General features: G+C 57.8%; 92 protein-coding genes and 1 tRNA gene (2 of these 93 running past the window's edge). 54 read left to right on the forward strand and 39 right to left on the reverse strand.

Annotated elements, in window-relative coordinates; translation table 11 throughout:
* On the forward strand, positions 1–170 hold the 3' portion of the coding sequence (locus N645_RS17870) for a DUF2256 domain-containing protein (protein WP_081666142.1). Its footprint begins 1 nt before the window's first position; the window shows 170 of its 171 coding nt (coding positions 2–171); the start codon is cut by the window's left edge — 2 of its three bases fall inside, at positions 1–2; the stop codon is at positions 168–170.
* Between the two features lie 33 nt (positions 171–203).
* Here N645_RS17870 and N645_RS0113310 read toward each other — a convergent pair whose 3' ends face one another.
* Both N645_RS0113310 and N645_RS0113315 read right to left on the reverse strand, forming a co-directional pair.
* Positions 204–815, reverse strand: a complete 612-nt coding sequence (locus N645_RS0113310) for a DNA-3-methyladenine glycosylase I (RefSeq protein WP_024462012.1) — start codon at positions 813–815, stop codon at positions 204–206.
* Between the two features lie 2 nt (positions 816–817).
* Positions 818–1,822, reverse strand: coding sequence for a Gfo/Idh/MocA family protein (locus N645_RS0113315; protein WP_024462013.1), 1,005 nt, complete (start codon positions 1,820–1,822; stop codon positions 818–820).
* A gap of 115 nt (positions 1,823–1,937) precedes the next feature.
* On the opposite strand from N645_RS0113315, the gene N645_RS0113320 reads away from it, so the two are divergent.
* The 3 genes from N645_RS0113320 (at position 1,938) to N645_RS0113330 (ending at position 3,364) form a co-directional block, all read left to right on the forward strand.
* The gene (locus tag N645_RS0113320) at positions 1,938–2,219 is read left to right on the forward strand and encodes a peptidylprolyl isomerase (protein WP_024462014.1); all 282 of its coding nucleotides are present in this window, start codon (positions 1,938–1,940) and stop codon (positions 2,217–2,219) included.
* A 229-nt stretch (positions 2,220–2,448) separates the two neighbouring features.
* On the forward strand, positions 2,449–3,045 hold the full coding sequence (locus tag N645_RS0113325) for a hypothetical protein (protein WP_024462015.1): 597 nt from the start codon (positions 2,449–2,451) through the stop codon (positions 3,043–3,045).
* A gap of 1 nt (position 3,046) precedes the next feature.
* Positions 3,047–3,364, forward strand: a complete 318-nt coding sequence (locus N645_RS0113330; RefSeq protein ID WP_024462016.1) for a transcriptional regulator — start codon at positions 3,047–3,049, stop codon at positions 3,362–3,364.
* Positions 3,365–3,443: 79 nt separating this feature from the next.
* Here N645_RS0113330 and N645_RS0113335 read toward each other — a convergent pair whose 3' ends face one another.
* The 5 genes from N645_RS0113335 to N645_RS0113355 all read right to left on the reverse strand — a co-directional run bounded on the left by N645_RS0113335 (position 3,444) and on the right by N645_RS0113355 (position 8,388).
* A complete protein-coding gene (locus N645_RS0113335) occupies positions 3,444–3,920 on the reverse strand; it encodes a methylated-DNA--[protein]-cysteine S-methyltransferase (RefSeq protein ID WP_024462017.1) in 477 nt (158 codons plus the stop codon).
* Positions 3,917–5,302, reverse strand: a complete 1,386-nt coding sequence (locus N645_RS0113340) for an AlkA N-terminal domain-containing protein (protein ID WP_024462018.1) — start codon at positions 5,300–5,302, stop codon at positions 3,917–3,919. The genes N645_RS0113335 and N645_RS0113340 overlap by 4 nt, the downstream gene beginning before the upstream one ends.
* A gap of 79 nt (positions 5,303–5,381) precedes the next feature.
* On the reverse strand, positions 5,382–5,789 hold the full coding sequence (locus tag N645_RS0113345) for a DUF5615 family PIN-like protein (protein ID WP_024462019.1): 408 nt from the start codon (positions 5,787–5,789) through the stop codon (positions 5,382–5,384).
* Positions 5,773–6,483, reverse strand: a complete 711-nt coding sequence (locus N645_RS0113350) for a hypothetical protein (RefSeq protein WP_024462020.1) — start codon at positions 6,481–6,483, stop codon at positions 5,773–5,775. Before N645_RS0113350 ends, N645_RS0113345 begins: the two co-directional genes overlap by 17 nt.
* Positions 6,484–6,681: 198 nt before the next feature.
* Positions 6,682–8,388, reverse strand: a complete 1,707-nt coding sequence (locus tag N645_RS0113355; RefSeq protein WP_238559255.1) for a hypothetical protein — start codon at positions 8,386–8,388, stop codon at positions 6,682–6,684.
* Positions 8,389–8,914: 526 nt separating this feature from the next.
* On the opposite strand from N645_RS0113355, the gene N645_RS0113360 reads away from it, so the two are divergent.
* Positions 8,915–11,446 (forward strand): TonB-dependent receptor, encoded by a 2,532-nt coding sequence (locus N645_RS0113360; protein ID WP_024462022.1) that lies wholly within the window; start codon positions 8,915–8,917, stop codon positions 11,444–11,446.
* A gap of 273 nt (positions 11,447–11,719) precedes the next feature.
* On the opposite strand, the gene gcvH is transcribed toward N645_RS0113360, so the two are convergent.
* From gcvH to N645_RS0113380, 4 genes are all read right to left on the reverse strand, one after another.
* Positions 11,720–12,115: a glycine cleavage system protein GcvH gene (gcvH, locus tag N645_RS0113365; protein WP_024462023.1), complete on the reverse strand. Its 396-nt coding sequence runs from the start codon at positions 12,113–12,115 to the stop codon at positions 11,720–11,722.
* A 32-nt stretch (positions 12,116–12,147) separates the two neighbouring features.
* Entirely contained in the window at positions 12,148–13,251 is a 1,104-nt protein-coding gene (gcvT, locus tag N645_RS0113370; RefSeq protein ID WP_024462024.1) for a glycine cleavage system aminomethyltransferase GcvT, read from the reverse strand.
* Between the two features lie 116 nt (positions 13,252–13,367).
* Positions 13,368–15,071: an iron ABC transporter permease gene (locus tag N645_RS0113375; RefSeq protein ID WP_202960801.1), complete on the reverse strand. Its 1,704-nt coding sequence runs from the start codon at positions 15,069–15,071 to the stop codon at positions 13,368–13,370.
* A 90-nt stretch (positions 15,072–15,161) separates the two neighbouring features.
* Positions 15,162–16,211 carry a Fe(3+) ABC transporter substrate-binding protein gene (locus N645_RS0113380; RefSeq protein WP_036161387.1) on the reverse strand — a complete coding sequence of 350 codons (1,050 nt, stop codon included), beginning with the start codon at positions 16,209–16,211 and terminating at the stop codon, positions 15,162–15,164.
* A gap of 222 nt (positions 16,212–16,433) precedes the next feature.
* On the opposite strand from N645_RS0113380, the gene N645_RS0113385 reads away from it, so the two are divergent.
* From N645_RS0113385 to N645_RS0113440, 12 genes are all read left to right on the forward strand, one after another.
* On the forward strand, positions 16,434–18,638 hold the full coding sequence (locus N645_RS0113385) for an AsmA family protein (RefSeq protein WP_024462027.1): 2,205 nt from the start codon (positions 16,434–16,436) through the stop codon (positions 18,636–18,638).
* Between the two features lie 49 nt (positions 18,639–18,687).
* Positions 18,688–19,761 (forward strand): A/G-specific adenine glycosylase, encoded by a 1,074-nt coding sequence (gene mutY, locus N645_RS0113390; protein ID WP_024462028.1) that lies wholly within the window; start codon positions 18,688–18,690, stop codon positions 19,759–19,761.
* 18 nt (positions 19,762–19,779) lie between these two features.
* Entirely contained in the window at positions 19,780–21,651 is a 1,872-nt protein-coding gene (locus N645_RS0113395; protein ID WP_081666144.1) for a glycoside hydrolase family 2 protein, read from the forward strand.
* A gap of 37 nt (positions 21,652–21,688) precedes the next feature.
* Complete coding sequence (locus N645_RS0113400) at positions 21,689–21,976, forward strand: oxidative damage protection protein (protein ID WP_024462030.1); 288 nt, start codon at positions 21,689–21,691, stop codon at positions 21,974–21,976.
* Positions 21,977–21,988: 12 nt separating this feature from the next.
* Positions 21,989–22,906 (forward strand): lipid kinase, encoded by a 918-nt coding sequence (locus N645_RS0113405; RefSeq protein ID WP_024462031.1) that lies wholly within the window; start codon positions 21,989–21,991, stop codon positions 22,904–22,906.
* Complete coding sequence (locus N645_RS0113410) at positions 22,903–23,355, forward strand: hypothetical protein (RefSeq protein ID WP_024462032.1); 453 nt, start codon at positions 22,903–22,905, stop codon at positions 23,353–23,355. The genes N645_RS0113405 and N645_RS0113410 overlap by 4 nt, the downstream gene beginning before the upstream one ends.
* 111 nt (positions 23,356–23,466) lie before the next feature.
* Positions 23,467–23,542, forward strand: a tRNA-Phe gene (locus N645_RS0113415).
* 586 nt (positions 23,543–24,128) lie between these two features.
* Positions 24,129–24,335 carry a cold-shock protein gene (locus N645_RS0113420; protein WP_024462033.1) on the forward strand — a complete coding sequence of 69 codons (207 nt, stop codon included), beginning with the start codon at positions 24,129–24,131 and terminating at the stop codon, positions 24,333–24,335.
* Between the two features lie 166 nt (positions 24,336–24,501).
* Positions 24,502–25,392 (forward strand): mechanosensitive ion channel domain-containing protein, encoded by an 891-nt coding sequence (locus N645_RS0113425; RefSeq protein ID WP_024462034.1) that lies wholly within the window; start codon positions 24,502–24,504, stop codon positions 25,390–25,392.
* A 65-nt stretch (positions 25,393–25,457) separates the two neighbouring features.
* A complete protein-coding gene (locus N645_RS0113430; protein ID WP_024462035.1) occupies positions 25,458–26,591 on the forward strand; it encodes a helix-turn-helix transcriptional regulator in 1,134 nt (377 codons plus the stop codon).
* Positions 26,588–27,460: an alpha/beta fold hydrolase gene (locus N645_RS17560; RefSeq protein WP_024462036.1), complete on the forward strand. Its 873-nt coding sequence runs from the start codon at positions 26,588–26,590 to the stop codon at positions 27,458–27,460. The genes N645_RS0113430 and N645_RS17560 overlap by 4 nt, the downstream gene beginning before the upstream one ends.
* 101 nt (positions 27,461–27,561) lie before the next feature.
* Complete coding sequence (locus N645_RS0113440) at positions 27,562–28,371, forward strand: RimK family alpha-L-glutamate ligase (protein WP_024462037.1); 810 nt, start codon at positions 27,562–27,564, stop codon at positions 28,369–28,371.
* 12 nt (positions 28,372–28,383) lie between these two features.
* Here N645_RS0113440 and N645_RS0113445 read toward each other — a convergent pair whose 3' ends face one another.
* From N645_RS0113445 to cobA, 4 genes are all read right to left on the reverse strand, one after another.
* Positions 28,384–29,028, reverse strand: coding sequence for a flavin reductase family protein (locus tag N645_RS0113445; protein ID WP_036161390.1), 645 nt, complete (start codon positions 29,026–29,028; stop codon positions 28,384–28,386).
* Between the two features lie 144 nt (positions 29,029–29,172).
* Positions 29,173–29,526 (reverse strand): nitrite reductase small subunit NirD, encoded by a 354-nt coding sequence (gene nirD, locus N645_RS0113450; RefSeq protein ID WP_024462039.1) that lies wholly within the window; start codon positions 29,524–29,526, stop codon positions 29,173–29,175.
* 43 nt (positions 29,527–29,569) lie between these two features.
* A complete protein-coding gene (gene nirB, locus N645_RS0113455; protein ID WP_024462040.1) occupies positions 29,570–32,113 on the reverse strand; it encodes a nitrite reductase large subunit NirB in 2,544 nt (847 codons plus the stop codon).
* A gap of 71 nt (positions 32,114–32,184) precedes the next feature.
* Complete coding sequence (cobA, locus tag N645_RS0113460) at positions 32,185–33,006, reverse strand: uroporphyrinogen-III C-methyltransferase (RefSeq protein WP_051174493.1); 822 nt, start codon at positions 33,004–33,006, stop codon at positions 32,185–32,187.
* A gap of 446 nt (positions 33,007–33,452) precedes the next feature.
* On the opposite strand from cobA, the gene N645_RS0113465 reads away from it, so the two are divergent.
* The 14 genes from N645_RS0113465 to N645_RS0113540 all read left to right on the forward strand — a co-directional run bounded on the left by N645_RS0113465 (position 33,453) and on the right by N645_RS0113540 (position 49,920).
* The gene (locus N645_RS0113465; protein WP_024462042.1) at positions 33,453–36,158 is read left to right on the forward strand and encodes a nitrate reductase; all 2,706 of its coding nucleotides are present in this window, start codon (positions 33,453–33,455) and stop codon (positions 36,156–36,158) included.
* A 331-nt stretch (positions 36,159–36,489) separates the two neighbouring features.
* Complete coding sequence (locus N645_RS0113470) at positions 36,490–36,849, forward strand: hypothetical protein (RefSeq protein WP_024462043.1); 360 nt, start codon at positions 36,490–36,492, stop codon at positions 36,847–36,849.
* Between the two features lie 78 nt (positions 36,850–36,927).
* On the forward strand, positions 36,928–37,326 hold the full coding sequence (locus N645_RS0113475) for a hypothetical protein (RefSeq protein ID WP_024462044.1): 399 nt from the start codon (positions 36,928–36,930) through the stop codon (positions 37,324–37,326).
* Between the two features lie 78 nt (positions 37,327–37,404).
* Positions 37,405–37,767 carry a hypothetical protein gene (locus N645_RS18080; protein WP_152521714.1) on the forward strand — a complete coding sequence of 121 codons (363 nt, stop codon included), beginning with the start codon at positions 37,405–37,407 and terminating at the stop codon, positions 37,765–37,767.
* A gap of 93 nt (positions 37,768–37,860) precedes the next feature.
* Positions 37,861–38,226: a DUF2513 domain-containing protein gene (locus N645_RS17875; RefSeq protein ID WP_081666147.1), complete on the forward strand. Its 366-nt coding sequence runs from the start codon at positions 37,861–37,863 to the stop codon at positions 38,224–38,226.
* 1,726 nt (positions 38,227–39,952) lie between these two features.
* Entirely contained in the window at positions 39,953–40,270 is a 318-nt protein-coding gene (locus N645_RS0113485) for a transposase (RefSeq protein WP_024461506.1), read from the forward strand.
* Entirely contained in the window at positions 40,267–41,136 is an 870-nt protein-coding gene (locus N645_RS0113490) for an IS3 family transposase (RefSeq protein ID WP_024461507.1), read from the forward strand. Before N645_RS0113485 ends, N645_RS0113490 begins: the two co-directional genes overlap by 4 nt.
* 106 nt (positions 41,137–41,242) lie before the next feature.
* Positions 41,243–41,533, forward strand: a complete 291-nt coding sequence (locus N645_RS0113495) for a hypothetical protein (protein ID WP_024462045.1) — start codon at positions 41,243–41,245, stop codon at positions 41,531–41,533.
* 703 nt (positions 41,534–42,236) lie between these two features.
* Positions 42,237–44,105, forward strand: a complete 1,869-nt coding sequence (locus N645_RS0113505) for an integrin alpha (RefSeq protein WP_081666151.1) — start codon at positions 42,237–42,239, stop codon at positions 44,103–44,105.
* Positions 44,106–44,767: 662 nt separating this feature from the next.
* On the forward strand, positions 44,768–45,205 hold the full coding sequence (locus tag N645_RS18085) for a hypothetical protein (RefSeq protein WP_152521715.1): 438 nt from the start codon (positions 44,768–44,770) through the stop codon (positions 45,203–45,205).
* Positions 45,206–45,604, forward strand: coding sequence for a transposase (locus N645_RS18090; RefSeq protein ID WP_152521716.1), 399 nt, complete (start codon positions 45,206–45,208; stop codon positions 45,602–45,604).
* 749 nt (positions 45,605–46,353) lie between these two features.
* Positions 46,354–47,118, forward strand: coding sequence for a hypothetical protein (locus tag N645_RS0113525; RefSeq protein WP_024462050.1), 765 nt, complete (start codon positions 46,354–46,356; stop codon positions 47,116–47,118).
* 670 nt (positions 47,119–47,788) lie between these two features.
* Positions 47,789–49,441 carry a SulP family inorganic anion transporter gene (locus N645_RS17130; protein ID WP_036161393.1) on the forward strand — a complete coding sequence of 551 codons (1,653 nt, stop codon included), beginning with the start codon at positions 47,789–47,791 and terminating at the stop codon, positions 49,439–49,441.
* 38 nt (positions 49,442–49,479) lie between these two features.
* The gene (locus N645_RS0113540; RefSeq protein ID WP_024462052.1) at positions 49,480–49,920 is read left to right on the forward strand and encodes a YqaA family protein; all 441 of its coding nucleotides are present in this window, start codon (positions 49,480–49,482) and stop codon (positions 49,918–49,920) included.
* Positions 49,921–49,950: 30 nt separating this feature from the next.
* Here N645_RS0113540 and N645_RS0113545 read toward each other — a convergent pair whose 3' ends face one another.
* Complete coding sequence (locus N645_RS0113545; protein ID WP_024462053.1) at positions 49,951–50,841, reverse strand: alpha/beta hydrolase; 891 nt, start codon at positions 50,839–50,841, stop codon at positions 49,951–49,953.
* A gap of 162 nt (positions 50,842–51,003) precedes the next feature.
* Between N645_RS0113545 and N645_RS0113550 the strand changes: the two genes are divergently transcribed.
* The 5 genes from N645_RS0113550 (at position 51,004) to N645_RS0113570 (ending at position 57,646) form a co-directional block, all read left to right on the forward strand.
* Entirely contained in the window at positions 51,004–52,005 is a 1,002-nt protein-coding gene (locus N645_RS0113550; RefSeq protein ID WP_024462054.1) for a serine hydrolase, read from the forward strand.
* A 165-nt stretch (positions 52,006–52,170) separates the two neighbouring features.
* Positions 52,171–54,339 carry a catalase/peroxidase HPI gene (gene katG, locus N645_RS17135; RefSeq protein ID WP_036161396.1) on the forward strand — a complete coding sequence of 723 codons (2,169 nt, stop codon included), beginning with the start codon at positions 52,171–52,173 and terminating at the stop codon, positions 54,337–54,339.
* A gap of 151 nt (positions 54,340–54,490) precedes the next feature.
* Positions 54,491–55,720 carry an efflux RND transporter periplasmic adaptor subunit gene (locus N645_RS0113560; protein ID WP_024462055.1) on the forward strand — a complete coding sequence of 410 codons (1,230 nt, stop codon included), beginning with the start codon at positions 54,491–54,493 and terminating at the stop codon, positions 55,718–55,720.
* A complete protein-coding gene (locus N645_RS0113565) occupies positions 55,720–56,940 on the forward strand; it encodes an ABC transporter permease (protein WP_024462056.1) in 1,221 nt (406 codons plus the stop codon). The genes N645_RS0113560 and N645_RS0113565 overlap by 1 nt, the downstream gene beginning before the upstream one ends.
* Positions 56,933–57,646 carry an ABC transporter ATP-binding protein gene (locus N645_RS0113570; RefSeq protein ID WP_024462057.1) on the forward strand — a complete coding sequence of 238 codons (714 nt, stop codon included), beginning with the start codon at positions 56,933–56,935 and terminating at the stop codon, positions 57,644–57,646. Before N645_RS0113565 ends, N645_RS0113570 begins: the two co-directional genes overlap by 8 nt.
* Positions 57,647–57,895: 249 nt before the next feature.
* On the opposite strand, the gene N645_RS17575 is transcribed toward N645_RS0113570, so the two are convergent.
* From N645_RS17575 to nudE, 10 genes are all read right to left on the reverse strand, one after another.
* Positions 57,896–58,255, reverse strand: coding sequence for a DUF3325 domain-containing protein (locus N645_RS17575; RefSeq protein ID WP_024462058.1), 360 nt, complete (start codon positions 58,253–58,255; stop codon positions 57,896–57,898).
* Positions 58,252–59,883, reverse strand: coding sequence for a PepSY domain-containing protein (locus N645_RS0113585; protein WP_024462059.1), 1,632 nt, complete (start codon positions 59,881–59,883; stop codon positions 58,252–58,254). Before N645_RS0113585 ends, N645_RS17575 begins: the two co-directional genes overlap by 4 nt.
* A 4-nt stretch (positions 59,884–59,887) precedes the next feature.
* Positions 59,888–60,157, reverse strand: coding sequence for a hypothetical protein (locus N645_RS0113590; protein WP_024462060.1), 270 nt, complete (start codon positions 60,155–60,157; stop codon positions 59,888–59,890).
* 2 nt (positions 60,158–60,159) lie between these two features.
* A complete protein-coding gene (locus tag N645_RS0113595) occupies positions 60,160–62,307 on the reverse strand; it encodes a TonB-dependent siderophore receptor (protein ID WP_024462061.1) in 2,148 nt (715 codons plus the stop codon).
* A gap of 145 nt (positions 62,308–62,452) precedes the next feature.
* Positions 62,453–64,219 (reverse strand): alpha-amylase domain-containing protein, encoded by a 1,767-nt coding sequence (locus tag N645_RS0113600; RefSeq protein WP_024462062.1) that lies wholly within the window; start codon positions 64,217–64,219, stop codon positions 62,453–62,455.
* A gap of 336 nt (positions 64,220–64,555) precedes the next feature.
* Entirely contained in the window at positions 64,556–65,362 is an 807-nt protein-coding gene (locus N645_RS0113605) for a M48 family metallopeptidase (protein ID WP_024462063.1), read from the reverse strand.
* Positions 65,362–65,841 (reverse strand): YbjQ family protein, encoded by a 480-nt coding sequence (locus N645_RS0113610; RefSeq protein WP_051174465.1) that lies wholly within the window; start codon positions 65,839–65,841, stop codon positions 65,362–65,364. Before N645_RS0113610 ends, N645_RS0113605 begins: the two co-directional genes overlap by 1 nt.
* A 4-nt stretch (positions 65,842–65,845) precedes the next feature.
* Positions 65,846–66,163, reverse strand: a complete 318-nt coding sequence (locus tag N645_RS0113615; protein ID WP_024462065.1) for a YbjQ family protein — start codon at positions 66,161–66,163, stop codon at positions 65,846–65,848.
* Between the two features lie 79 nt (positions 66,164–66,242).
* Complete coding sequence (locus N645_RS0113620) at positions 66,243–66,452, reverse strand: hypothetical protein (protein ID WP_024462066.1); 210 nt, start codon at positions 66,450–66,452, stop codon at positions 66,243–66,245.
* 147 nt (positions 66,453–66,599) lie between these two features.
* The gene (nudE, locus tag N645_RS0113625; protein WP_024462067.1) at positions 66,600–67,148 is read right to left on the reverse strand and encodes an ADP compounds hydrolase NudE; all 549 of its coding nucleotides are present in this window, start codon (positions 67,146–67,148) and stop codon (positions 66,600–66,602) included.
* A 39-nt stretch (positions 67,149–67,187) separates the two neighbouring features.
* Between nudE and yrfG the strand changes: the two genes are divergently transcribed.
* From yrfG to N645_RS0113645, 4 genes are all read left to right on the forward strand, one after another.
* On the forward strand, positions 67,188–67,856 hold the full coding sequence (gene yrfG, locus N645_RS0113630; protein WP_024462068.1) for a GMP/IMP nucleotidase: 669 nt from the start codon (positions 67,188–67,190) through the stop codon (positions 67,854–67,856).
* A gap of 8 nt (positions 67,857–67,864) precedes the next feature.
* Positions 67,865–68,257, forward strand: a complete 393-nt coding sequence (gene hslR, locus N645_RS0113635) for a ribosome-associated heat shock protein Hsp15 (protein ID WP_024462069.1) — start codon at positions 67,865–67,867, stop codon at positions 68,255–68,257.
* 69 nt (positions 68,258–68,326) lie between these two features.
* Positions 68,327–69,202, forward strand: coding sequence for an Hsp33 family molecular chaperone HslO (gene hslO, locus N645_RS0113640; protein ID WP_024462070.1), 876 nt, complete (start codon positions 68,327–68,329; stop codon positions 69,200–69,202).
* Between the two features lie 622 nt (positions 69,203–69,824).
* The gene (locus N645_RS0113645; RefSeq protein ID WP_024462071.1) at positions 69,825–70,976 is read left to right on the forward strand and encodes an AGE family epimerase/isomerase; all 1,152 of its coding nucleotides are present in this window, start codon (positions 69,825–69,827) and stop codon (positions 70,974–70,976) included.
* A 30-nt stretch (positions 70,977–71,006) separates the two neighbouring features.
* Here N645_RS0113645 and N645_RS0113650 read toward each other — a convergent pair whose 3' ends face one another.
* Both N645_RS0113650 and N645_RS0113655 read right to left on the reverse strand, forming a co-directional pair.
* Complete coding sequence (locus N645_RS0113650; RefSeq protein WP_024462072.1) at positions 71,007–72,044, reverse strand: LacI family DNA-binding transcriptional regulator; 1,038 nt, start codon at positions 72,042–72,044, stop codon at positions 71,007–71,009.
* A gap of 86 nt (positions 72,045–72,130) precedes the next feature.
* Positions 72,131–73,780, reverse strand: a complete 1,650-nt coding sequence (locus N645_RS0113655) for an MFS transporter (RefSeq protein ID WP_024462073.1) — start codon at positions 73,778–73,780, stop codon at positions 72,131–72,133.
* A gap of 353 nt (positions 73,781–74,133) precedes the next feature.
* Here N645_RS0113655 and N645_RS0113660 point away from each other — a divergent pair, with 353 nt between their 5' ends.
* The 3 genes from N645_RS0113660 (at position 74,134) to N645_RS0113670 (ending at position 78,620) form a co-directional block, all read left to right on the forward strand.
* Positions 74,134–76,008, forward strand: coding sequence for a sodium:solute symporter family protein (locus N645_RS0113660; RefSeq protein WP_024462074.1), 1,875 nt, complete (start codon positions 74,134–74,136; stop codon positions 76,006–76,008).
* Positions 76,009–76,224: 216 nt separating this feature from the next.
* Positions 76,225–77,409, forward strand: coding sequence for a 4-O-beta-d-mannosyl-d-glucose phosphorylase Mgp130 (gene mgp130 / locus N645_RS0113665; RefSeq protein ID WP_024462075.1), 1,185 nt, complete (start codon positions 76,225–76,227; stop codon positions 77,407–77,409).
* Positions 77,409–78,620, forward strand: a complete 1,212-nt coding sequence (locus N645_RS0113670; RefSeq protein WP_051174466.1) for an AGE family epimerase/isomerase — start codon at positions 77,409–77,411, stop codon at positions 78,618–78,620. The genes mgp130 and N645_RS0113670 overlap by 1 nt, the downstream gene beginning before the upstream one ends.
* Before the next feature lie 59 nt (positions 78,621–78,679).
* Here the strand turns inward: N645_RS0113670 and N645_RS0113675 are convergent, their stop codons facing one another.
* Both N645_RS0113675 and N645_RS0113680 read right to left on the reverse strand, forming a co-directional pair.
* A complete protein-coding gene (locus tag N645_RS0113675) occupies positions 78,680–80,404 on the reverse strand; it encodes a bifunctional protein-serine/threonine kinase/phosphatase (RefSeq protein ID WP_024462077.1) in 1,725 nt (574 codons plus the stop codon).
* 360 nt (positions 80,405–80,764) lie between these two features.
* Positions 80,765–82,240, reverse strand: coding sequence for an MFS transporter (locus N645_RS0113680; protein WP_024462078.1), 1,476 nt, complete (start codon positions 82,238–82,240; stop codon positions 80,765–80,767).
* Positions 82,241–82,727: 487 nt separating this feature from the next.
* Between N645_RS0113680 and N645_RS0113685 the strand changes: the two genes are divergently transcribed.
* On the forward strand, positions 82,728–85,109 hold the full coding sequence (locus tag N645_RS0113685) for a TonB-dependent receptor (RefSeq protein ID WP_238559256.1): 2,382 nt from the start codon (positions 82,728–82,730) through the stop codon (positions 85,107–85,109).
* A 147-nt stretch (positions 85,110–85,256) separates the two neighbouring features.
* Positions 85,257–86,594, forward strand: coding sequence for a hypothetical protein (locus N645_RS0113690; protein WP_024462080.1), 1,338 nt, complete (start codon positions 85,257–85,259; stop codon positions 86,592–86,594).
* Between the two features lie 128 nt (positions 86,595–86,722).
* On the opposite strand, the gene N645_RS0113695 is transcribed toward N645_RS0113690, so the two are convergent.
* Positions 86,723–87,844: a MipA/OmpV family protein gene (locus tag N645_RS0113695; RefSeq protein WP_024462081.1), complete on the reverse strand. Its 1,122-nt coding sequence runs from the start codon at positions 87,842–87,844 to the stop codon at positions 86,723–86,725.
* Between the two features lie 164 nt (positions 87,845–88,008).
* Between N645_RS0113695 and N645_RS0113700 the strand changes: the two genes are divergently transcribed.
* From N645_RS0113700 to uxuA, 3 genes are all read left to right on the forward strand, one after another.
* The gene (locus tag N645_RS0113700; RefSeq protein ID WP_024462082.1) at positions 88,009–89,778 is read left to right on the forward strand and encodes an SLC13 family permease; all 1,770 of its coding nucleotides are present in this window, start codon (positions 88,009–88,011) and stop codon (positions 89,776–89,778) included.
* 221 nt (positions 89,779–89,999) lie between these two features.
* Positions 90,000–92,624: a heparin lyase I family protein gene (locus N645_RS17580; RefSeq protein WP_081666154.1), complete on the forward strand. Its 2,625-nt coding sequence runs from the start codon at positions 90,000–90,002 to the stop codon at positions 92,622–92,624.
* Positions 92,625–92,799: 175 nt separating this feature from the next.
* Complete coding sequence (gene uxuA / locus N645_RS0113710) at positions 92,800–93,990, forward strand: mannonate dehydratase (protein WP_024462084.1); 1,191 nt, start codon at positions 92,800–92,802, stop codon at positions 93,988–93,990.
* Positions 93,991–94,069: 79 nt separating this feature from the next.
* Here the strand turns inward: uxuA and N645_RS0113715 are convergent, their stop codons facing one another.
* The 5 genes from N645_RS0113715 to N645_RS0113735 form a co-directional block, all read right to left on the reverse strand.
* The gene (locus N645_RS0113715) at positions 94,070–94,852 is read right to left on the reverse strand and encodes a FadR/GntR family transcriptional regulator (protein ID WP_238559257.1); all 783 of its coding nucleotides are present in this window, start codon (positions 94,850–94,852) and stop codon (positions 94,070–94,072) included.
* A gap of 73 nt (positions 94,853–94,925) precedes the next feature.
* Positions 94,926–97,409, reverse strand: a complete 2,484-nt coding sequence (locus tag N645_RS0113720; RefSeq protein WP_051174467.1) for a glycoside hydrolase family 2 TIM barrel-domain containing protein — start codon at positions 97,407–97,409, stop codon at positions 94,926–94,928.
* Between the two features lie 31 nt (positions 97,410–97,440).
* Positions 97,441–98,670, reverse strand: coding sequence for an alginate lyase family protein (locus N645_RS0113725; protein ID WP_024462087.1), 1,230 nt, complete (start codon positions 98,668–98,670; stop codon positions 97,441–97,443).
* Between the two features lie 10 nt (positions 98,671–98,680).
* Positions 98,681–99,880 carry a glycoside hydrolase family 105 protein gene (locus N645_RS0113730; protein ID WP_024462088.1) on the reverse strand — a complete coding sequence of 400 codons (1,200 nt, stop codon included), beginning with the start codon at positions 99,878–99,880 and terminating at the stop codon, positions 98,681–98,683.
* A 107-nt stretch (positions 99,881–99,987) separates the two neighbouring features.
* A complete protein-coding gene (locus N645_RS0113735; RefSeq protein WP_238559258.1) occupies positions 99,988–101,562 on the reverse strand; it encodes a glycoside hydrolase family 55 protein in 1,575 nt (524 codons plus the stop codon).
* A gap of 398 nt (positions 101,563–101,960) precedes the next feature.
* Between N645_RS0113735 and N645_RS0113740 the strand changes: the two genes are divergently transcribed.
* The 6 genes from N645_RS0113740 to N645_RS0113765 all read left to right on the forward strand — a co-directional run bounded on the left by N645_RS0113740 (position 101,961) and on the right by N645_RS0113765 (position 111,975).
* Complete coding sequence (locus N645_RS0113740; protein WP_024462090.1) at positions 101,961–104,897, forward strand: TonB-dependent receptor; 2,937 nt, start codon at positions 101,961–101,963, stop codon at positions 104,895–104,897.
* A gap of 190 nt (positions 104,898–105,087) precedes the next feature.
* Positions 105,088–105,786: a DUF1080 domain-containing protein gene (locus tag N645_RS0113745; RefSeq protein ID WP_024462091.1), complete on the forward strand. Its 699-nt coding sequence runs from the start codon at positions 105,088–105,090 to the stop codon at positions 105,784–105,786.
* Between the two features lie 180 nt (positions 105,787–105,966).
* Positions 105,967–108,216 (forward strand): PVC-type heme-binding CxxCH protein, encoded by a 2,250-nt coding sequence (locus N645_RS0113750; RefSeq protein WP_152521718.1) that lies wholly within the window; start codon positions 105,967–105,969, stop codon positions 108,214–108,216.
* 2 nt (positions 108,217–108,218) lie between these two features.
* Positions 108,219–109,412 (forward strand): Gfo/Idh/MocA family protein, encoded by a 1,194-nt coding sequence (locus tag N645_RS0113755; RefSeq protein ID WP_024462093.1) that lies wholly within the window; start codon positions 108,219–108,221, stop codon positions 109,410–109,412.
* Positions 109,413–109,470: 58 nt separating this feature from the next.
* Positions 109,471–110,865 carry a divalent metal cation transporter gene (locus N645_RS0113760; RefSeq protein ID WP_024462094.1) on the forward strand — a complete coding sequence of 465 codons (1,395 nt, stop codon included), beginning with the start codon at positions 109,471–109,473 and terminating at the stop codon, positions 110,863–110,865.
* Positions 110,866–110,868: 3 nt separating this feature from the next.
* Complete coding sequence (locus N645_RS0113765) at positions 110,869–111,975, forward strand: Gfo/Idh/MocA family protein (RefSeq protein ID WP_024462095.1); 1,107 nt, start codon at positions 110,869–110,871, stop codon at positions 111,973–111,975.
* A gap of 204 nt (positions 111,976–112,179) precedes the next feature.
* On the opposite strand, the gene N645_RS0113770 is transcribed toward N645_RS0113765, so the two are convergent.
* The 3 genes in view from N645_RS0113770 to N645_RS0113780 are tightly spaced (at most 11 nt apart) and all read right to left on the reverse strand, a layout consistent with a single transcriptional unit that may run on beyond the window.
* Entirely contained in the window at positions 112,180–112,974 is a 795-nt protein-coding gene (locus N645_RS0113770) for a gluconate 5-dehydrogenase (RefSeq protein WP_024462096.1), read from the reverse strand.
* Between the two features lie 11 nt (positions 112,975–112,985).
* A complete protein-coding gene (gene kduI, locus N645_RS0113775) occupies positions 112,986–113,825 on the reverse strand; it encodes a 5-dehydro-4-deoxy-D-glucuronate isomerase (protein ID WP_024462097.1) in 840 nt (279 codons plus the stop codon).
* Positions 113,826–113,833: 8 nt separating this feature from the next.
* Positions 113,834–115,343, reverse strand: partial view of a glycoside hydrolase family 88 protein gene (locus tag N645_RS0113780; protein ID WP_024462098.1) — the 3' portion only. 1,019 nt of this gene lie beyond the right edge of the window; the window shows 1,510 of its 2,529 coding nt (coding positions 1,020–2,529); its start codon lies beyond the right edge, outside the window — the gene reads right to left on this strand; the stop codon is at positions 113,834–113,836.

A 115,343-nucleotide genomic window follows, 5' to 3' on the forward strand; every position in this document is an offset into this window, starting at 1 on the left:
TGGCCAAAGCCCGTAAAAAGCGCGACCTCCCCACCAAAACCTGCCCGGTGTGTGAGCGGCCTTTCACCTGGCGGAAGAAATGGGAGAAGGATTGGGAAAACGTCAAATACTGCTCCGATCGCTGCCGCCGAACCGGTACCAGACTCGAAGATTCGCGTAGGTCGGGTTAGTGCGCAGCACGTAATCCGACAGATCCCTCCCGATCACGCTCCAGGCCGCTTAAACCGCTTACGCGCCTTATCAATCTCCGGCCGCATACAACACTCGTGGGCATGATCATTCACCAAACCCATCGACTGCATAAACGCATACACCGTGGTCGGCCCGACAAACTTCCAGCCGCGCTTCTTAAGATCTTTTGACAACGCGACCGACTCCGGCGAGGTGCTCAGCGTCTGCGGGTCCACATCCGGTCGCCCCTGGGGTTCAAAACGCCACACGTAGGTCGCCAATGAGCCCTCCTCGGACACCAGTTCTTTGGCCCGCCGCGCGTTATTGATCACCGCCTCGATCTTGCCCCGATGACGAACAATACCGGCGTCTTCCAATAAGCGCTCAACATCCTTCTCGGTAAAGCGGGCCACCTTGTGGAAATCAAAGTTCTTGAACGCCTTGCGGAAGTTGTCCCGCTTGGCCAGAATCGTGCGCCAACTCAAACCGGACTGAAAGCTCTCCAGACACAGCTTCTCAAACAGGTGGCGATCGTCATCCACGGGAAAGCCCCACTCGCGGTCGTGATACTCAAAAAACTCCGGTGCCGCCTTGCACCAGAAACAGCGCGGCTGGCCGTCGGGGCCGGGTACCGTATTGGTCATCGTCATACTCCTTCACTCTCAAATTCATATTGCAGAGGCAGCTGCCGCCGTATTTCGTCCATGATCGCCATGATTTCTACCGTTTCCGCCACGGGAATCACCGGGCTTTCTCTCAGGCCGGCGCGCAGGCAGCGGGCGGCTTCCCGGACCTGAAATATAAAGCCGTTGTCCGCGTTTTCCGTGCGGATGGTCTCTTCGCGGTCGATGGTTCGATCCTTCAAATATTTGACGGTAAAGGCGTCACTCTGCTGAAACTCCGGGTAGTCAATATAGCCCTTATCACCAAAAAACAGCGCTTCCTGACGCATCAACAGATTGAAACTGGTGTTTACCGTTGCAATGCAGCCCGAGGGGAAAACGAACTGGTAGGAGGCGATTTCGTCGACGCCGGTGTCGCTGAACCGGGCGGTGGCGTGAATGCTGGCGGGCCGTTCGCCCAGCACGTAACAGAGCATGCTGATCGGGTAGATGCCCATATCCAGCGTGACGCCACCGGCCAGTGCCGGATCAAACAGTCGTCCCCGGTAATGCTCCGGGGCAATGCCACCGAAATTGATCGTGGCGACTTTCACTTCGCCAATGGTGTGGTTCCTGATGGCCTCACGCAGCGCTTTCATACTGGGCAAAAACCGGGTCCAGATGGCCTCCATCAGGAAGCAGCCCTTGGCCTCGGCGGCATCCTTCAGACGACGGGCCTGCTCGGCGTTGACGGTAAAGGGCTTTTCGATCACCAGGTGTTTACCGTGCTCCAGTGCCATGAGCGCATTGTCCGCGTGGAAGTTGTGCGTCGTGGCAATATAGATGACGTCAACATCTTCGCGCTCGACCAGCGACTCATAAGTGTCGGCCTCGATGGCATACTCGCGGGCGAACGCTCCGGCCTTTTCCGGGGATTTGGAGGCGACGGAGATCAGCGCGTTGTCCGCCTCCAACTGAATGGCCTCAGCCATTTTATGAGCGATGACACCCGCGCCGATAATACCCCAGCGAATCGTCTTGTCTGACACAATAAGTTCTCCTGTTGATGGGCGTTCTCACGGTAACCCATTGCGGGCTGGATCTGAACCGGGATACCGATTATCGTATGCCCTCAATGTTCACCCATGACAAAGAGATACGATTATGCCTCAAGCAGCCGCACGTCACATCCTGGTCGACAGCGAAGCCACCTGTAATGAATTGAAAGCCAAAATCGAAGCCGGTGAGGATTTTACCAAACTGGCGCAGGATCACTCCAAGTGCCCCTCGGGCCGCAATGGGGGTGACCTGGGCACCTTTGGTCCGGGCCAAATGGTACCGGAGTTCGACAAGGTGGTTTTCAGCGCGCCGGTCAACGAAGTGCAGGGCCCGGTAAAGACCCAGTTCGGTTACCACCTGCTGGAAGTCACTCAGCGCCAGGACTGAGCCTGATCGAGTCGTCAGCGGCACCCGTGGGGTGCCGCTTCCCTCGCTATCGCCCTCTAGCCCTGACCGCGAACGTCTGAACCGGACACCAGATTTCATTTGACTGATCATCCAAAACAAAGTACTTTGTATAACAAAGCATGGATGTACTCAGTGCCTCCTGAGAAGTGGGCTTTACGTCAGAGCGCTGAAAGATGCTTTTATTCTTTTGGTTAACAAGGAGAGCGAGATGATTGAACGTGCACAAAGCGACCTGGCTTACATTCGGGAGCTGATGAGCGAAACCCGCCGGGCGGCCTGTATCAGTGGCGGCTATTTCATAGTTTGGGGCGTCGTGGTAAGCGCGGGGCTCATGCTGACCTGGTTACAGGTGGTCGGTGTTCTACCCTATGCACCCTACGCGACCTGGGTGCCCTGCATGATCCTGGGCATGCTCGGGAATGTCATTCTGGTGCGCCGGGATAGGCGCGAACCGGTGCAGAGCTACGCAGGACGGTTAGTTGGCATGGTCTGGGTAGCGCTGGGTATCACCCAGCTGTTGTTCTTTTTTGTGGGGCTGGGGCAAGGGGCTTTGCCAGGCGCCTATCTTCCTGCCGTATTTGGTGGGCTGATTGCCGTGGGCATCTTTCTTACCGGCATACTGGCGGGGCTTGGCTGGTTGCGAAACATGGCCTTTGGCTGGTGGCTTGGGTCTCTGGCAATGTTTATCTGGCCGGGTGAAACCGCCATTTTATTGATGGGTGTCTTGTTGTTGCTGTTCTACGTGCTGCCCGGCGTACTCTTGATTCGGATGCGTCACCATCGGTTGGACGCGGTGGGAGCCTGAGGTGTCGGATTTTGACCATACCCAGATCGACGATCTGATTCACTCGCGCATTCGCTTGGCGGTCATCGCCGTACTGGCCGGCGTTGATAAAGCAGAGTTCACCTTTATCCGCGACCGGGTCAAAACCACTGACGGTAACTTGAGCACTCATTTACGCAAGCTGGAAGGTCGTCGGTACGTGGCAATTGAAAAACGCTTTGACGGCCGCAAACCGGTCACCGAGGTATCTCTGACCGAGTCCGGCCGAGAGGCGTTTGAGCGCTATTTAGCGCACCTCGAGTCAATGCTTGGGGCAGCGCAAGGCAGGGGCCAAAGCTGAAGGCGGTATCATCGACCGCCCGCGGCCAGAAGGACGTCGCGCAAGTGGTCGAACCCGTTGTCTGGTTCTGCCGGAAGCGTTACAGAGCGGGTGCACCGCGCCGCTCAAGCGCCAGCAACCAGGCTTTGCGTTCAACACCGCCGGCATAGCCGGTCAGCTTGCCGTCTTTACCGATAACCCGGTGGCAGGGCACTACAATGGCAATCGGGTTAGCGCCGTTGGCGGCGCCGACGGCCCGGACGGCCTTGAGTCGCTGGATGAGTTTTGCCTGTTCGGCATAGGACCGGGTCTCGCCGTAGGGAATGGTCAGCAGGGCTTGCCAGCAGGCCCGTTGGAAGTCGGTGCCTGCGGCGGCCAATGGCAGGTCGAACGCCCTGCGCTGACCGGCGAAATAGTCACTCAGTTGTTGGCGGGCGAGTCGGGTCAGGGCGTTGTCTGGCTGGGCGGATGCCGTACCGGCATCGATAAAATCGATGTGGGTGATGGCATCGTCACCGCCGAGAATGCGCACCGTGCCGATCGGTGTGTCCAGCAGACTTTGGTAACGGGCTGTCATAACAGACTCCACAGATAAACGGTCAGATAACTCTGCCAGGGTGAGGCATCCTCGGGCCGCCATCGGCGGCTTTTTTCCCCCAGCGCTTTTTGCACACCAAGATCGGACCCGAGCCAGACATCACTGTCGCCCAGGCCCCGCATCCGTGCGTAGTTTACCGTCCAGGGGCCGATGCCGTTGAGCGCGAGCCAATTTTCAGGATCTGCCGCCCGCGTTGGCTGAGTGTTGAACAGCTCCGCCAGGTCAAGCAGGGTCTGGCGCCGGCGACCGTGCATCTTCAGGCTACCGAGGTCTTCACTGGCCAGCATGGCCGGGCTTGGAAACAGCCGGTACTCAGTGTGTTGGCCGGGGATCGGCTGCCCAAACTCGGCGACCACCTGGCGGACGAGGTTGCGCGCGGCCGCGACACTGATTTGCTGCCCGAGAATGGCGCGAACGCCGGCTTCAAACGGATCCCATATACCCGGCAGCCGTAAACCCGGCCGCATTGGACCCAGCTGCGCCTGGATCGGCGCCAGGTGAGCATCAATGGTGCTGCTGTCGGCATCCAGGTCCAGTAGGCGACGAATGGTGCGAACCACCGGCAACAGAGCAGTTGGTTGGCTCAGTTCCAGGCTGACCTCGAAGCCAAAGCGCTCGGGCCGGTGCCGGGCGGTAAAATGACCACTGTGCCCGTTGGCCAAGCGAAAGGTCCGGCCGTAGTAGTCATCTCCGCACCACTCCAGGGTATCGATCAGGCGGGTTTTGAGAAAGTCGCGCAGCGCTGGCCAGTCGTAGGGTGGCCGGTAACTGAGCAAGAGGCGGATGCCGGGCTCCGGGTGCTGGCTGTGAGCTTGGCGTCGCAGGGCACTGGGGGTCAGTCGCAGTGCGCTGGCAAAACAGTCATTGAAGCGGCGCACGCTGCCGAAGCCCGAGGCCAGGGCGATTTCAGTAACCGGCAGCCGGGTCTGTTGCAGCAGGCTCTTCGCGAACAGCACCTGTTGATAGAGGCCGTACTGCTTCGGGCTGGTGCCGACGTTTTGCTGAAACAGCCGGCCGAGATAACGGCTGCTGATGCCGAGCCGGTCGGCGAGGTCAGTCACGCTGCCCGTCAGCAGGGCGCCATCATCAATCAACCGCAGTGCCCGCTCCAGGGTGGTGTCGGTACCTTTCCAGGCCCAGGAGGTCGGGGCGCTGTCGGGCCGGCAACGCAGGCATGGGCGAAAACCGGCGTTGGCGGCGGCAATGGCACTGTCGAAATAGAGAACGTTCCGCTCTTTCGGCGCTGGGGCCGGGCAAATCGGGCGACAATAGATACCGGTAGTTTTCACCGCGACAAAGAACCGGCCATCGAAACGATGGTCGCGAGCCAGTCGGGCTTGTCGGTAGTGGCTGTTGGTCAAGGTGCTGTCCCCAGGTCAATGAGGACAGTGTACTCCGGAACCGGGGGAAAGCTGGCCGGAAACGGAACTCAATAGGGGGTTAGTAGTTAAACTGTTCAAACCTTCCTTTTCCGGAAAATTGCAAAGGTACGTGGAAGCTTGCACCGGGCTCGACTCGATCTGCTTGCTCGATAATCCGGGGCCACCACCGTGTCAGGTGCCAGGCTTTTTCCCAATATGGCTGATCTGCCCATGCTTTCTTGAGAAAAAAGGCGGTCAGTTTGCTTTTTCTCAAAGCTTGTTTTTCCAGATCGTTCTTTTTCAGTCTGTCCTGAGTCACGATAACCCAGTGGCTTTGCTCTGCGAGCGCGTTGATCCATTCGTGATCAGGCGTTGCCGCATCAAACATGTCCTTTAAGTGCCAGACTTCATGGTAGCGAGGCTCAGATAATTCGTGAAGTGCTTTCGCTAAGGCGTGTGGCAGGTTGTTATCAATGAACAACTTCATCACGAAACAGTCCTTGTTCAAATTCGATAGCTGCGGCTACAGCCTTTAGATCTACTTCATACAAACGAGCTACAAATTTAGCGTCTTTTTCCACTTTGAAGGCGTGGTATAACACTTCCGTGGGTACGCCGGATTTTTGGTCGATAGGTCGACCGAAGGAGCGTCTGGGATCGAGCACGATATGCCGATTCCCATGGGGGTGCCAGGAAAGTGGCTCACCAGTTTCACTGTAAGTAATGCCCTTATACAAAGAAGGGCCGATGACGGCCTTGAAGGCGTACTGGCGCTTGACCAAGTCGATCAAGGCCTCTTCTTCAAGACCTTCGCTTTTGATCAGCTCAGCAAAAATACTGCGTCCGTCTGTCTTGAATTCCCTACAGGTGAACGGGTGATCGCTATTGAAGCACTCCTTGGCGAACTCGGATGCGGCCCGGACCGCTTGTAAACTGACACCGTGCTTTCTGAAGGCATAAACAAACCGCGCCTCCAGAAGATCCATAAACCCGAGCGCCTTTTGTTCGTAGCCCTGAAGTTGAGGTGTCCAGACGGGCGCGTGATGAATTTTGTGCCCCTCGGAGTTCGAGGTATAGCCAAACAACCAGCGGCTGAGCACAGCTGAGGGAATCCCTGTAATGGCTGAAGCTTCGGGGAGGCTGTAGAGGCCTACTCCGATCAGGCTGTTTTCTGCTTGCATGGAATCACCTATTTATCCATCCTCCGTCGGAAACAATTGTCCCATAAGACGGTACTCAAAGTAAGGTCTTCGGTAGGGCGTAGTGATTGATCGCCAGCCCGCTCAGCCCGTCAGACGGCCCTTCAACCACTAAGCGTCGGATTTAACTTTACCAGCTGAGAGGGACGGGGAGCCACTTCCCTGTGGCGCGGTTCGGGATCAGTGCACGGCGTTGAGCACAGGGGCTCGAGTCAATTCGTGCACCAGTACGTTCCCGGGCAGAACGCCGATGCTCGGGCAGGCCTGGGAAGCCGCATCCAGTAGATCTTCCTCGCGCCGCTCCAGGTCGTTGAATTCCCGCATGATGGCACCGTTGCGCGGATCGGGGAGGGTGATTCCGGTGAGGAAGCCCGAAAGAATCGCCTCTTGGCCTGGTTGGGTGTTGTAGTGTAAGTGCGCGAAGTTGGTGCCCGTTTCGATCTGGTGACAGCCACTACAGGTGTTGACTGCCAACCCCTGCAGAGCCTCATCCTCGTTGCTGGCTCCGGGGGTGCTCGGGGGCGGATTGGCGGGCACGTTCAGTGCGCTGGCCGGGGCGTTCCAAAGTTGAGGGGTGGGTGCGCTGCCGGCAAGAAAGTCGTTGTGACCGGCGAAGTTGTCGGGAATGGTGTGGGTGTGGTTGATTAGCTCAATCCAGTTGAGGTTGACATAATCCGCGAGCACCGCGGTGTTGTTATGGGCCATCTGAGGCTCCTGCTTGACCGTGGTTTGCTGGAGCAGCCCGCCACCGTCCGGTAGCCGGAATTCACGCATTTCCCACAGCGGCGATAGTGGCAGGAATTCGTTGGTCCGGACCTGACTGATGGCGCTGCCATTCGGGCTCGACGGGGCAGCGTCGGCGCTGGCAAACACCTCCGTCAAACTCGCCAGATCACTGTTGTAGTTGCTGGAGCCGTCCAGATCAATCCACGCTTGGGCCCACTCTTTAGTGGCCTGACAGCTATTGATCGGCACCTGGTATTCAAGAATCAAAGTTTTGCCCATGGAGTTGCAGTTGCCATCGTGCAGAGAGAACACGAAGCGCCCTTCACCCGCATCGCCGCCGCCATAGACGGACGAGGGGCCACGGAGGTCAGCCCGGAGTACGATTCCCAACAGTTTGAACGGGCTGTGTTCTGGTTGCAGGGCGGCGCCGGAGCCGCCGCTGCGAATCTCCCACTGTTCAATAATTTCCTGATACACATGGGGACGGGCGTTGACGATATGGTTGTTGATGAGCTGGTTACTGTTCCAGTGGTCAAACATCTGTTTAATGAAGTCCGAAGTGGATGTCTGGCCATTGTTGATCTGTGCCATCAGTTGCCAAAAGGTCCACTCGCCCATCGGGTTGCCATTCGGGGGTTGGTTGGTACTTTCGCAGAACCAGGTCCGGTCTGGGTCGTTGACCACATCCAGTCGGGTGATCATCAGGGATTCGGATGCGTCCACAGAGGTGGCGCGTGCAGGCTTGAACGGCAGGCCCAGCTCCGGTCCGAGCACCGGAAGCTCGATGGGGCGACGAAACTCGATGGCGTCCAGGCTCAACGGCAACACAAACTGCCGGGGCTTTTCGGCCAGGTGCTGCTCGATGATCATATGTTCACCTTTGACTGCAACGGTCTGCACACCGATTGACTCTCGGCCACCGGGGGTGAACAGCGTACGTTTGCGCTCTAGATTGACCTTGGCGAATATCCGGTTCGCCTCCACAAACTGCTCGCTGTCGAACTTGGTGGCGGTGGAAAATATGCCATCCCTCGGTTTCTCATCACCGTTCTCTCCCCGGTCGTTCAGGACGACGTGCTCATCTCCCAGCACGATGGCGATCTCGGTGCCTGGTTTCTGGTGAGGAAAGCGCGCAGCCACCACCGCCTCGCCTTTGTTCATTGGAAGTAACCATAACTCGGTTGGCTTGGGATTCCGGATAGAGTTGTCGTCGGATTTTTGCGCCTGTGTGAAGGCCGAAAAGCCGATTAACGTACAAATGGTGATTGTGACGAATGTGTGAGAGAACGTCCTCTTCATCGTTTGATTCCTCCTGATTGGGCCCCACGGCAGGGATTATTTTGTTGATGGTCCCGTCTCTGATCAGCTCTTACCAGATTCGTAGCCAGGACAAGCCGCCGGGCTTTTTACCCGTCGGCCCATTAAAGTCTTAGGAAGGAACCGGACGATCGTCTAATGCGCGAGACCACTTTTTGTGAAGACGTGAACCGTACCTCAAAAAGCGGAGGACTCTGAGGACAAGTGAAAAAGTCAGACGCCAGGTCCTTGTGTCCTACACGGTAGTGGCGGTGTCAAATTCACACAGTTGTCATTTGGCTGGAACCTTTCTGTCACATATCCCCTTCAAGATATGCGCACAAAGATTATTACGCCAAAATTTTGTGTTGTTTAGTTATAAGGGGGTGTTATGAATTTTCGCCAAGTGCCATTGGCAATCGCCGTTACGGCCTTATCGGCGGGCAGTACTTCGTTGTCATATGCGCAACAGCCTGCAATACAGGAAGAACTGGTCGTTACTGGTCAGCGCGAAGCGCGCAATGAAGCCATTGACCTGTACCGCGACTCGGACAGCATTACCAACTTTATTGCCTCGGACGCCATGGGTCAGTTTGTGGACCAGAACGTGGCCGAGTCCCTGCAGCGCCTGCCGGGTGTGTCCATCTCCCGTGACCAGGGCGAAGGTCGTTTTGTCAGCGTGCGCGGTGTGAGTGCGGGTCTGAGTTCGGTGTCCATTAACGGCATGCGCATCGGTACCCCGGAAGACGGCTCCCGCGCGGTGCCGCTGGATGTGATTCCCACCGGCTCCGTTGAGCTGATCGAAATCACCAAGGTGCCCACACCGGATATGCCCGGCGATGCCATTGGCGGTGCGGTGAATGTGAAGTCCGGATCGGCGTTCGACTACGACGGTGAGACTTTCCGTTATCGTGCCGAGGGTTCCTATAACGAGCTGAGCGAAAAGACCAGCCCCAAACTGCAGGCCAACTACACCGACGTGGTGAATGCCTTTGGAGGCTCTGAGAATTTCGGTATTTCCCTCGGCGCCAACTTTCTGGACCGCGAGTTCCAGTCAGACAATATTGAAGCCGCCTATTACGAAAACGATGATCTCGGCGAGACCGTCAAGGCTCTGCAGGAAGTCCAGCTGCGCAAGTACTATGTCAACCGCGAGCGTATCGGTGCCAACGTCAACCTGGAATATCGCCCGGATGACACCAGCCGCTACTACATGAACACCGTGTTCAGCCGTTTCAGCGATGCTGAAACCCGTCAGCGCAGCATCTATGTATTTGAAGACGGCACCCTGACCGATTTTGATGGCAACAGCGGTACCTTTGAAGATATCGCCGAAGACGGCTTCCGTCGACGCATCCGTTTCCGTACCAAAGAGCAGGACACCACGGCCCTGGCCCTGGGCGGTGAGCACATCATGGAATCCATGGAGCTGGATTATCAACTGGGTTACTCGGTAACTCGCGAGAAGGTGCCCGATGAAACCGAGGGCCGGTTCGAGTACCAGACGCAAGAACTCGACGGTGAATTCACCATCGGTCAGGGTATTCCGTCCTTCCGTATTCTGAACCAGGGCACTGAAGATACCAGCCACCTGAATCACGCCGAATACCTGCTGGATCGCGTGGTGCTGGAGCCGAAATTCATCGACGATGACGATCTGAACTTCTCGGCCAACGCCCTGTTCCGTGATGCCTTTGGTCAGCGCAACTTCTCTCTGAAGACCGGTATCGATTTCCGGGCCAAAAGCAAAGATGTCGACGTCAATGAAATCGAGCTGCGCGATGTACCCGAGCTGGGTCTCGAGCCCTACACCATCGGCGCGCCGGACTACCCCTTCGCCAATCTGGGAGAGGGAATCAGTGAGTCAATGTTCCTGAGCGATTTCTATGCCGACCGCGATGCATTCCAGATTCGCCCGCAGGATGAGGACGAGGCGCGCGAGTTGCAGCAGGCCGAAGATTTTGTCGCCGATGAAGATGTGCTCGCCGGCTACCTGATGGGCACCTGGCAGGCCGATAACTGGCAGTTGATCGCCGGGGCGCGAGTGGAGTACACCGACTACAGCGCCACGGGCAATCAGTTGGAATTTGATGAGAACGGCGATCTGTCGATCACCAGCCGCTCTGTCGAGTCCGATTACTCCAATGTATTGCCGGGGCTGCATTACCGCTACAACCTGAGCGACGACATGGTGCTGCGTGCGGCCTGGAGCACCACCATCGCCCGTCCCAGCTTTTCTGATATCTCCCCGCGTTTTTCCATCAACCGGGAAGACCTGGAAATCGATGCCGGCAACCCCGAGCTGGACCCCTACCAGTCCACCAACTTTGACATCATGTTTGACTGGTACCGCGATGGCGGTGTGATGTCGGCCGGTATATTCCACAAGGATATCGACGATTACATCGCCGAGTTCACCACCACCAATAACGCCGAGTTTGCCGGTTACGAAGTGACCACGCCGGTCAATGGCACCGACGCCTCGGTGACCGGGGTGGAGTTCAACCTGGAAGAGCAACTGGGCGCCTTCCTGATCGGCGGTAACCTGACTTTCCTGGATACCGAATTGTCTCTGGAGCAGCGGGACGGGGAAACCTTTGCCCTGCCCGAGTCGGCCGAGCAGTCCGGTAACCTGTATGTGGGTTACGAGATGGGTCGCTTCAGTACGCGCCTGAGTATCTCTCACCGTGATGAGTATCTGAGTGAGGTGGGTGACAGTCAGGCGTTTGATATTTATGTGGCGCCGCACACGCAGGTGGACCTGACGGCGTCGTATCGCCTGGCGGAAAGTCTGGACCTGGTGTTTGAGTTGGTGAATATCAATGACGAACCGCTGGAGTTGTATCAGGGGTCTGAGGGTTACACCTACCAGTTGGAGGAATACGGTCGTACCGTTTCTTTCGGGGTTAAGGGTAGCTTCTAACCTGGTTGGGTGACGGCGGATGCGCGCTTTGCGCTTATCCGCCCTACGGCAGAGCGCAGCGGTATAAACACACGTGGGGCGGATCGGTCCGACGCCTCGGAGCGAAGCGCATCCGCCGCAAACCCACCCACAACCGTGCGGACACCCAAAAAACTTGCGTAGGGCGGATAAGGGCAAAGCCCGCATCCGCCGTAACTGAACCCAACGCCCCACCAAACAAAAAAACGGCACCCTCGGGCGCCGTTTTTTTATGCATGCTTCGCAGGCTTTTTCTTAAGCCCCTTCACTCTCCACCGCATTCCGATACCCATCGGCATCCAGAGCATCGTCCAGCTCCGAGGTGTCGGTCGGTTGCACGCGGAAGAACCAACCATCGTCGTAGGGCGAGCCGTTCACGGTTTCCGGTGAATCTTCCAGCGCGTCATTGATGGCGATCACTTCGCCACTGACCGGCGAGTAAATGTCCGAGGCGGCCTTCACCGATTCCACCACGCCGGCTTCCTCGCCCTTGCTGACGGTGCTGCCCACTTCCGGCAGTTCCACAAACACCACATCACCCAGGCTGTCCTGGGCGTGATCGCTGATGCCGATGGTGACGGTGCCATCTTCTTCCAGCCGTGCCCACTCGTGGCTGGGCAGGTATTTCAGTTCGTTGCGAATCTCGCTCATGGCTCGCTTTCCTGTGGTCAGTTGAATAAAAATTAAATGAGGGCTTTGCCGTTGCGGACAAACGCCGGTTTGGTGACCGACACGGTCACCCACTTGCCGCGCAGTTCCACTTCGCACTGCTCGCCCACCTCGATGGGCACCCGGGCCAGGGCAATGCTGTGGCCCAGGGTCGGGGAGAAACTGCCGCTGGTGGTGATGCCTTCGCGCTCACTTCCGGAAACGCGGACTCGCTGACCGGCGCGCAGTACACCGCGCGCGGTCATACTCAGGCCCACCAACTTGTCCTGCACACCGGCCGCCTTTTGGTCGGTCAGCGCCTGACGGCCGACAAAGTCCCGCTGCTCCGGTATCCAGGCGATGGTCCAGCCCATATTGGCCACCAGCGGCGAGGTCTGCTCATCCATTTCGTGACCGTACAGGTTCATGCCCGCTTCCAGGCGCAGGGTGTCCCGCGCGCCCAGGCCGCAGGGCGCTACCCCGGCCTCAGCCAGGGCTTTCCATAGGGCTTCCGCCTGCTCGCCGGGCAACACGATTTCCAGTCCGTCTTCACCGGTATAGCCGGTTCGGCCGATAAACCAGTCGTCCGCCTCATAGGCCTGAAAGAGGCTCAGTTGTTCAATGCCTTCGGCGTACTGGGGCAACACTTGAGTCACCCGGGCAATCGCCTCGGGGCCCTGAACCGCAATCATCGCCAGGTGAGGGCGCTCATCGATTTCGACATCGTAATCCTGACCGACCTCGCGCATCCAGGCCAGGTCTTTCTCCCGGGTGGCACAGTTCACCACCAGGCGATAGTGACCCTCGCGCAGGAAGTGCCCCTCCCGATTGTAGACAATCAGATCGTCCACCACGGCACCCTCGTGATTGAGCATACCGCTGTACAGCGCCTTGCCGGGCTTGCCGTCGAGCTTGGCCACATCGTTGGCCAGCAGGTACTGCAGGTAGGGTTTGGCGTGGGTGCCGCAGACGTCCACCACGGTCATGTGGGACACATCGAACATGCCGGCGGCCCGCCGCACCTGGTGGTGCTCTTCCATTTGCGAGCCGTAGTTCAGCGGCATGTCCCAGCCGCCAAAATCAACGATTTTCCCACCCATGGCGACATGGGTGTCATACAAAGGGGTGCGGTTGCCCATAGTGTGCTGGTCCAGAACGTGGGATCGGGCGGAAGCTGTAGCTCCCGTAAGACCGGTAAAAGGCCGCTATTTTAGCGGCCCGGGGGCGTTTTAACCAGTGGTGACTCGTTGGCCGGTCAGGGTTTCGGGCCGGAACCGGAGCTGATGGTGGTAGCGGTGCGCGCTGGCAGCCGACTCTGGCGGATCATCAACATCACGGGCGCGATACTCAGGATCACCAGGGTCAGGGCCGGAAGGGCGGCCCGGCGCCACTGGCCCTCGCCGGTGAGCTCGTAAATGCGCACCGCCAGGGTGTCCCAGCCGAAGGGGCGCAACAGCAGGGTGGCGGGCATCTCTTTCATGGTGTCCACCAGAACCAGCAGCGCCGCGGTCAGTAATCCGGGCGTCAGCAGAGGCAGATACACCCGAAGCAATACCCGCCACTGATTGGCGCCCAGGCTGTGGGCGGCCTCCTGGTAACTGGGGCGAATGCGCTCCAGGCTCGACTGCACCGGGCCAAACGCCACCGAGAAAAAGCGGATGGCGTAGGCGAGAATCAGTGCCAGCAGGGTGCCCACCAACAACTGTTGGGTCTCCAGGCCCAGCAATGCCTGGACGCGGTTGATGATTTCCCGGTCGATAAACGCAAAACCGATCATGATACCCACCGCCAGCACCGAGCCGGGCAGGGCGTAGCCCAGGCTGGCCAGGCGCACCGCGCCACTGACCTGATGCTTGCCCAGCAGGCGCTGGCCGTAGGCCACCAGCAACGCGAGCAGGGTGGTGGCCAGCGCTGCGACACCGCCGAGAATGAAGGTGTGGCGAATCAGGCTCCAGTAGCGGCTGTCCAGGGCGGCGGCGCCTTCGCTCCAGGTCCACAGGGCCAGCTGGCCAATGGGGATGGCAAAGGCCACCACAAACACCGTGATGCAGTAGCCGCTGGCCAGCCAGGCCTGGACGCCCTTGAGAGGGTAGCGCTGGGTTTCCCGGCGCGGAGTCTGGTGGAAGCGGCTGCGGCCCCGGCCCTTCTGTTCGGCGAATAACGCCAGGGCGACAAACAGTAACAGGAGCGAGGCAAGCTGGGCGGCGGCGGTCAGGTTGAAAAAACCAAACCAGGACTTGTAGATGGCGGTGGTGAAGGTGTCGTAATTGAACACTGCCACCGCGCCAAAATCCGCCAGAGTTTCCATCAGCGCCAGGGAAATGCCCACCGCAATAGCGGGGCGGGCCATGGGCAGGGCGACCCGCCAGAAGGCACCCCAGGGGCCTTCGCCGAGCAGCCGCGCGGCGTCGGTCAGGCCACGGCCCTGGGCGATAAAGGCACTGCGGGCGAGCATGTAGACATAGGGGTAGAGAACGCAGGTCATGATGAACACGACCCCGAGTGGGCCTCGGACCGGCAGGAAGGCGACGTCCGGGCCGAGCCAGGCGCGCCAGAGGCTCTGAATGGGCCCCGCGTAATCGGTGACCGCCAGGAACACAAAGGCGACCACATAGGTGGGTACCGCCAGGGGCAGCATGAGTGCCCAATCCAGCCAGCGTCGGCCGGGAAAGTCACAGACCGCCACCAGCCAGGCGAGACTGACGCCTAGCAGTAGCGTCCAGAGCCCGACCCCCACCACCAGAATCAGGGTGTTTTCCAGTAGCCTTCCGAGCTGGGTCTGAATCAGGTGCTGCCAGATATCCGTCTGCGCATCCCCCCAGCTCAGGACGATCACACTCACCGGCATCAGCACCAGTACCGCCATGAACCAGACGGGCAGGTGCCACAGGCGGGCCTGCCAGTAATGGCGGCGGCGTTCGCGCTGAATCACGCTGTGAGTCATGGCTGGATTGGTCAATCGAGGACCCTGAAGCACGGGTTTAAAAACAACAACGGGAGCCGGCCCGGTCAGGCCGACTCCCGATACGACGGTACCTGCGGGTACCGATTACCGATAGCCGGCGCGATCCATCAACTTGATGGCATCGCTCTGCAGGCGACCGGCGGATTCTACATTGACCGAGTCCGCTTTGAAATCGCCCCAGGCAGCGACGAAGTCAGAGGGCTCGACGCTACCGTTGGCGGGGTACTCCTGATTGGCCTCGGCAAATTGCTCCTGGGCTTCCGGGCTGGACAGCCACTCGAGCAGTGCCTGAGCCGCTTCGGGCTGTTTGGCGTGCTTGGTCAGGCCCGCGCCGGAGACGTTGACATGCACCCCGCGACCGTCCTGGTTGGGCCAGAAGATGGCCAGTTTCACCTCCGGATTCTCTTTCTGAAGGCGGCCGAAGTAATAGGTGTTTACCAGGGTGACATCACACTGACCCGCCAGCACCGCTTCCATGGCCGAGGTGTCGTTGGAGTGCGGAGCGGTGGCCAGGTTGTCCACCCAGCCGGAAACGATCTCTTCCGTTGCCTCTTCTCCCAGGGTGTTGATCATGGTAGCGACCAGAGACTGGTTGTATACCTTCTTGGCGGTACGCAGGCACAGGCGGCCCTGCCATTGATCATCGGCCAGCGCCTCGTAGGTGCTCAGCTCGCTGGGGTCAACCCGCTCGGTGGAGTAGACAATGGTGCGAGCACGCACCGACAGGCCGAACCAGTCGTTGTTGTCCGCCTGCAGATGGTCGGGAATATTGCGCTCCAGCACCTCTGACTCAACCGGCTGGAACAGGCCTTCCTGGGAGGCCTGCCAGAGGTTGCCCGCATCCACGGTCAGCAGCAGGTCCGCCGGGGTATTGCTGCCTTCGGCCTTCAGCCGCTGGATCAGGGCACCGGCGCTGTCGGTAATGAAGCGGACCTTCACGCCGGTTTCCTCGGTGTAGCGCTCGAAAATCGGCTGGATCAGGTGTTCGGCGCGGGCCGAATACACCGTGACGGTGGGTTTGGCCTCGGTCTGCTCGGCCTGGCCTTGTTCGCCGGAGTCGCTGCAGGCGGCCAGTAACAGGCCGGTGGTTCCAGCCAGCAGGCCGCCAATCAAAGTGCGGGTCAGTTGTTTCATAAAGAAGCCACCTAATGTGCAGAGAATGCTGTTATACAAACAGGAAGTGTAACGCCGCATAAGATGATAAGTATTCTTATTTACAGAAGCAAACGCTTTCTTAACGTTTTTATACCGCGGTTGCGACGTTGAGACGTCTACACTTGGGCTGATTTCGCTTTGGGCTTACACTGAGCCCTTTTCCACCACAATTTCCGCCATAGTGCGACAGGGGAGTGCCGGGTGAAACTGTTAAGACGTCTGCTCAAGGTTCTGGTAGCGCTGGTGTTGTTGATTGTGATCGCCGCAGTCGCACTGGTGTTCGTCTTCGATCCCAATATGTTCAAGCCGCGCCTTGAGAGCCTCGCCCGGGAACAGGGGGTGGAGCTGGAAATCAACGGCAACCTGGGCTGGCAGCTGTGGCCCGCCCTGGGGGTGGAGGTCAACGACATCCGGGTCGCCGCGGTGGGCGCACCGGATGACGCCATTGCGGAATTGAACCAGGCCAGCTTGCGCCTGGCCATTCGCCCGCTGTTGCAGGGCGACGTGTCCGTGCACCATATTCTGATTGATGGTGCGGCGCTGGACCTGATCGTGGACGAGCAGGGGCAGGGCAATTGGGAAGCACTGTTACCAGAGGAGGGTGCTTCGGAGCAGCCCGCGCCGGAATCCGCGACCGCCAGTGAAGCCGAGTCCGGCGAGGCACTGCAACTGGCCGTGGAGCAGATCACCCTGAGCAATGCCTCACTGCACTATCGGGACCTCGGAACCGGGCAGGACCTGATCCTGTCGCCCCTGAATTTCGGTATTACCGGGTTCAACCTGCAGGGCCAACCGTTCAGTCTTGCGCTGGGCTGGGAGGCGTCCATTGAAGACCCGGCCACGCTCGGCAATGAACCACTGGCGGTGGCGGGAGAACTCGATGGGCGGATTACCCTGGCCCGGGACTTCTCCCGGTTGGAGCTGAGCAACGGCCGTTTGCGGGTCGAGCTGGCCCGGGCCGGCGCCTCCGACGATATACGCCTGACCGTCAACGCCAGCGTGGACGAGCTGCTGACAAGCCCGCGCTATCAGAGCGATCTGACCCTGGAGCCGTTCAGCCCGAAAGCGCTGATGGCGGTTCTGTCCCTGCCGGCACCAGAGATGGCGGATCCGCAGGCCCTGTCCCGGGTTGCGGTGAGCGCCCGGGTCGAGGGCACCACCGAGCAGGTATCGGTCGATCCGCTGCGACTGGAATTGGATGAGACCACCATTGAAGGGCGGGCGGCGATCACCGATCTGTCGCAAATGGCTCTGAATGTCGCACTGACCGGTGACCGGATCAATATCGACCATTACCTGCCGCCTCCGTCCGAGGAAGCGGTGGAGGAAGAAACCGGGAGCACCGGAGACGAGCCCCTGATCCCGCTCGAGCTGATCCGCTCACTGGATGTCGCCTTTGGTCTGGATTTCGGCGCCCTGACGGTCAAGGACCTGGAAATGCAGGACCTGAGCGTGCGCCTGCTGGCCCGCGACGGCGTGGTCAATCTGGAACGGGCCACGCTCAACGCCTACGAGGGCCGGCTCGACGCCAATGCCCGCCTGGACGGTACCGGTGAAACAGCAGTGGTGGATCTGGTAGCGGACCTGAGCGGGCTGGAACTCGGACCGCTGCTGACCGCCCTGGAATTGGACGAAAAGCTGCAGCTGACCGGCGCATTGAACGCCGATGTGGCCGCGGATACCCGGGGCCTGACCATGAATGAACTCACCTCGGCGCTGGATGCGCAGGCCGCCTTCTCCGGCGCTCAAGTGCGGCTCGCGCCGCTGAACGTCGAGCAGAAGTTCTGCGAAATCGTCAACCGGGTGACTCAGGCGCAAGCCGATCCGCAGAAAGCCTGGGCGGACTACACCGAAATGAAAGCCCTGTCCGGCAAAGTTACCATCCAGGACCAGGTGATTCGCCTGGAATCCCTGCAGGCCGGAGTGGAGCGTCTGACCTTGGGGGCCCAGGGGAAACTGGACATGAAACAGGCGCTGTACGACTTTACCCTGCCCATGCGCCTGGGCAGCGAGAGCACCAGTGAAGGGGGCTGTCAGGTCACCAGCAATTACTGGCTGGACCGGAGCCTGTCGCTGCTGCGCTGCCGGGGTTCACTGAATGACCTCAACCCGCTCGGCGACTGTGGGCTCGACAGCGACGGAGTGCAGTCCCTGATCAAGGACTTCGCCGCTTACAAACTCAAAGAGCAACACGGCGAGCGCATTGAAGCGGAAAAGGCCCGCGCCCAGCAAAAAGTGGACGAGGAGAAAGCCCGCGCCCGGGAGAAGCTCGATGAGGAAAAACGCGAGCTTGAAGACCGGGTACGCGAGCGCCTGCTTGGTGGCGACGATGAAGAGGCGACCGATGAGTCCGACGAGTCCGAACCGAGTGCGGAAGAGCGGCTGAAAGATCTGTTCCGCCGCTGATGGTCGCGACGGTGTGTGTAGTACCCGACTGAAGTGAAACGAGCCGTAAATGAGTGATACCCCCTTTGCCCGTGCCGTGCTGCGCTGGTTTGATCGTCACGGGCGCAAGCATCTGCCTTGGCAGCAGAATATCAATGCCTACCGGGTCTGGTTGTCGGAGATCATGCTCCAGCAGACCCAGGTGACCACGGTCATTCCCTATTTCGAACGATTCATGGAGCGCTTTCCCACGGTCGAGGCACTGGCTGAGGCCCCCGTGGATGAAGTGCTGCACCTGTGGACCGGACTGGGCTACTACGCCCGGGCGCGAAACCTGCACCGCTGCGCCCAGCAGGTGGTGAGCGAACATAGCGGTGCTTTCCCGCGCCGTGTCGAGGCGCTGAGCGATCTGCCCGGTATTGGCCGGTCCACCGCCGGCGCCATTGCCAGTATTGCCTATGGTGAACACGCGGCGATTCTCGATGGCAACGTCAAACGGGTGCTGGCCCGTCACTATGCGGTACCCGGCTGGCCGGGCCAGACCGCGGTGCAGAATGCCCTCTGGGAGTACGCCGAGGTCAATACGCCAAAACGTCGGGTGGGGGATTACACCCAGGCCATGATGGATCTGGGGGCGACCCTGTGCACCCGCACCCGCCCGCAGTGCGACCAGTGCCCGGTGAATGACAGCTGCATCGCCCGGGACCAGGGTAATCCCACCGATTATCCGGGCAAGAAACCGAAAAAAGACAAACCGGTCAAAGCCGTGCAGTTCCTGATGTTGCGCAACCCTGCGGGAGATATACTGTTGCAGCAGCGCCCACCCCAGGGCATCTGGGGTGGCCTCTGGGGGTTCCCGGAGCTGGCGCGGGAGGAAGACGCCCAGGTTCATGTGCAGGACCACTATGGCGAAGTCGTCGATCGGGAAATCTGGGACAGCTATCGGCACACCTTCAGCCATTATCACCTGGATATCACCCCCGTGCTGTTGCAGCTGGCGCGGGAGCCGGACAGGGTGGGCGAGCGGGCTCAGACCTGGTATCGGCTCGATCGGCCCGAAGCACTGGGGTTGGCCGCGCCGGTCAAAAAGCTGTTACAGCAATTGGCGGAGCTGGACCCGCGCGCCCTGACTGCGGCGGAATAAATACCACAGGAGATTCAGATGAAAACGATAATAATGACCGCCTTGAGCACCCTGCTTGGGCTGACATCGCTGGCGGCATCGGCAACGGAATTTCAGCCCTTTCAGACCTACACCCGCCCGGCCCTGCCGTTGAACGGGGAGTGGAAAATCATCGTCGACCCCTATGAGAACGGCTATTACAACTATCGCTACGAGCCGTTTGACCAGATGGACAATCCGCCGCGCAGTGCCTATTTTCGCGATGCCAAACCGCGCCACTCCGGCGAACTGATCGAATATGACTTTGACGCCTCCGAGAGCCTGACTGTGCCGGGGGACTGGAATACCCAGAAAGAAAAACTGTATTACTACGAAGGCTCCATCTGGTATCGCAAACTGTTCAATGCGCCCGCGACCGAAGGTAAGCAGCGCACGTTTCTGCATTTTGGTGCGGCCAACTATCGCGCCGATGTGTACCTCAATGGCGAAAAGCTCGGGCACCACGTCGGCGGTTTTACCCCGTTCTATTTTGAAACCACCGGCAAGCTGAAACCCCAGGGTAATTCCCTCGTCGTAAAGGTGGATAACAAACGCCAACGTGACGGCGTGCCCACTCTTAACACCGACTGGTGGAACTATGGCGGCATCACCCGCAGTGTGCGCCTGCTGGTGACTCCCGAAGTGTTCGTGCGGGATTACAAAATTCAGCTCAATGACCACAAAACCGGGGAGCTGTCCGGCTACGCGGTGGTCGATGGTGCCGGCGCCGGTCGGGAAGTGCGACTGACGTTACCGCAACTCAATATCGATGTTCGGGCCACCACCAACGCTGAGGGCGTTGCGACCTTTAGCGCTCGAGCCGTGGGGGCTCAACTTTGGTCGCCGGACAGCCCGCGTATGTATCAGGTCATCGTGCGCACGGGCAACGACCGGCTGGATGACGAAGTGGGGCTGCGCACCATTGAAGCTGAGGGCAAACAGTTACTGCTGAACGGCAAGCCGATCTTCCTGCGGGGGATTTCCCTGCACGAGGAATACGCCGTGGACGGCGGTGGTCGCGTCACCTCCGTGGAAGAAGCCCGCAAGCAGCTGCAGTGGGCGCGCGACCTGAATGCCAACTTTGTGCGCCTGGCACACTACCCGCACAACGAACACATTGTCCGTCTGGCCGACCAACTGGGCGTCATGCTCTGGTCGGAAATTCCGGTGTACTGGACCATCAACTGGGACAGTGAAGAAACCTACCAGAATGCCCAGGCGCAACTGGAAGAAATGATCGGACGGGACAAAAACCGCGCCTCGATCATTATCTGGTCACTGGCCAATGAAACGCCCGTGAGTGAGGCGCGCAATCGGTTCCTGACCCGTCTGGCCGACCGGGCCCGTTCCCTGGACAGTAGCCGCTTGATCAGCGCCGCCATGGAAAAGCACTACGACCCCGAGAATCCCGAGCGTGCCATCGTGGAGGATCCCCTGGCGGAGTTGATGGACATTGTCAGCTTCAATCAATACATCGGCTGGTACGATGGATTACACGAAAAAGCCGAGCGGGTCACTTGGCACATACCCTACGACAAGCCGGTGTTTATCAGCGAGTTCGGCGCCGGTGCCAAGCAGGGCCTACAGGGCGATTCCAACACTCTCTGGACCGAGGCCTATCAGGCCGAGTTGTACCGCAAAACCCTGGCCATGCTCGACAAGATCGATGGTTTTGTCGGTACCTCACCCTGGATTCTGGCGGATTTCCGCTCGCCGCGTCGTGCGCTGCCGGGAGTTCAGGACGACTTCAACCGCAAGGGCCTGCTGTCCGAAACCGGCGTACCCAAGGAGGCCTTTGGCGTGCTCCGCGAATACTATCGCCAGCGCGCTCTGGAGCGGGTCACTGTGGAAAAGGCCGAACAGAGTGAGTAGTATCCCGGCCACATTGAAGGCTTAGGAGGCACGCCGTATGTCCCGCACCGTATTCTGTCGCAAGTACCAACGTGAGCTGGAGGGCCTGGAGCGTCCTCCACTGCCCGGCCCCAAAGGGCAGGACATCTATGACAACATCTCCCGCCAGGCCTGGCAGGAGTGGCTGGCGCATCAGACCATGCTGATCAATGAAAAGCATCTGAATCTGATGGACATGGGTTCGCGTACTTACCTCAGTGAGCAAATGGACAAGTTTCTCTCCGGGGACGATTACGACAAGGCCGAGGGCTACGTCCCACCCAGTGACACCGACGGCGCATCCTGACGGACGCCCCCGATGGCCAGCGCCATTCGCACCCTGCTGATCATCAACCCTGGTAGCCGTCGGGGTTCCGAGGCGACGCTCGATGAAGGCGTAGAGCGCCTGCGCAGCGCCGGGTTTGAGGTCGAGGTCTATCTGTCCGAGGGGCCGGAGCAAAGCCGCCGGGCGGTGCGCGAGCGTCGCGAGCAACTGGAGCTGGTCATCATGGCCGGAGGCGATGGCACCATCAGCTCCATGGCCCAGACCCTGTATGAATGCCAACTGTCGCTGGCGATTCTGCCGCTCGGTACCGCCAACGACCTCGCCCGAACCTTGGGGGTCCCTCAGGAGTTGAACGCCGCCTTTGACGTCATTGCCGCCAACCCGCGCCGCCGGATCGACCTGGGCGTGGTCAACGACCAGTATTTTTTCAATGTGGCGAACCTTGGCCTGGGGGTGCAGGTCACAGAAGAGCTGACCGACGAGGTCAAGAAACAGTGGGGCGTGTTCAGCTATCTCAAAGCGTTCTTTGCCGCGCTGCTGCGCCGCCGTCAGTTCCGCGTCCGACTGACCGTCGATGGCCAGCGCCAGAAACTGCGCTCCATCCAACTGGCGGTGGGCAACGGCCGTTACTACGGTGGCGGTAACGTGGTCCGGGATTGCGCCAGTATCGATGATGGCCTGTTATCGCTATACAGCGTGCGTCCTTTGGGCGTCTGGGAGCTTCTGACGCTGGCACCGCTGCTGCGCGAAGGCCAGTATGACCTGGACCACCGGGTCGTGACCGCGCGGGGTCAGCGGATCGAGATAGAGACCCGTCCGACCGGTATGTCGATACACGCGGACGGCGAGCCGGTAACCGCCACGCCGGCACAGTTCCACTGCATCCCTGGTGCGCTGGAAGTGGTGGCGCCGGAGAACAATGCTTTTGAAACCGACAGGCCAATGCTATGAATCTGCTCAGAACCGATCTGCAAACCGCCCTGCAAAACCTGCACGTTGGGGTACAGGAAAGCGCGGACAACCTGCGCGACCTGGCGGAGTTCATTGACGATGATGACGTGGCGGCCCTGTTTTCAAGCCTGGCCGATGCCCGCGACAGTCTGTCCGACGGCTTGGCCGACGCCATCCGCACCGCCGGCGACCTGCCGGCGGCCCCGAACAGCGAAAAAGAAGCCGGTGAACACCTGATCCACCGCATCCGGGCCCTGTTCTCCGCGGACCAGACCGTCAGCCTGATTAGCCAGTGCCTGGAGGCGGAAGAACACCTGCATCAGGTACTGACCGACTGCGACGCCCTGAACCCCGAGGCGCCTTATCCCCACTGGCGGGAAAAAGTGAGTGCCCACTTGGACGAAAGCCGTGCTCAACTGGAGCAGTGCCTGAAAAAACACGGCGGTTAGGCATCAGTCCTCAGGAATTTGCCAACCCCTCTTGACTCATTGAGTCTGAAACGGTTTAATACGCGCCTCTTGTCGCCGAGCCCCCGGGGCTGGCAGACCAAGACAAGAAAAGCCCGGATAGCTCAGTCGGTAGAGCAGTGGATTGAAAATCCTCGTGTCGGTGGTTCGATTCCGCCTCCGGGCACCATACAAAAACCCCCGCCTGCAAAGGTGGGGGTTTTTTTATGGTGCCAGGTGGCTGGATGAGAGCCACCGCCTGGTTCGACAAAATTGTCTGGAACAATTTTGGACGCCCGAAGGGCGGGCCGAAGGCCGAGCCCCATGGATGGGGCGAGCATTCCGCCTCCGGGCACCATACTTTGAAAAAACCCCGTTAGCCCTTATGGCTGCGGGGTTTTTTATTACCTGAGGAGTGGCGAAATCGAACGCTCTTTATGGTGGTTCGATTGACTCGGGCCTTCCTGGCCCTCGCCCTTCGGGCAGCTGCGCTGTCAATCGCGGCTGTCCTGCCGCGCTTTCCGCCTCCGGGCACCATACAAAAACCCCCGCCTGCAAAGGTGGGGGTTTTTTTATGCCCTGGTATCCAAAAAGTCTTGACGCCGGCTGTAGAACAGATACTATGGGTCCTGCTAGAAAGCTTGTTTTATATTTATGCACAACCATTTCGATTCCTGCCTGTAGCAAGTCGTCCTGTCCGTCATAAGTAATAGCACCATTTCCAGCACAACCGACCCTCGGGTCATCTACATTTTTTGATTGATTAAGGTAAGACTATGTCTACAGTTACTGGTACCGTTAAGTGGTTCAACGAAGCAAAAGGTTTTGGTTTCATTGAGCAGGAGTCCGGTCCGGACGTTTTCGCTCACTTCAGCGCCATTCAGGGCACTGGCTTCAAAACCCTGGCCGAAGGCCAGAAAGTAAGCTTCACCGTGACTCAGGGCCAGAAAGGTCCTCAGGCGGAAAACATCCAGCCTATGTAAGCGATTGTCGCTTCGTTAGGTCGCTTGCCCCTCGAGGCAAGCAACGAGAAACGGCGCTCCTCGGGGCGCCGTTTTTTTATGCCCGGTGTTCATGGCTTTGCCGCCGGATTTGCTACACTGCGCCCATTACCGATGCCCGCGTCGGGCGTAAGATCAGGACACCACCATGCTGGAAACCATTGGTATCAACCCCGCCGAACTGGCCGCCTCGGAAACGTTGCTGAAGCTTTTGATCAGCACAGCGTTGCTGATTACCGTGGTGGTGGTGGTCCGGGCGCTGTCCGCCCGCTACATCCGCCGCAACGTCGCCTCCATGGAGTTGCGCCGCCGCTGGCTGGTGCACTCGCGTAACGGGTTGCTGCTGTTCATGCTGCTCGGGCTGATCATCATCTGGGGGGAGGAGCTGCGCACCCTGGCGCTGTCGGTGGTGGCCATCGCCGTGGCGTTTGTGGTGGCCACCAAGGAGCTGATTCTGTGTGTGACCGGCTCCATTCTCAAAGCCGGGGCCGGGTCCTTCAATATCGGGGACCGCATTCAGGTGAAAGACTTTCGCGGCGATGTGATCGACCAGAGCCTGCTGGCAACCACCATTCTGGAAGTGGGCCCGGGCAAACTGACCCACCAGCGCACCGGGCGGATGATCGTGATCCCCAACGCCCTGTTTGTGGCCGAGCCAGTGATCAACGAAAGCTACACCCACGACTATGTGCTGCATGTGTTCACCATCCCCTTCAAGCGCACCGCCAACTGGCAGGCTGCGCAACAGGCGCTGTTGGCCTCGGCCAATGTACACTGTGCGTCTTATCTGGCCGAGGCCAAGCGCTATCTCAAAAGACTGAACGAATATCGCGGCCTGGACGCCCCCTCGGTGGAGCCGCGTATAACCCTGCAAATGCCGAGCGCCGAAGAGGTTCACTTGGTGGTGCGTATCCCCGTGCTGACCGACCGTCGCAGCGCGATTGAGCAATCGATTCTGTCGGAGGTGTTCAGTCAGCAGGACTTCTCCGGTGCGAAAGAGAAGGCTCTGGAGCAGGAGGGCTCGGCGCCCACGGGATGAAACCCGCGACCGCCTGTGCTTTAATGAGGTGAAGCACACAGTTCTTTGACCCTCAGGAGTCGGCGGTGCCCCTTGCCAAATCCACAGCCCCGGACTTGCTCGAAAGCCTCTATGACGGCGCGATGAACCCGGAGCGCTGGCCCCGGTTTCTCGGACAATTGGCCGCCCGCTTTGACGGTGGAACCGCTTCCCTGCGCATTACCGATATCGAAAAACCATTGGTTTACACCTCGTTCACCCAGGGGTTTGATGCCGAAGCCAATCGGCGCTACATGGAAGAATCCGTGGCGGTTGACCTGTTTCGTGACGCGCTGTCGGCGGCGCCGTTGGGTACCACACTGGCCAGTCACGAGGTTGTGTCCGACCGGGAGTTTGAGCGCAGCGCGCACTATCAGTTGGTGTTTCGACCCAACGGGAACTTCTATGCCATGGGCGCCCAGTTCGAGCGCCAGGCCTCCCGGGCCGCGCATATCGGTGTTCACCGCCCCCGCCGTGCCGGGCCTTTCTCCCGCTCGGAACAGCGCGAGCTGGATATTTTTTACCCCCACCTGAAACGTGCCGCCCGCATGATGCAGTTAATGGGGGAGTTTGAAGTCGCGTTGGGGCAGGCGAGAGCCGCGCTGGATTGTCTGCCTTACGGAGTCTGGCTGATGGACCGGAAGAGGCGCTGTCAGTGGTTCAACGCTGTGGCGGAAGAGGCGATGCAGACGCATGTCTATGGCCTTGGGCTCAGCGGCGAACGGTTGCAGTTGCAGGATGCCATGGAAGAGTCCCGATGGCGGTCCGTCTCTGACCGGGTAAGCCGTGGTGAGAACAGCGCCGATGTGATGCCCCTCGGCCACTCCGGCGCCACACTGGTGGCCATGCAGTATCGTCGGCCTTGCGCCCGTGCCCTCATGGGGTCCGAGGAGGAAGCGTTGCTGGTGTTTCTGTTGGACCCGGAGCGACCGGTCAAGCCCAACGCCCAGCGGCTTCATACCCTCTATGGCCTGACCCAGGCGGAGATTCGTCTGCTGGGGGAATTGTTGCGCGGCTATGAGCTGTCCGAGATCAGCGCCTGCCTGAACCTGTCCATTCATACCGTTCGCGCCCAGTTGAAATCGGTCATGCGCAAGGTGGGCGTTACCCGCCAGGTGCAATTGATCCGCAAGCTGTTGATGGTGTGTGCGGCGTTGCCATCGGATGGAGGTGCACATTGACGATTGAAGGTTTTATCGACCGACCGGATGGGCGCCGCCTGCGTGTGCTGGAGCAGGGCGAATCCGACGCGCCGGCATGGCTTTATCTGCACGGGCTTCCGGGGTCGGCGGATGAGGCCTGGTTGCCCGGGACTGTGGCGGACCGGGTGCGTCTGCTATCTTTTGATCGGCCCGGTTATGGCGGGTCCACGACATGCTCCGAGTACACCCTGGCCATGCTCGCAGAGGATATTGGCGCGATTGCTGATGCGTATTCGGTGCCGACGATCCGCTTACTGGGTTTTTCGGCCGGCGGTCTGTTTGCCCTTGCCGCGGCCCGACTGCTCGGCGAGCGGGTGTCCCGGGTGGTATCCGTGGGCGCTCCGGCGCTGCACTGGTTGGATGATCCCGATCGGGAAGCGGCAGCACTGACCGCCGGCGCCTGGCAGGGGGCCCGGGATAATCCGGAGGAGCTTGCCGAAGCTCTTACCGCACTGACCCGAGACGGGGCGACTTTACAGGAAGCCATGCGTGACAGCCTTTCACCGGAAGATATCGCGATCATTGATCAGCCTGGCATAAGGCATCGGTTTGCGCAGACCATGGCTCAGGCTACCTGCCAGGGTGCGATCACGTCGGCGGCAGCCTTCGCCAGTGAACTGCAGTTGATGGTGTCACCCTGGCGCTATGAACTGGAGACGCTACCGGCATCGGTCAACTTTATCCATGGCGATAGCGATCAGTTGCTCACCGTGCGCCACCTGGAAGCTCTTCACCAGAGCTGTCCTCACAGTCGCGCCGTTATTTTGCCGGGAGAGGGGCATTACTCGCCCCTGCTGGGACCCGGTGCGTCGGCATTATGGACCGACTGGATTCTCGAAAACGCCTGACAACAAAAGCCTTGAGCGGCAATAAAATCGCTTGTCAAAAGCGACAGATTGAGGGCAAAATTCGCGCCTCCTGCGGCTCGCCGTTTCTTTGAGTCTTTGTCATGCGTTTCGCCAGTTTCGATGTGTTTCGCACCCTGGGGTTTCCCGATACCCGCCATTTCAAACCCGATCACCTGTTCCGCCATCAGTCCGAACTGAGTGCGGCTGAGTGGATATTGTTTCCCGAATACTGGCAGATCAATGCGTTGATCTATGGTATGGGCTGCCGGGTATTTCCCAGCCAGGCCAGCTATCTGTTGGGGCACAACAAAATTGAAATGACCCGGGCATTTCAGACCGTGGCGCCGGCCCATGTGCCGGTGACCCACATTCGCGCCAATACTCCGGACAATGCCGAGGAACTCTGGCAGGAGATGACTCACCCGTTTGTCGCCAAGCTCGCCAAAAGCAGTATGGGAGAGGGCGTGTGGTTGATCGAAGAGCGGGATCAATGGCGCGAGTATCTCGGCCGGACCGACACCCTCTATGTGCAGGAGTGGCTGCCCATCGATCGGGATGTGCGGGTGGTGGTGGTCGGGGATCAGGTGCTGGCGGCCTACTGGCGGCTACAATCCGGGTTCAGCTTCCACAATAATGTGGCGCGCGGCGGGAGTGTGGATTACAGCCTCGTGCCGGCGGTGGTGACCGACCTGGCGCTGTCGGTCGCCCGTAAGCTGGGGGTGGATCACGCCGGATTTGATATTGCTCTGGTGGGCGATCATCCCTATCTGCTGGAATTCAACCGCCTGTTCGGCAACCAGGGCATTCCGGGCGGTGGCCAGCGTCTGCGCGAGGCGATTCTGGGCTATCTGGAGCGTCAATCCGCGCAGAATGACGATCCCAGTCGACCGCCGGAGCCGGTAGCGGCATAACGGCGTGTTGGTTTATTCCAGCGCGCGTGTCGGCTCATCCGGCTTGGCGTAGGCCAGCCGCTCCAGGCGCTCGGTGCGATGGTAGCTGTCCAGCCCGGAAATGGTCACCGCGTCCAACGCTTCGATATCCACGTAGCCGTCCGGTTGAATCACATTCGGCTCCACATGCACTGCGATGATTTCACCGACAATAAAATCGGTGTTGTTGAACTCCAGGTGTTTGCACTCCAGCAGTTTCAAGCCGATCTTCAGGCGGCTCTCGTCGACATAGGGGGCCGGGTGATCTTCAAGATAGCTTGGTTTTAACCCGGTGGCATCGAATTCCGATTGCCCGCGCAGGTAGCGAGCGGAGGTCTGATGGGCCGGGCGGATCATGCCGCCATGCACCTGATTCAGAGTGTAGTAACCGGTGTCCAGAATATTTTCCACGCTGTGCCGCTCTACCGTACGCGGGCGCGTCACCATGCCCATCAGCGGTGGATTGGCCCCCAAATGGATGGCCGAGTTGACGATTGCCAAATTGGGGTGGCCGTCCTGATCCACGGTGCCGACCAGATTGGCGCTCTTGAAACCCGCCAGGGAGTTGATGAATTGCGCGCGGTAGCGCTGCTCCATCTGCTTGATGCTCGGGCGGTCAAAGTACAGGGAAGAAGTCATAGTCGCTCCACAATGGCTTGTGGAAACACTATACGACAAGGTGGGGGCAATGGGTCAAAAAAAGGGGGTGGTCGGGGCCACCCCAAAGGATCGACTTCATGAAGCAATGAAGAAGAAGGGGAAATGCTATTTGGCAGAAACGCGTCAGACCTGAATGCTGACCACGCCGTTTTCCACGCGAACCGGGTACACCGGTACCGAGTGGGCGTCGGACTCCAGGCACTCGCCGGTGCGTAGATCGTAGTGCTCCTTGTACAGCGGTGAGGCCACCACGGTGCGCTCGCCCAAGGAGCCGATAATGCCCCGGCTCAGGACGTTGGCTTTGCCAACCGGGTCGTAGTTGCCGATGGCAAAGACTTCATCGAGGGTCTTGCTGTAGAAAATTGCGACCTGCTTCTGATGGATCAGGGCGCACAGGCCGCTGTTGGGTTGCAGGTCGGCTTTGCTGCATACCTCAACCCAGGTCTGTTCCACTTTCTTGGCGACGGCGGTATTCATATTGATGTTCTCCTTAAAGGCAATCGGTCATTGAACACAAACTTCAGGAACGGATTTCCACCAACGGAATGCGGTTTTTGCGCTCCTCGTCGGTGGCGGGGCGACGCTGCCCGCGCTCGGCCACATAGGCGAGGTTGTCATCGATCTCGTCACTGTTGATAAAGTGGCGGAAGCGCTTGAGCTTTTCCGGATCTTCCAGCGTGGTTTTCCACTCGCATTGATAGTTGGCCAGGTTGCGGGTCATGTCATCTTCCAATTCCCGGCCGATGCTCAGCTTGTCTTCAATTACCACTTCTTTCAGGTAATCCAGACCGCCTTCCAGGTTCTCCATCCACACCGAGGTGCGCTGCAAGCGGTCGGCGGTGCGGATGTAGAACATCAGAATCCGGTCGATGTACTGAATCAGCGTGTCGTCGTCCAGGTCGGTGGCGAACAGGTCCGCGTGGCGCGGACGCATGCCGCCATTGCCGCACACGTACAGGTTCCAGCCTTTTTCCGTGGCAATCACGCCGATGTCCTTCGACTGGGCTTCGGCGCACTCGCGGGTACAGCCGGATACGGCAAACTTGATTTTGTGCGGCGCACGCAGGCCCTTGTAGCGGTTCTCGATGGCGATGGCCATATCCACGCTGTCCTGCACCCCGTATCGGCACCAGGTGCTGCCCACACAGGATTTCACCGTGCGCACGGATTTCCCGTAGGCGTGGCCGGTTTCAAAACCGGCGTCGATCAGTTTTTTCCAGATGATCGGCAACTGGTGCAATTGCGCACCGAACAGGTCCACCCGCTGACCACCGGTAATTTTGGTGTACAGGTTGAACTCCTTCGCGACCTCACCGAGCACGATCAGTTTTTCCGGGGTGATTTCGCCCCCGGCCACTCGGGGCACTACGGAGTAAGTGCCGTCCTTCTGCATATTGCCCAGATAAATGTCGTTGGTGTCCTGCAGGCCCAGGTGCTCTTCCTTCAGAACGTAATCGTTCCAGAAGGACGCGAGAATCGAACCGGCCGTAGGCTTACAGATATCGCAGCCCAGGCCCTTACCGTGACTCGCCAACAGCTCATCAAAGGTTTTGATCTGCTTGACGCGGACAATATCGGCCAGCTCCTGACGGCTGTACTCGAAGTGCTCGCACAGGTGGTTGTTCACCTCCACACCCAGGGCGCTCAGCTCGGCGTCCATCACCTGCTTGGTCAGTGCCGCGCAACCACCACAGCCGGTGGCGGCGCCGGTACAGGACTTGATGCCGCCCATATCGGTACAGCCATTCTGCACCGCTTCGCGAATCGAGCCTTTGGTGACATCGTGGCAGGAGCAGATCTGGGCCGTGTCGGGCAGGGCATCCACACCCATGCCCACCGGTGCCTCGCCGTCGGTGGCGGGCAGAATCAACTGCTCCGGTGAAGCGGGCAGGTCCATCCCGTTCACGCAGATCTGTTGCAGCGTGCCGTAGGCGTCGGTGTCGCCCACCAATACCGCGCCCAGTAGTTTCTTGCCGTCTTCGGAGACGATCAGGCGTTTGTACACTTCGGACACACCGTCGCTGTAGGTATAGCTCTGGGCGCCGGGTGTCATTGCCAGGGCATCGCCGACACTGCCCACGTCCACGCCGAGCAGCTTCAGCTTGGTGCTCATGTCGGCGCCGGTGAAGGATTGCTCGGCGCGGCCCTGAATATGCTCAACGGCAATTTTGGCCATCTGGTAACCCGGGGCCACCAGGCCGAAAATCTGGTTGTTCCACAGGGCACATTCGCCAATGGCGTAGACGTTGTCCGCCGAGGTCTGGCAGTGGTTATTGATGGCGATGCCGCCGCGTTCACCCATTGCCAGGCCCGCCTGCTTGGCGAGTTCATCCCGCGGGCGAATACCGGCGGAGAAAATCACCATATCGGTTTCCAGGTGTGAGCCATCGGCGAAGTTCATCCGGAAGCGGCACTCATCACCTTCGATAATTTCCTTGGTGTTCTTGCCGGTGTGCACACTTACACCCAGTTTTTCGATTTTCCGGCACAGCAGTTGGCCGCCGCCTTCATCCAACTGACGGGCCATCAGACCATTGGAAAATTCCAGCACGTGGGTTTTCAGCCCCAGGTTCTTGAGCGCATTGGCCGCTTCCAGGCCGAGCAGACCGCCGCCGATGACCGCGCCCACCTGACTGTTCTGGGCCGAGGCGGTAATGGCTTCCAGGTCTTCAATGGTGCGGTACACCAGGCAGTGATCCTGATCCCCACCGGGGATGGGGGGCACAAACGGATAGGAGCCCGTGGCCAACACCAGCTTGTCATAGGCCTCGGTACGGCCGCTCGCCGTGGTCACCGTCTGCTCGTCCGGCTGGATGCTCACCACCTTATCGTTCAGGGTGTACACCACGCCGCGCTCGCGGTAATCGTCCTCGGTGGTCAGCGCCAGATCCTCGACTGTGGAGCCGTCAAAGTAGCTGCTCAGCTTGACCCGGTCATAGGCCAGGCGCGGCTCTTCGGAAAAGGTGATGATCTCGTAATCACCGGCGTTCTCCACACTCAATAAAGTGTCGATAAACTTATGCCCGACCATGCCGTTGCCGACCACAATAATGCGCTGTTTCATAAAACCACTCCTGACTAAACTCAAAATTCTGATTCCGGTTTTACCGGTATTGGTGGATGACGGCCTTCGGCCTACGCAATCGACCGCTGCTGCGCTTCACTCAAAAACTGCTCCGGCGCCAACTGGTCCGCCAACCGCACCACATCCCCCACCACAATCAATGCCGGTGATTGCACTGCGTCGCGCTCGGCGGTCTCGGCCAACGCTCCCAACGTGGTGGTCAACACCCGCTGATTCGCCCGGCATCCGTTTTCAATAAACGCGGCTGGCGTATCGCCACTCAAACCGTGGGTCATCAGTTGCCCGGCAATCTCTTCCGACCGGCTCACGCCCATATAAAACACCAGGGTGTGATTCAGTTGCGCCAGCGCCTGCCAGTTGGCGGTCACTTCGGTTTCGCCGTGGCCGGTCACCAGGGTGCAACCCTGGGACACACCGCGATGGGTCAAGGGCATATGGGCGCTGCTGCTGCAACCGGAGGCGGCGGTAATACCCGGTACCACCTCGGCGTTCACACCGGCCTGACGCAGGGTCATCAGTTCCTCACCGCCGCGGCCAAACACAAAGGGGTCGCCGCCTTTAATGCGGCATACGGTTTTGCCCATCAGCGCCTGGTCCACCAGGCGCTGATTCAGATCGTCCTGCGCAATGCTGTGATGATTTTTCGATTTGCCGACATAAAGTGCGGGGGTGCCGTTCGGAAACAGCGCGCGAATATCCGCACTCACCAACTGGTCGTAAAAAATGATGTCTGCGCTTTCAATCGCGCGCAGTGCTTTCAGGGTCAGCAACTCGGCATCGCCGGGGCCGGCACCCACCAGCCATACTTTCCCGGTTGATGCGGGAGTCGAGCGGGTCGGCTTGGCCGAGGGAATCAAAGGTTCAATGTTCATGGAGTTCATAACGGTTGCCCTGAAAAATCATTTTACGAATGCATGGTTGGGCTAGAGCAAAGACAGTGCCATTCACTGACAAACCCTATGAAAAAGTTGATAACCCCTTATTTTTCATGCGCTTAGCGGGCACACATTCTGCAGCGCGGGATTTTTATGCGTTACAAGTTCACGCGAAACGAGCACCACGGCCGTGCAAAGGTGCGCTGAAATAATGCAAAACGGTGCAGGCGGGCTATGAGCAATTTGCGTTGAAAGTGTGCAAGTGGTGGTGCGTCGTGCGCTATCCCGGTGCTCTTGCAGATTTTTCGTTGGAATGAGTGCGTGAACTGAGGTGAATTCGGCCGAACGACCGCCATTTAATGGCAGGAAAAGAAATTGGCGTGGCGATTGCAGTACTAGAAGGCGTGATGACAACAAACACTTTCTATATTGCAGGTTGATCCATGACAGTTCATCGGTACGAACCCATTCCCACCGCCCAAGCCGAGTCCACGGTACAGACCACCTGTGCCTACTGTGGTGTTGGCTGTGGCATAAAGGCCACGGTGAATACCGAGGCACGGAAGGTGTTGATCGAGGGAGACGAAACCCACCCGGCCAACCTGGGGCGGCTCTGCTCCAAAGGCCTGGCGCTGGGGGAGACTCTGGTGGACACCGGTCGACTGCTTCACCCGAAAGTGCACGGCGAACAGACCAGTTGGAATCACGCGCTGCAGACCGTGGCTCAGGGTTTTGTGGATACCATTGTTGAGCACGGCCCGGACTCGGTGGCCTTTTATGTGTCCGGGCAACTGTTGACGGAAGACTACTACCTGGCCAACAAGTTGATGAAGGGCTTTATCGGCAGCGGCAATATCGACACCAATTCCCGCTTGTGCATGTCCTCCAGCGTCGCCGGGCACAAGCGCGCCTTTGGCAGCGATACGGTGCCGGGCTGCTACACCGATCTGGAACAGGCGGACATGATTGTACTCACCGGCTCCAATCTCGCCTGGTGCCACCCGGTATTGTTCCAGCGCATCAAGGCCGCCAAACAGCAGCGCCCTCATATGAAGGTGGTGGTGATCGACCCGCGCCGAACCGACACCTGCGATATCGCCGACCTGCATCTGCCCATTCATCCGGGCACAGATGTGGCGTTGTTCAATGGTCTGCTCAGTTATCTGGCCCAACACAACGCTATTGACGAAGACTTTGTCCAAGCCCATACCGAGCATTTTACCGAAGCCCTGGTGGCCGCCATGGAAGACGCTGGCCAGCGCCCGGCACTGGCTCAACAACTCGGCGTCGCCGACTATCAGTTGGAAACCTTTTTCCAGTGGTACGCCCAGACCGAGAAAACCGTCACCGTCTACTCCCAGGGGGTGAATCAGTCCACCGCCGGCACCGACAAGGTCAATGCCATCATTAATTGTCACCTGGCCACCGGCCGTATCGGCCGGGCGGGCATGGGGCCGTTCTCCGTCACCGGCCAGCCCAATGCCATGGGTGGGCGTGAAGTCGGCGGGCTGGCGAACACCCTGGCGGCCCATATGGAGTTTGACCACCCGGAGCATTGGCAACTGGTGCGGGACTTCTGGAAAGCGGACAACCTCGCCACCCGTCCCGGCCTGAAAGCCGTGGACATGTTCGACGCCGTCGCCTCCGGCAAAATCAAAGCCATCTGGATCATGGCCACCAACCCGGTCATGAGCCTGCCCAACGCCGACAAAGTCAAACAGGCCCTGAAGGACTGTCCGCTGGTGGTGGTGTCCGACTGTATTGAAGACACCGACACCACGCGCCTGGCCGACGTGCTGCTGCCCGCCGCCGGCTGGGCTGAAAAATCCGGCACCGTCACCAACTCCGAGCGGTGCATTTCCCGCCAGCGGGCCTTGCTGCCGCCCCTGGGGGGCGCAAGGCCGGACTGGTGGATCATCGCCGCCGTGGCCAAACAGATGGGCTACGGTCGAGCCTTCGACTACGCCAGCGAAGCCGAAGTGTTCAGCGAATACGCCCGCCTGACCGCTACCGACAATAATGGCACCCGGGATCTCGATCTGGGTCACTATAGTCACTTGACCCTGAATGATTACGACAGCCTGCCGCCGCGGCAATGGCCGCTGCCGACGAAAGCCCCGTTGCCCGACGGTGACCAGCGCCTGTTTGGCGATGGCGTGTTCTTTACCCCCTCCGGCCGAGGGCGGTTCGTGTCGGTACGTTATCGCGCACCGGCCACCCAGGTGGACAGCCACTACCCCCTGACCCTGAACACCGGCCGCATCCGCGACCAATGGCACAGCATGACCCGCACCGGCCTGGCCTCGCGCCTGTGCGGCCACCTGCCGGAGCCGTTTATCAGCGTTCACCCCAAAGATGCCGGGCGCTACCAACTGAAAGACGGCGCCCTCGCCGATGTCACCAGCCGACAGGGGCAGGCGCGGGTGCGGGTGCAGCTCACCGACCAGGTCAATCTGGGTGAAGTCTTCATGCCCATGCACTGGAACGACGTACACGCCAGCCGCGCGCGAGTGGCCGCCCTGGTAGGTGAATACGTCGACCCCACCTCCGGCCAGCCGGAAAACAAATACACCCCGGTTCAGGTCCAGCCCTGGTACGAACAGGCCGAAGCCCTGCTGGTCAGCCGAACCCCACTGCCCGAACTGGAAGCCGACTACTGGGCCATGCGTCGGGTCAACGGCGGCTACCTCTATCGTATCGCCAGCGAACAGCACCCCGCCGACCTGGATAAACAACTCCAGAGCCTGTGCCAGAACGGCGACCAACAACTCGCCTTCGGCCACCCCGAGCGCGGCGAATTCCGGCGCGCCTTTGTGCGCGAAGGCCAACTGCATATCGCCTTCTCCGTCGCCAAACAATTCGGCACCCGGGATTTCAGTTGGCTCGGCGACCTGCTCGAAGGCGACTTCGCCGCTACCGCCATGCGCGCTCTGCTCAGCGGCAAGCCGGACCAGCAACACAGCCAGGGCAAGCTGGTGTGCGCCTGCAAACAGGTGGGCTACAACACCCTGTGCAACGCCATCCGCGAAAAAGGAATCGACACCGTCGACGCCCTCAGCGCCGAAACCACCGCCGGCACCGGCTGCGGCTCGTGCCTGCCGGAGCTGGAGCAGATCATAGCCAGGGAGAGTGCGCACGAGGCAGCCTGAGCTGAAAGTCAGGGAAGGTTAAATTCTGATCAATCCATACAGTATATTGGCAGCCGAGCCAAAATCGGGCACACTTTGTAAACCGAGCGCGCTCGTTTACACACCGTGGCTCATAAAAAAGACAATAAATTCAATGCATTACCAAACCGGGCGGCGAATTAACGCGCACCGCCCGTCAGAAAAACGCGCATGCACGCTTTTTCACCCTGACAACTTGGATGTTCAGCATGAAAGTACCCGAATATCAGATAGTTGCGAAAAGCTCTTCGAGTGAATGCTCGGAGGGATATTGCGCATGCGCGATATACAAATGTTATGAGTATTTCGTCCCATGAAGATTCTAAGGATCGTTGCTTTAGCATTGCTCTTTTCCTCTTGTGCAGTCGATAAAAAGAGCAGCGAGGAATTTAGATGGATTCTCACAGCAAGCCCTGAAGATGATGCTATATCCGCAGCTAAAGAGGGAGATTATAGGCTACTCGGTATTTCTGGCATGCTGACTGAGGAAGTTCCGCTTATGGATAAGAGTTGCGAACATGGGAGTAATGTAAAGTATCTCAGTCTCGATAACGTAATTGATAGTTACGCGGAGAGAAGGTATCAGGCGATAGCGCCGGTATATGCCGAGGCCTATAATTTCCACCTGATCAAGTATCTCCGTAAAAATGGGGTAGAAATATGCAACTCATAACCAGCGCATGTTGTCGCCGCTATCGCGGCTGGGACCTCCGTTCCGCTGCGCTACACTTCGGCCCCAAATGCGGGCGTTATGAATATGAATGAAACTAACCTTTGGAACCAATTAAATCAGTACGTAGATCTTTACAAGTTCCACTGGGAGCTTGCATTAAAGCTTTGCGTGTTCTTTCTAGGCATTTCGGGTGCTGTCGCGGCTTACGTGATTAAGAACCAAGAAACCCCATATATGGCGGCGGCATTGGTCTTACCTTTTGTCCTTTGCACATTTGGTGCAGGGCTTTCACATAGAAGCCTCCCTGGCCTGAAACTCATCCGCGAAGAAGCTGTTAGAATTGGCGATGAACTAGAGCTGCCGACACACCCAGAATTTAGGTCGCTCGTCACGTTTGTGAAGGCGCTTCGGTTCATATTGGGGGGAAGCGCAGTGGGCTTAGTAGCTTTGGGGGTAATAATTGGCTTTAATTCATAACCATGCCATTAAATACGCTCCCTTCGGTCGCCGGACCTCGTTTCACTCGGCCGTTTATGGCGGGCGTTAGGCATATTTATGATTAAGCCACTTCTAAAGGGTTGTTTTTATAGCGGCAGTGCTGCTCTAATAACTTGTTTTCTGGCTTTAGTGTTCAGCTCTGCCGTTCCCGGCACACTAAGCAGTGGCGAGCAACAGATTGGGCAAGCAATTATATCCGTTGTCTTTCTTTTCCCTATAAATATAGCCGCATGCTTTTTCGCAAGCTACACAACATCTAAAGTCGTGCCCTTTAAACTTGGTGGCGCTGGAGTATTAATTTTTTTAAGCTCTCTAATAGTTCAGCTTTTACTAATAGGCTTTTACCCACTCCTAGCAGCCGTTCTACTAGTTGTTTCAATTACAGGTTCTATTAATGGGGCTAAAGTCGCAAATGCCTAACCAAGCGTACCAGTTCGCCGCCGCAAGCGGCGGCAGGACGCTCGCAAGCTCGCGCCTCTGTACGCGGCGTTAATTGGTCTTGGAGAGTTTGTCATGAAAAGGAATATGGATTTAGTTCGAAAAATACTCATAGAGATTCATAACGGGGATCATGGATACTACCAAGGACCCCTTGTAGTAGAAGGTCACAGTAACGAAGAAGTCGGGTATCATTGCTATCTGCTCAGTCAAGCAGGATTAATCGAGGCCGCCGATGTGTCAGGCGAAGGTCACGGTAGTCCTCATGCGCTTCCCATGAATTTGACTTGGGCCGGGCATGAATTCGTTGAAAACGCCTACAACGATTCAATTTGGGAGCAAACTCGAGGAGTGGTATCTCGTGTAGGAAATGCCTCTTTTACAATCTGGGCTAATGTTTTATCAAAAGTGGTTACAAACAGTTTGGGGTTGGACAATTAACAATCCAAGGCAGTGGGACATATTTTGCTTCGCTTCGCTCAAAACACAAAATATGCCCATGCTTGGGGCGTTATGGCTAAACCAGGTACAGAATGAAATATGTAGTCGGTAGCGTATCTTTGGCTATTTGCTTGCTCATTGTCCTTCTTTTTCAAAGTTGGGGCGAGTGCTCATTCAGCGAAGAGTATGCTACTCAGAGGGTAGTTAGGGCTTTGTCTGAGAATCAAGATCCCAAGTATTTGGGCGCTCCAGCTTTCGAGGAAGAACAATGCTCATACAGTTACCTATATAAAAGTCCGAACTCAAAAATATCGTATATATTTACAGGCTGGGGTGAGGTTCATAAATGGGATTATGCGCGTGATGAATGACCCAAGCCATAACCAGCCAAGGCAGGGGGACATATTTTGCTTCGCTTCGCTCAAAACGCAAAATATGCCCCTGCTTGGGGGCGTTATGAGTAGAGAGCGCATAGAGAGGAGGGTGGCGTTGTGAAATGCCCAAAGTGCGGAGAGGAATTTGGATATCTTCACCTTGAAGAGAAAGTGAAAGAGGGAAACCACTACTTATTTTATTGTCCTAACTGTTCGTGTCACTTGAGTAATGCATCAATTTCGAAAAGTAGTCGGAAGCAGATGGTGCTTTTTGTCAGCGCTGGTGTAGTGCTTTTGGCAATAGTGGCAGGAATAGACCTGTTGAAGATAGGTGGAGAACTTGGACTCATAGTTACATGGGTCGGAGTATCAATTTCGGTTTTATTGCTGTTAATTGGCTGCTTGGAAGTAAAGCGGTTCTCATCGCTCTGCTATGACAGGGCTAGCAGTTGATCCAGCTCATAACAAACCAAGGCAGCGGGACATATTTTGCTTCGCCGCGCTCAAAACGCAAAATATGCCCCTGCTTGGGGCGTTATGTGGACTGAAATGAAGCGAGCCTTAATTGCCCTCATAGCTATGATGGCCGCTGGGTGCTCTTCTTTGGGCGGAGAGTGTCGTAAGGCTCTGGATAGTGGTGAGTGGGCGGTTGTTGGACGTTCGGCTAATGCATTACCGAATGATCAAACAGTCGCACTTGATCAACGACGCATTGCTTTCTTGGATGAAGGGGCGGGAATTTTGGCGGTATGTACAAGTTGCGGTAGCGACGACAATCGAATCGAGTCGGTAAAGTACTATGATAATGAAGAACTCGTTCGTGCAATGGGTAGCACTTGTGGCCCTTACTAAGACATCGCCACATAACCAAGCAATCAAGTACACGCACTACGTGCGTCGGACTTCGTTTCACTCAGCCGCTTATTGCGGGCGTTAAGCAGGCAAAATGAGAGTCCGATATGAGTAAAGGATTTTGGATTAAACGGTTTATTGTTGTATTAGTAGGTGCTTTCGTTGTTATAGCAGGTGCACAGATACTAAAAGGGCACGAGGTACTTTACTCCGTTACGCAAGGCGCCATATGGTCGTTCCTTAGCGCAAGCGTTTTTACAGTCGCCCGACTCTACCAGTCACGCCGAGGCCAGCACTGTGCTATCTGCAAAGACACCCCGGAAATGCAAAATGACTCAGGCCGTGAATAAGCTTAACAAGCGGCTGTTATCGCCCCTTCGGGGCTGGGACGGCCTTTCCGCTGCTCCGCAGCTACAAGTCCGCCCTAAAGCCGGGCGTTATGTGTCCGAGTTCCCCAAGAAAAGTAGACACCTAATCCCCACTTAACGGAGGGTGTCATTATGACCAAGAAGACGAAGAACAAGTACAATCACTACACCGAGGATTTCCGGCGTGAAGCGGTTCGCCGCGCCGATGATCCCAACACCAGTGCCGCCGAGGTAGCGAAAGAGCTCGGTATTCACCCCGGCCAGATCTATAACTGGCGTCGGCAGTATAAACGCCTGTCCGATAAGCAGTTCAATAGCGTCCAGGGGGTGGATTACTCCATGAAAGAGAGCGAAGAGGTTCGCAAGTTAAAGCGACAAGTGGCGGATCTGAAAGAGGAGAACGAGTTCCTAAAAAAGGCGACGGCGTACTTCTCCAAAGACAAGTGGTGAGGTACGCTTTCATTGAGTCGCTTCGAGGGCAGCACACGGTCCAGAAGATGTGTCGTTGGGCGCGTGTTAGCCGCTCTGGCTACTACAAGTGGCGCTCTCGGGCGCCCAGCGCGCGCGAGCTGAGACGATTGAACGCGGAGCGAATGCTCACCGCCTTGTTCAACCGCTTTAAAGCGCGCTACGGCTCGCCGAGAATGACGGTGGAGCTTAACGAGAGCGGCTTTCCCATCAGTGAGAACACGGTGGCTAAATTGATGGAAAAACAAGGGCTTAAAGCAAGGAACGGAAAGGGCTACAAGTACTTTCCTGATGTGCTGGCCAGGAACCACGTCAGTGACAACCTGCTCAGGCGCAATTTCTCCGCCAGCAAGCCTAATGAGAAATGGGTGTCGGATATCACTTACATCAAAGTCGAAAAAGGCTTCGTGTACTTGGCGGTTATCATGGACCTGTTCTCGCGCAAGATTATCGGCTGGTCACTCGATACCACCATGACCAATCAGCTCATCATGGATGCCTTTAGAATGGCCGTAGCCTCACGAAAGGTCGAACCTGGGCTGATATTGCACTCCGACAGAGGGGTTCAGTACCGGTCAGGCGAATACCAGGCGCTCTTGCTGAACGAGGGTATTCGCCCTAGCATGAGTCGCAAAGGCAACTGCTGGGACAACGCCGCTATGGAGTCGTTCTTCGCTCGGTTCAAAGTTGAAGCGCTATACGCCGAAGATATCAGCACTAAACAGGAGGCGTATTCCTGCGTTTTTGATTACATTGAGCTATTCTACAATAGCCACCGGCGACACAGCTCATTGGGCTACAGAAGCCCAAGGGCTTATGAGAATGAGTATGCGCAGATGTGCGCTTAAATCAGTGTCCACTTTTGGTGGGGAAGATCAATTTTTCGATGCTGTTCGTGGAAGATGCTCGCCAGACCTCGCTTTCGCGGTCTAATTTTTCGGGAAAGGAAGTCAAATGAAAGGGCTCTTTTTGACACTCATATTTTTAGCTACCGCAGCCGCCGCAGACCCAAACGGGCGTAGTGATGCAAGCTGGATTTTCGTCCTCACCGCCCACAATGCTGATGGAGCCATAGTGGCAGTTGACACGGAGGGCCCTTTTGCAAGTGAAGAAGAGTGCAAGGCTGTTGGTGCTGTGGTTACCAAAAGGGTTTATGAGGTCATTGGTTCTTTTCAGCCCGAAACCCATTCAGCGATGGAGTGGGACAAACTGACGACATCGTGTGAAGATGCAACCCGCTCTTAAAAGCGATGGGGCTAGAGGGTGTTGAGTGTAGCCTAGCCAATCTAACAAATGGGTGAAGCCGACCGGTACAACGCTGAGCTCCGTCCCAGCGGCTTACCCAGGGCGTTAAATACAGACGTAGGCCAAACGAAGATGAAGCTACTTCTTATCCTTCTAATCATCTTTGGGGTGTTCGGCACCGTGATCCTGGGGCTGGAGGCAGTTTACATCGGAATCTTTGCCTCGGAGAACGAACTATCAGAGTACCCTTGGGGCACGGAGCTGGGTTGGTCTTATCTAAACAGGCATACGTACATGATATCCGGCCTAATCTTCACACTTGCTTTCTGGCTACCGCTAATCATCCTTTTAGCCGTAAAGTATTTAACAAATCGCTCAAAAGTGACGCCGAAAAACGGCGCACTTTAGCTCCGCGTTAGCTAAAAGCGAGTCTTTATGTATCTCGAAGTTCGCAAAAACCCAAGTTCGACTGATATCAATTTGATAACTACGTAGGATATTGGGTCAGGTCTTGAAATTTGAATTCAAATTTCAAGACCTGACCCCTGTAACGTGCTCCGTAAACGCGACTGGCTGACATTTACACTGGCAAAGGGTTCGGGTAGTGTCAAGTTTGTGGGTGTACCAGAGCTCACCTTAGCATGGTCGATTTCACTTATCACTTGAATCCTAGACCTCAAAGAACAAACACGAGCTATAAAAAATGATTTCCCGATATGTATGCTTATTAAAGACGTCTATTTTTTCTCTAATTTTTCTACTTTGCTCCTGCGGAGGAGGAAGTATAGGTAGTGATGAAGGTGGTCAAGCTATTGTTTTGGAACCAAAAGATGAAGTAATACAAAGCGATCACAATTCAGCGAATCAACTCTATCCTACTCGCGAATTTACCAGGCTAAATGGGCAGCACTCCCTGTCTTGCGAGATTAACACTCAACCGCTATACGGAGTGATTGATGAGACTGATAGCTGCGTATTTACATACACACCAAATACCGGCTTCTTGGGCCAAGAGATTGTATCTCTCACAATAAGTGAGGCCGACCATTCAAGTGTGATTAGAAGACAACGAATACGATATATAATCAATGTCAATCTTTTGAATACTATAGTCAGCGCGGATGTTGAAAATCTATTTCTGGAAAAAGTAAGGTTTGTGACAGGAGGTAATGTTTATTACGACGTGGCTTCGGCTGGGGTAGGTAATTTTAACGATGACGAGTTTAATGACATTGTAATTCGGTCTCGCGGAGACCTTTTTAGTCCACTTGATGTAGCAGTTATGTACGGGAGAACATCCTTTGATAAAGAATATGATCTCAGCCCGATCAGAGAAAAATTTCTCCCTAGTTTCGGCTTTCAGTTCTCATGGGAATATGATTTAGGCGGAAACATGACATCTGTAAATAAATTGGGAGATTTTAATGGGGATGGCCACAGCGATATCATTATTGGCGACACAAGTAATTCAGAAACACTTGTCGTCTTTGGTGGAGCAGAATCTGATAACTTGCAGGTTAAAGTTCAAGATAACTCAAGGTATGACTTGGGCCTGTATACAGAAAGATTTGTTTCCATTCCAGGAAACTTCTTTGTAGCCAAGTCTAAAGGTGTTGGGGATTTCAATGGCGACGGACTTGATGATCTAGCCTATTTTGGTACCCCTGGAGCATCGATCTCTTACCAAGCCTTCCATGTCGTTCCGGGTGACAGCAATCTAAGTGCCTTGCCAAACTCCTCACAGTCCTCTGATATATACACATTTCAGACGCTTAGATCTGACGATCATAGACACTTTAAAGGTAGAACCTTTGCCAGCGTGATGCCCTCGAGTATCGGGGACATCAATGGAGATGGCTTCGACGATATACTGGTTTCAGACTACCTGTTCGACAAAGACTCCAGTGAAGGAGAGCATAGCACAGGAAGAGCATATGTATTCTTTGGTTCTAGCAACTGGGACAATGTTACAGAGATTCCAAATGATGCCAGCGAAATCGATGGCGGCTTAGTCATTGAACCGTCAGCTGAACACGGGTTCAACTTCGGGGAATGTATAGGATTGATTGAGGACATCAATGGAGATGGATATGACGAAATGTCAATCGCAGCAAACAGTAATAATTCGATCGGTTCAGGGTTTGTAAACATTGTATTTGGCGACTCGAATCACAGAAAAAATATAGTGGTCGAGAAGATGGAGGACGCACAGATTTCGGACCAAGCTAATGTTATGACTATACTGGGCGCTGCCGTATGTGAGACTAAATCTATTGGGGACATCAATGCAGACGGATTTAACGACTTAGTTGTTGTTAATAAGCATGAAAATTATATACATCCATCTGAGTTTTACATTATTTACGGATCTGATGATTTGCCTCGAATGATTGATCTATCTGTCTCGTCGCAGCATCTCACTAGGGTTGATGTCGACGGATCAGTAATATCAGTTTCTTCGGCGGGTGATGTAAATGGAGATAATTATGATGACTTCATCATGGCCGTGGCTGAACCAGGTGAGTCTGTGTATGTAGTGTTCGGAGGAGATTACTTTGTTCGGCATCAATAGCCGAAAGGAGAGGTTGATAACGTCAAGTTTGTGGGCGTCCAAGAATCGCTAGAATCGGATATAGATAGAGGGAAATATTTATAAAATGAGCGTGTATGCTTAAGAACATGGTGTTGGGTCTGACCCATGAAACGTGCTGTAACGATTTCGATACCCAATGTTTTTGCTTTGCTTTAGAACATGATTAACGTTTCGCTTTACATTAGCAAGTAAATCACCTAGCAAGCGGTTGCTATCGCCCCTTCGGGTCTGGGACGGCCTTTCGGAAGCTACAAGTCCGCCCTAAAGCCGGGCGTTGAGGCTGTAGCAAAACTCCAAAAATGAGGTCTTTTTTTGATAAAATTGGGCATCGCTTAAAAGACGAGGCGCCATGCCAAACTTTAAGAAATACGACTACAGCCAAGCACCATGGTAGTCATTGATTTTGAGGAGCAGTTGCAGCCAGGATCCTTCGAGTTCACGCTCTCAAGGAGCATAAGAAACTCGATGGTCGAAAGCCCAATGTACGGGATCGAAAACGTCAGCTGCAGAAAGCTTCTGATACGCTGAGTAGAGGATTTGATCGGATTGACCAATTCCTAAAGACGGCAACCCCACGTATGGGGCAAGGTAAGCGACCTAAAGAAGTCAAAAGCAACATCACCGACAATGAGTCGGCCAAAATGACCACCAGTAAACGCACCATTCAAGGTTACAACGGTGTCGCAACGGTCGATAAGAAACATCAGATCATTATTGATGCTCAGGCCTTTTGCGAAGGCCAGGAACACCACACCTTGAAGCCCATTCTTGGAACGATTAAAGACCGGTTTTTTCGAATCGGAATAAGCGACGACATCTATAAAGATGGAATAGTGGTCACCACCAATATGGGTTTTTCAAACGAAGCGAACAACCAGTATCTAAAGGCCGAAAAAATCAATGCCTACATTCCCGACAACCAGTTCCGCTCCCGAGACCCCAAGTTCAAAGATCAGAAATCCAAGTACGGGCACCTCCATCCGGGAAAAGGTGTCGATAAAGGCGTAATCCCCGCAAGCGAGTTTGACTTCAACTCAGTCAAGAAAACATGCACCTGTCCGCAAGGCAACCCCATGTAGTTGCATTCCGAGCGCGTTCAAAGTAGCGGTAATCACCTGATCGCCTTCGAGGGCCGCTTAACCGACTGCCGGCACTGCCCCATAAAAACGGACTGCATGAAAAATCCCCAATCCGATGACACCCGAAAGGGGCACGGGCGACAGGTTTCATTCCTGGTAAAAGGGAAGCGCAAACCCACCGCTACTGATTGGATGAAGAAACGAGTTCATAGCCTCAAAGGGAAGCAGGTTTATGGGCACAGAATGTCGATGGTGGAGCCGGTTTTTGGTAACATCGGAACCAACAAAGGGCTCAATCGGTTCTCTTTGCGAGGAGAACGCAAGGTGCAAGGCCAGTTGCAGCTATACTGTTTGGTGCATAACATCGAGAAGTTAGCCAATTACGGCGCTATGGCGTGATCCACAGGCTTATCCACACTCGAGTTGGCTCAACTGTCGATAATGGGTGATTATGGTGAACGGATCTGGTTAAATAGTAGCCAGACATGAATTGAAGAGAGGCGCCAGAGAGGCGATTTCCGGGAATCGTTTTTCTACAGCCTCGTTAGAGCTTTTCACTATGCCAATTTCAACAGACGTACTACGACATTCGATGGCTGCCACAGCGGCTATAGCTAGATCATGGTTTGAGGATCGATCCGAAATCAAAACTCGCGAACAATTCGAAGCTCGCGGCCAACTTGGTGACAGTGGAAACGGTGCAGTGTATGTGTATTTCACTGATAAAGGTGCCGCCGTCTATGTCGGGCAAACTGGGCGCGCAGTCAAAGCTCGCCTCCATGACCAAACTTCTCCACATAAAAGCAAAGATTGGTGGGGCACTTGGTCGTATATGCGTTTCGTACCTTTAGAGTGCGGTGTTGATCGCCTTGTTTTAGAATCGTTGCTTATTGCTATATACGAGCCTAGCGAAAATGCGAAACCAAAAGCCAAGAGTATCAATGAGCTATTCCCGCTCTAACAAGGCCAATCACGGCGACAGCTTTTTCGTTGCGGCTTCGCCTCCATGAACCTGAACCAGTTTAACGAACAGTAACTTACTGTTCACATAGGTCATTTGATTTTAGGGGATCGAGTCCTTCGTCCCGTTATGGACTTTTAGTTAATGATGATTCGACTGGAACTAAAATATAATGAAAGGATCTGCCATGAAGATTACTATTATAATATTAGTCGCTGTGTTGTCAGTTGGCTGTGGAGCGCAGCCAGTAAAGGAACCTAAGCCCGATTATTTAAAGGTAACGGAAGCTCACATAGAGGAGACAGAGAGGCAGTCTGAGCTGGGGGCAGCGATTTATCAGAAGGACCGCCTTGCGGCATCGGCAACGGACTACCTTTTTGAAAAAGGTGTTTTACCAAATGATACCCGGATCAAAGGTTGGGTTGTTGATATATCCGACGATGCTCAGAAAGTTTACTTCATGGGGGCTGGCGAATCAGGCATAGAAAGTTATCATGAGCTGACTTACCTGAATAACAGTTGGTCTCACAACGAATCTCCTGAGACAGAAACTGTTCATCAGTCTATGTTTCAGGCTAGGCAGATAGCTTCAAGCCACATCAACATCCGGTGTTCAGAGCGCTATAATACGGTGGTATTGTCGGATGAAGAGTATTGGCTGGTGTATTTGTTGGCCTCAACAACTGATCCTGATGTGATGGTAGTGGGTGGCCACAATTTTGTGAAGATAGATAAAAGTACCTTTGATGTAGTGAGTGCAAAAGCTTTGTCAAACTCATGTCTCAACATCCCCAAAGGGGATGGTGGCGTACCTTATACAACCCATATTGTTGATGATCTTCCGATTGCTGTTCACAGTTTCTTGTCTTTGCTGCACAAAACTCCGCTGTATGTTGGCACTAGAACCGGTCCGTGGATAGTAGAGAACGGGACGATCAAAAGTATAAAGTGATCTTGTGTCAGAAGGACAAATGAAAAGAGTAAACGTCATAGGTACAACCGGAAGCGGAGAATCCACGTTTTCTAGTCTGCTTGCCGAGAAGCTGGGCTACCCGTGTATCCATATGGACCAGATGTTCTGGAAGCCCAATTGGGTAGAGTCGAGTAATGAAGAGTTTTTCCCGAAATTGGAATCCGCTATTTCGGAAGACTGCTGGGTTCTGGACGGTAACTACAGTAGGACAAATGCCATCAAGTGGCGGAACGTTGATACTATCATCTGGTTGGACTATTCGTACTTCAGGACTCTGTTTCAGCTCCTTAGGCGTACTTTGTCCCGCGCCATAACGAAGGAGGAGCTTTGGCCGGAAACGGGGAACCGTGAGTCCTTCCGAATGGCTTTCGCGTCAAGGCATTCAATTTTCTTATGGTTCTTTCGCAACTATAATAAAAACAGGCGACGATATCAGGCATTACTTCAGTCACCGGAGTATGATCGTATAAATTTTGTCCACATTCGAGACCCAAAGCAAGCCCAGGCGTTTCTAGAAGGCGTGGCGCCGGAGCGCCGATAGCGCTCGGTTTACTAGGTTTCCGGACGGTGGTGGTATACTCCTGTCTCGTGCTCAATAGCAGCCAATTCAGTACCTGAACCTACACCGAGTCGACGGAGATGCAAGTCAATGACGTATGGTTTTGTCAACCAACTCTTTAACCAGATCAACCTCAAAAACCTGCGGGGCGATGTTTTTGGTGGTCTGACCGCGGCCATTGTCTCACTGCCGATGGCCCTTGCATTCGGGGTTGCCTCAGGCGCAGGTGCGGAGGCTGGCCTATATGGGGCAATTTGTGTTGGGCTCTTCGCTTCGCTGTTCGGTGGTACCCCAACGCTAATCTCCGAGCCGACTGGCCCGATGACGGTTGTCATGACCGCCGTTTTGACCTCTCTCGTGGCGAGTCATCCGGAAAACGGCCTGGCAATGGCATTTACGGTGGTGATGATCGCCGGCCTTTTCCAGATTTTGCTCGGTCTATTGAAGCTGGGGCGTTATATCACCATGATGCCCTACAGTGTGATATCCGGGTTTATGTCGGGTATCGGGATCATTCTCATTATCCTTCAGTTCGGCCCCATGCTGGGTCAACCCTCGGTCAGCGGCGGTGTGCTCAATAACCTGTTGGCCATACCCCAGTTTATTAAGAATCTGAGCGTGGCTGAGCTTTCTATTTCGTTAACGGCCCTCCTGGCGCTCTTCTTTATCCCAAAACGCATCGCAAAAGTTGTGCCCCCGCAGCTCATTGTATTGGTACTGGGCACCACTATTGCACTGCTGCTGTTCGGCGATAATCTGCGTTTGGTAGGCCCTATTTCATTGGGTATACCCGATTTCTATCTCCCGTACTTTACCGCTGATCAGGTGACGACCATGCTTATCGATGGCATGGTGCTGGGGACGTTGGGCTGCATCGATGCCCTGCTGACGGCGGTCATCGCAGACAGCCTGACCCGCAATGAGCACAACTCCAATAAAGAGTTGATCGGTCAGGGTATCGGAAACCTCGCTTCAGGCTTTATTGGTGGGTTGCCTGGCGCTGGCGCTACCATGGGAACGGTGGTGAATATCCAGACGGGCGCCCGGACGGCCCTTTCTGGGATCGTGCGCGCCGCTGTTCTATTGGTGGTTGTCGCGTTTGCCTCGGGGTTGGCCTCCAATATCCCTCTAGCCATTCTGGCAGCGATCGCTGTGAAAGTTGGTCTTAGCATATTGGATTGGAGCTTTTTGAAGAGGGCTCATCGCGTCTCGACCAGCGCTACCCTCATCATGTACCTGGTCATTGCGCTGACGGTTCTGGTGGATCTGATGGTAGCGGTCGGCCTTGGGGTCTTTATCGCAAACATCATTACCATCGACAAGCTGAGCCGATTACAATCGCAGCGAAATATGCAAGTCATCAGCGATGTGGACGATAACATCTCGCTCGAAAGCGAAGAAAAGAAAATCCTTGAGAAGAACCGCGGTGACATTGCCTTGTTGTATTTCAGTGGTCCGTTGATTTTTGGTATGTCGAGAGCGTTGGCACGCGAGAGAAACAGCTTGAATGCTTTCAGAAAAATTCTCATCGACCTCACCGATGTGCCGACGCTGGATACCACCATGGTACTTGCCTTGGAAAATACCATTCAAGACGCTGTACAAGGCGGCAAGTTGGTCACAACCGTTTGCTCAAATACCAATCGACACACGTCGCTGCACGAGTTTTTGGAATCAAACCAGATTCCGAAATTTACCTCCCGGATCGAGGCATTGACCTGGTTGGCTGATAAGGAAGTTTAGGTCAATGCGTTGAGCCTACCATTTCGGTGAGATGATTGATGGAGCACTTGGCGGAACTCGGCTACTTGGGCCTCTTCCTGTCCGCATTCCTGGCGGCGACGATATTGCCCCTCAGCTCCGAGGTGGTGCTCAGCGCCTTGTTGCTGAGCGGCCTGTCGCCGGTGGTTCTGGTTTCGGTCGCCACCGTCGGCAATGTGCTCGGCTCACTGACCAACTATGCCTTGGGCTATTGGGGGAGTCTGGTGGTGGTCAAGAAGTGGCTGCGGATGTCGGAAGACGACTTTGTCCGGGCCGAGGTGCGGGTTCGGAAGTATGGGATGGTGTCGTTGTGCTTTGCCTGGGTCCCCATTATTGGGGACCCCTTGACCGTGATCGCCGGCGTGTTACGGATACGCTTGCGCTGGTTTCTGCTGTTGGTGACGGCGGGTAAACTGGCTCGCTATGTCGTCATCAGCTATATGACGCTCGCGTTTCAGTGAGCCATTGCTCCCACATCGCCTGGCACTTTGCTAAGGCATATTCTTCTTGTCGACGGTCCATTCAGGGTGCTCGGCCAGCCCCGGTGGATTGCCGGTAAATAACTTGCCTGCCGTTTCGTCGTCCTTCAGTTGCCATTTAAACCAGGCGGTCGCCACTCTGGCAAACTCTCCGCCGTGGGGCTGGCCGTAGGTGCCGCCGTGGCCCACGTCCATATTGCCGACGAACACTGGCACATGGTCAATGCGCTCCACGTCGTTCATGCCGTTGCCGTAAGCAATGTCGGATTCTCCGCCCAGTAGGTACAGCGTCGGGGTATGGATGTTTTCCAACTGCTTTTTGGTCAGGTTGGGAATGCCGGGCAGTGGATCTTTGGGCGGCTCGTTGAAGATGCCGCTATTGAAGACCCCCAAGGTGCTGACCCGAGGGTCGTCCGCGACGTCCAGCGCCTGCAGTCCGCCGCAGGACATGCCCGCGACGCCGATCTCGGTCGTGTCCAGCGCCTTGTGGTAGGGGCTGTTCTCACTCTCATTCTGTGCGATGGCCCAGTCGATGGCATCGGTCAGTTTGGAGGAGCTGGAGCGCTCTGTCTTCTGCTCACCGTCTTCTGTGGGCATGGTGCCGATGGCGACGACCATGAAGCCGTGGGAGGCGATTTCGTTCAGGAAGTTCACATGCTCCCAGGGGGAGTCGAAGCAGGCCCCATTGCCCCAGACCACAATCGGGAGTTTCTCGTCGCCCTGCGCGGCGATGTTGTTGGGCCGGAACAGGGTATGTGTGGGCAGTGAGGCATCTGTTGCCATAATGGCACTGTAGGGGCCGGTGCCGCCGTCTTCGACCACCCGTGATTCGATGGTTTCGGCAGAAGCGTAATTTGCCAGGATGCACGACAGAAAAACAATTAGGGCTTTAGCGTTTCTCATGGGACTCGATCTTATTGTTGAGGGTTGGGAGCGGTCATTATGGCGATGAACCAAAATCGAGTCTACTGCCTGGGCGATAGATCCGCGCCACGTCCGCGGACGTAGCCTGTTGTGGTCTTGTCACACGTTTATTGCTGATTTCAATGAGGTCATGGTCAACCTATGCATTCTCTTCTATCCAAAGCGTTCGCTTCTCTATTGCTGCTTACGTGCAGTGCCGTGCTCGCCAATGAGGACGACTGGCGTTCTGAACTGGCGCGCGATGCGGAGCGCCTGCCCAGGTTGCACTCGCTGTTGGTGTTGCATCAGGGCGAGGAGGTGGTCGCGCTGGATATCCGGGGGCCGGGGCTGGATACGCCGGTCAATATCAAATCCCTGTCAAAAACGGTGCTCGCGGCGCTGGTGGGTGTCGGGATTGAGCGTGGGGTTCTGGAGGGGGTGGATCAGCCCATTGTGGAGGCGCTGGGCGGTCAGGTGCCGGAGGCGGCCACGGAAGGGGTGGAGCGCATTACCCTGGGCAACCTGTTGTCCCTTCAGGCGGGGTTGCAGCGCACCTCCGGTCGCCATTACGGCGCCTGGGTGACCAGTGACAATTGGGTGCACCATGTGCTCACCCGGCGGTTTGTGGATAAGCCGGGCGGGCGGATGCTTTACTCCTCCGGTAGTACCCATTTGCTCTCCGCCGCGCTGACCGAAAGCGCCGGGCGCAGCACGCTGGCCTTGGCCCGCGAATGGCTGGGAGAACCGCTGGGTATCGCCTTTCCCGCCTGGGATCGGGACCCCCAGGGCATTTATTTTGGCGGCAACAATATGCTGATGTCGGCGCGGGAACTGGCCGCCATCGGGGAGCTGTACCGCAATGGCGGCCGGGCAGGGGAGCAGCGGCTGTTTCCCGAGGCCTGGGTGGACACTTCCTGGACCGGGCGGGGCGAGTCCGCCTATACCGATGATCCCTACGGCTACGGCTGGTTTCTGCGTCCGCTGGGCGGTGAGCCCGGCTACTATGGACGCGGTTATGGTGGGCAGCTGCTGTATGTCGTTCCCTCCCTGGAGCTGACGGTGGTGATGACCTCTGACCCGACTCCGCCGTCCCCTGGTTCCCGCTATCTGCGCCAGCAGTTGCGGCTGTTGGAGCAACATGTGATTCCCGCGCTTCGTCCGTGAGGGCCGCCCGTGCGGGCGGCGATTGCAGGGGGCTATACCGCCCTTTGTGAGAATCTATCACAGATGGCAAATCGATTTGCTATGCTCCAATAGATCCATTCTTGTGCTATACCGTATAGATCATAGCCGCACGTAATCATAAATGAACGCGAAAGGAGCAGATCGATGAGTGACCAGAACGCAGGCGCCGGAAAATGCCCGGTGATGCATGGCGGCGCAACGCTCGCCAGCACGTCCAATATGTCCTGGTGGCCCGAAGCCATCAACCTTGACATCCTTCACCAGCACGACCGCAAAACCGACCCCATGGGGGAAGATTTCGACTACCGTGAGGAAGTCAAAAAGCTCGATTTTGAGGCTTTGAAAAAAGACCTTCACGCCCTGTTGACCGACAGTCAGGAGTGGTGGCCGGCGGACTGGGGTCACTACGGCGGCCTGATGATCCGCCTGGCCTGGCACGCCGCCGGTACTTACCGGATTGCCGATGGCCGTGGGGGCGGTGGCACCGGTAACCAGCGCTTCGCGCCGCTGAACTCCTGGCCGGATAACGCCAGCCTGGACAAGGCTCGCCGTCTGCTGTGGCCAATCAAGAAGAAGTACGGCAACAAAATCAGCTGGGCTGACCTGATTATCCTGTCCGGTAATGTGGCGTATGAGTCCATGGGCCTGCCCACGTTCGGCTTCTCCTTCGGTCGGGAAGATATCTGGCACCCGGAGAAAGACATCTACTGGGGTGCGGAGAAAGAGTGGTTGGCGCCCTCCGATGAGCGTTATGCCAATGTCGACAAGCCGGACACCATGGAAAATCCGCTGGCCGCCGTGCAGATGGGTCTGATCTATGTGAACCCGGAAGGCGTCAACGGCAAGCCGGACCCGATAAAAACCGGTGCACAGATTCGTGAAACCTTTGCCCGTATGGCGATGAACGATGAGGAAACCGCGGCCTTGACCGCCGGTGGCCACACCGTGGGTAAATGTCACGGTAATGGTGATGCCGAAGCGCTCGGTCCCGAGCCCGAGGGTGCGGATGTGCACGAGCAGGGCCTGGGCTGGTACAACGCGAACCTGAAAGGCAAAGCGGCCAACGCGATTACTTCGGGTATCGAAGGTGCCTGGACCACCAACCCGACAAAGTTCGACATGGGTTACTTCAAATTGCTGTTCGGTTACGAGTGGGAGCTGAAGAAGAGCCCCGCCGGTGCCAACCAGTGGGAGCCGATCGACATCAAAGAAGAGGACAAGCCGCTGGATGCCAGCGATCCCAATGTCCGTCGCAACCCGATCATGACCGACGCCGATATGGCGATGAAGATGGACCCGACCTATCGCGCCATCTGCGAAAAGTTCATGAAGGACCCGGATTACTTCCGCGATACCTTCGCCCGCGCCTGGTTCAAGCTGACCCACCGCGACCTGGGTCCGAAAGACCGTTACATTGGTCCGGAAGTGCCGTCTGAAGACCTGATCTGGCAGGACCCGGTCCCGGCCGGCAAGAAAGACTACGACGTGGAGGCGCTCAAAGCCAAAATCGCGGACAGTGGTCTGAGCATCGGTGAGATGGTCAGCACCGCCTGGGACAGTGCCCGCACCTTCCGTGGCTCCGATATGCGTGGCGGTGCCAATGGCGCGCGCATTCGTCTGGCGCCACAGAAAGACTGGGCCGGCAACGAGCCGGAGCGTCTGGCCAAGGTGCTGAAGGTGTACGAAAAGATCGCGGCGGACGCCGGTGTGAGCGTGGCCGATGTAATCGTGCTGGGCGGTAGCGTCGGTATCGAGCAGGCGGCGAAAGCCGCCGGTCACAAGGTGAGCGTGCCCTTTGCACCGGGCCGTGGCGATGCCTCTGACGAGATGACCGATGTGGACTCCTTTGAGCCGCTGGAGCCGGTCGCCGATGGCTTCCGTAACTGGCTCAAAAAGGATTACATCGTCAAGCCGGAGGAGTTGTTGTTGGATCGCGCCCAGTTGTTGGGCCTGACCGCGCCGGAAATGACCGTACTGATCGGTGGTATGCGCGCCCTGGGTACCAACCACGGCGGTACCAAGCACGGTGTGTTCACCGATCGCGAAGGTCAGCTGACCAACGACTTCTTCGTCAACCTGACCGATATGGCCTATCGCTGGGAGCCCAAAGGCAAGAATCTCTACGAGATTGTTGACCGCAAGTCCGGTGATGTGAAGTGGACCGCAACGCGCACCGATCTGGTGTTTGGCTCCAACTCCATCCTCCGGGCCTACGCCGAGGTCTACGCCCAGGACGATAACCAGGAGAAGTTCGTCAAGGACTTCATCGCCGCCTGGACCAAGGTGATGAACGCCGACCGCTTCGATATTTAAGCGGTTGCCCTGAAAAACCCGCGTCGTCTTTCTGGCGGCGCGGGTTTTTTTGTGCCCGGCGTTTGTCTTTTGCGCGCTGGCTTGCGTAGTCATAGCGTTGCTGATGTGAGATTCTACGTTTTCATAGAGAGCATTCACTGGGAGAGTCAGAGTGCGTCGCGTTTCAACCCAAGTTGTGGTTCCTCTGGCCATTGTGGCCTTGATCGTCCTTTATTTTGGCTGGCAAAGCTGGCAGGGGCCGGAGGTTGAAGGCTATGTCATTGAGCCGGTACCGCTGGTACAGACGGTGGTCGGCACCGGTCGGGTGATGACCGCCTCCCGCGCCCAGGTGGGCAGCGAAATTACCGCCGTGGTGAAGGAGCGCCGGGTACAGGAAGGGGATACCGTTGCGCCGGGGGATCTGCTGCTGGTGCTGAGCGCGGAAGATATTGCCGCCGAGGTGCGTCAGGCCGAGGCGGCCCTGGAGGAGCTGGTGACCACCCGGCGCCCACAGGCGGCCATTGACCTGGAGCGGGCGGAGTGGGAGCTGGCCCAGGCGCGGCGGGAAACCGTGCGACGGCAAGCCCTGGCAGAGCGCTCGCAGCTGTCAGCCGAGGCATTGGAGCAGGCGCAAGAGGCCGAACGACTGGCCCAGGCCGCCGTGGACTCGGCGCGCTTGACGGTCTCCGCTCTGGCGCCGGGTAATGTGGAGGAGCGCCGACTGGAACAACGCCTGGCCGCGCTGCGCGCCCAGCTTGCCAAAACCGAGGTGCGCTCCGAGGTCGCCGGCACGGTCTTGACCCGCAATGTCGATCCCGGCGATCTGGTGCAGCCTGGCCGCGTGCTGTTTACCATCGCGCTGGAAGGAGGTATGGAAATCCGTGTGCCGCTGGACGAGCGTAACCTGTCCCGCCTGGCCCTTGAGCAGAAGGCCACCGCTATTGCCGACGCCTATCCGAATCAACCCTTTCCCGCGCGCGTCAAATTTATTGCGCCGAGTATCGACCCGCAAAGCGGCACGGTGGAAGTGCGCCTTGCCGTCGATCCGGTGCCGGCGTTTGTCCGCCAGGATATGACCGTGTCGGTCACCATCGAAACCGGGCGACGAGACAGTGCCCTGGCCGTCCCCAACGATGCCCTGAGGTCGGTACGGGGCCGAGAAGCCGAACTGTTTCTGGTGCGCGATGGCCGGGTGCAGCGCCAGGCGGTGACCCTGGGCCTGCGCGGATTGGCCATGTCCGAAGTGGAGAATGGACTGAGCGAAGGCGACCGGGTGGTGGCGGATATGGCGACGGAACTGACCGAGGGCAAACGCGTGCGCTTTGTTGAACGGCAAGCGCCGGTGTCGAGCGACCGCGACAATGCCGCCTCCCGAAATGAATCACCGATGAACTTTGACTGATGGTTCGGCCGAAACGTTTATGGACAGAGTGGACCCTCGCCATCGGCTTTTTGCGCGAGGGGCGCACGCAATCGCTGATGATTGCCATCGGCGTGGCCGTGGGTGTGGCGGTGATCGTATTTATCACCGCGCTGATTCAGGGCCTGCAGAGCAACACCATCGAGCGCACTCTGGGCACCCAGGCCCATATCCGGCTGCTGGCGCCGGAGGAAGTCAATCGGGTGCATCCGGTCTCGCCGGGAACGTTGCAGTTGGTGCTGGAAGACAAGCGCCCGCAGCGCCTGCGCTCGATCAATAATTGGCAGGAAATTACCGCAACCCTCGACCAACTGCCCGGCCTGAGTGCGGTGTCTCCGGTGGTGTCTGGCCCCGCCTTTGTGCGTCGGGGCGAGGCGCTGGAGTCGGTGGCACTGGTCGGCATTGATGCGGAACGCTATCAGCGGATCATTCCCCTGGACGACTACATGGTGGCGGGCGAGTTGCGCGTGGGCGCGGACGACGTGCTGATCGGGGCGCGCCTGGCCGAGGACCTCGGTGTGGGCCAGGGGCAAAAGCTGCGTCTGGAGTCTGGCGAGCAGAACGGCGCGGTGGTGAACATTTCCGGTATTTTTGAGCTGGGCGTGCGGGAGTTGGATGAACGCTACGTGTATATGGATTTGAAGCAGGCACAATCGCTACTGGACTTGCCGGGCGGGGTAACAGTGATTGACCTGACCGTGCCGGATATTTTCACTGCGGATCAGGTTGCCGATCGGGTTCAACGGTTGATCGACCTGGACGCCCAGAGTTGGATTGAAACCAATGCCCAGCTGATGAACGCCCTGACCGCCCAGAGCCTGTCCACCAATATGATCATTGTGTTTGTGGCCATTTCCGTGGCCTTTGGTATTGCCAGTGTGCTGTCGGTGAGTGTGGTACAGCGCACTCGGGAGATCGGTATTCTGCGCGCGACCGGTGCGACACGGGCTCAGGTTCTGCGGGTGTTTCTGATTCAGGGGGCGGTATTGGGCTTGCTGGGCTCGGTGATGGGCATTGCGGTGAGCTACGGGTTGGTGTGGGTATTCAACACCTTTGGCCCGGGGCTGTTTTATATTCCGGTACCGCCTAGTCTGGTGGCGGCCACGCTGCTGCTGGCCACCCTGACCGGCGTGCTGGCCGCCGCCGTGCCGTCACGCCGCGCGGCCCGTCTCGACCCGGTGGAGGCCATTCGCTATGTCTGATACGCCCGAGGAAGTGCTTCGGCTCGACGGGCTCAGGAAGTCCTACAATGTCGGTCAGCCCAATGAAGTGGAAGTGTTGCACGGCCTGGATCTGACCATTGGCCGCAACGATTTTGCCGCGCTGATTGGTCCCTCGGGGTCGGGCAAAAGTACCTTGCTGAATGTGATTGGTTTGCTGGACCGCCCCACCCGTGGTGAGCTGTTTCTGCTCGGGCAGGCCACCAGCGGAATGGACGACTCCGGCCGGACGGCCCTGCGCGGTTCCAGCATCGGGTTTGTGTTTCAGTTCCATCACCTGATCAATGCGTTTACGGCCATCGACAATGTCCTGATGCCCCTGATGCTGACCCACGGCAAACCCGACCAACAGGCTCGGGACAAGGCGCGGGAGCTTCTGGCCGCCGTGGGGCTGGAGAAATACGCCAATACCAAGCCCAACCAACTCTCCGGCGGCCAGCAACAGCGGATCGCCATCGCCCGGGCGTTGATCACCGAGCCGGCGTTGCTATTGGCCGATGAGCCAACCGGCAACCTCGACACCCAGACCGCCGCCGAAGTGTTTGAACTGTTCCGTAAGGTCCATCGCGACCGCGGCTGCGCGGTCCTGCTGGTCACCCACGACCCCCGGCTGTCCGCCACCTGTGATCGCACGATTAATCTGGTGGATGGTCGTATTGTCAGCGATACTGTCAATGAACCGGAATGAAGTAGTCATCCATACTGGAACGCTGTCAGACTAACGCGGCGTAAATGGCACTTTAAGGGGCGCTAGAATGGCGGCGAGTGAGAAAAGCATCGAGTCCAAGCAGGGCGAGGCCCGGAAGCATGAGCTTCATCAGGAGCTCCGGATGTGCGGCCACGACTCTGGCCTTGGATGTGACTTATTGGTTGTTAAAACGCGGCAGTCAGTATGAAGTGTGAGAGGATTGAGTATCTCTATACCACTCCGAGCGACTCAGAGCACGCCCAGCCAGTTCGCTGACGCTAGCGCGATTGCACCGGTGGCTCCGGTCAGGGCCATCGGCTCCAATCCTTTAGGGTAATAGCTGGCGACTCCGAGCACGACAAAGACGGCGAGCGTCAACGCACCGAAGAGATTGACCAGGCCGAGGCTCCAGCCTTCAATATGAATCCCAATGGTCGCCGTAAAGGCTAGCAGTGCCAAGCCGACTATTCGTAGCCCGCGGCGCCAGCGAGGTGAGTTATCGGTGCCGGGGCGCTGACCCAGGTGGCGAGGCGTGGCCAGACACAGACAGGCAAAAGACGATAGCGCCAGCAAGCACTGGGCGGCAAGAGCCAGAGTGTTAAATGTCATAGCGAGTCTTGAACCACTGTTTGAAGGCTTGGCGAGGCGGATGCGCTTTGCCGGCCAGGTGATGGGCGAGTTTTCCATGCTGCATAGGCGAGTAATACCCCGATCGCCAGCACCGTGAGATCGAAACCGGCCATCACCCAGTCACCGTGTTCCAGGCTTTGGCCCAGATGCCGCTCAGTGGTGAGCGCGTTGAGTATCGGCAGTGCCACATAGGCCAGTGCGCTCAGAGCCAGCTGTTCCGGCCAGACCCGCTCTCTGGGACGGACAAAGGCGTGGGTCAGCATGGCGAGCCACGTTAGAAACAGAATGTGCGCTTCCCAATTTGCGCGGCCCGCCCATTCGACCGGCAGTAACCGATTCGCCCAGAAATAGGCGGCAACGCCAGTGAGCAGGCCGGCGATAGTGCCCGCGTTGAGCTTCTCGACCAGTACTAAGCCTCGGGGCATCTGATCACGATTTCGCTCGGCCCGTTGACGACGCTTGACCGCCCAGAGGATCAACCCGGTGGCCACCATGCCGGTACCCATCAGTCCGGATAAAAAATACAACCAGCGTACCAGTGGTGCAGCAAACAACCCTTCGTGCAGACCGATAAACGTATCGCGTATACCTTTGGCGGGTGAGGACGCCGACGGAGCGTTGTGCAGGAGCTCGCCGCTGACGCCGTCGAACACCAGGCGTCCCGCGCCGGATGCCACCGTGCGATCAATCGTCTCGGACACCACAATCCGTGCGTTCTGATCCCCCGGGTGGCGAATGTCGATGCTGCGCACGCGACCTTCGCCCCAGCGCTGTTCGGCTTCATCAATCACGGTTGCCAAGGGTATCAGCGGCGCCGGCTGATTGGCCGCTTCCACCAGTCCTGGCGGGCTGAACACCTCGTCAAAAAAGGCACGCCGGTCCTGGCCTTCCGTGCCATAGTGGGCTCCGACAATCAGGGGCAGAAAAGAAAACCCCATGAACAGCAACCCGGAGTAGGTGATCATCAACTGAAAGGGCAGGGTGAAAACACTCAAGGCATTGTGAGCGTCTAGCCAGGAACGTTGACCTTTCCCCCGGCGGAAGGTGAAAAAGTCCTTGAAGATTTTTTTGTGGATGATGACGCCGGTGATCAGTCCGACAAACATGAACAGCGTGGCAAAAGTGATGATCCAATCGGAGTAGGTGCGGGTCATATAATGCAAACGCCAATGCATCATGTACAGCGTTTGCCCACCGCCGGTATCGCGAGCCTGCAGTGGCGCACCGGTGCTCAGATCTATTGTCTGGTTCCCGCTGGCGGATGGCGCACCGGCGCTGATATCGGCGCCGCGCCAGAAGATGCTGGCGTAGGGTTGATTACGATCGGCGGGCAGAGACAACAACCATTGGTCGGCACCGGGAGCGTCCGCTTGAAGTCGCGTCAATAACACCTCGGATGCTCCGCGGGTGTCCCGGGTAATCTGCGCCGGCGGCAGCTCGGGCTGCATCCAGCGGTCGATTTCGGTATCGAAGTAACCGGCCGTGCCGGTCACGAACATGAGGTACAGAACCCAACCGAGGGTGAGACCCGCCCAGGTGTGCAGCCAAGCCATGGGCTGACGAAAGCCACCCACGGATGCGGTAGCGGAGGAAGTGGAGTGGCCCACGATGTTATCCCCTCAGGAACAGGCCGAGCACGGCCAACACCATGCTCGTCAGTGACAGGCTCAACCAGGCCGGGCCCGGCTTACGCAAGTAAAACACCCAGAGTACGGCGCCCGTGTAAATGACAAAGCTCAACAAGTGGCCAATCAACGTCGATTCGCTGCGGGAGACGGGCAGCGCGCCGCCCAGAAAAATGCCGGCGGCGGTGGACAGCAGATAGCCGCCCACCAGCGCGGCACCGATCAAAGCGGCCAAGCGCCACCCGTGCAGTCCCATGGTCAGAACCGGTAGTTGAGTGAGGCGGTCACATTGCGCGGCTCGCCGTATTCAAGCTGGCTGTAGAAACCGATCTGGCTGTAATAGGTTTCGTCCAGCGCGTTCTGCACATTCAGCTGCGCCGACAACTGGTCAGAGAGTTCGTACCGGGCCATGAAACTCACCAGACTGTAGGCCTCCTGCTCCAGGCGCTCGCTGTCTCCGGTCACCGGGTTGACCGCGTCGGTGTAGTTGCGGCCCTGCCAATTGATGCCGCCGGATACCGTCAGGCGGTCGAGTTGGCCGGGGAACTGATAACTGGTGTACAGCTTGAACAGCTCACTGGGGTTGCTGGTATTGACCGGTGTGCCGTCAGCGTCCTCTACGTCAAAGTTGGTGTAGCTGAAGCTCAGGTCCCAGCCCGGCATCAACTGGCCCACCGCTTCCAGCTCAAAGCCTTGGCTGTTGGCACCTTCCGCGGGGAAGTACGCTTGACTGTTTTGAGTGCCCGGCACGATGAAATCGCCATCCGGCTGTCCCAGGTCGTCCTGCGCGATGTCAAACACGGCGACCGTGGTCTGAAGGGCGCCGCCGAAGTACAGGCTCTTCAAACCCAGCTCGGTGCTTTGGCCGCGGATCGGGTCCAGAAAGTCGCCGTTGCGGTCCTGAAGGTTCTGAGGCTGGAAGATTTCGGTGTAACTGGTGTACACAGTGTGCTGGTCATTGAGCTCGTACAGGGCACCGGCGTAGGGGATAAACACGTCGTCATCCCCGAAATTCCGGGGTGTGCCATAGTACAGACCCTGCTGATTCCAGTCGGCCAGGCGACCGCCCAGAATGACCTTGAACCGGTCGGACACCGCCAGCCGGGTGGCACCGTAGACCCCGAACTGCTCGGTGGTCTGATCGACCTCGGTATTGCTGGCGCCCCAGGTCGGTTGCGGGTAACTTCCATCCCACTCATTGAAGTTGCCAACGGGGGCAATGTTTTCGCGGGCGCGGGATGACGCGACGCTGTCATCTTCGTGATCAACCACACCCAGAGTCAGATCGTGCGTACGTCCGAACAGATCGTACTGGCCGGTCAGCTGTAGGCTGACGCTGGTCTGCTCCCGGTCGGTGGCGGCATTGCGGGGAGAGGCGCCCATGCCCTCTCCGGTGTCCTGGTCGGGCGTACCGGAAAGGTACAGCAGCATCTGGTCGGAGGCGTTGGCGTTATGGTTCACACTGAACTTGGCAGTCCAATCGCCGAAGTCGTGAATCAAATCCATGTAGGAATGTTCGACGGTGGACGACCAGGAGGTCCAGTCGGCACCGATGGTTTTACTGCGCGCCCAGTCGGTTCGACTACCGTCGGCGTACCAGACCGGAAGACCGCCCCAGGTGGAACCCTTGGGATCATTTTCTTGTCGGCTCGCGCCGACTCGCAACAGGGTGTTGTCAGTCAGGTCGGCATCAATCACACCGTACAGTACCGAGGTGCTCTCCTCGCCCAGGTCTCGGAATGAGTCGCCTTGTTCGGCGTGAGCCACCAGGCGCCCGCGTACTGAACCACTCTGATTGAGCGGTGTGGCGACATCCGCTGTGGCTCCGACGGTATTCCAGCGCCCGGCCGACAGGTCCACAGAGCCCGCGAGCTCTTTGCTGTCGGCGTGCTTGCGCACCAGGTTGATGGAAGCGGAGGGGTTACCTGCACCAGTGAGCAGGCCGGTGGAACCGCGCACGATTTCGACTCGTTCGTACAGGGCTGTGTTGGACTGGGTTTCACCGGCATTACCGCCCGGCTCCCAGTAGATCGGAATGCCATCCACCTGGTAGTTGTTGATCGCAAAGCCCCGGGCGGAGTAGGTGTGCCGGGTACTGTCCTGAGCCCGGGCGGATACCCCGGCGGCGTTATTGACCACGTCGGTCAGGGAGTCCAGGTCCTGATCGGAAATACGCTCAGCGGTCACTACGCTGACCGACTGAGGGGTCTCGTAGAGGGTCAGACCCAGCCCCGTGGCAGTATCCAGTTGTTCGGTCACGGTGTAGCGGCTGGTGATCAGGATTTCATTGACTGGCTCTTTGCTCGCGTCCTGCGCGTAGCTCAGCGGGCTGGCAGCCACACAGGCAATGGCGATGGAGAGTCCCTTCCGATTAAGGAAAGAGCGGCCTGGTTGATTGGTCTTCATGTGAGGAACCCTTCTGGTGACACTGAAAACATCAATGTTAATGATAGTTATTATTATTTGCAAGAGGGTTCTGGCCTGACAACCCTCCGGCGAGTCCGGAATAGTTGTCAGGGTTGCTTACTTGAGGGTAAGTAGAGGGACGGCGCTAAAAACCGCCGTTGAAGCTAGGGTGCAGGTTGGTTTCATCGTGGTTGCTGCCGCTTTCCCACTCGTTGCCGCTCGAATCACTCGGGCCCTTGCGGACTTTCCATTGGAAGGTGCCCGGGTCTTCAATGGTAACTTCCCAGACGTTGCCCGTGGTCCAGGTGCCTTCGATTCCGCCACCCCAGTTACTCAGACTGCTGGTGCTGCCAGTGAAGTACAGCGAGTTGCCGTAGCCGACATCCTTGGTCATGCGCAGGGTGATGGTGTCGGTGCTGGTGGCCTCGTCCTGCGGCACCCACACGGACCAGCCCGAACCTTCGGTCACATTGACCGGGAAGTCGCCGTAGCCGGCTGAGTCGGTGGTCACCGTGCCGCTGACATTGCCGGTATAGTCGTAGAAGACGGTGTTCGGTTGATGCGAATTGATAGTGAAGCTCTGCTGGGTGCCCCAGTCCCGCCCGGAAATCAGCATTATCAGGCCGGTGCCCGGTGCTTCGCTGATACCCTCGCGTACATAGGCGTAGACGGCTTCGGTATTGCCAGCGTATTCGTGGCCCGGGCCGTAGGCAAAGTAACGCCGTGCTTCGATCAGTTTATCCAGGGTCGGCGCCATACCGAACTCGTCGTAGTCGCGGGCGAATACGGTGGGGACGCCCTGCTCGCGCAGCATGATGTAGGCGTAGGCCTGATTTTTGTAATTGATCACCTGCGGCGTGCCGTAGGGGTTACCTTCACGGCTGGTGTCGTGGTTGTCCACAAAAGTGACGGCGCGGTCTCCGGCATAGCTGTTCACCAATCCGCCCCACCAGCGCATATCTTTGTTGCCACTGCTCAGGTTGACGAAGTCTTCACGCAAACCAAAGTCGAAGGCTCGCATGTGTGGCGTATCAACGTGTTCGAGGTAGCCGGCAATGTCCCCAACCCAGGCTTCGCCGACAAAAAAGATGTCGTCATTGGTCACCGCCTGAACGTGATTTACCCATTCGCGGGTGAAATCACTGTCCACATGGGCGATGGCGTCCATCCGAAAGCCGGCGAAGCCGATGTCGTCGATGATCCACTCCCCCCAGGCTTTTAGCTCGTCTTTGACTTCGAGGCGTTTGACGTCGACGTCATTTCCCATCAGGTAGGGGAAGTGATAGGTGTTGCCCCAGGACTTGCCGGGGAACAGACTGTTGTCGATGCCGTTGAAGGCGGTCCAGTCCCACTCGAAATCGTGCCACAGGCTGCCCCAGTTTTGCTGCGTGTAGTGCGCATCGCGGCCGGCCGGATCGAAGAAGGTCCAGGCGGTGCCCCAACCGTCGATGTTTTCTTGAGCGTCGGCCCCCATGCGGTGGTTGAACACCACATCGAAATAGGCATCGATGCCGAGCGTGTCCAGCGCCCCGATGGCGGTTGCCAACTCCTGACGGGTACCGTAGCGGGTGGCTACGGCGCCTTTCTGGTCGAACTCCCCGAGGTCCCAGAAATCGTAGGGATCATAGCCGACGCTGTAGGTGCCGGAGTTGCCTTTGGTCGCCGGCGGTAACCACATGGAGGTGATGCCGGCATCGGCCAGTGGTTCGGCCATGTCGGCCAGATCGTTCCACAGGCCGGGGTAAGCGTCCCAGTAGAAAGCCTGATAAATGGTGTTGTTGACCTGACTTTCGGGGATGTCGGGTAATGCCTGTTGGGCGCTTGCCCCCAGACTGAGCAATGCTCCAAATACACCTAAGGTGACGCGGGAGAGGGCTCTGGTGAGCCAGTGACGGTTCGTTGTTTTGATCATAAGGTGGTGCCTTTTAGCTTGTGCGTATTATTCGAACACGAGTCTCGACGGGCCACGGTGAGAGCTACACAAACCGGTATGGCAATGTGAGCCGGGTGCCGTGCGGCGATGTGTTCGATCGTTATTGTCGGACACTGAAGCGTGTCAGGCCTTCCGTATGCGGGTAACACTCCGGCGCCTGTACGCAAGGTACGGGCAGGGTGTTGGGAATGAATCGACAGCGGTTATGTTTTAGTGTCTGCTGCACTTTCATCAAAACGCGAAAGGGGATTTCGGGCAAGATGAATACGTATGCAAAACAGACGGCATTTTGTCGCGAAGACGTATGATGATCGGTTACGGCGAGACGCTGGGAATGGTTGTTAGCGTGCCGTCGGTCCGGTAACCACGGGCCTCGGATAGTTGCTCAAGGCGCTCCAGTCGTGCCTCGGTATCCGGGTGGGTGGACAGCCACTCGGGTAGGGTGCCGGCTTGCTGTTGTTCGGCCAGCCAGCGGAACAGTGAGTCTGCACCGGCCACGTGGCCATAGTGGTTGTGCAGCGCTTCCAGGGCCCAGGCATCGGCTTCGCGCTCCATCTTTCGGGAGTAGTCCAGCATCGCGAGTTGGCCACCGGAGCCGGCGAGCCAGTTCAGGTCACCCCGCCCGAAAATCAGCGCGCTGATCAATCCGAGCCCGGCTTGCCGCGCGGCATTCTGCAGCGGGTGTCGATGGTGGATGTGGGCAATTTCGTGCGCGAGCACAAAGGCGAGGCCCTGTTCGCTGTCTACTTCGTCAAGCAATCCGTCCAGCACAATAATGTGACCACCGAGCGTGGCAAACGCGTTGACGGTTTCCTGCTCCTGGTGATGAACCACAACATTCAGCTTCGGGTTGAGGCCGCCGGCCCGAGCCAGTTCGTCCGCCAGTGTTTGCAGGTATTCGGTGCGTTCGGTCGGTTCGAGCTGTTCATTCAGGGAGTCGCTGAGCGACTGCTCCCAGGAGAAGGGGATCCAGCGGGCGCTCCAGCCCAACACCAGAATGACCAGCCAGGTCAGTAGTGCCAGGCCGGCGGCAAAGCCCAGCACCAGGAGTATGAAATCCCGCTGCCAACCCTGGGGTTCGTAGTTGATGCCCTCTGGAGGCTGTCGGTTCTGATAACCCATCAGCGTGGCGGAATCAGTGCCGTGCCGTAGGCGAGTACTTCCAGTGAGCCGACGCTGTTTTCCCGGCCTCGGCCGGCGATGGCGGCGGTTTCAAATTTGATATTGAATACCCGGTCGGCGCCCAGTGCGGCGGCTTCCTCTCGCAGTCGCAGCAGTGCTTCACGACGTGCCCGGTCGATCAGGGATTCGTAGCTGTTCAGGCGACCACCCACCAGCAACCGCAGGGCGGCGATAAAACGTTTGAAGTAGTCCACCGATACCACGACGGAGCCCATGACCAGTTGGGTTTGCGGTGGGGTCAGTTCCGGGGGTGGTAGGCGTTCGGAAAAGACCATGACCTGGCCGGGGCGTGTTTCGGCTTCGATAATACGCTGGTAGTGGCGACGCTCGAGAATGCGACCGGAGACAAAACCGGTTGCCAGAAGCACAAGGCCGAATATCAGCGGCCCGAGCAACTGCAGCGACATGAGTGTGTTCATGCGTTCAGTCCTCAAGCACCACGGCGCTGCCGTAGACAAACAATTCGGCGGCGCCCTGGGCGACGGAACTGGTGGAGAAACGCACATTGAGTACGGCGTTGGCGCCAATGGATTCTGCCTGGGCTTTCATCCGCTCAATGGCTTCCTGGCGGGAGTCGTTGAGGAGTTCCGTGTAACCTTTGAGTTCGCCACCAAAGACGTTCTTGAACGAGGCAGCGATGTCACGACCGACGTGCTTGGCGCGCACGGTGCTGCCCTGAACCAGGCCCAGATGATCTTTGACTTTACGGCCCGGTACGATCTCGAGATTGGTAACCAGCATCCATTGAATCCTTGTGTGTTATGGGATTGTCAGGGTGCCAGTATAGCGAAAATTCAGCGGGTTGCAGACGCTCTCGTCCTTAAAACGATGCGGGTAACTGAGCCAGCATGTCCCGGCGGGAGTGGATCAACTCTTTGTAGGTTTGCATCATGCTGAAATCGACGGGTTCATCGCTGGCTTTGAGGGCATCGAGTTGGCGCTCAAAGCGGGTGATCTCTCCGATGAGTTTTTCACGGAGTTGCTCGGTCCCCTTGAGCGAGGCGCTGAAGGCGTGGTTGGGTCGGGTCATGGTCAATCTCCTTGCGTGTCCTTTAGTGTTATAGAATAGTCCAATTTCCCCGCGCTGTTCTGTGTTCCAATAGACTGTTTTGTTACCAAAATGGCCGTTTGGCGCATGGCTCGACTGTGCAGGTTATAAGCGCAAAATCGGGGCCATTCAGCCGTGTTTTTCGAGCCAGGCTTTGGCGTAAAACAACGCGGCGATCGAGCGGCCTTCGCACACTTCATCCTGGATGACCAGCTCCAGCAGGTCGTCGAACGCCACCGGAACCACTTCAATCGGCTCCGGCTCGTCTCCCTCAAGTGATTCCGGGTACAGACCCCGGGCGAGAATCACGTTGATGCCGTGCTCCATATAGGCGGGCGAAAGGTGCATCCGCTTGAGAAAACGCAGATCTCGGGCGCCATAGCCGGTTTCCTCTTTCAGCTCCCGGTTGGCGGCATCCAGAATCTCCTCGCCCCGGTCCACGGCGCCCTTGGGCAGCGCCAGGTGATAGTCATCGATGCCGGCGGCGTACTCCCGGATCATCACGACCCGGCCGTCGTCCAGAATGGGCACCATCAGCACCGCTCCGGGGCCGCCCGCACAGAGCTTTTCGTACACGCGTTCCTCGCCATTGCTGAAGCGTAGCAGCAGCTCATCGGCGCGGAAGAGGCGGCTGCGGGCGACGGTGTGGCGCTTTAATATCTCGGGTTTTCTGGGCATACTGGACGTCAAACTCCGTTGTAATAGGCTGTTCCCGGCATGATCAACTGGCAAGAGATCGACACCGTGTTGCTCGATATGGATGGTACCCTGTTGGACCTCCATTTCGACAACTATTTTTGGCTGAATCACCTCCCCAAGCGCTACGCGGAAATCCACGGGCTGGATCAGGCGGCGGCGACCGAATTCCTGATGGAGCGCATTGAGGCGCGCCAGGGCACCCTGGAGTGGTACTGCCTGGAGCACTGGTCCCGTTCCCTGTCCCTGGATATCCGGGGCCTGAAAGAGGAGGTGCGCCACAAGATCCAGATTCGTCCCCACGTGGAAACCTTCCTGACTCGCCTACAGGAGCACGGCAAGCGCCGGGTGCTGGTGACCAACGCACATCCGCTGAGCCTGTCCCTGAAACTGGAAGAGACCGCCATCGACCGCTGGCTGGATGGTATCATCTCATCCCACGAGCTGAATGAGCCCAAAGAGTCCCAGGCCTTCTGGGATCGGCTGAAGGAGCGAGAGCCCTTTGACCCGGAGCGGACCCTGTTTGTGGACGACACCCCGCGAGTACTGGCCTCGGCCCGGGACTACGGTATCCGCCACCTGCTGTGTATTCATCAGCCGGACAGCCAGAATGAACGCCTGGTGGAGGATTACCCGGCCATTCACCATTTTGATGAAATTACGCCCCCGGAACGACCGAAAAGCGCATGAGTGAACCTCTGGAGAAAGTCCGAATCGACAAGTGGCTATGGGCCGCCCGGTTTTACAAAACCCGCAGCATCGCCAAGCAGGCCGTCGAGGGCGGCAAGGTCCAGTGCGACGGGCAGCGGGTGAAACCCAGCAAGGATGTGACGCTGGGGCTGACCCTGAAAATCCGTCAGGGCTTTGATGACAAAACCGTGGTGATCAAAGCGCTGTCGGACCAGCGGCGGGGCGCGCCCGAAGCCCAGTTGCTGTACGAGGAGACCGCCGAGAGCATCGCCCTGCGCGAAGAGCGGGCGGCCCAACGCAAGGCCGGTGGGCTCGCCGGTCAGATCATCAGCGACCACCGGCCCAACAAGAAGGAGCGCCGCCAGATTCACCGCTTCCGGCGTCAGGAACTGGATCCATAGCGCGCCTGCCGGCGCCTCCGGGTGCCTTATCCACCCTCTCATCACCACTGAATTGGACCACAAAACCCCATGTTCGATAACGACTTGCTGCACCGTTTCCTGTTCGACGAATGCGACGTTCGAGGAGAAATTGTCACCCTCGGCGCGAGCTACCGGGAAGTGATGAACAATAACCCCTACCCGGAGGGCGTGCGCGAGCTGCTCGGAGAGTTTCTGGCGGCGGTGGCGCTGCTGAGCAGCACCCTGAAGTTCAATGGCATGATCAGCCTGCAGGCCCAGGGCGACGGGGCGGTCAGTATGGTGATGGCCGAGTGCGACCATCACAAAAACCTGCGCGGCATCATCCGGCTGAAAGACAGCGCTGACCGCCCTCAGGGGCGCGGTGTGGGCGAACTGCTGGGCAAGGGCATCATGGCCATCACCATCGAGCCGGAGCGCGGTGAGCGTTATCAGGGGGTGGTGCCCATGGACAGCGACAACCTGGCCGAGTGCCTTGAACATTACTTTTTCCAGTCCGAACAGCTCAAAACCCGGCTGTGGTTCGCCACCGGCGAACAGGCCTGTACCGGGCTGATGCTCCAGGCGTTGCCGACCCAGAAGCACGCGGACCCGGACGAAAACCGGGACCACTGGGAAACCCTGGGAACCCTGGCCTCGACGGTCAAGGACGAGGAACTGCTGGGGCTGCCCCATGCTGATGTCCTTTATCGGCTGTTCAACGAATACCAACTGCGCCTGTTCGACCCCAGCGAGCTGCGCTTTCGCTGCAGTTGTTCCCGCGAGCGCAGCGCCAATGCGCTGCTCTCCCTGGGCCGTGAAGAGGTGGACCAGTTGCTGATCGAGCAGGGGGGCAAAATCAGTATCGATTGCCAGTTCTGCAATCAGCACTACTCCTTCAATGCGGACGATATTCAGGCGCTGCTGGGCGATCAGACACTGCACTGAAAAAATCTTTATTGTCACCTTGACAATATCGCAAATCGGGTCTTATACTCATTATTACCATAAGCGATGTCCTTGGTATGGCGTGGGTCCGTCCCCTTTCAGGGCTCCCGCCCAGGCTGCAGGCACCCCTTGCGGCCGCCAAGCAGAGCTGTGTCTTGGTAGACGTTGTTTTGGTTGTATCTTTTGTTCTCTCCATGTTTCGCCGGGCTGCGTCAGTAGCCCGGCTTTTTTCTTTCTGGCGTCCCGATTTTGATCTTCACTGGAAGAAGCTTCACAAAACATCTTGAAACCGGTTACAAAAATGCGCACAATACGAGCCTGATTGGTGTATTAAACCGGTTATCCTGCGGTAAACCGTTTACATATTACACTGGTCAGCGCTGCTGTGGGCATCGCCAGGACCGGCGCTTGCGCGCGGTGAGCTTTTTACCCAAGCTGTTGTACCCTTTCACCCCGGCTGCTTTCAGCCGGGGTGCTTTATTTTAGGGCTCGGATTTCAGGGGCCGGATTTCAGGGATGCTCTGCCCGGCGTTGATGGGTAAACTGTCCGCGACCAGAGGGCCTCTCTCTGCTTTTGACACTCTCTGTTTCTGACACTGTGAATGACTGGAACACACCGGATATGACTCAAACGATCAAGGACGCGGCCGAGCGTCTCGAACGCTGGATTGCCCGCGAATCACTGCCGCTGTGGCAGCGGGTTGGCCTGAGCCCCGAGCATGGAGGCCACTGGGAGGCGTTGAACGCCGATGGCTCGATTGATCTTCCCTCCAATATCCGGGTGCGGGTCCAGGCCCGCCAGGCGTTCGCCTTTGCGTTTTCCACCGTACGCGGCTGGTGCGACGGTGAGGCCATGGCCCGCCAACTGATGCGCTTTGTGGCCGAGCGGACGGCCCATCCCCACGCCGGGGGCGGCTTTACCCACCTGATGAATCCGGACTTTCAGGTTATTGATCAGAAGCAGGATCTGTACGATCACGCGTTTTTCCTGCTCGCCTATGCCTGGTGTTATCGGGCGTTTGGCGACCGGGCCTATCTGGACGGCGCCGAAGCCCTGACGGCCCACCTGGACCGGCACTTCGCCTCGGTGCACGGTGGCTGGACGGAAGGCGACTACGACTATGCCCAGCGCCGCCAGAACCCCCATATGCACCTGTTCGAGGCCATGATGGCGCTCTATGAGGCCAGCGGCGACGGTAAATGGCTGGCTCGGGCCGGTGAGCTGTTCGCTCTGTTCCAGACCCGCTTTTTTGACCCGGAGCGGGGGGTGCTGTTCGAGTTCTTTGAAGAGGACTGGCGCCTGAAACATACGCCCGAGCAGGCACCGGTGGAGCCGGGGCACATGTTCGAGTGGGTGTGGCTGTTGGACTGGTACCACCGCCTGAGTGGGCACCCGGTCGAGGTCTATACCGAGGCGCTGTATCGCCAGGGGCTGGCCATCGGCCGGGTGGCGTCCGGTCTGGTTCTGGATGAGGTGCTGCCGGATGGCACACCACTCAAAAACAGCAAGCGCTGCTGGGGGCTGACCGAGCTGATCAAAGGCAGCCTGGTGCGCGCCCGCGCCGGTGACCCGGAAGCGGAAGCCCGGGCGGTTCAGGCGATTGATGATCTTTTCACTTACTACCTGACCGCAACCACGCCCGGTGCCTATGTCGATCAGCGCGGTGCCGATGATGAGGTGGTGCTGGACAAGGCGCCCGCCAGCACCCTGTATCACCTGGTGGTGCTGGCGGCGGAAGTGGCGGACTACGCCAAAGGACGGGCCGGTGGCTAGCGCCGCACGGGCGCTTCAGGCCCCGCACTTCTAGGGAGCGGGAGTCACCTTTTTGGGAGTGTTGGGCAGCTCGGCGCCCGGTGCCGGGGCGGTACTTTTACGGATAATGAATTCCGTCGGTAGCACGCACTCGGTCTGGGTCAGGGGCTCGCCTTCAATGATCTTGAGCAGCATGTCCATCGCCATTTTGCCCATTTCCTCGGCGGGCTGGGACATGGTGGTCAGGCTCGGGTCGGTGTACTTGGCGTAGGCGATATCGTCAAAGCCGGTGACCGACATATCTTCCGGCACCCGGATGCCCTGGGACTTCAACGTCTGGATGGCGCCAATGGCCATTTCGTCATTGGTGGAGAAGATGGCGGTGGGCCGGTTCTTCATGTGGCAGAACTGGAAAGCGCTGTTCAGGCCCGACCACATGGTGAAGTCGCCTTCGGCCACCAGGTCCGGATCGAACGGGATGCCGTGTTCGGCCAGGCTTTCTTTATACCCTTTCATCCGATCGATGGCGTGTGGGTTGTCTTTCAGACCCGAGATGGCGCCGATGCGTCGGTGCCCCAGAGAGATCAGGTAATCCACGATGGTTTTTGCCGCACCCCGGTTGTCGATGCGCACCGACGGGCCGGTGGTGTACTCACAGCCGCAGGCATTGACCGTGGCGATATCCGGCGGAATCACATTGTGGGTTTTTTCCGAGTGGGGGCGCAGTTGCAGGAGGCCGTCCGCCAGCCGGGTTTCCACCCGGCGGATGTACTCCAGCTCACGCTCCGGCGTGCCCCGGGTATCCCCGAGCAGGACCGCGTAGCCCTTTTGTTGGGCGCGATCCTCGATGGCGCGGATGACCAGCGAATAAAACGGGTTGGCGATGTCCGGGACCAGTACCACGATGGCGTAAGAGCGCGCCGAACGGAAGTTGCGGGCCAGCATATTGGGTCGGTAGCCGACCTTTTCGATGGCGCGGTGCACCTTGTTCATGGCCTCTTCAGAGACCTTTTCGGGCATGCTCAGGGCACGTGAAACCGTGGCGACGGAGACACCCGCCTCGCGGGCGACATCTCGAATGCTGGACATAGCGCAACTCGTTTATTGGATTGGAACGGCCGACAGGTCAGCCGTACAAGGTACCGTATTCCGCCGCTGGCGCCAATCCCTTCGCATCAGCTGTCGCTGACCCCCGCATCGCGGCGGCGCTGGCGTAATTCATATTCTATCTGATTCATGCGCTCGGCGTTTAACGGATACACCACCAGCAGCAGAATGGCCAGAAAGGCGAACAGGGCCGGAATCCAGCTCATCAGGTGCACCATGCCGGCGGTGGCTGCCTTGATGGTCTCCGGGTCGGTGCCCACGTAGCCGTAACCGGCCAGTACCACCAGCACCAGGGCCCCGGCAAAGCCGCCGCCGGTTTTCTGGATGAACGTGCCCGCCGAGTAGAACAACCCGGTGGCGCGGCGCCCGTGTTTCCATTCCGAGTAATCGGCGGTGTCGCCGAGCATGCTGAAGGTGAGCACCGGCATAAAGGCGGCGAAGAATTCCGCAGCGCCACCTAGCAAGTAGACCCAATAAATCCGCACTTCCAGGCCGTCTTCCAAAAGTGGAATCCAGGAAAGGTTCAAGTTGAATACCCAGAAACCATCGGGAGGGAGGTAGAAAAGGCCACAAGTCAGTATACCGCTGACCGACAAGGAAATGATAAACAGGGTTTTCTTGCCCAGCAGGCGGCCCAGGTAGCCGGCGGTCAGCGCCGCGACAATGGATACCGCCAGCAGCACCATGAAATAGATTCCGGCCAGGGCTGCATCGCCCACGTAGTGAGTGAAGTAGTAAGCGATCACCCCGTATTTGATGCCGTTAAACAGCATGGTCAGAAAACCCAACCCCAGAACCATCAGCCAGGGCTTGTTGGTGAGCAGGTCGATCAGGTCCCGCTGAGAGGGCGTGGTGGCGCTCTCGGGCATGCGGATCAGACGCCGCACAAAGTAGCCGGTCGCCGCAAGCACCAGCAGTGAGACGATGCCGGTGATGGTCGGATCGAGCTGATAGCGTGCGTCGGGCTCTTGGGTGACAGCGTAAAAGAAGGCCGAAATCGCCATCAACGGAACAATGATCAGCGGCAGGTTGAACGCCAGATCTTTCAATTCCTTGCCGAGAGAGGCCTGGTTTACGGCGGATTCCACCCTCTCGCGGGTGGTGACAAAAGTGATGATACAGAGGGTGACCAGCAGTGCCGCGAACACATACATGGTCCGCTGATACCCTTGGGCGGAGTCGCCCTGACCGAAATATTCCACCATCATGGGGGTGAACCCCATCACCAGAATACCGCCCAGAAAGGCGCCGGCAAAGCGGTAGCCCGACAGCACGCTGCGCTCATTGTGGCTGGGGGTCATCACGCCCATCAGGGCCGAGTAGGGCACGTTGTTCACCGTATAGGCCAAGGTCAGGCCGATATAGGTGAAATAGGCCCAGGCGAGCTTCATGCCCGGGCTCAGGTCGGGGGCGGTAAAGGCCAGGACCATAAACAGGCCCAGCACCGGGGCGGACCAGAGAATCCAGGGGCGGAAGCGCCCGTGGCGGGATTGGGTGCGGTCCGCCACCATGCCCATCACGATGTCGGTCATGCCATCCGACAGGCGCACCAACAGCAGCAGCAATGCGGCGGCCGCGGCGGAAATGCCCAGAGTGTCGGTGTAGAAAATGGCAAGATACGCCAGCGCGCCGCGCCATACCAGGTTCGCGGCGGCATCGCCCATGGCGTAGCCGGACTTTTCAAGAATCGATAGCTTGTGCTGGGAAGGTTCGTTCACTGAACACCTCATTATTTATTATGGGATTGTTGTTGGACTCGGAGCCTGTGCCGATAGTAGGTTGCGCCGGCGGGCGGCCTCCCTCAGGCTCTCAGGACGCGCGATGTGGTCCCTGCGACTGTAAGCGGGAGCTAGGATAATCGCCTCCCCCGCGCTTGTACAGCCGTATGAGAGGTTGAGCGCCAGCGATCGGTGGGTAGTGGGAGGGTGGCGCTTGCAATACGTCATGGAACCGGTTACATTTGCGCATCTTTCGGCGTTCATCCGGCATTTTGTTCTGCTGTGAGCGGCTATGACAAACGGGGCGACGCAAGCGGGCGGTCGCCTCGTCAATAATAATGGGACTTTTCACTATGCAGTTTAATCTCGCCCCCCTGGATCTCGCGATCATCCTGCTGTACGGCGTTGCCACACTCGGGGTAGGGCTGTGGGTATCGCGGCGGGCCTCGGACAATATCCGCAGTTATTTTCTAGGCGGTAACAAGCTGCGCTGGTATTACCTGGGTATTTCCAACGCCTCGGGGCAGTTCGACATCAGCGGTACCATGTGGCTGGTGTCCCTGCTGTTCATCTACGGCCTGACCAGCATCTACATTCCCTGGCTCTGGCCGGTGTTCAACCAGGTGTTCCTGATGGTGTTTCTCTCGGTGTGGTTGCGCCGCTCCGGGGTGATGACCGGGGCGGAGTGGATCACCTTCCGGTTTGGCGACGGCCTGGGGGCACGCCTGTCGCATCTGAGTGTGGTGGCCTTTGCGCTGATTGGGGTGTTGAGTTTCCTGGCCTACGGTTTTATCGGTATCGGTAAATTCGCCGCCGTCTTTCTGCCCTGGCAGCTGCACCCGGATCAGTACTGGAACGAAATCTATTACGGCCTGATCATCACCGCGGTCACCACCGTGTATGTGGTCAAGGGCGGCATGTTCAGTGTGGTGTTTACCGAGGTGCTGCAGTTTTTCATCATGACCATTGCCTGTGTTGCGGTGGGCATCATTGCCATGCAGCAAGTCTCCCCCGAGGTGTTGCAGGCAATCATTCCGGATGGCTGGACCAGTGTGGGGATCGGCTGGACCCTGGATATCGACTGGGGTGGGACCCTCGAGGCGGCCAACGCCCGCATCGCCGCCGATGGCTACGAGCTCTTTGGGGTGTTCTTCATGCTGATGTTGCTCAAGGGGATTCTGGTGAGCATGGCGGGCCCGGCCCCCAACTACGATATGCAGCGTATTCTCTCGGCGCAGTCGCCCATCGAGGCGGCCAAGGTGAGCTGGTTTGTGAATGTGGTGATGCTGTTTCCGCGCTATATGCTGATTACTGGCCTGACGGTTCTGGCGCTGGCGTTTTTCATGGACGACCTGCGGGCCATGGGCGATGCGGTGGATTTTGAACAGATACTGCCCCTGGCCATGAAGCACTACGTCCCTACCGGTCTGCTCGGGTTGTTGATTGCCGGCTTGCTGGCCGCCTTTATGTCCACTTTCGCTGCGACCACCAATGCGGCCCCGGCCTATGTGGTCAACGACATCTACAAGCGGTATATCAACGATGAGGCGGAGCCCAAGCGCTATGTGTACCTTAGCTACATCGTGTCCATCGCCTTTGTGGTGGTGGGGGTCGGTATCGGGCTGTTTATTCCCACGCTGCACGAAATCATTTCCTGGATAGTCAGTGGGCTCTACGGTGCCTATGCCGCCTCCAATGTGCTCAAGTGGTATTGGTGGCGCTTTAACGGTTACGGCTATTTCTTTGGCATGGTGGTGGGGTTGATCATTGCCCTGGCGTTGCCGGCCCTGACCGACCTGGACCCGCTGTACGCCTTCCCTTACATGTTGGCGGCCTGTCTGCTGGCCTGTGTGTTGGCGTCCCTGCTGACCGCGCCGGATGATATGGAGGTGCTCAAGCGCTTCTATGTGAAGGTGCGCCCCTGGGGCTTCTGGGGGCCGGTACGCGAGGCGGTGCAGGCCGAGCACCCGGGGGTGAAGGTCAATCCACACTTTGCCCGGGATGCGCTGAATGTTGTGGTTGGCGTGGTGTGGCAAACCGCCCTGGTGGCGATGCCGATTTTTATGGTGATCCAGCACTGGCAGGAGTTCGCGCTGGCGACCCTGGTGGTCGTGCTGACCAGCCTGTTCCTGTGGCGCAACTGGTGGTGCAAGCTGGAGGATTATCCGGACGATATGCCCGCCGATGTGGTGCAGGAGGCGGATGCCCATATCGTGTCCCGGCACTGATCTGTGGGCCATTGCGGCGACTCAACGATTTGAGTTGAGTCGTATTGACCATCAGATTGCAGGCAGACCTTGCAATCTGTTTTGTAACCGATTACATTGAGTGGCATTGTGGCGCCGAATAAACCCAGCCGGTACAGCGCTCCAGTTGCCGAATACGAGTATCGAACAACGCCGGGCGTTTTCACCTGTCCGGCCAACCGTCAGGACCCCTTGTACATGAACGATTTCAACCACGCTGTCCGCTCGCTGCTGAGCGACCATGAAACCCTGATTACCCGCAAGAACCAGCCCGCCCCGGGTGGCAATGGTATTTACCAGCGTTGGCAATCCCCGATTCTGACCGCCGCGCACACGCCGGTGTTCTGGCGCTATGACCTGAACCCGGCCAGCAATCCTCACCTGATGGAACGCCTGGGGGTGAATGCCACCTTCAATTCCGGCGCGCTGTACTGGAAAGGCAAGTACCTTCTGGCGGTACGTGTCGAAGGGGATGATCGAAAATCCTTTTTTGCGATCGCCGAAAGTCCCAACGGGGTGGACAACTTCCGCTTCTGGGATTATCCGATCACTCTGCCGGAAACCGAGCGGCCCGATACCAATGTTTACGACATGCGCCTGACCGCCCACGAAGATGGCTATATCTACGGCCTGTTCTGTACCGAACGCAAAGACCAGAGCCGGCCCGATGATCTGTCCGCCGCCGAGGCGCAGTGCGGCATAGCGCGCACCAGGGATCTGGTGAACTGGGAGCGGCTGCCGGATCTCATCACCTATTCCGGCCAACAGCGCAACGTGGTGCTGCATCCGGAGTTTGTCGATGGCCAATATGCCTTGTACACCCGGCCGCAGGACGACTTTATCAGTGTGGGTAAGGGGGGCGGTATCGGCTGGGGCCTGTGCGCTTCCATGGAAAACGCCGAAATCAAAGCGGAAGTGATTGTCGATGGTAAGGAATACCACACCATCAAAGAGGTGAAAAACGGTCAAGGTCCTGCGCCCATCAAAACGGAGCACGGGTGGCTGCATCTGGCTCACGGGGTGCGCAACACCGCCGCGGGGCTTCGCTATGTGTTGTACGTTTTCATGACCGAGCTGGAGCGCCCCTGGGTGGTCACCCATCGTCCCGGCGGTCATTTCATTGCACCTCAGGGTGATGAGCGGGTGGGGGATGTCTCCAACGTGGCGTTTGCCAATGGCTGGATCGTCAACGACAACCACGAGGTGTTCATCTATTACGCCTCATCCGATACCCGCATGCATGTGGCGACATCGACCGTCGACAAAATGGTGGATTACGCGCTCAATACGCCAGAGGATGGGTTGCGCTCTGCGGCGTCGGTGGCGACCCGAAACGCATTGATTGAGGCCAATCTCTCGCTGCTGGAAGGAATGAACAACTGATGGCGTTATACGAGCCCGCAGTGAAAAGCCCGTTGTCGGAATTGAGTCAGGAGTTCCGTTCAGAATTGCTATCGATTGCCGACTGGTGGTTGGCCTATGCCCAGGACCAGGAGCGCGGTGGCTTTTACGGTGAAGTGGGAGTCGATAATGTGCCGGTGCCGCACGCCGACAAAGGTGTGGTGCTGAATACGCGCATTCTGTGGTTTTTCAGCGAACTGGCCAGTGAGGTGGATGACCCCCGTTATCGCGAAGCGGCGGAGCGCGGTTACCGTTATCTTCTCGCTCACTTTCTGGACAAAGCCCACGGCGGTTTTTTCTGGACTCTGGATGCAGACGGAGCGCCCAAAGACACCAAAAAGCAGGTGTACGCTCAGGCCTTTGCAATCTATGCCCTGGTCGCCTATTACCAGTTGACCGGCGAGCCCCTGGCTTTACAGCAGGCGCAGCAGACGTTCGACCTTCTGGAGCGTCACACCGTCGACCCAGTGAAGGGTGGTTATCTGGAAGCGTTCAATCGCCAGTGGGGCGCGCTGGATGATGTGCGCCTGAGCGACAAGGATCTGAACTTCCCCAAAACCATGAACACCCATCTGCATGTGGTGGAGGCATACACCACTCTCCATCAGGTGGATGCTCGCGCTTCAGTCGCTGACGCACTGCGTTACGCGATTGATTGTTTTGATCGTCATATCATCAACAAAGATAACTTCCACCTGCGCATGTTCATGGATCACGACTGGCAGGATCATTCGCCCGGTTATACCTACGGGCACGACATCGAGTGCAGCTGGTTGCTGGCAAAAGCCACCGAGTCCCTTGCCGATGCAGCGGTCAGCGAACGCCTGAAGCCGAGTGTTCTCGGCATCGCCGACGTCTGTCTGCGCGAAGCCATGGGTGAACACGGCGAAATGTACGATGGCTTTGAGTTTGCGACTCAGGCGTTCAATCATGAAAGGGTCTGGTGGGTGCAGGCCGAGGCCATGGTGGGTTATTACAAAGCCTATACCCTGTCCGGTAACGAGGATTTCCTGGCGACAACGGAACGACTCTGGTCGTTTATCAAGCGCTATCACAGGGCTGAAAACGGCGAGTGGTTATGGCTGTCGACGCTGGATGATCAAAGCCTCGCGCCTTCGTACAAGCTCGGCCCCTGGAAGGGTCCTTACCACAATGGTCGGGCCATGTTGGAGATGCTGCGGTTGCTCCAATGATACCGTCTGGTGGATAGTGTCGGATTACGCTTTGCTCCGAAGCGTCGGACCGATCCGACCTACGGTTTCCAAAGGTGCCAGGCCAAGACCAGGACGATGGCCCATCCGCTGATGGCCAGCACCGGCCACACCCATTCGGGTCGCCGTTGCAATATGGGTAGCCCCGCGTCTCGCGTCCACCGCGGGTTGGGCCGCTGAAGATCCTGCCACCATTCGGAAAGAGCATCGTAGCGCTGTTGAGGCTGAAGGCTCAGGGCTTTCTCCAGCGCTTTGTCCAGCCACAACGGCACCATCGGGTTGTGATGGCGAGCGGGCTGATAGCGTAACTTCTGCAACTGGCGTTCGTTCAACGCTTTGCCATAAGCGTCGCCGTACGGCTTCTGGCCGGTGAGCATTTCGTACAACAATACGGCGAGGGAAAATTGGTCGGAACGCGGGCCGGTTTGGCCACCGTAGCGATATTCCGGGGCAGAGTAATCCATGGTTCCCAGAATCTTATCTCGGGTAAAGGGGGCCTCCAGCTCTTCCACGCTGGCGACCCAGCAGGAGCCGAAATCCACGATCACTGGTCCCTTCGGTCCCATAACAATATTGTCCGGCTTGATGTCCTGATGCAGGGTCTCCTTTCGATGAAAGGAGCGTATACCCTTGATCAACTGCCCGGTAATGTCCACCGCGTCATTGATTGCCAGAGGTCCGCGTTCGGCCATCAATTGCCCGAGCGTTGGCCCGGGTATGTACTCGGTCAGATAGTACAGACACGAACGGGGCTCGGGGCCCGACATAACCTTGGCGACCTGAGGGCTTTGAATCCGTGCGCCTATCCAGGCTTCCATCACAAATCGTTCGAGGTACGCAGGGTCGTCGCTGTATAAAACCGAGGGGGTTTTCATGATCATCCTTCGCCCGGCGTCGTCCTGCACCTGGTAGACCTGGCTTCGGTTGGACTCGTGCAATTGCTTCTCCACGCGCAAACCATCCAGGGTCTGCCCTGTATCGAGTAATGGCGGAAAAGGCAGTCGCGCCAGTACGTCCATGGCGTCATCCTGATTGGCGTGTCCCAGTTGCCGGACCGCGGCTACCTGTATGCTCAGATTGTCATCACTGCCATTGTCGAGCGCAGCTTTACTGGCTTTCTCCACCAGTTGCTGCGGGTGATCGCAGTGGGTTTTGATCAGCACGCGCAGCCGGTCTTCGGGCAGGTGATCGTGGATGCCATCGCTGGTCAGAATGAATACATCGCCAACGTGTACTTCCAGGGTGTGAAAATCCACCTCGACGCCAACGTCGGCGCCGAGTGCCCGGCTCAGGTAGGTTTCCTCGCGGCTGAGTGATTGGCAGTGGTCCCGGGTGAGTTGTTCGAGTTGGCCGCTGCGCCAGAGGTAAATGCGGGTGTCGCCGACGTGAAAGAGGTAGGCGTTGTTGCCTTTGAGGATGAGGGCGCTGAAGGTGGTGAGCAGCCCTTCACCGCGCACGCTGTTGCGACTGAGGCCCCAGAGGCTACGATTGAGCGATTGCAGTACTCGCTGACCGGATTGTCGTGTGCTCCAGGTGTCGGGGGTGGCGTAGTAGTCGGTCAAGAATCCGGTAATGGCGGTCTGGCTGGCTTCGCGCGCGGCGGCGCTGGAGCTGACGCCATCGGCGATGGCAATGGCGATGCCTTTGTGGGTAAGCGCCGCGCCATCGGGCAAGCGCGCCCCAATGGTATCCTGGTTTTCGCCTTTGCGTCCGCCATCACTGTACTGAGCAAAGTCGATGGTTATGTTCGATTTTATATGGTCCATTTAGAAATCATTGTCAGGTTTTTTTGAAGTCGGAGAGTCCGGGCGCTCGTGGGGTATACCGTTTGTAGACCCGCCGTGAATACATCCCTGTAGGCTTCTCGTCGGCTCCCTGCCTCCGAGAGTCTACAAACGGTATACCCCACGAGCGCCCTCCGTGCCATCTATCTAGCATTTGTAGAAGACTGGTAGTGAAGTCCATTCGTTGGCACTGAGGGGCGGGGCGGGGTAAAGCCTTTGGAGACTCTCGGAGACATGGATGTCGACGAGAAGCCCCCATGGATGGGTTCACGGCGGGTCTCCAAAGGCTTTACCCCGCCACGACCCGGACTCTACTAGAACCACCAAAGCCAAACCAAACCATCAAGTCAGCTCAATTTTTTGCAAAGTACCATCGGCCATCATCTCGCTCATATGGCCTTTGGGTTCGGCCAGCATCTGGACGAGGAAAAAGGTCACTACGGCCGAGGCGCCGATTACCAGAAAGAAGGTGCTCGCATCCATAAAACTATAGGCCGTCAGATACGTGACCGCACCCACGTTTCCGTAAGCGCCGGCCATGCCCGCGATCTGGCCGGTCATGCGACGCTTCACCAACGGCACCATGGCAAACACCGCGCCTTCGCCCGCCTGGACAAAGAAAGAACAGCACATCACCGCCATTACCGCCAGCCACACCGGCCAGCCGCCGCCGACCTGGGAGAGGACGAAGTAACCCACCGCCAGGCCGCCGATGAAGATGGACATGCTGCGTCGGCGACCGAAGTTGTCGCTGATCCAGCCACCGCCCGGGCGGGCCACCAGGTTCATAAAGGCGAAGGCGCCACCAAGCATGCCCGCTTCGGCCAGGCTCAGTTGCGTGAAGGTTTCCAGAAAGAAGGCCGGCAGCATGGAGACCACCGCCAGCTCGGAGCCGAAGGTGACGAAGTAGGCCCAGCTCAATACCGCGACCTGCTTGAACTCGTACTTGTCGTGCTCCGGTACGCCGTGTTTGAGCATGTCTTTGTTCACCCGATAGATCTGGCTGAACTGGAATATGAACAGGCACAGGAGGACCAGGTACATCAGGTAGACCGAGCTCTGGGTGAGCAGGCTGATGTTGGACGGGCCCAGGCGCCAGGCCAGTACGGCGAGGATGGCGTACATGGGGACGTTCATCGCGATGTAAAACCAGAAGTCACGCTTGCTGGAGACTTCCAGGCCGCCGGATTTTTTTGGTTTGAAATAGGTGGAGCCTTTGGGGGTGTTGCGCGCGCGCCAGTAGAAAATGCCACCGTAGACAATGGCAATAAGGCCGGTGCAGGCAATGGCTGCGCGCCAGCCACCGAGGCTGCCGAATACCACTACGGCCAGGGTGGGCAGGGTAAAGGCCGCGGCGGCGGAGCCGAAGTTGCCCCAGCCGCCATAGATACCTTCCGCCAGGCCAACCTGCCGGGCGGGAAACCACTCGCCCACCATGCGGATACCGATTACGAAACCGGCACCGACAAAGCCGAGCAGAAAACGGGTCAGCGCCAACTGCTCGAAAGTCTGTGAGGCGGCAAAGGCCAGGCACAACAACCCCGAGCAGGCGAGCAGCCCGGAGAACACGTTTCGTGGGCCGAACTTGTCCACCAGAATCCCGATCACGATGCGCGCGGGGATGGTCAGGGCGACGTTGAGAATCAGCAGCGCTTTCCACTGAGCACCGCTCATATCGAGGGTTTCAGTGATCAGGGGCTTCAGAGGGGCGTGACTGAACCACACCACAAACGACAGAAAGAAGGCAAACCAGGTCAGGTGCAGGACCCGGATGGAGGGCTGGGAAAAATCCAGCGGGTTCAGTTTGTTCAGGCTCATAAGACATCAATCCAGAGTATGGGGCCGGGTTGTCAGAGGCATGCCCGAGGGGAGTGAACCGCTTTGGGGCACGCATTGCGCTGCAGGGGTGATCATCTGTTGTGCTTGAACACGCGAGGTCGATAACTAACACGCAGCGCGACCGGGGCTGAAGCTGCAATGCCTATGCCAAATAAAATAATTTTTTAACGCCTTGTTTTTAAAGATGTTTTCGAATTGGGCGGCGGAGGTGGCCGATCCGGAAGCGTGAGTTGTCGCGCTGTCGGAGTGCGGAGTCGGTTCAGATTGGTGCATGGTCAGGCGCTGTGACGGGTTCCGGAAGTGGTTTTCTGTGGCTGGGGATGGATCGAAACTGGCGCATAAATCTTCTGCACTGCTCAGTGACTCAAAAAGGGGCGTCGAGTAAAACAGCGGAGAGGGATTTCCATTCTTTTAGTTATGTTATACCATAACAAAACTAGATGAATCGTATATCCCGGAGGTTGTTGTGCAGAAGAGCTGGTTGCAATGGAGTGGTATTGGGCTGTTGTGGGCTGGACTGGTCTCCCCGAGTGCATTGGCGGAAACCCTGACCGGCGCGGTGCTGGATGCCGATGGCCAGCCGGTGGCCGGCGCGGTGGTTGAATGGGTGGGCAGTAACCGCCAGGCTCTGACCGATGCCGCCGGTCGCTTCTCGCTGGAAGATCTGCGTGGTGAGGAAGTGGAGCTCCATATTATGGCGCCCCGGTTTGTGCATCAGCAGCTGCATGTCGATCTCGATGAGGGGCCGGTGACCATCCGGCTGCGGCCCACCCGCATTGAAGTGATCGAAGTGGTGGCACTGCCCTGGCACGCCTCCACCCTGGAGTCCGCCCAGCCGGTCAATGTGATTGCCGGTGACACCCTCGCCCGTCAGCAGTCGTCCACGCTCGGGGAAACCCTGAAGAATGAAGTGGGGGTGCACACCAATTACTTTGGGCCCGTCGCCAGCAGCCCGGTGATTCGGGGCCTGAGTGGACCCCGAGTGTTGATCACCCAAAATGGCCTGGATGCCGGCGATGTCTCCCGGGTGGGGCCGGATCATCTGGTGACCACGGAGACCTCGACCGCGGAGCAGGTGGAAGTGCTGCGGGGGCCGGCCACGCTGTTTTATGGCAGCGGGGCGATCGGCGGGGTGGTCAATATCGTTGATGGCCGGGTGCCCACGGATAACCAACTGGCTGGACAGTGGCATCTCAAACACGACAATGTGGCGGATGAAAAACTGGTCAGCGCCAGCGTCACCGGAGGTACGGGCTCCTGGGCCACGCATGTCGACGGTTTCTGGCGTGAGTCCAATGACTATCGGATTCCGGTAGCCGCCGAGCGGGAAACCCACGACGCCGATCACGACCATGAACACGAGCATACCGATGAGGTGTTTGACGGACGCCTGGACAACTCGGCTTACCGCGCCAAAGGCGCCAATGTCGGGGCCAGTTATTTACTGGATAACGGCTTTGTGGGTGTCTCTGTCGGACGGCTGGAGAGAACCTACGGCATCCCCGGCCACAGCCATGAGAGCCATGACGGTGAGGGCGACGTGGATGTCTACGCCGACCTGGAGCAGGATCGGGTACAGCTGATCAGCGAGCTGAGTCTGGATCACGCCTGGTTCAGTGCCCTGAACACCCGCCTAGGCTATACCGATTATCGCCATTCGGAAATTGAAGAGGGTGTGCCTCTTACCACCTTCGCCAATACCAGCCGGGAAGTGCGCGCCGAGCTGTTTCATCATCCGGTGGCCGAATGGCGCGGTGCTTGGAGTCTTCAGTACAAGCATCAGGACTTTTCTGCGGAGGGCGCTGAGGCCTTCACCCCGCCCTCGGAAACGGAAAGCCTGGCGCTGGGCTGGATGGAGGAGCGGCACTTTGGCCCGGTACAGGTTCAGTTGGGCGCGCGGGTTGAGCGGGTCGAACTGTCCGCCGATCAGGTGACGGTTCCGATGGACGATCAACCGGGATTGCTGGCCGCCTATCAAGTGAAACAGACCTTTGAACCGTTCAGCCTGTCCGCCGGTGCGGTGTGGGATTTCACCGAGGGTTACAACCTGGGGCTGTCACTGTCCCGGGCGCAACGCGCGCCTTCGGCGGCCGAGCTGTACTCCTTTGGCCCCCATATCGGTACCAGCAGTTATGAAATCGGTGCCCTGTATGACTTGCATGAAGAGGCGGATGGGCACTTTCACGCCGAGGTCAGTCCGGCGGCGGTGGAGCTGGAAACGTCCAACAACATCGATCTGACTCTGCGCAAGTTTGAAGGCGATGTGGGCTTCACGTTGAACGCCTTCTACAACCAGATGGATGATTTCTACTATCTGTCTGCCACGGGCCTGGAAGCCGAGGACGATCACGCCGATGAACACGATCACGGCGAGGCAGAGCATGAGGAGGAAGAGGCCTTACCGGTGTATCACTACACCGCCCGCGACGCGCGCCTGTATGGTGTGGAAGGCCAACTGGTATGGCAGGTGGCCAGCCCCTGGCGTCTGACCCTGATGAGCGACTACACCCGCGCCACCCTGAATGGCGGCGAAGCCATGCCGCGTATTCCGCCACTGCGTCTCGGAGCGCAACTGGAGTATCGCCTCAATGGTTGGCGGGCGGAGTTGGGCGCGCAACATTACTTCGATCAGGACCGCACCGCCAACCTGGAAACGGAATCCGATGGTTACACCCTGGTGGATGCCCAACTGAGTTACGACTGGGAGTGGGCCGCGCAGACCATGACCTTCTATGTCCAGGGCAACAACCTCACGGACACCGAAGCGCGTCCGCACACGTCATTTTTGAAAGACAAGGCGCCATTACCGGCGCGTTCGCTGGCGGTAGGACTGCGCTCCCGATTCTAGCCCCGTAGCGGTGGACGGCGGATGCGCGGTCCAACCGCTGCGCTCAGCCCCTACGCAACCCACCGCAGGTCGCGTAGGGCGGATAAGGGCAAAGCCCGCATCCGCCGCAACCAACAATTTAATAATCGAACAACAGGAGTTCTAAACATGAATTGGCAACACGGACTTTCAACCGCTTTGTGCCTGAGCGCACTGTTGGTACTGAGCGGCTGCGGTGGCAGCAGCACCGAGATTGTGGAACGCGATCCGGTGGAAGATCATTCCGACGATCACGATGATGATCATGGTTCAGCCCATGGTGACGCGCCCGAAACCAAAGGCCGGTTACTGGTAGCCGCCTACGATGAGGCCGAAGTGGTTCTCTATGATCTGGATGACGGCGACGAGCTGGCCCATTACGAACTGAATAATCCGGCTTCGGCGGTATACGCCAGCGCGAACCATCGCTTTGGTGTGATGTTGCAGCGGGATGCGGGTGAAGTAAACGCGGTGGACTCGGGTCTGATTCACGAGTATCACGATGATCACTGGGATTACACCATCACCTCCCCGAGCTTTGCCGACTTCTCGGCGCCGGGTCCACGCCCGACCCACTTCACCACCGGTGGCGAGCGTTCGGTGATTTTCTATGACGGCAATGCCGATCAGGGCGAGGCGGCTGAGGTCGGGGTCTTTTCCGAAGCCGATATGGCCGACAATGGCAGTGGCCGATGGCTGACCCTGGACACTCACCAGCACGGCGCAGCGCAGCAGTTTGGGGAGTACCTGTTTGCCACTGTCCGGGATGCCAATGATGACAGCACCACCTTGCCCAACCAGGTGGCGCGTTACCACTGGCACGATGACGAGTACGAACTCGAACAGACCTTCGAAACGCTCTGTCCCGGACTGCACGGGAGTGCCCAGTGGCATCACGGTGTCGCCTTTGGCTGCACGGATGGTGTGTTGGTGATTCATGAGGAAAACGGCGAGTTCGTCGGCGAGAAAATCGCCAATCCGGAAGGCTTTGAGGGACGCATCGGTTCGCTCTATGGAATGTCCGAGGGAGAAATACTGGTGGGTGTTGCTTCGGAAGAGCTCTATCTTATTGATCCGGAAGCGGACAGCATAGAGCCGATCGACTGGCGCGGTGAGTCAGAGCGCACCGCCATAGGTTACGGGTTCGATGCCGAGGGTGAACGCTTTCTGGTGCTGGACAGCTCCGGGGATCTGATTCGCCTTGAAATCGCTGATGGCTGGGCGGTGCTTGAGCCAATCGAAGCCGTCACCAGCGACCTGAGCGGTCTGGCGGAAGACTTGCGCCCGGTGATGAGCGTGTCCCATGCGAGTCATCTGGTCTACATTACGGATCCGGTGGCCAACACGGTGGTGGAAGTGGATCTGGAATCCGGTGCGGTCGAGACCGTTCTCAACCTGGACGTTACGCCGGCCAAAGTAGCGTGGCTCGGGTTTGAAGGGGCGTTCGAGCACGACCACGAGCATTGAGGCAGGTTACGGCGGGTGCGCGGTTCAATCGCTGCGCTCAGCCCCTACGCAAGGTTGGGTAGGGCGGATCGGTCCGACGTATCGGAGGCCGCAGGCCGCATCCGCCGTTCCCCCATGCTTTCCAACACCTAAAACGTATAGGTCAACGACACAAACCCTTTCACCAACCGCTCCTCATCCACAATCGGGCTGTCGGTCAACTCGTTGCCGAGTTGCTCCACGCCGATATTACCCACCAATTGCCACCCCTGGGTGATTTCGTAAAAGAACGTCACCCCGGCCTCCGGGTTGACGGCTGAAGACGGTTGATAGGCGGGCCGCTCGGCGGTGGCCGCCTCTGTCGGCACGCCAAACTCGTAGTCCGCCAAATCGGCGCTCAGCCAATTCAACCCTAAAAACGGTGACAGTCGCCAATTCCCCCACTGAAAACCGCGACTGAGCGACAGTTCCGCCTGCTGCCCGCCGGAGCGGTCGAACAGGTCCTGACTGGCGCTGACAGTAAAATCGATGCCGGCGGGGAGCTCCCGGGTCCAGGCCAACCCCAGCATCAGGGTGGTGTCCCGATCACCCAGACCGGCGAGGAAGGGGCTGTCCTGCTCCTCGTAGGCGCCCAGGCGTAAATCCCCCTGAAGCGCCAGTCGCCAGTCCGTGCTGCCCGCCAAGGTGTAGCGGATACGCGGTCCCGTCCACTGCAGTTTCTCTCCGATATAGACGATAGCGGGGATCACCGTGCCGGGCTGTTTGGTGCTGCCCCGGTAGGGCGAGGTCTGCCCGACTGCGCCGATGCCGACGCCCCACTGGCCCGTATCGCCCAGTATCTGGCTCAGGGAGAGGGTCTGTTGCGTGGGCGCGTCGTCGCTCAGGGTCAGCCGGGCCCGATTGAAGTTGGGCGGCCCCTTGGGGCGATAGTTGTTGGACAGGGCAATGGGCTCCCGGGGAATGCCGATAAAATTGCGATCCAACTCGCCATTGCCGTTCTCATCCACAAACAGCAGAACGGCGTAGTCGCCTTCCGGGACGGACAGCCGAATCGGTTGTCCGGCGTCAAAGCGCTCCCGGTACTGAGCGGTGCGCAGGCTGCCGAAGGTGTCGGCATCCTCAAACAACAGGACGTAGAGGGGGCCGTCAGCCGGCGGGTTGGTCAGCTCGATATCCAATTCGGCGGCCGTGCCGGGCAGGGTAATCAAGGCGCTCAATAGCACCAGCCCGTGGAGAGCGGCCGTGCGCAATGCACTGCGAAGAGAGGCCATGAAAGTTTCCTTGTGTGGGTGGTTGTCCAGCCAGTACGAAGGGTCGGCAAACCTGGATGCGTATATGCTCCAGTGTTATAACCCTAGAGCCAATAACTATTTTCTCTTAGAACCCGCTTTGGTTATGCTCGCGGGCATTATCACCCTAATCTGGACGAGACTGTATGGAATGGCAAGGCTTGTTGTCCCTTTCGCTGACCCTGGGGGCACTGGGCACTCTCATCTTCACGCGCATTGGCCCGCATCTGGTCATGACTGGCGTGATGGTGATCCTGCTGGTCTCGGGTGTGCTGACACCGTCCGAAGCCTTTTCCGGTTTCAGTAATAGCGGCCTGATCACCGTGGCCGCCATGTTTGTGGTTGCCACCGGTATTCACGCTTCGGGAGGCATCGAGCTGATCGTGCATTATCTGCTCGGTGAGCCGAAGAGCGTCCGGCGCGCCCAGATGCGGGTCGCCTTCCCGGTCGCGCTGTTCAGCGGCTTTCTGAACAATACCCCGGTGGTCGCCACCATGATTCCGGCCCTGCGGGCCTGGGCCAAGCGCATTGATGTCCCCGTCTCGAAGCTGATGATTCCCCTGAGTTACTCCGCCATTCTGGGCGGCACTCTGACGCTGGTGGGCACCAGTACCAACCTGGTGGTCAACGGTCAGTACCAGTCCATGACCGGGGAGGCCGGGTTCTCGCTGTTCTCGATTACCGCCGTGGCGTTGCCGGTGGCGATCATCGGCCTGGTTTTTATTATCGTGTTCTTCCCCCGCTGGTTGCCGGATCGGCGGGAAAAGGAAATTTTCGGGAACCTGCGGGAGTTCACTCTGGAGGTGGCCGTGGCCGCCGATGGGCCCCTGGTGGGCAAGACCGTCGTCCAGGCGGGCCTGCGTAACCTGAAGCGGATTTACCTGGTGGAAATCGAGCGCGCCGGAGCCATCGTGCCAGCGGTAGGCTCGGAAGAGCCTTTGCAGGCGGGCGACCGGCTGATTTTCGCGGGTAATACCGAAGCGATTTCCGACCTGTTGCGGATCAAGGGGATTGTGGCCTCCACCAATGGTGAACCGACGTTGGGAAGAGAGCACAGCGAACGGCGTCTGGTGGAAGCGGTGATTTCCCCCCACAGTAACTGCATCAACCAGACCATCCGGGATTCCCAGTTCCGGGAGCGATACGGGGCGGTAGTGCTCGCCGTGGCCCGCAACGGTGAACGAGTACCGGGCAACCTGGGCACCATCAAGCTCAAGCCCGGTGACACCCTGCTGCTGGAAGCGCGGCCAGCTTTTGTCAGTCGCCAGCAGTACAACAAGGACTTCCTGCTGATCAATGACCTGCAGACCGAGGCGCCGCGCCATCAGCGGGCGTACCTGGCCTGGGGCATTCTGCTCGCCGTGGTGCTGGTGTCCGCCACCGGCCTGCTGCCGATTCTGCACGCGGGCCTGCTGGGCGCTGCCGCCATGCTGATTACCGGCTGCTGCTCCGCCCCCCAGGCCCAGAAAAGCCTGGACATCACCGTATTACTGACCATTGCCGCGTCCTTTGCGCTGGGGGTGGCGCTGGACAAAACCGGCGTGGCCCGCCTGCTTGGAGAGACGCTGGTCAGCCTCAGTGGTGGTCACCCCTGGCTGATTCTGCTGATGGTCTATATATCGGTCTCCATTCTCACCGAGTGCATTACCAACAATGCGGCGGCCATCATCATGCTCCCAGTGGTGCTCGAGATCACCGAAAAAGCGAGCCTGAACCCGGAGCCCTATATTTTCGCCCTGATGATTGCCGCCTCCGCCAGCTTTGCCACGCCGTTGGGGTACCAGACCAACCTGATGGTCTACGGCCCGGGGGGGTACCGCTTCACCGACTTCCTGAAGGTCGGGGCGCCGATGAATGTCGTGATTGGTATTTCGACCATTGTGGTGCTGATTTTGGGCTGGCCGCTGACCGCTTAGCCCGGGGCCTCTGTCGGGTTACGCTCCGCTAACCCGACCTACTCGGAGATTGCGCAGACCCCGTAGGTCGGGTTAGCGGAGCGTAACCCGACAATTCCGAGAAAGGGGGCAAAGTCGGCTCAAATTGGTATGGCCACTTGACAGCAAGGCTGTTTGTGCGCCATAGTGATCTCGCCTAAAAATCCACGCATATTGCGGAGAATAACCAGAAGGTGATCACTATGACCCTCATCAAGCAATCAACCCTGGCTTGCCTTTCAAGCCTGCTCATAGCCTGTGGTGGCAGCATTGGCCACGATACCCCGACGCCGGGAAGCGGCGCAGACGAGAGTTCTTCCAGTAGCGAATCGAGCGCCAGCAGTGCGTCGTCATCCAGTGATGGTGGTGCCAGCGTCGATAGCAACGTGCTTATGGGCGTATTTCTTGACAGCCCGGTGGCGAATGTTCACTACGAGACCCAGAGCCAGAGCGGTGCCACTTCGGAGGCGGGTGCTTTCCAGTATCTGGCCGGTGAGATGATCACTTTTTCCATTGGCGACCTGAGTTTTCCCGAAGTCCCTGCAAAGGCCACCATTACTCCGCTGGACCTGACCGGCAGCGCTGAGGTCAACGCCGAGGCAGTGATCAACATGGTTCGCCTGCTGTTGACCCTGGATGTCGACGCCGACCCGGACAATGGCATCCAGATTGATGAGCAGGCTCACGGCGCGGCTACCGCTGTCGATTTCGATCAGAGCGCCGAAGCGTTTGCCGAGTCTTCTGCGGTGACCAACCTGATCAGCGGCTCCGGTTCCAGTCAGACCGAGCTGGTCAGTGCCAGCGAGGCGCAGGTGCACTTCCAGAGTACCCTGGATGCGTCGGTCAATAACCGGGTGGTGGCTTCGGCCGATGGTCCGGGGGATACCTACGAGCTGTTCAATGACGCCTTTGGCGGCGAAGCCGTTGAGTCGCCGGTCTGCGATCCCAATGAAGACAGCTTTGGTCGGCGTATCACCGAAGTGATGGATGATGAGCTGGAGACCCATGTGTTCGCCTTCCACATTCTGCGTGATGTGGACGGGGATCGCTGTATTGAAACCATCACCGACCGCCAGCGTATCGAAGTGAAAACCTATGGGGCGTCTCCAGCCGATCGGGTGGCGACCGAAGGTGAAACCCACACCTACCGGTGGAAGTTCAAACTGGATGACGGCTTTCAGCCCTCTTCATCGTTCACTCACATATTCCAGATCAAGGCCGCCGGTGGCGATGATGACGGTATGCCGATTGTGACCTTCACCCCCCGTGCGGATAGCCCGGACAAGTTGCAGCTGCTGCATGCGCCGAACGGTGACAGCGGTGCCGACGAGATGGCCAGTGCCGAGTTGGCCGAGTTTGAAGGTCAGTGGGTGGAAGCCTATGTGCGCACCCACAACGAGGACAATGGTCGTCTGGAAGTCCGTTTGACCCGGCTGAGTGATGGCGAACCGTTGCTGGTCTGGAGCCACAACAATATCGATATGTGGCGCGCCGGGGCGGATATCAATCGACCCAAGTGGGGCATTTATCGCAGCCTGAACAATATTGACTCGCTGCGCGACGAAACCGTCTGGTTCAACGATTTCTGCATTGCCGAGGGGACCAACACCTGCCCGTCAGAGTTGAACCCCACACCGCAACTGCCCGATGAAGGCGATGCGCCGGACTTCGGATTTGAAGCGGATGCGCTGGGCGAAGCGCCGGCCGGTTTTGAAGTGGAGGGCGACATTGTCGTCTCTGACGAACAGGCGAGTGAAGGCAGCCAGTCGGTGAAGTTCTCGCACCCGGTCGACGGTCAGGTGAGAATGCGCCAGGCATTCGGCGCGACCGCGACCGGTTCGCTCAAGGCATCGGTACGAATCCCGGAAGAAGTCGGAGTGGATACCCTGATCACCCTGTATGCGCTCAGCTACAACTCCGAAAACCGCGCCATTGACCTGATCTTCAAGCCTGATGGCACCCTGCGTCGCCGCGAAGGCAGCAGCCAGGAGGATATTCAGGCCTATACCCCCGGCGCCTGGACCGACATCGAAATCCAGTGGAGCGAACTGTCCACCAGCAACGAATTCACTCTGCTGATCGATGGCACCGAAGTCGGTACCTTCCCGGTGGCAACCCCCGGCCTGACACCAGAGCGGGTCGAGTTCAAGTTTGGCCAGAACAGTGGGGCGATCACCGAGCAGAGCCTCTATGTGGATGCCATTTCCATCGCCGATACCCTGTCTGGCGGTGAGGACGGCGGCGATGAGATCCCGGAAGAGCCCGTTGATGCTCCCGAGTTCGGTTTTGAAACCGACGTGGTGGGCCAGGCGCCCCTGGGTTTTGAAGTGGAAGGCGACATCCAGGTCAGTGATGAGCAGGCCACCGAGGGGGATCTGTCGGTGAAATTCTCCCACCCCGTGGATGGCCAGGTGCGCATGCGTCGGGAATGGGGGGCTGCGGCCAGTGGTTCACTGACCGCTTCGGTTTACATCCCGGCGGATGTCGGGGTGGACTCCCTCATTACGGTCTACGCCGAAACCTACAACTCAGCCAACCGGTCCATGGACATTCTGTTCAAGCCCGATGGCACGCTGCGCCGGCGGGAGGGCAGCAGCCAGGAAGATGTCACCACCTACGAGTTTGATACCTGGACGGAGGTGACCCTGACCTGGGAGTCCGTTGATACCAGCAACGAGTTCACCTTGTGGATTGATGGCGTGGAGCAGGGCACCTTCGCGGTGGCCACACCGGCGCTGATTCCCGAGCGGGTGGAGTTCAAGTTCGGTGGCAATTCGGCGGCCATTACCGACAAGAGCCTCTATCTGGACGCCGTCTCCGGCTTCTGAGGCCTTCATGAACGGCAGCCCGTCAGGGCTGCCATTGCCTTTTAACGCCGCTACCCGGCTCGCACTGAGAACGATTGCGAGTTGAAACCGTCTGGAAAAACGGTTAAATTGGTCAGGCAGATTTACCAATTTCCGCAACGGTCACCGCGGAAAGATGAATGATTGAGAGGATAGAATGCAAGAAACATGGCGATGGTTTGGTCCGAATGACCCGGTCAGTCTCACCCACATTCGACAGGCCGGCGCGACGGGGGTAGTAACCTCGCTGCATCATATTCCTACCGGAGATGCCTGGCCCCTGAAGGAAATTCTGGAGCGCAAGGCGTTGATCGAGGAACAGGGTATGACCTGGTCGGTGGTGGAGAGTGTGCCGGTGCACAACGACATCAAAACCCGGACCGGGCAGTGGCAGAAGCACATCGAGCACTACAAAACCTCATTGCGCAATCTGGGTGAGGCGGGCATTACCACCGTCTGCTACAACTTCATGCCGGTGGTGGACTGGACCCGGACCAATCTGAGTTATGTTCTGCCCAACGAAAGTCAGGCGCTGCGCTTTGAGATGAGTGACTTTGCCGCTTACGACGTGCATATCCTGCAGCGCAAAAACGCCGCCGATGATTATGACCCGGAGGTGCTGGCACGCGCTGAACAGCGGGTTGCCGCGATGAGCGAGGAAGAGAAGCTGCTCCTGGAGAAAAACATCATTGCCGGGCTGCCCGGTGGCGATGGTTCCTATGATCGGGCCGGCATCATGGCCGCCATTGAGGAATTCATCGAGTTGGGCAATGAAGGCATGCGCGCCAACCTGTTCGCCTTTCTGAACGAAGTGGTGCCGGTCGCTGAAGCGGCCGGTGTGCGCCTGTGTATTCACCCGGACGATCCACCCTTTTCGTTGTTCGGCCTACCCAGGGTCGTGTCCACGGCGGACGATGCCCGGGCGTTGCTCGAAGCGGTCCCCAGCGAGGCCAATGGCCTGACCTTGTGTGCCGGCTCCTACGGGGCGCGCTGCGATAATGACCTGGTGAAAATGGCGGAAGAGTTTGGCTCGCGCATCTACTTTGTGCATCTGCGTAACGTTAAGCGCGAAGATGACGGTTCCTTCTACGAAGCGGATCATCTGGATGGGGACAACGATATGGTCGGCCTGATCGACCAGCTGCTGGTGGAAGAAGCCCGTCGCAAGGCGCAAGGCTTGCCTCAGATGGATATTCCCATGCGCCCGGATCATGGCCACCTGATGGCGGATGAAATTGGTCAGCAAGGGGTGAACCCGGGTTACTCCTACGCGGGCCGAATGAAAGGCCTGGCGGAGCTGCGCGGGGTGATTCACGCACTGGAAGTGGTCCGGCGTCGCGCCTCGTGATGATCGGCGCTCGTTAATCGGGATCAAAAAAAGGCGGCCTCTAATGGCCGCCTTTTTTTGATAGGACAACCGAACGTTGTCAGCCAGCGTTGCTGAAGTGCGTTGCCGCCGCTTCGGTGGCATTTTCCAGGTGTTTCTGCATGGCGGCTCGGGCCGCTTCGGGATCCCGTTTTTCCAGGGCTTCGATAATGGCCCGGTGGTCCTCCAGGATGGGGTGAATCCCCTCGTCCCGAATGCGCGCCGAGAAGGAGGTGTGCAACTCTGACTGGTTACGCAGCTCCCATAGCCAATCAACCACCGCGTAGATGGCGCTATTCTGACAGGCACTGGCGATGATGTTGTGAAATTTCCAGTCGGCGGTTTCGGAGGCGTTTTCCTGCTTCTCCTCCTCTTCCATTTCCCGGTAGGCCTCCCAGAGCTGGGCGATCTGCTGATCCGTGATGCGCTCCGCCGCCAGTGCGCAGGCTTCAGTCTCCAGAAGCATCCGGGTCTCAAGAATCTCGAACGGGCCTATACCCTTGTCTTTCACCTCAAGCCGGGGTTTCTTCTTGGTGACGTAAATGCCGGAACCCGTGCGGATTTCGATCACCCCCTGTAACTCCAGGGCGATCATGGCTTCGCGGATCGTGGGGCGGCTGACACCGAGACGTTCGGCCAGATCCCGTTCGGCGGGAAATTTCTGACCGGGTTTGATCTTGCCCTCGGCAATCAGTTGCGACAGTTGGTTGGCAACTTTGATGTAAAGGCGATCGGGTTTGATGGCTTCGAACTGCATGGCAATGTCCTCATGGTGCAGACCGGCAAGTAGGGCGCCGGCCGGCGAATCACGCTCTCCGAGCTCCGTGTCGGGCGCGTTTTTCATTGAGCCAGCAGTGTACTATGGTCAGGCGGTAAAACCAATGTAAGGGGCGCTCGGGGCGCCCCTCGATAGGCGTTTAAGGATCAATTTCGCCGGTGTGATCCACATAAACGTAAGCGCCCTTGACGTCCTGACTGCGCAATTCAATGATCGAAGAGCGGTCTGGATCCGGGCGGTACAGGATCGAGGCGTAGCCATTGGCCATTTCAATTTCGCTGCTCTTGTCCGGGGTGCCGTAGTTCTCCAGCAGTTCGCCGGCCTCGCCCACGTTGCTGAAGTACACCCGTTCATCGCAGGTGATGCAGCGGTCGCCGTTCTTGTCCACCGCTTCGGCTTCGATCAGAAGCAGGCCGTCGTCCTGGCGGGTGGCGCTCATCCGGACTTTCTCCAGCTTGTTGAGCGGATCGACAATATAGGTCACGGTCATCTGGTCCTCGGCAACGGTGCGGCCATCGCGTTCGCCCACCACCCGCAGCTGGTTCTCACCCTCGCTCAGTCGGGTTTCCCACACCAGGCCACCGGCCGGGAACTGGTTGGGATCACGCTGCTTTTTGTCCAGTCGCTTGCCGTTCACAAACAGTTGGGCGCTATCGGTGTTGCAGAAGACGGTGATGTCCAGCGGCTCATCTTCCGCACCACCGCGGTGCGTCCAGGTGTGTGACTCGATGTAGCAGAAGGGCTCGTCTTTCCAGTAACTGGCGTAGACATAGTAGGCGTCTTTTTTGCGGCCCTGGCGGTCGACCATTCCCTTCTGGTTCATGTAAGGGATCGGGTTTTCGGGACGCAGGGGCGTAGCGAAGTCCTTGAAAGCCCACTGGGCGCCACCGGCGTAGTTGGGCAGGTTCTCGGAAACCTGCAGGTGCCAGTCGAACAGGTCCACAATGTAGCTTTCGTTCCAGTCGGAGTCCTTGGCCACGCTGCGCACCACCGCCTGGTTGACGGCCTCTTCGACGTCCACCTGGGCACCGGGCATGCCGTCTTTGGTGATTGGAGTGGGCGTGTGTCGGCCGACGTGACTGGAGCCGCCGTATTCCATGTGCAACATACGCGGGTATTCTTTCATGGCGTTGCGTAGTGCTTCTTCGTACTGAGAATAAGAACCGCCGTACCAGCCGGCCCAGATGGATGGCGAGAACACATCGACGATGTGGGAGCCTTCGTAGTACTTGCGGATGGCGGTCAGCCGGGAGTCGTCCATTTCATGGGCGATGTCATTCAGATGCTGCAGGTAGGGGTTCAGCTTTTCCGGGTCACCGCCACCAGGGAAGTCCGCCTCCCAGTAGATCTCATTGCCCAGGGACCAGAACACAATACTGGGGTGATTGCGGTTTTGGGTAATCTGCTGACGGAGTAGCCGTTCGGTGTTTGCCTGCCATTCTTCGCCGCCCATACCACCGCGGGTCCAGGGTAGTTCGTCCCAGATGATCAGGCCCAGTTCATCCGCCGCGCGGTAAACTTCCGGGTCCTGGGGGTAGTGGCCGAGGCGCACAAAGTTTGCGCCCAGGGCCTTGATCATGCGCATGTCTTCCCGGTGCTGCTCGTTGGGCAGGGCGTTGCCCAGCCCGGCGTGTTCTTCATGACGGTGGGTGCCGCGCAGCAGCAGCCGTTCACCATTGAGGTAAAAGGCCCCGTGCTCTTCAAATTCGAACCAGCGATAGCCGTAGCGTTCGGTCAGTTGGTGGGTAGTGTCATCACCCTGAACCAGGCTGACTTCCATCTGATACAGGTTGGGGGTATCCGGTGACCAGAGTGCCGGGCGGGGCAGGGTTTCCGTCGGCAGACTTTCCGAAAATTCACCCGGTGCCAGGCTCAGGGGCCGGTTGATTTCCGCCACCGTGTGACCATCCGGATCAATCAGGCGTGCGCTGAGTTGATAGTCACGAGTGTCTTCGGCAGTGTTGCGACCAAAGACCGTGATATCCGTCTGCCCCTGCTCTTCGCTGACCTTGGGCGTGTCGATCTGTACCCGGGATAAATGAACATCCGGCAGCACCTTGAGCCACAGATCGCGGCTCAGCCCGCCGTGCACCACAAAGTCGGATTTTTCCGAGGGAATGATGTTGGGGTCATAGGCGTTGCTGACCCGCACCATCAGGGTGTTGTCCTGGCCGGGTACCAGCTGCTCGGTAATGTCGATCTCAAAACCAATGTAGCCGCCCACATGCTGGCCGGCATGCTCCCCATTGACGTAGACGTCGGTGACCATGTTGGCGCCCTCAAAGTAGAGCACGTAGTTCAGGGCGTCCTCGGAGGCGCTGGGGGTCAGTGTTTTGCGGTACCAACTGGCGCTGCGCCGGTAGCCGGGGAGGGCGTCGACGGGGTCCTTGGAGTTCCAGGTGTGCGGTAGACTGACGGTCGACCAGTCGTCGGCCTGTTCGGCGCGCTCAACCGTTTCGGTGAGCGCCTCAAGATAGTCCCAGTCGGCATTGAGGTTGATCGTATCCGGCTCGGCCGGAATGGAGGTGGCCTGGGCATGGCCCATCGCCAGCAGCAGTCCGGCAAAAAGGCCTGATGTGTGGCGACGCCAGGCGCCGGCTTGTCGCGGTTGATGATGTCTCACGGTGTACCTCTCGATAGTTCTCATGTTGTGTTTATGGAAAAAGTGGCTCGCCGGGTTCGAGTAGCCAGAGTAGCGGATGGCGGACCGGCAGGTTTCGGCGTACCTCGTACTCTTGTGGGTCCGGCTCAAACGGCGACCAGAGCGTCAGGTAATCCGGTTCCTCGAAAGCGCGGGCGGCGAGGGCCAGGGATGGATGCCGAACCGGCCATTCGTCCCAGTAAAGCACGTCCGGCTCCAGGGGCCATTGGCGCTTGTTCCGGATGTAGGGAGCCATAAATTCAATGGCCCGTTTCATGCCCCGTCCGTTGTCCGCCCGGTAGTGCCAGAGGTCCTGCTCGGGAGTAGACGCAATCTCCGCGACCATCGCCATGGCATCGAGCACGAACAGGGAGTAGCCGTAGGCTTTGGTGCGTTCCAGTTCGGCGGGAAAGCTGCCGTTCTCGGCCATCATGTTGCCGACAAAGTTATCGCGAAAGTCGTTGCGGATGCTGGCAAGGGTGGCTTCATCCCCGAGCAGGTCGGCGAAGGCCGCCGCCTGCATGGCCCAGGTAACGCCGTGGTTGTTGGGGTGCTGGCGCTCCTTGATACCAAACGGGTGCTCCACCAGCCACGTCAGGTAGCGGGAGAACCAGTGTTCGATGGCCCGTTGCTCTTCTCCGGTCAGTTGCCCCCGGGCGATCAGATGTTGGGCGCTGCGGGCGACCTGAGTGAGGTGAATGGTATCGATCACGCCGATACTGCGCCCGGTGTTGCGGCCCTTGATGGCCTGGGCATACAGCAGGTGCGGCGCCATATGGGTGTCCGGGTCGACAAACCAGGCCCGGAGGTGATCGATTGCGGCCTCGGCGTAGCGATCGTCACCGCTCAGAAGGTAGGCCGAAGTAAGGCTGGCGGTAATGTCGCTGAAGCGCATCAGCGCCTCTCGATGGGCGATGAAGTTGTCCGGGTTGGTCAGACCGTCGCGGCGAATATAAGGGCCGTCCGGATCCTCCGGATTGGGCCACCAGTAGTCGCCTTCGGAGTAAAAGTCGTGGCGCCCACCGGCGCTTCGCTCGCTCCGGGTGGCGGTAACGGTCCGAGGGGCGGCCTGCAGGTAGGCGTCTGCCTTGCGCTCGATGCGGGAGTGCTCCACCGAAGCGACCTGCGTGGTGATACCGCCTGCCGAACCGGTCGGCAGTTGGGTGCAGCCGGTGGCCAGCAGGGCACCGGCCACCAGCAGTGAGCTCGTAACTGAGCGGATGCGGGAGAGTTGGCTCAACATGGGCAACTCGCTAGCGCCGGCTCATGGGGTAAACTTCAGACGCCGCCAGCAACAGGGCTCCGACACCGTAGAGCTGGGTGTCCTCTGCTGTGGCGCTGCCCGGGGCGAAGCCGACCTGCTGAACCCAGCCCAGTTTGCCTGAGGGCTGCACCGCGTTCACCAGGGCGCCCCAGCCGAGCTCGACACTCTGGCGGTACTGCTCACCTTCCAGCAGGCCGTTGTTCAGGCCCCAGGCCAGGGCAAAAACCAGCAGGCCGGTACCACTGGATTCCGGTGCGGGGGCTTCGTCCCGGGCCAGCAACGAGGAGCGCCAGTTGCCGTCGGCGTGTTGCAGTTTTACCAGACGGGCGGCCATCTCCCGGTAGATGCGTTCGTAACCTTCACGCTCCTCAAAGTCCTCGGGCATCTGGTCGAGGATTCGGGCAATGCCGGCCAGGGTCCAGCCGTTGCCCCGACCCCAGTAGATCAGTCGGCCCTCATCATCGCGGCGCTCAAAGTAACGACTGTCACGCAGATAGAGGTGTTCGTCTTCGTTATAGAGGTACTCGGTGGTGGCCCAGAACTCTTCATGGGCAAATTCCGCGTAGCGGGGGTCACCGGTCAGTCGGCTCAGATCAAAGAACACCGGCGGCGCCATGAAAATCGCATCGGCCCAACACCAGCGCTTGCGGCACTCCTGGTCGTTGAATACCCGATCGCCCACGACGAGTCGGTCACGCTCATCGTCGATAAAGGCAAGATCCACGTCGCTGGGGTTGCTGACCACCTGGTCCAGAACCTCTTGTGTGTGCTTAATCATCCGGGCTTCGTCGTGCTGCCGGTAAAGATCAATGTAGACCTGTCCCATGGCGTGATCGTCGGCATCGTAAACTCGGGGGCCCAACTGCCACTGATTGACCTCACTGAGATTTTTGACGGCTGTGCGGTACTCGGTCTGCCCGGACTGCTCCGCCCAGCGCATCAAACCAATGTTCAGTGTGGCGTTGACCCAGCCCTGGGGTAGCTCGCTGGCGCGCTCTTCTTCCCGGAAGTTTTTGGTCTTCAGGTCATACTGGGCCAGTTGCCAGTCGGCGACCCGGTTGGCTGCGGTGCGGATGGCCTCGGGCTCGAAGGCATCGGACAGCCCGGCGGATTCGGGGGTGCTCTGATGGGTACAGGCGGTGGCTGATAGCAGTAGGGCGGCGGCCAGAGGCCAGCGTCGATAACTCATGGTAACCCTCGTGTTATTGTTCCGCCCCTGAGGGGCGGTAGTGGTAATGAATTTTGGTAATGTGGTAATACCAATTTTGGCAGTCTAAACCGGCTGCCTGAAAATGTCTACGGCTCCCCCAGTCGCTCCCGTTTCTGATATTCATACAGAGAGGGTGCCGAGCGCAGAGGAGTGTTCAGGGCGTCGATCAGGGCATCCGGGCCATAGTCGATGGTCAGTGGCCGGTTGCCATGAATACCGATCAGGCGTGCCTGGGGGCCATCGGAGACACCGTGTAACCGCAGGGGTCGCGAGTCGTCCATTCCGCCATCAACCTGCACGCGAATATTCCAGAAGGTGTTATAGGCGCCGTGGGTCGGTTTCCAGTAGCTGGCACCGCCGCCTTTGAACAGAGGGTATTGCGCGTCGTCAATGTGGTCTGGGTCCAGTTGCACCAGAACTTCCAGGTCGTCGAACAGGTTCTGGTGGTTGGCGCCGGAATGCTGGTCCAGCACCGGAGCGGTATACACCTGGCTTTGGGTGTAGACGCTACGGGTGGCAAAGGTATTGAAGCTGAGCGGGTGACGAACCCGGTTGTGGACCTTGAGGTTTTTGACCAGAACGTTGTGGGTGTCGCCCATGGATACGCTGTAGTGGGCCAGGTTGTCGCCAGTGGTGGTGATGTTTTCCAGGCTCAGGTTGGCGACTTCCTCGGTCAGAATGCCGCTGTCGGCATTGTGAATCTGGACGTCTTTCACCCAGCCGTTAAACAGGCGGGTCAGGAAAATCGCGTTGTAGCCGGGCTCCACATGGTGGGCAATGGTGGGTGCGGTGGGAAACGTCAGGCTCAGGTGCTCGATGCCGACCCGGCTCAGGTGGGGCCACTGGACGATTCGGGTGTGGCCGCCGCTGGCACTGATATCGTGCAGCAGGGTGTCCTTGATTCGAACCCGGCTGGCATCGACCGCCTCAATACGGGTCGGTTGGCGAACCAGTGGCTGGTCAGGCTGGGTCCAGTGGTGGGAGCCAATGGTCACCTGGTCGGTCTGGTAAATGGCGTCCAGCAATGGGCCCTGTTCGCCGTCGCGGTTGTGCCAGTGGATATTGACCACGTCGCCCACCGACAGCGTGTGCCCGTCTTCAACCTCAATCCAGTGTTCGCCTCGACGCCCGGCTGTGGCGGTGGCCAGCGTGGTGAAAGGTTGGCTGTAATCGTCCAGGTAGGCCTTAACCCGCTCTCCGGGAACCCGGGTCCAGATAAATCCGCCGGCCCAGGAATACTGAGAGAAGGGCAGGTCGATATTATTGGCTTTCTCCCGCTGCTGTTTGTTCTGCTCTACCAGGTATTCGCGCAGCTCCTGCAATGCTGGAGGGTCGGGCAGATACATCAGGGGGCGGGGAAAGTAAATTTCCGTGGCGCCCTGTCCTGCACCGCGCAATACCATATCGCTTCGCTCAATATAGAGAATGTCGCTGAGGATCAATCTCCCGGCCGGCAGTCGCAGGACCACCGGCCCGTCGACGGCGTGAGCGGCGCGAAAGGCTTTCTGAAGCGCCCGGCTATCGTCCCGTTGATCGTCGGGTACGACCCCATAATCGGTAGCGTCAATGTGACGGGCCTTTTCCAGTGCGGGCGCCTGTTCGCCGTATTCATAGCCGGCGTAGGAAAAATCGGGTATGAAGGCGTCCTGGTCGCTGAGCAAGGGCGGCACGGCTCCCGCGACTCCAGCCCAGGTAAAAAGAGCAACAAATATTGCGGTACGCCCCCGGGTTGAGTGTCCCCTCATCCTCTCTTTACGATATAGTTGCATACAATCATCCTCATAAATATTCATTATCATTGTGTCTGTCCGGCGTTCTTGCCCTACATCGGGGCAAAAGCTTGAAAAAAATTGGCCTTACAGCTTTACCATCATACCATGTTGATGCATACTCGGTTCAACGGTACCGGCATTGCCTTGGGATTTTCCGCGTGAACACCCGAGAGGACGCGTGTGAACAACCTTAAAATTGGCCTGACCGTTTTACAATAAGATTCGTTGTCCCGTGGGTCAAATGACCCTTCGGCTAATAAGAACCCTTAGAGGGGAGGACACAACCTATGACTTCCAACTGTCTGACACAGGGCCGCTCAACCCGTGCCCGCCATCAATTCTTTCGTCGTAGCGCCCTGGCTATCGCGCTGGCGTCCGCCGGTTTGTCTGCCGGGCAAGTGATGGCTCAGGACAACCAGGAACAGGGTGCAGGTGCACTTGAAGAGATTCTGGTGACCGGCGCCATCCGCGATACGCTGCGCAACTCGGTAGAAATCAAGCGTGATGCAACTACCATTGTGGACGCTCTGTCCGCCAGTGAAATGGGGGCGCTGCCGGATCTGTCAGTGGCGGAAACTCTGGAGCGCATCACTGGTGTGACCGGCGATCGCTTCAAGGGCAACTCCAGTGAAATTTCAGTGCGCGGCCTTGGCCCCTTCCTGGGGGCATCCACCTATAACGGTCGTGAAGTCAGCTCCGGTAGCGGTAACCGCTCGGTCGCCTTCTCTCAGTTCCCGTCCGAATTGGTCAATGGTGCCGTGGTGTACAAAGCCCAGCAGGCGAGTCTGCTCGAAGGCGGTGTTGCCGGTGTGATTGATCTGCGCAGCCTGCGTCCCATCGACTTTGGTAAACGTCGTATTCAGGGGGAGGTGAAAGCCAACTACAACGAGTACGATGCAAAGCTGAACGGTGATGATGGCATTGGTTACCGTGGTTCACTGTCGTTCACCGATGTGTTTGATACCGAGATCGGAACGATTGGCGTGGCGTTGGGGTATGCAGGGCATGAATCGTCTACTCCCGAAGAGAGCTACAACACCAGCTCAACCCTGCGTAACTGTAACTCCGATTATGTGGCCGATCAGGGTGGCTCAGGTGGTTGGAATCCTTGTTCCTGGAGCGACGACAACGCCGCAGCGGGTGATGGTGCCGCCGCAGATGGCCCTTATTATTTTGTGCCTAACCTGCAGTACTTCCGTCAGATGGAATCCGAAGAAGAGCGCAACGCGTTTATGGGGACGGTTCAGTGGCAGCCCAACGATGACTGGGACATTACCCTGGACGTTCAGGAGTCGGACCGCTTCTATTACGAAGATCGCCACGATCTGTACATTGATGATGGCCGTAACAACATCACCAACTGGGAAACCAATGACGCTCACGCTCTGACCTCTTATACCGGCTACTCTCGGTTCAGCACCTACGGTGAGTATCGTGAACGGGATGAGCAGTACTCCGGTGGCGGTCTCAACATCGAGTGGAATGCTACCGACCGGCTTCTGCTGAGAACAGACCTTTCGGTGTCGGATACCACCCGCTATCAGGAAACCTGGCAGACCCGATTCCGCTCAGACCGTTACTTCTTCGACTGGGAGGCCAACGGTGACGACTGGCCCCTGATCAATCGCGTGTACAGCGACCTTGATGATCCTGCAAATACCCAGGTTGAGCGTTCGTCGTTTGATGACTACAGCTTTTACGATGGTGGTTCGAGCGATGGTCGTCGGGCTCGTTATCGTGAATTCCTGATCGAAGATACCATCAATGCGTTCCGCTTCGAGGGTGAGTACTCCTTCGACCAGGGATTCATTACTTCGATTGATGCGGGGGTTCGCGTCTCCGAGCACGACCACAACAACTACAATGAAGATACCTGGGCGGTTCAGCAGGAAGAGAATACCTACGCCGATGTTGAAGATGTCGGTGCGAACTGCGGAACCGACTTCCCGCAAAGCGGCTACGGCGAAGACACCTCAGTAACCTATGACACCTGGGCCACCTACGACACCCTCTGTGCTTTTGATCGCATGGTGGGCAATGAAGACTGGTCTCTGACACCGGAAGCACCGAGCTCGGGTGACGTGGTGCTGAGTGAGGATGTTACCTCCGCCTTCGTCATGGCCAACTTTGAGTCCGAGTGGGGCGGCGTGCCGGTTACCGGTAACTTCGGTGTTCGTGTGGTGGAAACCGATGTGACCTCTGAGGGCTATCGTCAAAGCTTCATCGTCGAAACAACCGGCGCTGGCACGGACGAAGACCCGCTCAGCTTCCTGATTACCGAAGACACCGACACGCTGACTCAGGAAACCTACACCAACAGCTACACCAATGTGCTGCCCAGTGTGAACGTCAACTTCCTGTTGCGCGAAGACCTGGAGCTGCGCACCGCACTGTACAAGGCGGTATCCCGTCCGGACATGTGGTGGCTCGGTGCGGGCCGCGACCTGAACCTCGGTGGTGGTGAAGAAGAGTACGCCAGCATTGAAGAGGCGGTTGAAGAAGGCTCGGTTACTGCCTTTGGTAATCCCAATATGGAATCCATCGAGTCGGAAAACTTCGATATTTCGTTGGGTTGGTACCCGAGCGAAGATACCGCGATCTCAGCCGCGCTTTACCATAAACGCTTCAACGCCGGGCTGGATACGGCCGACGATGTCTATGAAACCTTTGTCATCAACGGTCAGCCCGCTGAAATGGAGGTCAACGGTATTATTGAAAATACTGGTGAAGAGTCGACCATCAACGGTATCGAGCTGACGGTCCAGCACGGCTTTAGCAGCCTGCCTGAGCCATTCGATGGCCTGGGTTTCTCGGCTGGCGTCAACTTCGCGGATACCGATTTCGAGTACCCCGAAAATGGTTCCGAGATTACCGACGATATTGACATTGCTCCGGCCAATCTGCCCGGATTCTCTGATGAGAGCTATAACGTGGAAGGCTACTGGGAGAAGTATGGCGCCAGTGCCCGTCTGTCGTATAAATATCGCTCAGAGTACCTGAAGCCGTTTGGTAGCGACTTTGGGCAAACCAACCGTTACGTGCAGGGACATGACTCACTCGATCTGTCCCTGGCGTACAACCTGAACGCGAACCTGCAGATCAAGCTGCAGGCGCTCAACCTGGCGAACGATGCCTACGTTGAGTATCGCGTGGCGGAAGATGCATTCAATCGCATTGAATACAGTGGTCGCAAGTTCTTCTTGGGACTGCGCTTCCGTATGTAGGCGATCTCCTACTCCCACGACCTTGTAGTAAATGGACTGACTCTCACTACTACTTTAAGGCGGGCATGATGCTCGCCTTTTTTTGTTGCAAGCCCATCGGTAAAGCGATAAGGTGGCCTTACCGAAGATGGGTTCCTGAACCCGATGTGCTCGATACCTCTGGCTACCCCTCAATATGGATCGCTGACCAATGAGAAAACTGATACTTTTCTTTCTGTCATTGATGTCAATCAGTGGCTGTTCTACCCATCCGCAAGTTGAATCTACCCATCTTATTGACCCCTCCTTGAGTCATTTCGAGAATATTTACGATTATGGCAGCGCACAGGTGGAAAATGGTGAGCTGATGCTACGCTCGACGGACAACTGGTTTCTGACCACAAAAAAACGGTACCGGGATTTTATTCTGACGGCTGAGGTACTCATGCCCGACGTCGACGAATACAGTAACTCGGGAATCATCTTCAGGGGGCAGGTTAAAACAACCGACGACGGTCAGGAAGCTATGGGCTACCAAGCCGAAGTTGATCCGAGTGATCGTAAGTGGAGTGGCGGGCTCTATGATCAGGCCCGTCGCCAGTGGCTGCACCCGGTCCACCCGACCCGCTCGGAGCCCGATGACCACTTCGAAGAAAACTATCTGTCCGGTTGGGCCGATGAAATGGCCAATGCCTATCGCCATCTTGAATGGAACAAGTACCGAGTCGAGTGCCGGGGGAGTGACATCAAGATATACGTCAATGGCGTGCTGACCACCCATGTTCGAGACAGTAAGGACAGCGAGGGCTTTATCGGCCTGCAGCACCATGGGAGTCAGTTATTGAAGGAAAGTGGCCGTACCAACAATATCGTACGCTTTCGGAATGTCACTATTACCGAATTGGAGTAAATCGTGCGGGCTGACAATAATTTCAAGATAAACAGTGTAATCGTATTGGCTCATACCTTGTTCTGCCTGTCGATAATAGGTTGTTCATACACTCTGTCAGAGGATGATTCTCCTCCGAGCGTCGATACCTCGCAAACCGAATCGACGACCATAAACCTGGGCGATCGTGAAGGCCACGACATGACGCCGCCGATAGCCGCCGAAGATATACCGCCCGCGCCGGTTCTGACGGTCCCGGAGGCTCTGGATTCCATGCAGGTACAGCCCGGCTTTGTGTTGGACAATGTCGCGGCCGAGCCCTATGTGTTCAATCCGGTGGCTTTGAGTTTTGATGGCGATGGGCGTATGTGGGTGGCCGAAATGACCACTTATATGCCCGACCTCGACGGCAATAATGAGAACGTTCCGACAGGGAGCATTGCCATCCTGGACGATACCAATGGCGACGGAGCGGTGGATCAGCGCACGGTATTCCTCGACGATATTGTTCTGCCCCGCACCATAGCGCTGGTAAAAGGTGGCATTCTGTACTCCGACCAGACCCAGCTGTACTTCGCTGAAGTCAAAGCGGGGGATAAGCTTGGCATTCGCGAGGTGGTTGATCCGGATTACGCCCGGGGCGGTAGTGTCGAGCATAAGCCCAACGGGATGCTCTACGCCCTGGATAACTGGTACTACAACGCCAAAAGTGATCGTCGCTACAAAGTCCTTCCCCTGGATGAGCAATTGCCCGAAGGATCTGAAGAGATCTATCGTAACCAGTACTGGAAAATGGCGCTCTCCAAAACGGAATCCCGGGGCCAGTGGGGTATCAGCATGGACGATTACGGTCGGCTGTTTCATAACTGGAATAGTGTGCCTATTCAAGGAGAGTTTCTACGTCCCAACTCGCTGAATCGAAACCCCGAACTGGTGCAGGAGATAAAAGCTCATAGCATTGGAGGCAATCGGGTTTACCCCGCTCGCATCAATCCCGGTGTGAATCGAGCCTATTTGCCGGAGACGCTGGTTTCCGAAGGGCCCGACAAGGGCAAGCTGTTCAACTTTACTGCCTCCAGCGGCAGTGTGGTCTATCGCGGAAACCAGTTCCCCGAGACGTATTATGGTGTGGGTTTCACCCCGGAGCCGGCTGCCAACCTGATTTCAGCCAGGCGTATCATCGAGGGGCAGGGCGAGCTGAGTGGTGAGGCGCTCTACCCGGAAAGTGAGATTCTGGCGTCTACTGACGAGCGTTTCCGGCCGGTCAATCTCTATACCGCACCTGATGGATCGCTATACATTGTGGATATGTATCATGGCGTAATCCAGCACAAAGAGTTCCTGACCACCTATCTACGGGAGCAGTCTGAAGCTCGTGACCTGGACAAGAATAACAACAATATGGGCAGGGTATACCGGTTGCGCTGGTCAGAGAATGAGCTGACGGAAAAACCTCAACTGCTCGATAAAACCAGTTCCCAGCTGGTGTCCTATTTGGCCCATGGGAATGGTTGGTATCGGGATACCGCCAGACGTCTGATTGTCCAGCGCAATGACCCGAGTGTCGTGGGTGAAGTTACTCGCCTTGCGCAAACAACCGACGACCACCGTGCTCAGATCAACGCGCTTTGGACCTTGGAGGGGCTGAACGCTGTCAACCCGGAAAGCATTCGAGCCGGACTGAACTCGCCGCACACCAAGGTAAAGGTTTCAGCCATTGAGTTACTGACACGCCTTTCAGAAGGTGAGCAGCAAGAGTTTGCGGCGGACCTTGTCAAGTTATCGACCAGCGACTACGAGACTGCGCTGCAACTGGCATTGAGTGCTGGACAGCTGAAAATCGACAGCACGATGGCGTTATTGGCGTCGGTGTTGAATGAATATGGCGACCAGCCATTGATCAATGAAGCCGTGGTGAGTGGGATCGCCGGTCGAGAGGAGGAGCTGAAGTCCTACCTGGGTGATGAGCTCAATGAAAAGCTGAGCGGCCTGTTGGCGCTGGTGGGCAATCAACAGATCGTCGAAAGCAACTTCAGATACCTCGTGACGCAGGAGCAGAACCAGTATCTTCGCGGAAAAGAAATGTATGAGGGCCGGGCGGCCTGTGCCGGTTGCCATGGCCAGCACGGGAAAGGTCAGGGCGGTATGGCGCCACCGCTGGCCAATAGCGATTGGGTTGGTGGAGAGCCCGAAGTGCTGATTAAAGTGCTGCTGCACGGTTTGCGCGGTCCGATAAAAGTCAATGATGTTGAGTATGAGTTCCCTCTGGTTATGCCGGGATTGGCCGGTAATGCCAGCTTTAGCGACCAGGATAATGCGGATATAGCAACCTATATTCGCAATAGTTGGGGGAATGCCGCGGGTGCCATCAGTGCCGATGACGTTCGCGAAGTGCGTAAGCACACAGCTACACAGAGTCAACCGTATACTGCCAGTGAGTTGGGTCGATAATCATGCAGACAGCTAACCGGGAGCCTTCTGACGGTTCCGTAGAGAGTGACCTGCCCGCGGTTCGTGTGGGCGTTGTGGGCCTGGGCAATATTGCCCGGCAACACATTCAGAATATCGTCGATGGAGAGGTGCAGGGTTGTGAAATCGGGGCCATCTGTTCACGCAGTGGCTCTGAATTATCCGATGAGCTTGGGGTTCAGCACTTCTCTGACTACCGAGCGCTTTGTGATTCGGGACTGGTGGATGCATTGATCATTGCCTCGCCCACCATGCAGCATTTCCCCATGGCCAAGTACGCCTTGGAACGGAAGCTTCATGTGATGCTCGAGAAGCCGATCGGTCTGTCTTCGTTTGAAGGCGAAACGCTTCTCCAGTACGCCGACGAAAACACCGTGTTCGCGCTGATGCTGAATCAGCGGACCGACCCTACCTTCAGCAAAATGAAGGAGATAGTGGAAAGCGGTATTCTGGGGCCGATCCGAAGAACGCACTGGACCATGACCAACTGGTTCAGGCCTGAGATCTACTTTGAGGTCAGTGACTGGCGCGCCACCTGGAAGGGCGAGGGCGGTGGTGTACTGCTCAATCAATGCATTCACAATCTGGATGTATTTCAGTGGATCTGTGGTCTTCCCAATGAGATTCATGGATTCTGTGAGTTTGGCAAGTATCATCAGATCGAAGTAGAAGATGAAGTGACGGCGTATCTACGCTACCCCAATGGCGCCACGGGCTTGTTTGTCGGCTCCACCGGCGAGGCACCGGGGGTCAATCGTTTCGACGTTATTGGCGATAGGGGCAGCTTACATTTTGATTCGGGGCAGCTTACCCTGGTCCGCAATCAGCAGAGTACATCGGAATTCAGCCGGCAGACCGACGATATGTTCGGTATGCCTGAGAGCCACGCTGAAGTCGTCAGCATGGGCGGCAAAGTGAATCAGCATGCGCTGATCATGACCAACTTTGTGGATGCCATCCGGCACGGCACGGAACTGATAACCCCGGCGGAACAGGGTCTGGCATCACTGGATATGGCCAATGCCATGTTGCTGTCGACCTGGCAGAACCGGCCAATACCCTTACCGCTTGATAGAAAGGCGTATCAGGGCGCGTTGGACGGTAAAATCGCCACATCCTCATTGCGCCGGAAGTCAGACAGGAAGGCCAGGGTCGATATGTCGGCATCGTATCGTTGACAAAGCCCTGAGTGTCTTATGTCGTCCCGATAAATACAATAAAACCCCAGGATCTGTTATGAATGACTCAGTAACCAATGAGTTAGCGACCTTAAAACGAATCTCCGGTAGGCCCTGGTACGCCCGGGTTCCAACCTATCTGATATTGAGCGGCCCTGGGTGGCTACAGGGTGCCATGACGCTCGGGGGCGGGAGTGCGGTGACCTCCCTTACCATCGGCGCTTTGTTTGGGTACGAGTTTCTATGGGTTCAGCCGGTATCGATGATCATTGGTTGCGTCATGTTGTTTGCGCTCTCGCACCAGACGCTGCATACCCAGATCAAACCTTTTGAAGCAATGAAGCGGTATGTCAACGCGCCCTTGGCATGGCTCTGGGCAATCGCGGCCTTTGCGTCCAGCATCATCTGGGGGTTCGCCCACTACCCGCTCAGTGCCGGTATGCTGGAAGAGGTAGTGGTGGTGTCCACGGGTTGGTCCGTGGATGAAGAAAACACGATCGGGCGTGATATCTACCTCTTGGTTCTGGCTACCCTGGTGTGGGCAGGCTGTGCCTTCACAGCATGGAAATATGGCGAACAAGCCGGTGATTCCAGTGGTGCTCAGCCGGGCAAAACCAATGCAATCAAAGTCTTCGAAACCGGCATAAAGCTATTAAGTGGTTCAATCATCATTGCTTTTGCTTGGGTGGTCATCAGTGCCAGTCTGCAGGGCAAAGTGGACTGGGGCGCTGTGGCCGCCGGTTATATTCCCACTTCACTGCCTCAGGATTCGGAAGGTGTCACTGTAATGATGGCGGCGTTGGGAAGCGCGGTGGGTATTAATATGACCTTTATCTATGGTTATACGCTTTTGTATAAAAAGTGGACGCCAGCGCATGTCGAGCTCTCCCGGTACGATATCGGCTTCGGTCTGGTGTTGCCTTACGTTCTGGTCACCAGTTTGATCTCGATTGCGGCGGCAGGGGCGTTTTTCAATTCTGATATGGATATTCAGGGGAAACTGAGCCCTGCCATTGCGGGAAAGATGTTCATGTCGGCGGGCCTGGATGAAGTCACCAGTCGCCTGATCTTTGCCTTTGGTATTCTGGGGATGGCGGTCGGATCCCTGGTTATGCACATGTTATGTTGCGGATCTGCGGCGGCGGCCATGTTCAATTGGCCGGAAGGGAGCTTGAAGTATAAGCTGGCTTTGCTGTCACCTACCCCGGCGGTATTGGGCGTATTTGTCTGGTCAACCATGGGCCCTTACGTGGTGTTGCCCACGTCGGCCATCTGTGGGTTATTACTGCCTGTCGCGTATATTGGCTGGGCGATTCTGCACAACAACCGCCGCTATCTGGGCAGTGCCATGCCGACCGGATTAAACCGGATACTGTTCAATCTGGCAATGGTGCTATGTATCGTGACTGTCATGGCCAGCGTGGTCTATTCAACCTGGGTACAAATGGTTTAGAAGATGAATGATTCTACTTCGGTCAATATAAAAGACGGCGCGAACTACGCGCCTCTGGGTAAATCGGAAAAAGTCGTTGCACCTGGGGAATTCTGCTTTTCGGTGGCCTGGCTGGATCACGGCCATATTTATGGGCAGACCAATGGCCTGTTGCAGGCCGGCGGGACACTTCGCTATGTGTACAATCCGGATCCCAAAAAGCTGGCTGCTTTCTGCGAAAAGTATCCCCAGGCCAAGGTGGCTGACAGCTTTGATCAGATACTGGCCGATGACAAAACGTTATTGGTGGCATCCGCAGCGATCCCCAATATACGGGCGGACATTGGCGTTCAGGTAATGCAGGCAGGAAAGGATTACTTTACCGACAAGGCGCCGTTCACCACCCTGGAGCAGCTCGATCGGGTCAAACAGGTGGTGGCGCACACCGGGCGCAAGTATGCGGTGTACTACGCGGAGCGGTTACACAATGAAGCGGCCTGGGCGGCGGGAGAACTGATTGCCGAAGGGGCGATTGGTCGGGTACTTCAGGTCATCAATCTCGCACCCCATCGATTGTCCAAGGCGACCCGCCCCGACTGGTTTTTTGATAAGAATCAGTATGGCGGCATTCTGACCGATATCGGTTCACACCAGGTGGAGCAGTTTTTGACCTACGCCGGTGTCACAGAGGCAAGCATCAATTTTGCGCGGGCCTGTAATCTGAACAATGCAGACAAACCCGAGCTGGAAGATTTCGGTGAGATGTCCATGACGGGAGATAACGGTGCGTCCTTCTATACCCGGGTTGATTGGTTTACCAGCGATGGACAGGCGACCTGGGGTGATGGCCGCACCTTTATTCTCGGTACCGAAGGGAATATTGAGTGTCGTAAATACAATGACGTGGCAAGACAGGCGCCGGCATCAAAGGTGTTTTTGACCAATGCTCGGGGTGAGCGGGAGATTGACTGTCTGGGGCAGTCGAGTTTCCCGTATTTTGGTCAGCTGGTTCTGGATTGTCTGCACCGGACGGAGACTGCCATGAGTCAGGTGCATGTGTTCAAGGCTGCCGAGTTGAGTTTGAAAGCGCAGGAGATGGCGGATGAAGATCGTCGGGTTACGCTGCGCTAACCCGACCTACCTGAAGGTCCGGCACCAAGCGATCCCGTAGGTCGGGTTAGCGAAGCGTAACCCGACGACCAGCTCGGAAGTCCAGCGATCCTGTAGGTCGGGTTAGCGCAGCGTAAACCGACAGATTCCTGAATGACGTTTCTGAACCACAAAAAAACGGCGCCGAAGCGCCGTATCAAAACCGCAGAAAGGGTCTGCTGAAACTTACTCGTTGGCAGGCTTGCCAATGGTGGCGAGAATGCCGCCGTCCACGTAGACGATCTGACCGGTCACAAAGTTGCTCGCCTTGGAGGACAGGAATACCGCGGCGCCCTGCAGGTCATCCGGGTCGCCCCATTTTCCTGCCGGAGTGCGGCTGATGATGAATTCGTTGAGCGGGTTACCTTCCACCCGGATCGGAGCGGTCTGGCTGGTGGCGAAGTAGCCGGGGCCGATGCCGTTGACCTGCACATTGTGGCGCGCCCATTCGGTGGCCATGTTGCGGGTCAGCATTTTCAGACCACCCTTGGCGGCGGCGTAGGCGCCCACGGAGTCGCGACCCAGCTCGCTCATCATGGAGCAGATATTGATGATCTTGCCCTGCTTGCGCTCGACCATTTTCCGGGCGACGGGACGGGTCATGGTGAACACGCCCACCAGGTCGGTGTCGATCACCTGCTGAAACTCTTCCACGGGCATATCAAGCATGGGAACACGCTTGATGATACCGGCGTTGTTCACCAGGATATCGATCGGGCCGACTTCTTTCTCGATCTTGTCGACCGCCGCAATTACCTGGTCTTCTTTGGTGACGTCGAACTTGTAACCAAAGGCCTTGTAGCCATCGGCTTCATATTCGGCCACAGCCTTGTCGATTTTTTCCTGGGAGGAATGACCGTTGACCACAATGGTGGCACCGGCGCTGCCCAGGCCCTTGGCCATGGCCATGCCGATTCCGTGGGTGGCGCCGGTAACCAGCGCCACTTTGCCTGTCAGATCGAACAGGGGATGATGACTCATAGAGAAGCTCCTTACTTCAGTTCGTGTGGCTGGTGGAAGTCCATGTCGGTGTAGTCGAGGTTCTCACCGGCCATGCCCCAGATGAACGTGTAGTTGGCGGTACCGACGCCCGAGTGCATGGACCAGGGCGGAGACAGGACGGCCTGCTCATTGTGAATCCACAAATGACGGGTGTCGTCTTTCGGGCCCATGAAGTGGCAGACGGCCTGATCTTCCGGCACATTGAAATAGAAATACGCTTCCATCCGCCGGGTGTGGGTGTGCACCGGCATGGTATTCCAGATGCTGCCCGGCTGCAGTTCGGTCATGCCCATCTGCAACTGACAGGTTTCGATGATGCCGTTGATCAGCAACTGGTTGACCCGACGTTCGTTACAGGTTTCCGAAGAGCCCAGTTCCAACACATTGGCATCGCCCATGCCGACTTTTTTGGTCGGGTAGGCGTGATGCGCAGGGGCCGAGTTCAGGTAGAACTTGGCCGGGTTGCTGGCGTCCACGCTGCGGAAGCTGACCTCTTTGGCACCGCGACCGACGTAAATGGCACTTTTGGATTCAAGCTCGTAATCGGTGCCGTCTACCGTGACGATACCGTCGCCACCGATGTTGATGGCACCCAGTTCACGCCGGTCCAGAAAGTGCTCGGCTTTCTGCTGGTCCACGGGCTCCAGGGTCACGGCCTTTTTGATCGGCTTGGCACCACCGACCATCATCCGGTCGTAGTGGGTGTACACAAAATGGATCTGATTGTCTTCGAAAATTTTCTCGATCAGAAAGTGCTTGCGCAGCTTCTCTGTGTCGTAGTGCTTGTAGTCGTCGATGTGAACGGCAAAGCGTTCTTCGATCTGTTTCATGGGTTACCTCACTTGCCTTGGAGCAGGCGGTGCATTTCGATACCGGCGAGGATAAACGGCCCCGTACCTTTCGGGTCGTTTTCCCAGACCGGTTCGCTCATATAGTAGTGGTAGCTGCCGTCGCGGCCAAAACCCAGGCCGGCCACCAGGCAGATATTGGTCATGCTGATCTTGCCGTCTTCATGAACCGTCACGAATTCGTTGATCAGGCCATCATAGGCTTTCTGGGCGACCGGAAGGAAGCTGTCATCCAGGTACCCCATACGAATGGCTTTGGCGTAGAAGTAGGCGAACATGGCGGTGGCGCTGGATTCGCGGTAGTTGCCCGGCGCGTCCGGCTGATCCATGATCTGCCACCAGGTGCCGGTGGGGTCCTGGTACTTCTGCAGGTCGACCGCAATCTCCTGAATCATATCAATGATCGGTTGGCGCAGCTCGGTTTCTTCTTCCGGAATGAAGTCCAGTACATCCACGGTGGCCATGGTGAGCCAGCCGAAACCGCGGCCCCAGAAATGCTCGGACAGACCGGTTTCGGGGTCGGCCCAATCCTGCTGTTTTTTCTCGTCCCAGGCGTGGTAATACAGGCCGGTTTCGGGATCGCGCAGTTCTTCGCGGGTGATCTCGAACTCCTTGACCACCTCGGCCCAGCTTTCGTGCTGCTGCTCGCCTTCTTCAAACAGGAGCGCGTAGTGGGCAAGGTAGGGCATGGCCATGTAAACGCCATCCAGCCAGACCTGCCAGGGATAGCGCTCTTTGTGCCAGAAAGCGCCACCGCTGGTGCGGGGATGCTTGTGCAGGTGCTCGCGCAACTGATCGGCGGCGAGTTTGAAACGCTCTTCGCCGGTCTGCTCCCACAGGCGCAGGACGCCCACGCCGGGTTTGACGTTGTCCACGCTGAAGTTGGTCATTTTGTAGCGGGCAATCTCGCCCTCTTCACCGATAAAGCTACCGGTCACATGGGGCAGAGCCTTGGCGTAGCGCTCCGCCGGTGCCACTTCGTTGAGTTCATCATAGGCCATGGGGAGCAGGCCGATGATGTCGTACTCAAACTTGGGCGGACGCTCGCGATTGGTGTCCCAGCCGTCCACGTGGTACTTCATGGTTTTGCGCTCCAGCTCGGAATCGGCCAGGCGCTTGCTCCAGTTGAGCGCCGCCTCGGCGTCGGCCGGCGGATTTTTCTGCTCCTGGCTGTGGGCGGTGGTAAGGCGTTCGCGCGGAGCCAGGGTCAGGCGTTCGGCCTCTCCCTCCAGGTATTCGACGAACGCTTCACGGGTGGTGATGCCGTCCAGCTCGTGTTGCCAGGCCGCCAGAAAGTAGTAGTCCACATCTTCGCCCGCCGCGTCGAGTACGGTCACATAGTTGTGCTCGTCCTCGGTCTGCTCCTCGCGGTCGGATTTGCGGAACAACAGGGCCATCCCCAGGTAGTCGTCTTCACCGCTCAGGCTCTGTTTGCCCCAGCTTGCCACATAAGTGTAGGCCTTGCCGGTAATGTTCACGTCGCCTTCAATCAGCTCGGTG

This window comes from Marinimicrobium sp. LS-A18 (assembly GCF_000463525.1).
GTDB lineage: Bacteria > Pseudomonadota > Gammaproteobacteria > Pseudomonadales > Cellvibrionaceae > Marinimicrobium > Marinimicrobium koreense.

What these genes read in the sequence shown, in the direction of transcription:
- N645_RS0113715 (WP_238559257.1), bottom strand. Translation starts at nt 94,852, where the DNA reads ATGAAAAACGCGCCCGACACGGAGCTCGGAGAGCGTGATTCGCCGGCC.
- N645_RS0113495 (WP_024462045.1), top strand. Translation starts at nt 41,243, where the DNA reads ATGAAAGGGCTCTTTTTGACACTCATATTTTTAGCTACCGCAGCCGCC.
- N645_RS0113345 (WP_024462019.1), bottom strand. Translation starts at nt 5,789, where the DNA reads ATGAAGTTGTTCATTGATAACAACCTGCCACACGCCTTAGCGAAAGCA.
- N645_RS0113730 (WP_024462088.1), bottom strand. Translation starts at nt 99,880, where the DNA reads ATGAGTTATCGACGCTGGCCTCTGGCCGCCGCCCTACTGCTATCAGCC.
- N645_RS0113445 (WP_036161390.1), bottom strand. Translation starts at nt 29,028, where the DNA reads ATGACTTCTTCCCTGTACTTTGACCGCCCGAGCATCAAGCAGATGGAG.
- N645_RS0113765 (WP_024462095.1), top strand. Translation starts at nt 110,869, where the DNA reads ATGAATGATTCTACTTCGGTCAATATAAAAGACGGCGCGAACTACGCG.
- N645_RS0113405 (WP_024462031.1), top strand. Translation starts at nt 21,989, where the DNA reads ATGGCCAGCGCCATTCGCACCCTGCTGATCATCAACCCTGGTAGCCGT.
- nirB (WP_024462040.1), bottom strand. Translation starts at nt 32,113, where the DNA reads ATGAAACAGCGCATTATTGTGGTCGGCAACGGCATGGTCGGGCATAAG.
- N645_RS0113605 (WP_024462063.1), bottom strand. Translation starts at nt 65,362, where the DNA reads ATGGGTTATCAGAACCGACAGCCTCCAGAGGGCATCAACTACGAACCC.
- N645_RS0113475 (WP_024462044.1), top strand. Translation starts at nt 36,928, where the DNA reads ATGAATATGAATGAAACTAACCTTTGGAACCAATTAAATCAGTACGTA.
- N645_RS0113325 (WP_024462015.1), top strand. Translation starts at nt 2,449, where the DNA reads ATGATTGAACGTGCACAAAGCGACCTGGCTTACATTCGGGAGCTGATG.
- N645_RS0113545 (WP_024462053.1), bottom strand. Translation starts at nt 50,841, where the DNA reads ATGAGAAACGCTAAAGCCCTAATTGTTTTTCTGTCGTGCATCCTGGCA.
- mgp130 (WP_024462075.1), top strand. Translation starts at nt 76,225, where the DNA reads ATGAACGATTTCAACCACGCTGTCCGCTCGCTGCTGAGCGACCATGAA.
- N645_RS0113410 (WP_024462032.1), top strand. Translation starts at nt 22,903, where the DNA reads ATGAATCTGCTCAGAACCGATCTGCAAACCGCCCTGCAAAACCTGCAC.
- N645_RS0113740 (WP_024462090.1), top strand. Translation starts at nt 101,961, where the DNA reads ATGACTTCCAACTGTCTGACACAGGGCCGCTCAACCCGTGCCCGCCAT.
- N645_RS17875 (WP_081666147.1), top strand. Translation starts at nt 37,861, where the DNA reads ATGAAAAGGAATATGGATTTAGTTCGAAAAATACTCATAGAGATTCAT.
- hslO (WP_024462070.1), top strand. Translation starts at nt 68,327, where the DNA reads ATGTTCGATAACGACTTGCTGCACCGTTTCCTGTTCGACGAATGCGAC.
- N645_RS0113675 (WP_024462077.1), bottom strand. Translation starts at nt 80,404, where the DNA reads ATGGACCATATAAAATCGAACATAACCATCGACTTTGCTCAGTACAGT.
- mutY (WP_024462028.1), top strand. Translation starts at nt 18,688, where the DNA reads ATGAGTGATACCCCCTTTGCCCGTGCCGTGCTGCGCTGGTTTGATCGT.
- N645_RS0113355 (WP_238559255.1), bottom strand. Translation starts at nt 8,388, where the DNA reads ATGAACAAAGGCGAGGCGGTGGTGGCTGCGCGCTTTCCTCACCAGAAA.
- N645_RS0113615 (WP_024462065.1), bottom strand. Translation starts at nt 66,163, where the DNA reads ATGCTGGTTACCAATCTCGAGATCGTACCGGGCCGTAAAGTCAAAGAT.
- N645_RS0113395 (WP_081666144.1), top strand. Translation starts at nt 19,780, where the DNA reads ATGAAAACGATAATAATGACCGCCTTGAGCACCCTGCTTGGGCTGACA.
- N645_RS0113595 (WP_024462061.1), bottom strand. Translation starts at nt 62,307, where the DNA reads ATGAAGACCAATCAACCAGGCCGCTCTTTCCTTAATCGGAAGGGACTC.
- N645_RS0113320 (WP_024462014.1), top strand. Translation starts at nt 1,938, where the DNA reads ATGCCTCAAGCAGCCGCACGTCACATCCTGGTCGACAGCGAAGCCACC.
- N645_RS18080 (WP_152521714.1), top strand. Translation starts at nt 37,405, where the DNA reads ATGATTAAGCCACTTCTAAAGGGTTGTTTTTATAGCGGCAGTGCTGCT.
- N645_RS0113770 (WP_024462096.1), bottom strand. Translation starts at nt 112,974, where the DNA reads ATGAGTCATCATCCCCTGTTCGATCTGACAGGCAAAGTGGCGCTGGTT.
- N645_RS0113745 (WP_024462091.1), top strand. Translation starts at nt 105,088, where the DNA reads ATGAGAAAACTGATACTTTTCTTTCTGTCATTGATGTCAATCAGTGGC.
- N645_RS0113750 (WP_152521718.1), top strand. Translation starts at nt 105,967, where the DNA reads ATGACGCCGCCGATAGCCGCCGAAGATATACCGCCCGCGCCGGTTCTG.
- N645_RS0113360 (WP_024462022.1), top strand. Translation starts at nt 8,915, where the DNA reads ATGAATTTTCGCCAAGTGCCATTGGCAATCGCCGTTACGGCCTTATCG.
- nirD (WP_024462039.1), bottom strand. Translation starts at nt 29,526, where the DNA reads ATGAATACCGCCGTCGCCAAGAAAGTGGAACAGACCTGGGTTGAGGTA.
- nudE (WP_024462067.1), bottom strand. Translation starts at nt 67,148, where the DNA reads ATGCCCAGAAAACCCGAGATATTAAAGCGCCACACCGTCGCCCGCAGC.
- N645_RS0113565 (WP_024462056.1), top strand. Translation starts at nt 55,720, where the DNA reads ATGGTTCGGCCGAAACGTTTATGGACAGAGTGGACCCTCGCCATCGGC.
- N645_RS0113485 (WP_024461506.1), top strand. Translation starts at nt 39,953, where the DNA reads ATGACCAAGAAGACGAAGAACAAGTACAATCACTACACCGAGGATTTC.
- gcvT (WP_024462024.1), bottom strand. Translation starts at nt 13,251, where the DNA reads ATGGGCAACCGCACCCCTTTGTATGACACCCATGTCGCCATGGGTGGG.
- N645_RS17580 (WP_081666154.1), top strand. Translation starts at nt 90,000, where the DNA reads ATGACCCTCATCAAGCAATCAACCCTGGCTTGCCTTTCAAGCCTGCTC.
- N645_RS0113310 (WP_024462012.1), bottom strand. Translation starts at nt 815, where the DNA reads ATGACCAATACGGTACCCGGCCCCGACGGCCAGCCGCGCTGTTTCTGG.
- N645_RS0113680 (WP_024462078.1), bottom strand. Translation starts at nt 82,240, where the DNA reads ATGAGCCTGAACAAACTGAACCCGCTGGATTTTTCCCAGCCCTCCATC.
- N645_RS0113755 (WP_024462093.1), top strand. Translation starts at nt 108,219, where the DNA reads ATGCAGACAGCTAACCGGGAGCCTTCTGACGGTTCCGTAGAGAGTGAC.
- N645_RS0113690 (WP_024462080.1), top strand. Translation starts at nt 85,257, where the DNA reads ATGAATTGGCAACACGGACTTTCAACCGCTTTGTGCCTGAGCGCACTG.
- gcvH (WP_024462023.1), bottom strand. Translation starts at nt 12,115, where the DNA reads ATGAGCGAGATTCGCAACGAACTGAAATACCTGCCCAGCCACGAGTGG.
- N645_RS0113470 (WP_024462043.1), top strand. Translation starts at nt 36,490, where the DNA reads ATGAAGATTCTAAGGATCGTTGCTTTAGCATTGCTCTTTTCCTCTTGT.
- N645_RS0113725 (WP_024462087.1), bottom strand. Translation starts at nt 98,670, where the DNA reads ATGTTGAGCCAACTCTCCCGCATCCGCTCAGTTACGAGCTCACTGCTG.
- N645_RS17130 (WP_036161393.1), top strand. Translation starts at nt 47,789, where the DNA reads ATGACGTATGGTTTTGTCAACCAACTCTTTAACCAGATCAACCTCAAA.
- N645_RS0113335 (WP_024462017.1), bottom strand. Translation starts at nt 3,920, where the DNA reads ATGACAGCCCGTTACCAAAGTCTGCTGGACACACCGATCGGCACGGTG.
- N645_RS0113590 (WP_024462060.1), bottom strand. Translation starts at nt 60,157, where the DNA reads ATGGGACTGCACGGGTGGCGCTTGGCCGCTTTGATCGGTGCCGCGCTG.
- N645_RS0113350 (WP_024462020.1), bottom strand. Translation starts at nt 6,483, where the DNA reads ATGCAAGCAGAAAACAGCCTGATCGGAGTAGGCCTCTACAGCCTCCCC.
- N645_RS0113620 (WP_024462066.1), bottom strand. Translation starts at nt 66,452, where the DNA reads ATGACCCGACCCAACCACGCCTTCAGCGCCTCGCTCAAGGGGACCGAG.
- N645_RS0113600 (WP_024462062.1), bottom strand. Translation starts at nt 64,219, where the DNA reads ATGATCAAAACAACGAACCGTCACTGGCTCACCAGAGCCCTCTCCCGC.
- N645_RS0113550 (WP_024462054.1), top strand. Translation starts at nt 51,004, where the DNA reads ATGCATTCTCTTCTATCCAAAGCGTTCGCTTCTCTATTGCTGCTTACG.
- katG (WP_036161396.1), top strand. Translation starts at nt 52,171, where the DNA reads ATGAGTGACCAGAACGCAGGCGCCGGAAAATGCCCGGTGATGCATGGC.
- N645_RS0113695 (WP_024462081.1), bottom strand. Translation starts at nt 87,844, where the DNA reads ATGGCCTCTCTTCGCAGTGCATTGCGCACGGCCGCTCTCCACGGGCTG.
- N645_RS0113660 (WP_024462074.1), top strand. Translation starts at nt 74,134, where the DNA reads ATGCAGTTTAATCTCGCCCCCCTGGATCTCGCGATCATCCTGCTGTAC.
- N645_RS0113505 (WP_081666151.1), top strand. Translation starts at nt 42,237, where the DNA reads ATGATTTCCCGATATGTATGCTTATTAAAGACGTCTATTTTTTCTCTA.
- cobA (WP_051174493.1), bottom strand. Translation starts at nt 33,006, where the DNA reads ATGAACATTGAACCTTTGATTCCCTCGGCCAAGCCGACCCGCTCGACT.
- N645_RS0113425 (WP_024462034.1), top strand. Translation starts at nt 24,502, where the DNA reads ATGCTGGAAACCATTGGTATCAACCCCGCCGAACTGGCCGCCTCGGAA.
- N645_RS0113380 (WP_036161387.1), bottom strand. Translation starts at nt 16,211, where the DNA reads ATGAAACAACTGACCCGCACTTTGATTGGCGGCCTGCTGGCTGGAACC.
- N645_RS0113645 (WP_024462071.1), top strand. Translation starts at nt 69,825, where the DNA reads ATGACTCAAACGATCAAGGACGCGGCCGAGCGTCTCGAACGCTGGATT.
- N645_RS0113440 (WP_024462037.1), top strand. Translation starts at nt 27,562, where the DNA reads ATGCGTTTCGCCAGTTTCGATGTGTTTCGCACCCTGGGGTTTCCCGAT.
- uxuA (WP_024462084.1), top strand. Translation starts at nt 92,800, where the DNA reads ATGCAAGAAACATGGCGATGGTTTGGTCCGAATGACCCGGTCAGTCTC.
- N645_RS0113400 (WP_024462030.1), top strand. Translation starts at nt 21,689, where the DNA reads ATGTCCCGCACCGTATTCTGTCGCAAGTACCAACGTGAGCTGGAGGGC.
- N645_RS0113465 (WP_024462042.1), top strand. Translation starts at nt 33,453, where the DNA reads ATGACAGTTCATCGGTACGAACCCATTCCCACCGCCCAAGCCGAGTCC.
- N645_RS0113760 (WP_024462094.1), top strand. Translation starts at nt 109,471, where the DNA reads ATGAATGACTCAGTAACCAATGAGTTAGCGACCTTAAAACGAATCTCC.
- N645_RS0113420 (WP_024462033.1), top strand. Translation starts at nt 24,129, where the DNA reads ATGTCTACAGTTACTGGTACCGTTAAGTGGTTCAACGAAGCAAAAGGT.
- N645_RS17575 (WP_024462058.1), bottom strand. Translation starts at nt 58,255, where the DNA reads ATGACATTTAACACTCTGGCTCTTGCCGCCCAGTGCTTGCTGGCGCTA.
- N645_RS0113540 (WP_024462052.1), top strand. Translation starts at nt 49,480, where the DNA reads ATGGAGCACTTGGCGGAACTCGGCTACTTGGGCCTCTTCCTGTCCGCA.
- N645_RS0113650 (WP_024462072.1), bottom strand. Translation starts at nt 72,044, where the DNA reads ATGTCCAGCATTCGAGATGTCGCCCGCGAGGCGGGTGTCTCCGTCGCC.
- N645_RS0113525 (WP_024462050.1), top strand. Translation starts at nt 46,354, where the DNA reads ATGAAGATTACTATTATAATATTAGTCGCTGTGTTGTCAGTTGGCTGT.
- kduI (WP_024462097.1), bottom strand. Translation starts at nt 113,825, where the DNA reads ATGAAACAGATCGAAGAACGCTTTGCCGTTCACATCGACGACTACAAG.
- N645_RS0113700 (WP_024462082.1), top strand. Translation starts at nt 88,009, where the DNA reads ATGGAATGGCAAGGCTTGTTGTCCCTTTCGCTGACCCTGGGGGCACTG.
- N645_RS0113570 (WP_024462057.1), top strand. Translation starts at nt 56,933, where the DNA reads ATGTCTGATACGCCCGAGGAAGTGCTTCGGCTCGACGGGCTCAGGAAG.
- N645_RS0113610 (WP_051174465.1), bottom strand. Translation starts at nt 65,841, where the DNA reads ATGAACACACTCATGTCGCTGCAGTTGCTCGGGCCGCTGATATTCGGC.
- N645_RS18085 (WP_152521715.1), top strand. Translation starts at nt 44,768, where the DNA reads ATGACCACCAGTAAACGCACCATTCAAGGTTACAACGGTGTCGCAACG.
- yrfG (WP_024462068.1), top strand. Translation starts at nt 67,188, where the DNA reads ATGATCAACTGGCAAGAGATCGACACCGTGTTGCTCGATATGGATGGT.
- N645_RS0113670 (WP_051174466.1), top strand. Translation starts at nt 77,409, where the DNA reads ATGGCGTTATACGAGCCCGCAGTGAAAAGCCCGTTGTCGGAATTGAGT.